Annotated in this window: 102 protein-coding genes, 1 tRNA gene, 3 pseudogenes and 1 riboswitch (1 of these 107 running past the window's edge); of the genes and pseudogenes, 56 read left to right on the forward strand and 50 right to left on the reverse strand. The window is 72.1% G+C overall.

Features of this window, described 5'->3' with window-relative positions; translation table 11 throughout:
* Together MILUP08_RS36480 and MILUP08_RS01545 are read right to left on the reverse strand one after the other, a co-directional pair.
* Positions 1-361 (reverse strand): annotated as a pseudogene (locus MILUP08_RS36480) (hypothetical protein); the annotation flags it as partial.
* Complete coding sequence (locus MILUP08_RS01545; protein ID WP_007454144.1) at positions 358-1,161, reverse strand: DUF881 domain-containing protein; 804 nt, start codon at positions 1,159-1,161, stop codon at positions 358-360. The gene MILUP08_RS01545 and the pseudogene MILUP08_RS36480, both read right to left, overlap by 4 nt.
* Before the next feature lie 222 nt (positions 1,162-1,383).
* Between MILUP08_RS01545 and MILUP08_RS01550 the strand changes: the two genes are divergently transcribed.
* From MILUP08_RS01550 to MILUP08_RS01570, 5 genes are all read left to right on the forward strand, one after another.
* Positions 1,384-1,647 carry a cell division protein CrgA gene (locus MILUP08_RS01550; RefSeq protein ID WP_007454145.1) on the forward strand — a complete coding sequence of 88 codons (264 nt, stop codon included), beginning with the start codon at positions 1,384-1,386 and terminating at the stop codon, positions 1,645-1,647.
* A 312-nt stretch (positions 1,648-1,959) separates the two neighbouring features.
* Positions 1,960-4,158, forward strand: a complete 2,199-nt coding sequence (locus MILUP08_RS01555) for a (Fe-S)-binding protein (protein WP_039905184.1) — start codon at positions 1,960-1,962, stop codon at positions 4,156-4,158.
* A gap of 130 nt (positions 4,159-4,288) precedes the next feature.
* Entirely contained in the window at positions 4,289-5,614 is a 1,326-nt protein-coding gene (locus tag MILUP08_RS01560; protein WP_007454149.1) for a hemolysin family protein, read from the forward strand.
* Positions 5,607-6,608: a hemolysin family protein gene (locus MILUP08_RS01565; RefSeq protein WP_007454151.1), complete on the forward strand. Its 1,002-nt coding sequence runs from the start codon at positions 5,607-5,609 to the stop codon at positions 6,606-6,608. The genes MILUP08_RS01560 and MILUP08_RS01565 overlap by 8 nt, the downstream gene beginning before the upstream one ends.
* Positions 6,609-6,775: 167 nt before the next feature.
* A complete protein-coding gene (locus tag MILUP08_RS01570; RefSeq protein ID WP_237747019.1) occupies positions 6,776-7,789 on the forward strand; it encodes a C40 family peptidase in 1,014 nt (337 codons plus the stop codon).
* Positions 7,790-7,847: 58 nt separating this feature from the next.
* Here the strand turns inward: MILUP08_RS01570 and MILUP08_RS01575 are convergent, their stop codons facing one another.
* Positions 7,848-9,824, reverse strand: a complete 1,977-nt coding sequence (locus MILUP08_RS01575; protein ID WP_007454155.1) for an N-acetylmuramoyl-L-alanine amidase — start codon at positions 9,822-9,824, stop codon at positions 7,848-7,850.
* A 234-nt stretch (positions 9,825-10,058) separates the two neighbouring features.
* Positions 10,059-10,195: riboswitch (cyclic di-AMP (ydaO/yuaA leader) on the forward strand.
* A 13-nt stretch (positions 10,196-10,208) separates the two neighbouring features.
* Here MILUP08_RS01575 and MILUP08_RS01580 point away from each other — a divergent pair.
* Positions 10,209-11,249, forward strand: a complete 1,041-nt coding sequence (locus MILUP08_RS01580; RefSeq protein WP_007454157.1) for a C40 family peptidase — start codon at positions 10,209-10,211, stop codon at positions 11,247-11,249.
* 59 nt (positions 11,250-11,308) lie between these two features.
* Here MILUP08_RS01580 and dcd read toward each other — a convergent pair whose 3' ends face one another.
* Positions 11,309-11,887, reverse strand: coding sequence for a dCTP deaminase (gene dcd, locus MILUP08_RS01585; RefSeq protein ID WP_007454159.1), 579 nt, complete (start codon positions 11,885-11,887; stop codon positions 11,309-11,311).
* A 77-nt stretch (positions 11,888-11,964) separates the two neighbouring features.
* Here dcd and MILUP08_RS01590 point away from each other — a divergent pair, with 77 nt between their 5' ends.
* Positions 11,965-12,522 (forward strand): pyridoxamine 5'-phosphate oxidase family protein, encoded by a 558-nt coding sequence (locus MILUP08_RS01590; RefSeq protein ID WP_007454161.1) that lies wholly within the window; start codon positions 11,965-11,967, stop codon positions 12,520-12,522.
* A gap of 75 nt (positions 12,523-12,597) precedes the next feature.
* Here MILUP08_RS01590 and MILUP08_RS01595 read toward each other — a convergent pair whose 3' ends face one another.
* On the reverse strand, positions 12,598-13,581 hold the full coding sequence (locus tag MILUP08_RS01595) for a zinc metalloprotease (protein WP_007454163.1): 984 nt from the start codon (positions 13,579-13,581) through the stop codon (positions 12,598-12,600).
* A 203-nt stretch (positions 13,582-13,784) separates the two neighbouring features.
* Between MILUP08_RS01595 and MILUP08_RS01600 the strand changes: the two genes are divergently transcribed.
* Positions 13,785-13,858, forward strand: a tRNA-Gly gene (locus tag MILUP08_RS01600).
* Between the two features lie 100 nt (positions 13,859-13,958).
* Here the strand turns inward: MILUP08_RS01600 and MILUP08_RS33570 are convergent.
* Positions 13,959-14,774 (reverse strand): cellulose-binding domain-containing protein, encoded by an 816-nt coding sequence (locus MILUP08_RS33570; protein ID WP_007454166.1) that lies wholly within the window; start codon positions 14,772-14,774, stop codon positions 13,959-13,961.
* A 132-nt stretch (positions 14,775-14,906) separates the two neighbouring features.
* Between MILUP08_RS33570 and MILUP08_RS01610 the strand changes: the two genes are divergently transcribed.
* Positions 14,907-15,140: a hypothetical protein gene (locus MILUP08_RS01610; protein ID WP_144056851.1), complete on the forward strand. Its 234-nt coding sequence runs from the start codon at positions 14,907-14,909 to the stop codon at positions 15,138-15,140.
* Between the two features lie 38 nt (positions 15,141-15,178).
* On the opposite strand, the gene MILUP08_RS01615 is transcribed toward MILUP08_RS01610, so the two are convergent.
* A complete protein-coding gene (locus MILUP08_RS01615) occupies positions 15,179-15,676 on the reverse strand; it encodes a GNAT family N-acetyltransferase (RefSeq protein ID WP_039905186.1) in 498 nt (165 codons plus the stop codon).
* A gap of 93 nt (positions 15,677-15,769) precedes the next feature.
* Between MILUP08_RS01615 and MILUP08_RS01620 the strand changes: the two genes are divergently transcribed.
* Entirely contained in the window at positions 15,770-18,907 is a 3,138-nt protein-coding gene (locus MILUP08_RS01620) for an ATP-binding protein (RefSeq protein ID WP_007454172.1), read from the forward strand.
* Here MILUP08_RS01620 and MILUP08_RS01625 read toward each other — a convergent pair.
* Both MILUP08_RS01625 and MILUP08_RS01630 read right to left on the reverse strand, forming a co-directional pair.
* Positions 18,891-19,640, reverse strand: a complete 750-nt coding sequence (locus tag MILUP08_RS01625; RefSeq protein ID WP_007454174.1) for an ABC transporter permease — start codon at positions 19,638-19,640, stop codon at positions 18,891-18,893. The two genes, MILUP08_RS01620 and MILUP08_RS01625, sit on opposite strands and share 17 nt — an antisense overlap.
* Entirely contained in the window at positions 19,637-20,581 is a 945-nt protein-coding gene (locus MILUP08_RS01630) for a daunorubicin resistance protein DrrA family ABC transporter ATP-binding protein (protein ID WP_007454176.1), read from the reverse strand. Before MILUP08_RS01630 ends, MILUP08_RS01625 begins: the two co-directional genes overlap by 4 nt.
* Positions 20,582-20,724: 143 nt before the next feature.
* Here MILUP08_RS01630 and MILUP08_RS01635 point away from each other — a divergent pair, with 143 nt between their 5' ends.
* Positions 20,725-21,066, forward strand: coding sequence for a VOC family protein (locus MILUP08_RS01635; protein ID WP_237747020.1), 342 nt, complete (start codon positions 20,725-20,727; stop codon positions 21,064-21,066).
* Between the two features lie 6 nt (positions 21,067-21,072).
* Here the strand turns inward: MILUP08_RS01635 and MILUP08_RS01640 are convergent, their stop codons facing one another.
* The gene (locus MILUP08_RS01640) at positions 21,073-21,717 is read right to left on the reverse strand and encodes a dihydrofolate reductase family protein (protein ID WP_007454179.1); all 645 of its coding nucleotides are present in this window, start codon (positions 21,715-21,717) and stop codon (positions 21,073-21,075) included.
* 10 nt (positions 21,718-21,727) lie between these two features.
* Positions 21,728-22,432, reverse strand: a complete 705-nt coding sequence (locus tag MILUP08_RS01645) for a dihydrofolate reductase family protein (RefSeq protein WP_007454181.1) — start codon at positions 22,430-22,432, stop codon at positions 21,728-21,730.
* Between the two features lie 252 nt (positions 22,433-22,684).
* On the opposite strand from MILUP08_RS01645, the gene MILUP08_RS01650 reads away from it, so the two are divergent.
* A complete protein-coding gene (locus MILUP08_RS01650; RefSeq protein WP_007454183.1) occupies positions 22,685-23,563 on the forward strand; it encodes an LLM class flavin-dependent oxidoreductase in 879 nt (292 codons plus the stop codon).
* Between the two features lie 86 nt (positions 23,564-23,649).
* On the opposite strand, the gene MILUP08_RS01655 is transcribed toward MILUP08_RS01650, so the two are convergent.
* Genes MILUP08_RS01655 through MILUP08_RS01665 form a run of 3 tightly spaced genes read right to left on the reverse strand, consistent with a single transcriptional unit; the run spans position 23,650 to position 25,785 of the window.
* Positions 23,650-24,081, reverse strand: a complete 432-nt coding sequence (locus MILUP08_RS01655; protein ID WP_007454185.1) for an ASCH domain-containing protein — start codon at positions 24,079-24,081, stop codon at positions 23,650-23,652.
* Positions 24,082-24,138: 57 nt separating this feature from the next.
* A complete protein-coding gene (locus MILUP08_RS01660; RefSeq protein ID WP_007454187.1) occupies positions 24,139-25,200 on the reverse strand; it encodes a questin oxidase family protein in 1,062 nt (353 codons plus the stop codon).
* A 33-nt stretch (positions 25,201-25,233) separates the two neighbouring features.
* Positions 25,234-25,785, reverse strand: coding sequence for a phosphoribosyltransferase family protein (locus MILUP08_RS01665; RefSeq protein ID WP_007454190.1), 552 nt, complete (start codon positions 25,783-25,785; stop codon positions 25,234-25,236).
* Positions 25,786-25,971: 186 nt separating this feature from the next.
* Between MILUP08_RS01665 and MILUP08_RS01670 the strand changes: the two genes are divergently transcribed.
* From MILUP08_RS01670 to MILUP08_RS01685, 4 genes are all read left to right on the forward strand, one after another.
* Positions 25,972-26,607, forward strand: coding sequence for a septal ring lytic transglycosylase RlpA family protein (locus tag MILUP08_RS01670; RefSeq protein WP_007454191.1), 636 nt, complete (start codon positions 25,972-25,974; stop codon positions 26,605-26,607).
* A gap of 101 nt (positions 26,608-26,708) precedes the next feature.
* Positions 26,709-27,836: a PP2C family protein-serine/threonine phosphatase gene (locus tag MILUP08_RS01675; protein ID WP_007454193.1), complete on the forward strand. Its 1,128-nt coding sequence runs from the start codon at positions 26,709-26,711 to the stop codon at positions 27,834-27,836.
* Positions 27,837-27,963: 127 nt separating this feature from the next.
* Positions 27,964-29,820: an acyl-CoA dehydrogenase gene (locus tag MILUP08_RS01680; protein WP_007454195.1), complete on the forward strand. Its 1,857-nt coding sequence runs from the start codon at positions 27,964-27,966 to the stop codon at positions 29,818-29,820.
* Between the two features lie 567 nt (positions 29,821-30,387).
* Complete coding sequence (locus MILUP08_RS01685) at positions 30,388-30,657, forward strand: DUF6458 family protein (protein ID WP_007454197.1); 270 nt, start codon at positions 30,388-30,390, stop codon at positions 30,655-30,657.
* Positions 30,658-30,726: 69 nt separating this feature from the next.
* Here the strand turns inward: MILUP08_RS01685 and MILUP08_RS01690 are convergent, their stop codons facing one another.
* Positions 30,727-31,266 (reverse strand): SixA phosphatase family protein, encoded by a 540-nt coding sequence (locus tag MILUP08_RS01690; RefSeq protein WP_007454199.1) that lies wholly within the window; start codon positions 31,264-31,266, stop codon positions 30,727-30,729.
* Between the two features lie 113 nt (positions 31,267-31,379).
* Here MILUP08_RS01690 and MILUP08_RS01695 point away from each other — a divergent pair, with 113 nt between their 5' ends.
* A complete protein-coding gene (locus MILUP08_RS01695; protein WP_007454202.1) occupies positions 31,380-31,667 on the forward strand; it encodes a DUF6458 family protein in 288 nt (95 codons plus the stop codon).
* Between the two features lie 69 nt (positions 31,668-31,736).
* Here MILUP08_RS01695 and trhA read toward each other — a convergent pair whose 3' ends face one another.
* On the reverse strand, positions 31,737-32,414 hold the full coding sequence (gene trhA, locus MILUP08_RS01700; RefSeq protein WP_007454204.1) for a PAQR family membrane homeostasis protein TrhA: 678 nt from the start codon (positions 32,412-32,414) through the stop codon (positions 31,737-31,739).
* Between the two features lie 107 nt (positions 32,415-32,521).
* On the opposite strand from trhA, the gene MILUP08_RS01705 reads away from it, so the two are divergent.
* From MILUP08_RS01705 to MILUP08_RS01715, 3 genes are read left to right on the forward strand one after another with little or no spacing between them, the layout of a single operon-like run.
* Positions 32,522-33,388 (forward strand): carboxyltransferase domain-containing protein, encoded by an 867-nt coding sequence (locus MILUP08_RS01705; protein ID WP_007454206.1) that lies wholly within the window; start codon positions 32,522-32,524, stop codon positions 33,386-33,388.
* Positions 33,385-34,248 (forward strand): 5-oxoprolinase subunit C family protein, encoded by an 864-nt coding sequence (locus MILUP08_RS01710; RefSeq protein ID WP_007454208.1) that lies wholly within the window; start codon positions 33,385-33,387, stop codon positions 34,246-34,248. Before MILUP08_RS01705 ends, MILUP08_RS01710 begins: the two co-directional genes overlap by 4 nt.
* Positions 34,232-34,984 (forward strand): LamB/YcsF family protein, encoded by a 753-nt coding sequence (locus MILUP08_RS01715; protein ID WP_007454210.1) that lies wholly within the window; start codon positions 34,232-34,234, stop codon positions 34,982-34,984. Before MILUP08_RS01710 ends, MILUP08_RS01715 begins: the two co-directional genes overlap by 17 nt.
* Before the next feature lie 71 nt (positions 34,985-35,055).
* On the opposite strand, the gene MILUP08_RS01720 is transcribed toward MILUP08_RS01715, so the two are convergent.
* The 6 genes from MILUP08_RS01720 to pdhA all read right to left on the reverse strand — a co-directional run bounded on the left by MILUP08_RS01720 (position 35,056) and on the right by pdhA (position 44,051).
* Positions 35,056-36,894 carry an NHL domain-containing thioredoxin family protein gene (locus MILUP08_RS01720; RefSeq protein ID WP_007454212.1) on the reverse strand — a complete coding sequence of 613 codons (1,839 nt, stop codon included), beginning with the start codon at positions 36,892-36,894 and terminating at the stop codon, positions 35,056-35,058.
* A 197-nt stretch (positions 36,895-37,091) separates the two neighbouring features.
* On the reverse strand, positions 37,092-39,719 hold the full coding sequence (locus MILUP08_RS01725; RefSeq protein WP_007454214.1) for an LppU/SCO3897 family protein: 2,628 nt from the start codon (positions 39,717-39,719) through the stop codon (positions 37,092-37,094).
* Positions 39,720-40,062: 343 nt separating this feature from the next.
* Positions 40,063-40,200: a hypothetical protein gene (locus tag MILUP08_RS35735; protein WP_007454215.1), complete on the reverse strand. Its 138-nt coding sequence runs from the start codon at positions 40,198-40,200 to the stop codon at positions 40,063-40,065.
* Positions 40,201-40,420: 220 nt separating this feature from the next.
* A complete protein-coding gene (locus MILUP08_RS01730; protein ID WP_039907132.1) occupies positions 40,421-41,881 on the reverse strand; it encodes a dihydrolipoamide acetyltransferase family protein in 1,461 nt (486 codons plus the stop codon).
* A 5-nt stretch (positions 41,882-41,886) separates the two neighbouring features.
* A complete protein-coding gene (locus MILUP08_RS01735; RefSeq protein ID WP_007454218.1) occupies positions 41,887-42,876 on the reverse strand; it encodes an alpha-ketoacid dehydrogenase subunit beta in 990 nt (329 codons plus the stop codon).
* Positions 42,876-44,051: a pyruvate dehydrogenase (acetyl-transferring) E1 component subunit alpha gene (pdhA, locus tag MILUP08_RS01740; RefSeq protein ID WP_007454220.1), complete on the reverse strand. Its 1,176-nt coding sequence runs from the start codon at positions 44,049-44,051 to the stop codon at positions 42,876-42,878. Before pdhA ends, MILUP08_RS01735 begins: the two co-directional genes overlap by 1 nt.
* Positions 44,052-44,573: 522 nt before the next feature.
* On the opposite strand from pdhA, the gene MILUP08_RS35740 reads away from it, so the two are divergent.
* Positions 44,574-45,368, forward strand: a complete 795-nt coding sequence (locus tag MILUP08_RS35740; protein WP_167626027.1) for a hypothetical protein — start codon at positions 44,574-44,576, stop codon at positions 45,366-45,368.
* Positions 45,369-45,427: 59 nt separating this feature from the next.
* On the forward strand, positions 45,428-46,051 hold the full coding sequence (locus tag MILUP08_RS01750; protein WP_007454223.1) for a phosphatase PAP2 family protein: 624 nt from the start codon (positions 45,428-45,430) through the stop codon (positions 46,049-46,051).
* 73 nt (positions 46,052-46,124) lie between these two features.
* On the opposite strand, the gene MILUP08_RS01755 is transcribed toward MILUP08_RS01750, so the two are convergent.
* Genes MILUP08_RS01755 through MILUP08_RS01765 form a run of 3 tightly spaced genes read right to left on the reverse strand, consistent with a single transcriptional unit; the run spans position 46,125 to position 50,910 of the window.
* Entirely contained in the window at positions 46,125-47,348 is a 1,224-nt protein-coding gene (locus MILUP08_RS01755; RefSeq protein ID WP_007454225.1) for a hypothetical protein, read from the reverse strand.
* A 38-nt stretch (positions 47,349-47,386) separates the two neighbouring features.
* Positions 47,387-49,072 carry a GTPase gene (locus tag MILUP08_RS01760; protein WP_007454227.1) on the reverse strand — a complete coding sequence of 562 codons (1,686 nt, stop codon included), beginning with the start codon at positions 49,070-49,072 and terminating at the stop codon, positions 47,387-47,389.
* The gene (locus tag MILUP08_RS01765; protein WP_007454230.1) at positions 49,069-50,910 is read right to left on the reverse strand and encodes a GTPase family protein; all 1,842 of its coding nucleotides are present in this window, start codon (positions 50,908-50,910) and stop codon (positions 49,069-49,071) included. Before MILUP08_RS01765 ends, MILUP08_RS01760 begins: the two co-directional genes overlap by 4 nt.
* Positions 50,911-51,130: 220 nt before the next feature.
* Between MILUP08_RS01765 and dnaK the strand changes: the two genes are divergently transcribed.
* The 5 genes from dnaK to MILUP08_RS01790 all read left to right on the forward strand — a co-directional run bounded on the left by dnaK (position 51,131) and on the right by MILUP08_RS01790 (position 55,861).
* Entirely contained in the window at positions 51,131-52,999 is a 1,869-nt protein-coding gene (gene dnaK, locus MILUP08_RS01770) for a molecular chaperone DnaK (protein WP_007454231.1), read from the forward strand.
* 48 nt (positions 53,000-53,047) lie between these two features.
* Positions 53,048-53,806: a nucleotide exchange factor GrpE gene (gene grpE / locus MILUP08_RS01775; protein WP_007454233.1), complete on the forward strand. Its 759-nt coding sequence runs from the start codon at positions 53,048-53,050 to the stop codon at positions 53,804-53,806.
* A gap of 88 nt (positions 53,807-53,894) precedes the next feature.
* The gene (gene dnaJ, locus MILUP08_RS01780) at positions 53,895-55,082 is read left to right on the forward strand and encodes a molecular chaperone DnaJ (RefSeq protein ID WP_007454235.1); all 1,188 of its coding nucleotides are present in this window, start codon (positions 53,895-53,897) and stop codon (positions 55,080-55,082) included.
* Between the two features lie 30 nt (positions 55,083-55,112).
* The gene (locus tag MILUP08_RS01785; RefSeq protein ID WP_007454237.1) at positions 55,113-55,553 is read left to right on the forward strand and encodes a heat shock protein transcriptional repressor HspR; all 441 of its coding nucleotides are present in this window, start codon (positions 55,113-55,115) and stop codon (positions 55,551-55,553) included.
* Positions 55,554-55,672: 119 nt separating this feature from the next.
* Positions 55,673-55,861: a hypothetical protein gene (locus MILUP08_RS01790; protein WP_007454238.1), complete on the forward strand. Its 189-nt coding sequence runs from the start codon at positions 55,673-55,675 to the stop codon at positions 55,859-55,861.
* Positions 55,862-55,944: 83 nt separating this feature from the next.
* On the opposite strand, the gene MILUP08_RS01795 is transcribed toward MILUP08_RS01790, so the two are convergent.
* From MILUP08_RS01795 to MILUP08_RS01810, 4 genes are all read right to left on the reverse strand, one after another.
* Positions 55,945-56,376 carry a hypothetical protein gene (locus MILUP08_RS01795; protein ID WP_007454239.1) on the reverse strand — a complete coding sequence of 144 codons (432 nt, stop codon included), beginning with the start codon at positions 56,374-56,376 and terminating at the stop codon, positions 55,945-55,947.
* 208 nt (positions 56,377-56,584) lie between these two features.
* Positions 56,585-57,790 carry a cation:proton antiporter gene (locus tag MILUP08_RS01800; protein WP_007454241.1) on the reverse strand — a complete coding sequence of 402 codons (1,206 nt, stop codon included), beginning with the start codon at positions 57,788-57,790 and terminating at the stop codon, positions 56,585-56,587.
* 5 nt (positions 57,791-57,795) lie between these two features.
* Entirely contained in the window at positions 57,796-58,296 is a 501-nt protein-coding gene (locus tag MILUP08_RS01805; protein ID WP_007454242.1) for a cation:proton antiporter regulatory subunit, read from the reverse strand.
* A gap of 201 nt (positions 58,297-58,497) precedes the next feature.
* A complete protein-coding gene (locus tag MILUP08_RS01810) occupies positions 58,498-59,634 on the reverse strand; it encodes an epoxide hydrolase family protein (RefSeq protein ID WP_007454243.1) in 1,137 nt (378 codons plus the stop codon).
* 84 nt (positions 59,635-59,718) lie between these two features.
* On the opposite strand from MILUP08_RS01810, the gene MILUP08_RS01815 reads away from it, so the two are divergent.
* The 9 genes from MILUP08_RS01815 (at position 59,719) to MILUP08_RS01855 (ending at position 67,982) form a co-directional block, all read left to right on the forward strand.
* Positions 59,719-60,360: a TetR/AcrR family transcriptional regulator gene (locus MILUP08_RS01815; RefSeq protein WP_007454244.1), complete on the forward strand. Its 642-nt coding sequence runs from the start codon at positions 59,719-59,721 to the stop codon at positions 60,358-60,360.
* 86 nt (positions 60,361-60,446) lie between these two features.
* Positions 60,447-63,038 carry an ATP-dependent chaperone ClpB gene (gene clpB / locus MILUP08_RS01820; protein WP_007454245.1) on the forward strand — a complete coding sequence of 864 codons (2,592 nt, stop codon included), beginning with the start codon at positions 60,447-60,449 and terminating at the stop codon, positions 63,036-63,038.
* 102 nt (positions 63,039-63,140) lie between these two features.
* Positions 63,141-63,521, forward strand: coding sequence for a hypothetical protein (locus tag MILUP08_RS01825; protein WP_007454246.1), 381 nt, complete (start codon positions 63,141-63,143; stop codon positions 63,519-63,521).
* Positions 63,522-63,707: 186 nt separating this feature from the next.
* Entirely contained in the window at positions 63,708-64,310 is a 603-nt protein-coding gene (locus tag MILUP08_RS01830; protein ID WP_007454247.1) for a DUF4178 domain-containing protein, read from the forward strand.
* Between the two features lie 89 nt (positions 64,311-64,399).
* Complete coding sequence (locus MILUP08_RS01835; RefSeq protein WP_007454248.1) at positions 64,400-65,260, forward strand: hypothetical protein; 861 nt, start codon at positions 64,400-64,402, stop codon at positions 65,258-65,260.
* Between the two features lie 72 nt (positions 65,261-65,332).
* On the forward strand, positions 65,333-66,019 hold the full coding sequence (locus tag MILUP08_RS01840; RefSeq protein WP_007454249.1) for a hypothetical protein: 687 nt from the start codon (positions 65,333-65,335) through the stop codon (positions 66,017-66,019).
* A 10-nt stretch (positions 66,020-66,029) separates the two neighbouring features.
* A complete protein-coding gene (locus MILUP08_RS01845) occupies positions 66,030-66,839 on the forward strand; it encodes an SDR family NAD(P)-dependent oxidoreductase (protein ID WP_007454250.1) in 810 nt (269 codons plus the stop codon).
* Positions 66,840-67,007: 168 nt separating this feature from the next.
* The gene (pyrE, locus tag MILUP08_RS01850) at positions 67,008-67,547 is read left to right on the forward strand and encodes an orotate phosphoribosyltransferase (RefSeq protein ID WP_007454251.1); all 540 of its coding nucleotides are present in this window, start codon (positions 67,008-67,010) and stop codon (positions 67,545-67,547) included.
* 57 nt (positions 67,548-67,604) lie between these two features.
* Entirely contained in the window at positions 67,605-67,982 is a 378-nt protein-coding gene (locus MILUP08_RS01855) for an ArsR/SmtB family transcription factor (RefSeq protein ID WP_007454255.1), read from the forward strand.
* A gap of 169 nt (positions 67,983-68,151) precedes the next feature.
* Here MILUP08_RS01855 and MILUP08_RS01860 read toward each other — a convergent pair whose 3' ends face one another.
* Together MILUP08_RS01860 and MILUP08_RS01865 are read right to left on the reverse strand one after the other, a co-directional pair.
* A complete protein-coding gene (locus MILUP08_RS01860) occupies positions 68,152-68,973 on the reverse strand; it encodes a DedA family protein (protein ID WP_007454256.1) in 822 nt (273 codons plus the stop codon).
* Between the two features lie 128 nt (positions 68,974-69,101).
* Positions 69,102-70,670 (reverse strand): LPXTG cell wall anchor domain-containing protein, encoded by a 1,569-nt coding sequence (locus tag MILUP08_RS01865; RefSeq protein ID WP_007454257.1) that lies wholly within the window; start codon positions 70,668-70,670, stop codon positions 69,102-69,104.
* Positions 70,671-70,850: 180 nt separating this feature from the next.
* On the opposite strand from MILUP08_RS01865, the gene MILUP08_RS01870 reads away from it, so the two are divergent.
* Both MILUP08_RS01870 and MILUP08_RS01875 read left to right on the forward strand, forming a co-directional pair.
* Entirely contained in the window at positions 70,851-71,336 is a 486-nt protein-coding gene (locus MILUP08_RS01870) for a SigE family RNA polymerase sigma factor (RefSeq protein ID WP_007454258.1), read from the forward strand.
* On the forward strand, positions 71,333-72,397 hold the full coding sequence (locus MILUP08_RS01875) for an LCP family protein (RefSeq protein ID WP_007454259.1): 1,065 nt from the start codon (positions 71,333-71,335) through the stop codon (positions 72,395-72,397). Before MILUP08_RS01870 ends, MILUP08_RS01875 begins: the two co-directional genes overlap by 4 nt.
* Positions 72,398-72,466: 69 nt before the next feature.
* Here MILUP08_RS01875 and MILUP08_RS01880 read toward each other — a convergent pair whose 3' ends face one another.
* Both MILUP08_RS01880 and MILUP08_RS01885 read right to left on the reverse strand, forming a co-directional pair.
* Positions 72,467-74,017: an LPXTG cell wall anchor domain-containing protein gene (locus MILUP08_RS01880; RefSeq protein ID WP_007454260.1), complete on the reverse strand. Its 1,551-nt coding sequence runs from the start codon at positions 74,015-74,017 to the stop codon at positions 72,467-72,469.
* A gap of 149 nt (positions 74,018-74,166) precedes the next feature.
* Entirely contained in the window at positions 74,167-74,379 is a 213-nt protein-coding gene (locus MILUP08_RS01885; protein ID WP_007454261.1) for a hypothetical protein, read from the reverse strand.
* Between the two features lie 122 nt (positions 74,380-74,501).
* Between MILUP08_RS01885 and MILUP08_RS01890 the strand changes: the two genes are divergently transcribed.
* Together MILUP08_RS01890 and fbaA are read left to right on the forward strand one after the other, a co-directional pair.
* Entirely contained in the window at positions 74,502-74,885 is a 384-nt protein-coding gene (locus tag MILUP08_RS01890; protein WP_007454262.1) for a phage holin family protein, read from the forward strand.
* 136 nt (positions 74,886-75,021) lie between these two features.
* Positions 75,022-76,047, forward strand: coding sequence for a class II fructose-bisphosphate aldolase (gene fbaA / locus MILUP08_RS01895; protein ID WP_007454263.1), 1,026 nt, complete (start codon positions 75,022-75,024; stop codon positions 76,045-76,047).
* Positions 76,048-76,096: 49 nt separating this feature from the next.
* Here the strand turns inward: fbaA and MILUP08_RS01900 are convergent, their stop codons facing one another.
* Complete coding sequence (locus MILUP08_RS01900) at positions 76,097-77,290, reverse strand: LOG family protein (RefSeq protein ID WP_237747021.1); 1,194 nt, start codon at positions 77,288-77,290, stop codon at positions 76,097-76,099.
* A 248-nt stretch (positions 77,291-77,538) separates the two neighbouring features.
* On the opposite strand from MILUP08_RS01900, the gene MILUP08_RS01905 reads away from it, so the two are divergent.
* Positions 77,539-77,967, forward strand: a complete 429-nt coding sequence (locus MILUP08_RS01905; protein ID WP_007454265.1) for a DUF3151 domain-containing protein — start codon at positions 77,539-77,541, stop codon at positions 77,965-77,967.
* 209 nt (positions 77,968-78,176) lie between these two features.
* Here MILUP08_RS01905 and MILUP08_RS37515 read toward each other — a convergent pair.
* Positions 78,177-79,343, reverse strand: a pseudogene (locus tag MILUP08_RS37515) (MinD/ParA family ATP-binding protein); the annotation flags it as partial.
* 1,352 nt (positions 79,344-80,695) lie between these two features.
* The gene (locus MILUP08_RS01915; RefSeq protein WP_007454269.1) at positions 80,696-81,754 is read right to left on the reverse strand and encodes a diacylglycerol kinase family protein; all 1,059 of its coding nucleotides are present in this window, start codon (positions 81,752-81,754) and stop codon (positions 80,696-80,698) included.
* A gap of 124 nt (positions 81,755-81,878) precedes the next feature.
* Here MILUP08_RS01915 and MILUP08_RS01920 point away from each other — a divergent pair, with 124 nt between their 5' ends.
* From MILUP08_RS01920 to MILUP08_RS01940, 5 genes are all read left to right on the forward strand, one after another.
* Positions 81,879-83,168 carry an adenylosuccinate synthase gene (locus MILUP08_RS01920; protein ID WP_007454271.1) on the forward strand — a complete coding sequence of 430 codons (1,290 nt, stop codon included), beginning with the start codon at positions 81,879-81,881 and terminating at the stop codon, positions 83,166-83,168.
* 172 nt (positions 83,169-83,340) lie between these two features.
* On the forward strand, positions 83,341-84,276 hold the full coding sequence (locus MILUP08_RS01925) for a type IV toxin-antitoxin system AbiEi family antitoxin domain-containing protein (protein ID WP_237747022.1): 936 nt from the start codon (positions 83,341-83,343) through the stop codon (positions 84,274-84,276).
* Positions 84,277-84,371: 95 nt separating this feature from the next.
* Positions 84,372-85,622, forward strand: coding sequence for a phosphoribosylamine--glycine ligase (gene purD, locus MILUP08_RS01930; RefSeq protein ID WP_007454275.1), 1,251 nt, complete (start codon positions 84,372-84,374; stop codon positions 85,620-85,622).
* A gap of 60 nt (positions 85,623-85,682) precedes the next feature.
* On the forward strand, positions 85,683-86,204 hold the full coding sequence (locus MILUP08_RS01935; protein WP_007454277.1) for a SigE family RNA polymerase sigma factor: 522 nt from the start codon (positions 85,683-85,685) through the stop codon (positions 86,202-86,204).
* Positions 86,197-87,030, forward strand: coding sequence for a hypothetical protein (locus tag MILUP08_RS01940; RefSeq protein ID WP_007454279.1), 834 nt, complete (start codon positions 86,197-86,199; stop codon positions 87,028-87,030). Before MILUP08_RS01935 ends, MILUP08_RS01940 begins: the two co-directional genes overlap by 8 nt.
* Here MILUP08_RS01940 and MILUP08_RS01945 read toward each other — a convergent pair.
* On the reverse strand, positions 87,021-88,583 hold the full coding sequence (locus tag MILUP08_RS01945; RefSeq protein WP_007454281.1) for an AMP-binding protein: 1,563 nt from the start codon (positions 88,581-88,583) through the stop codon (positions 87,021-87,023). The genes MILUP08_RS01940 and MILUP08_RS01945 overlap by 10 nt on opposite strands.
* Before the next feature lie 410 nt (positions 88,584-88,993).
* Between MILUP08_RS01945 and MILUP08_RS01950 the strand changes: the two genes are divergently transcribed.
* A complete protein-coding gene (locus MILUP08_RS01950; RefSeq protein ID WP_007454284.1) occupies positions 88,994-89,431 on the forward strand; it encodes a peptidase inhibitor family I36 protein in 438 nt (145 codons plus the stop codon).
* A 77-nt stretch (positions 89,432-89,508) separates the two neighbouring features.
* Here MILUP08_RS01950 and MILUP08_RS01955 read toward each other — a convergent pair whose 3' ends face one another.
* Both MILUP08_RS01955 and MILUP08_RS01960 read right to left on the reverse strand, forming a co-directional pair.
* Entirely contained in the window at positions 89,509-90,723 is a 1,215-nt protein-coding gene (locus tag MILUP08_RS01955) for an acyl-CoA dehydrogenase family protein (RefSeq protein WP_007454285.1), read from the reverse strand.
* A 1-nt stretch (position 90,724) separates the two neighbouring features.
* Positions 90,725-91,177, reverse strand: coding sequence for an SCP2 sterol-binding domain-containing protein (locus MILUP08_RS01960; protein ID WP_007454286.1), 453 nt, complete (start codon positions 91,175-91,177; stop codon positions 90,725-90,727).
* A gap of 68 nt (positions 91,178-91,245) precedes the next feature.
* Between MILUP08_RS01960 and MILUP08_RS01965 the strand changes: the two genes are divergently transcribed.
* On the forward strand, positions 91,246-91,884 hold the full coding sequence (locus tag MILUP08_RS01965) for a TetR/AcrR family transcriptional regulator (RefSeq protein WP_007454287.1): 639 nt from the start codon (positions 91,246-91,248) through the stop codon (positions 91,882-91,884).
* On the opposite strand, the gene MILUP08_RS01970 is transcribed toward MILUP08_RS01965, so the two are convergent.
* A complete protein-coding gene (locus MILUP08_RS01970) occupies positions 91,859-92,515 on the reverse strand; it encodes a DedA family protein (RefSeq protein ID WP_193376561.1) in 657 nt (218 codons plus the stop codon). The genes MILUP08_RS01965 and MILUP08_RS01970 overlap by 26 nt on opposite strands.
* Before the next feature lie 170 nt (positions 92,516-92,685).
* Between MILUP08_RS01970 and MILUP08_RS01975 the strand changes: the two genes are divergently transcribed.
* Both MILUP08_RS01975 and MILUP08_RS01980 read left to right on the forward strand, forming a co-directional pair.
* Positions 92,686-93,837 carry a sensor histidine kinase gene (locus tag MILUP08_RS01975; protein WP_007454289.1) on the forward strand — a complete coding sequence of 384 codons (1,152 nt, stop codon included), beginning with the start codon at positions 92,686-92,688 and terminating at the stop codon, positions 93,835-93,837.
* Positions 93,834-94,475: a response regulator gene (locus MILUP08_RS01980; protein ID WP_007454290.1), complete on the forward strand. Its 642-nt coding sequence runs from the start codon at positions 93,834-93,836 to the stop codon at positions 94,473-94,475. The genes MILUP08_RS01975 and MILUP08_RS01980 overlap by 4 nt, the downstream gene beginning before the upstream one ends.
* A gap of 11 nt (positions 94,476-94,486) precedes the next feature.
* Here MILUP08_RS01980 and MILUP08_RS01985 read toward each other — a convergent pair whose 3' ends face one another.
* From MILUP08_RS01985 to MILUP08_RS02015, 7 genes are all read right to left on the reverse strand, one after another.
* Positions 94,487-95,107: a DedA family protein gene (locus MILUP08_RS01985; RefSeq protein ID WP_007454291.1), complete on the reverse strand. Its 621-nt coding sequence runs from the start codon at positions 95,105-95,107 to the stop codon at positions 94,487-94,489.
* 64 nt (positions 95,108-95,171) lie between these two features.
* On the reverse strand, positions 95,172-96,434 hold the full coding sequence (locus MILUP08_RS01990) for an adenylosuccinate synthetase (RefSeq protein WP_007454292.1): 1,263 nt from the start codon (positions 96,432-96,434) through the stop codon (positions 95,172-95,174).
* Positions 96,431-97,390, reverse strand: coding sequence for a hypothetical protein (locus MILUP08_RS01995; protein ID WP_007454293.1), 960 nt, complete (start codon positions 97,388-97,390; stop codon positions 96,431-96,433). Before MILUP08_RS01995 ends, MILUP08_RS01990 begins: the two co-directional genes overlap by 4 nt.
* Positions 97,391-97,399: 9 nt before the next feature.
* A complete protein-coding gene (locus tag MILUP08_RS02000; RefSeq protein ID WP_007454294.1) occupies positions 97,400-98,371 on the reverse strand; it encodes a protein kinase family protein in 972 nt (323 codons plus the stop codon).
* Positions 98,368-99,120, reverse strand: coding sequence for an NUDIX hydrolase (locus MILUP08_RS02005; protein WP_007454296.1), 753 nt, complete (start codon positions 99,118-99,120; stop codon positions 98,368-98,370). Before MILUP08_RS02005 ends, MILUP08_RS02000 begins: the two co-directional genes overlap by 4 nt.
* Before the next feature lie 80 nt (positions 99,121-99,200).
* Positions 99,201-100,067, reverse strand: a complete 867-nt coding sequence (locus MILUP08_RS36490; RefSeq protein WP_007454298.1) for a MaoC/PaaZ C-terminal domain-containing protein — start codon at positions 100,065-100,067, stop codon at positions 99,201-99,203.
* Positions 100,068-100,280: 213 nt separating this feature from the next.
* A complete protein-coding gene (locus tag MILUP08_RS02015) occupies positions 100,281-101,627 on the reverse strand; it encodes a 3-oxoacyl-ACP reductase (RefSeq protein ID WP_007454299.1) in 1,347 nt (448 codons plus the stop codon).
* Positions 101,628-101,680: 53 nt separating this feature from the next.
* Here MILUP08_RS02015 and MILUP08_RS02020 point away from each other — a divergent pair, with 53 nt between their 5' ends.
* Positions 101,681-102,973, forward strand: a complete 1,293-nt coding sequence (locus MILUP08_RS02020; protein WP_007454301.1) for an acetyl-CoA C-acetyltransferase — start codon at positions 101,681-101,683, stop codon at positions 102,971-102,973.
* A gap of 55 nt (positions 102,974-103,028) precedes the next feature.
* Positions 103,029-104,453, forward strand: coding sequence for an adenylosuccinate lyase (gene purB, locus MILUP08_RS02025; protein WP_039905202.1), 1,425 nt, complete (start codon positions 103,029-103,031; stop codon positions 104,451-104,453).
* 14 nt (positions 104,454-104,467) lie between these two features.
* On the opposite strand, the gene MILUP08_RS02030 is transcribed toward purB, so the two are convergent.
* Together MILUP08_RS02030 and MILUP08_RS02035 are read right to left on the reverse strand one after the other, a co-directional pair.
* Positions 104,468-105,031 carry a YbjQ family protein gene (locus tag MILUP08_RS02030; RefSeq protein WP_083915793.1) on the reverse strand — a complete coding sequence of 188 codons (564 nt, stop codon included), beginning with the start codon at positions 105,029-105,031 and terminating at the stop codon, positions 104,468-104,470.
* A gap of 23 nt (positions 105,032-105,054) precedes the next feature.
* The gene (locus tag MILUP08_RS02035; RefSeq protein ID WP_007454307.1) at positions 105,055-105,738 is read right to left on the reverse strand and encodes a S1 family peptidase; all 684 of its coding nucleotides are present in this window, start codon (positions 105,736-105,738) and stop codon (positions 105,055-105,057) included.
* Positions 105,739-106,093: 355 nt separating this feature from the next.
* Here MILUP08_RS02035 and purS point away from each other — a divergent pair, with 355 nt between their 5' ends.
* The 4 genes from purS to MILUP08_RS02055 all read left to right on the forward strand — a co-directional run bounded on the left by purS (position 106,094) and on the right by MILUP08_RS02055 (position 110,531).
* Complete coding sequence (gene purS, locus MILUP08_RS02040) at positions 106,094-106,357, forward strand: phosphoribosylformylglycinamidine synthase subunit PurS (RefSeq protein WP_007454310.1); 264 nt, start codon at positions 106,094-106,096, stop codon at positions 106,355-106,357.
* Positions 106,354-107,037 (forward strand): phosphoribosylformylglycinamidine synthase subunit PurQ, encoded by a 684-nt coding sequence (purQ, locus tag MILUP08_RS02045; protein WP_007454312.1) that lies wholly within the window; start codon positions 106,354-106,356, stop codon positions 107,035-107,037. The genes purS and purQ overlap by 4 nt, the downstream gene beginning before the upstream one ends.
* Before the next feature lie 67 nt (positions 107,038-107,104).
* Entirely contained in the window at positions 107,105-109,771 is a 2,667-nt protein-coding gene (purL, locus tag MILUP08_RS02050; RefSeq protein ID WP_007454314.1) for a phosphoribosylformylglycinamidine synthase subunit PurL, read from the forward strand.
* 4 nt (positions 109,772-109,775) lie between these two features.
* Positions 109,776-110,531 carry a 2-phosphosulfolactate phosphatase gene (locus tag MILUP08_RS02055; protein WP_039907152.1) on the forward strand — a complete coding sequence of 252 codons (756 nt, stop codon included), beginning with the start codon at positions 109,776-109,778 and terminating at the stop codon, positions 110,529-110,531.
* Between the two features lie 259 nt (positions 110,532-110,790).
* Here MILUP08_RS02055 and MILUP08_RS02060 read toward each other — a convergent pair.
* Positions 110,791-112,010, reverse strand: a pseudogene (locus tag MILUP08_RS02060) (carboxypeptidase-like regulatory domain-containing protein) (it continues 725 nt past the right edge of the window).

A 112,010-nucleotide genomic window follows, 5' to 3' on the forward strand; every position in this document is an offset into this window, starting at 1 on the left:
GGTCGGGTCGCGCGGCGCTGGGCGGGGCGGGCTGGTCGGCGCGTGGGGCCGGGCCCGGACGGCCTGCCTGCGGCGGGGCGGGCCGGTCGGCCGGGGTCGGGCCGGCGGCGCTCGGCGGCTCGGGAGCTGCCGCCGGCCGCGGTGCCCGTGGCCGGCTGGGCAGCACGGGCTCGGGCCAGTTGCCGGTCGGGGCGCGGCCCGGAGTCGGCTCGGGATGCTCCGGAGTCAGCTCTGGTCGACCCGGAGTCGGCTCGGGTCGACCCGGAGTCGCCTCGGGTCGATCGACCTTGGGCAGGAACGCGGTCGGTTCGTCGGCCTGGTCCCGGTGCCGCCCGTCGCGGCGCTCGTCCGGGCCGCTCACCTCGGCACCGTCGCTGAGCGCAGCGTCGTCGAGTCCTCGAAGGCAGGGACGGTCACGGTGGAGACGGACTCCTTGTAGCCGAGTTGGTAGTCGTCGACTGCGTCCTTGAACAACCGGACTCCCTCAGAGCTGGCGAGGGCCTGCTGAAGCGCAGCAGGGTCGCCGATTGCTACGATCTTGAACGGTGGGGAGTACACCCGACCATGCAGCAGCAGGGTGTTACCGACGCAGCGTACCGCGCTGGTTGCGAGCACGCGGACGTTCATGATTGACATGGCCTTCGCCCCACCCGCCCAGAGCGCGTTGACCACCGCCTGTACGTCGCCCTGGTGCACGACCAGGTCGTCGTTGGTGGCGTCAGAGTGGGCCTCGTCGTCGTGCTGGGGCGCGTCGTTCAGCTCGACGGTCACGGCCGTGCCGGTGACGGCGGTGAACCCGGCCGCCTTGAGGCTGCTCTGGGCGCGGGCCTGCTGGGCCTTGATCGGGGCGTCCGAGTCGGCAAGTGTGTCGGTGCGTCGCTGGACCTCGTCGCGCAGGGTGGCGGCGCGGCCCTCGCTCGCGGCGACCTGCTGCTCGCGCTCCTCGATCAGCTGGTTGAGCTGGGGTCGCCGGTCCTCGCGTAGAGCGGTGCCGCCCGCCGTGGTCGCGGTGGTGGTGAAGAGCAGCCCCGCCGCGGCGGCGATCAGGGGAACCCCGATCGACCAGCCTGGTCGGCGTTGGCGTGGCCGCCGGGGCAGCAGCCCGGCGACGGCCCGTCGGAGGACCTTCTGCCAGGAGGCGGCGCCGGATGTGTACTCCACCGAGCGTTCCTTCCGCGTGTCGGGGACTGGTGCGTGCCGGACGGGCCGGTGATGCGAACAGTCCCGCCCTTTTCGGTCACTCCATGTACCTGCCTGACCCCATTCGTGGTCCAGGCGGCCGTTCGGGACTACGCTAGCTGTCGAACATTATTGGCCATGAACCGTCGCCTCCGCGTCCGGTTGTCAGGCCGGACGAGGTCGTCACCCCCTCTGGAGAGCGCCGTGCCCAAGTCTCAGGTCCGCAAGAAGAAGGTGTACACCCCGCCGACGGACGTCCGTCCGACGACGACGGCGGCGTCGCGCAAGCCTAGCCCGGTGTGGCTGCCGATCACCGCGGTCGCCCTGATCGTCGCGGGCATCGGCTGGCTGGTCGTCTACTACCTCTCCGAGCAGGAGTACCCGGTCGCCTCGTGGCAGTACTGGAACCTCGCGGTCGGCTTCGGCGCGATGGTCGCGTCGCTGGTGCTGCTGTCCCGCTGGCGCTGAGCCTGGTCTGGGCGCCGCTCCACCCGTGGGCCGGCGCCCGTCCCACCGAAGGATCCAGGTCACCCACCACGCCCCTGCCCGGCAGGACCGGGCCGGGCACCCTATGGTGTCCGCAGGCAGCGTGGCCTACTGCGAGATGACTCACGTTACTGCTGGGTAACCTTGCGCGTAGGCTGCACTGCATGACCGAGCGGAGCGAGGTCATCGACCGGTCCGGTCGCAGGTGTGGCAGCGGCGCGACGCTGGCTCCGTCCTGCCCCGGTCCCGGTTGCTGAACCGCTCGACAGGCAGCAGACCGGGGAGGCCAACTCGATGGGCAGCGTCCAGATCGTCACCACGATCCTCGCGGCCGGCATCACCGCCGTGGCGGTGTGGCTGGCGGTGCGCGCGGTCATGAAGATGACGGCCGTCATCCGGCTGGGGCAACCCGCTCCGGAGCGGTTCGCCGACAAGGGCGCCCGCACCAGGAAGATGCTTGTGGAGACCGCCGGCCACACCCGGATGCTCAAGTGGGGTGTGGTGGGCGCCGCCCACTGGTTCGTGATGGTCGGCTTCATCGTGCTGTCGCTGCTGGTGCTCGAGGCGTACTTCGAGGTGGCGACCACCGACGGCGGGTTGCCGATCATCGGGCACTGGACGATCTTCGGTCTGGTCACCGAGATCATCGGGGTGCTGGGCCTGGTCGGCATCCTGGTGCTGATGGCGATCCGGCTCCGCAACCGGCCGAACCGGCCCGGCGGCCGGTCCCGGTTCACCGGCTCGACCATGTGGCAGGGCTACTTCGTCGAGTGGATCGTGCTGCTGGTCCTGATCTTCGGCTTCGTGATCCGGGGCTTCAAGGTCGCCACGGACCACTTCGAGTTCCCGTTCTGGGCCACCCCGGTCAGCCACGCCGTCGGCGCGGTGCTGCCGGACTGGGCGGACGGGGTCAGTGTCGCGGCGGCCATCAAGATCATTATTTCGATGACCTGGCTGATCGTCATCTCGCTGAACGTCACCATGGGCGTGGCCTGGCACCGGTTCCTGGCGTTCCCCAACATCTTCTTCAAGCGCGAGCCGACCAAGCCGGCCGGCTCCGGCCTCGGTGCCCTGCGCCCGATGACGAGCCAGGGCAAGCCGCTCGACTTCGAGGAGGCCGACCCGGAGAAGGATCAGTTCGGTGTCGCCCAGGTCGAGCAGTTCACCTGGAAGGGCCTGCTGGACTTCAGCACCTGCACCGAGTGTGGCCGCTGCCAGTCGCAGTGCCCGGCCTGGAACACCGGCAAGCCGCTCTCGCCCAAGCTGCTCGTGCTCAGCCTGCGCGACCACGCGTACGCCAAGGCCCCGTACCTGCTGGCCGGCGGCGGCAAGGACCTCACCGGCGAGGAGAAGGCCACCCAGGCACAGCTCGCGCACCTGGACGTGCTGTCCCTCGCCGAGGGTGACAAGCCGCTGATCGGGACGGCAGAGGAGGGCGGCGTCATCGACCCGGACGTGCTCTGGTCCTGCACCACCTGCGGCGCCTGCGTCGAGCAGTGCCCGGTGGACATCGAGCACGTCGACCACATCGTCGACATGCGGCGCTACCAGGTGCTGATCGAGTCGAGCTTCCCCTCCGAGGCCGGCGTCATGCTGCGCAACCTGGAGAACAAGGGCAACCCGTGGGGCGCCCCGCAGAACACCCGTGAGGACTGGACCAAGGGCCTGGACTTCGAGGTGCCCCGGGTGGGTGAGGTCGACGACTTCGAGTACCTGTTCTGGGTCGGCTGCGCCGGCGCGTTCGAGGACCGGGCCAAGAAGACCACCCGCGCGGTGGCCACCCTGCTCAACGAGGCCGGCGTGAGCTTCGCGATCCTGGGCGAGGGCGAGACCTGCTCCGGCGATCCGGCGCGGCGGATCGGCAACGAGTTCGTCTTCCAGATGCTCGCCCAGCAGAACGTGGAGACGCTGAACGAGGCGTTCGAGGGCCGGGAGAAGGCCAAACGCAAGATCGTCGCGACCTGCCCGCACTGCTTCAACACCCTGGGCAACGAGTACGGCCAGCTCGGCGGCGAATTCGAGGTGGTCCACCACACCCAGCTGCTGGCCCACCTGGTGTCCACCGGCAAGCTGACGCCGGTGCAGCCCGTCGACGGCGGTGTGACGTACCACGACCCCTGCTACCTGGGCCGGCACAACCGGGTCTTCGCCGCCCCGCGTGAGGTCCTCGGCGACGCCATCGAGGGCGAGATCACCGAGATGCCGCGCAACAGCGAGCGCTCCTTCTGCTGCGGCGCCGGCGGCGCCCGCATGTGGATGGAGGAGAAGATCGGCAAGCGGATCAACGTGGACCGGGTCGAGGAGGCCATGGCCACCGGGGCGAAGACCGTCGCCGTGGGTTGCCCGTTCTGCTCGACGATGCTCAACGACGGGGTCAACGGCAAGGGCGCCGGTGAGCAGGTCGAGGTGATCGACGTGGCGAGCGTGCTGCTGCGCTCGGTCAAGCCGGAGCAGCCGCGGGGCGACAAGGAGTCCACGCCGGTCGCCGGCTGAGGCGTACCCCGAAAATCATCGGACGGCGGCGGCGCCCACGGGGTGCCGCCGCCGCGCCCGACCGCCCCGGCCCTCGCGGACCCGGCGTGGCACAATCTCGCCGAGGTGAGGCGACATCGACGGCCTGCTCTTGACCACGCTGCTGCCACTGGTCGGCTTCGTTGCGCTGACCGCCGGCAACGCGTTCTTCGTCGCGGCCGAGTTCGCCCTGGTCACGGTCGACCGGGCGGAGATCGACCGCCGGGCCGCCGCCGGTGACGAGGCCGCGACGAGGGTCCGCGATGCGCTACGCGAGCTGTCCTTCCAGCTCTCCGGGGCGCAGCTCGGGATCACCATCACCGCGCTGCTCACCGGCTACCTGGCCGAGCCGGCCCTGGCCCGGATCTTCACGCCGCTGCTGCGCCCGGTGGCCGGGGAGAGCACCGAGCGGTTCACTCCGTTCCTGGCGCTGGCCCTGGCCACGCTCATCTCCATGCTCTTCGGCGAGCTGGTGCCCAAGAACGCGGCGCTGGCCCAGCCGATGCCCGCCGCGCTGGCCACCGCCGGGCCGATGCACACCTTCTCCCGGACGTTCGGCTGGGTGATCCGGGGCCTGAACGGCTCGGCGAACCGGCTGGTCCGGGCGCTCGGGGTGGAGCCGCAGGAGGAGCTGGCAAGCGCCCGCTCGCCGGAGGAGCTGGGCCTGCTGGCCGCCATCTCGGCCCGCGCGGGCGCGCTGCCCACGGACACGGCGATGCTGCTGCGGCGCACCATCCGGTTCGGTGACAAACGGGCGGCCGAGGCGATGACGCCGCGGGTCGACGTGGTCGCGCTGCGCGCCACCGCCACCGTGGCCGAGCTGCTCGAAGAGTCCCGGCGGACCGGACGGACCCGCTTCCCGGTGTACGAGGAGACCCTGGACCTGGTCACTGGCGTGGCAGGCGTGCCGGACGCGCTGGGCGTGCCGCTGGCCGCGCGGGCGTCGACAATGGTCGCCTCGGTGGCCCGGGAGCCGGTGTACGTGCCGGAGAGCCTGGACCTGGACGGCGTGCTGGCGGCGTTGAAGGCGGCCGGGGCGGACCTGGCCATCGTGGTCGACGAGTACGGCGGCACGGACGGTGTGGTGACGATCGAGGACCTCGTCGAGGAGCTGGTCGGAGAGATCGCCGACGAGTTCGACCCGGCCAGTGTGGACGACACCGGGCCGGTCGAGCTGACCGTGCCGGGCGGGGAGCGCACGGTGCTCGTCGACGGGGTGCTGCGCTCCGACGAGCTGGCCGAGCAGACCGGCTTCCGGCTGCCCGAGGGGCCGTACGAGACGCTGGCTGGGTTCCTGCTGGCCCGGCTCGGGCACATCCCGCTGGCCGGCGAGGTGGTCGAGGCGGACGGCTGGGAGTTCACAGTGGTGGAGGTGGAGCGGCACCGGATCGAGCAGGTCCGGGTGCTGCGCCCGGCGGAGCCGGACACCGATGACTGAGCTCCTGGTGACAGTGCTGCTGCTGCTCGGCAACGGCTTCTTCGTGGGCAGCGAGTTCGCGTTGATCGCGTCCCGGCGAACGGTGATCGAGCCGCTGGCGGCCGGCTCGAAGCGGGCCCGCTGGGCGCTGTCGGCGATGAACCAGATCCCGCTGATGATCGCCGGCGCGCAGCTCGGCATCACGGTCTGCTCGCTGGGCCTCGGCGCGATAGCCGAGCCGGCGTTGGCTCATCTGCTGGAGTCGCCGTTCCACGCCGTCGGCCTGCCCGAGCGGGCGGTGCACCCGGTGGCGTTCGTGCTCGCGCTCGGCGTCGTGGTCTTCCTGCACACGGTGGTCGGCGAGATGGTGCCGAAGAACATCACGCTTGCCGGTCCGGAGGTCTCCGCCCTCTGGCTGGGCCCGGCCATGCTGGCGTTCTGCGTGGCCACCAAGCCGTTGCTGCTGGCGATGAAGTGGGCGGCCCGCCGGGTGCTGGCGTTGTGGCGGATCGAGGCGACCGAGGCCGTGAAGACGGTGTTCACGGCCGAGGAGTTGGCCGGGCTGGTGTCGCAGGCGCGTACCGAGGGGCTGCTCGACGCCGAGGAGCACGCCCGCATCACCGGTGCCCTGGCCCTGCACACCCGGACCGCCGCGGACGCGTTGCAGCCGTGGTCGACGGTGGTCACGGTGGCCGAGGACGTCTCACCGGCGTCGCTGGAGGTGCTGGCGACCAGGACCGGCCGGTCCCGGTTCCCGGTGGTGCAGCGCTCCACCCGGCGTGTCCTGGGCTTCGTGCACGTCAAGGACGTGCTCGGGTACTCCGGGCAGGGCCGCCGCGCGCCGGTGCCGGCCCAGGTGTACCGGCCGCTGGCGGTGGTGCCGCCGGAACGGACGCTTGCCGATCTGCTGCTGGCCATGCGCCGCGAACGGCGACACATGGTGCTGGTCAGCGACGGTCGGCGTCCGCTCGGTGTGGTCACGCTCGACGACGTATTGACTGCAATCGTTGGTTAATAAAACAACACCCTTGGTGTGCAAGCGGTTGCGCCACAGTGATGGTGACTCGGCTCGCCTTGATTCCGGTGCGGCGCTTCCCTAATGTGGGGCACCGACCGCTGTGGGTCGTCTGCCTCGGCCCTTCCCTCACGCGAGGCGCCCGGCGGTCGGTTGCAAAGGAGTCGGTGCCGGTGGCAACCATGCCCCCTCATCGTCACGCCCCGGGACTGTCCGCTCGGCCGGGCGGTCTGCGCCGGGTCGCCCACCGTCTGCTCGTGCTGGTCGCCGCCGCCGCGGTCGGTGCCGGAATGCTCGCCGTGCCGGCGCAGGCCGAGCCCACGGTCGACGAGATCGAGGCGCAGATCGACAAGAAGTGGGAGCAGTTGGAGCCCACCATCGAGCAGTACAACAAGGTGCGGGCGCAGCTGAAGGTCAACCGGAAGAAGTCGTCCGACCTGCAGAAGAAGATCGAGCCGCTGGCCCTGCAGAGCGAGTTGGCGCTCAACCGGGTCGGTGACCTCGCGTCCCGCTACTACATGTCGGGCCCGTCGCAGGAGATCGGCGCGCTGCTGGTCAGCGCCAAGCCGGACACGCTCACCGAGCAGCTCACCCTCCTCGACCGGCTCGCCGCGCAGGAGCGCAAGCAGGTCGCGGGCGTGCTGGCCGTGCGGGCCAAGTACGACGGCGAGAAGCAGAAGCTGGACGCGCTGATCGCGACCCAGACCAAGCAGCAGAACGAGCTGGCGGCCAAGAAGAAGCAGATCGACGCCGAGATCAAGAAGCTCGAGGCGTCGATGCCCAAGACCACTGTCAAGACCGTCGGCTGCCCGACCATCAACGGTGTGCTCGCCGTGGCCGCCCAGAAGGCGATCAAGACGGCCTGCCAGCAGGTAGGCGATCCGTACGTCTGGGGCGCCACCGGCCCGAACTCGTTCGACTGCTCGGGGCTGACCCAGTACGCCTACAAGTCGGCCGGGATCTACCTCACCCACCACACGGGTGACCAGTGGAACGAGGGCAAGGCCGTCTCGCGCGCCGACGCCCGTCCCGGTGACCTGGTCTTCTTCTTCTCCGGCCTGAGTCACGTCGGGCTGTATCTGGGCAACAACCAGATGGTGCACGCGCCACGTGCCGGCAAACCGGTGCAGGTGTCCAGCATCAACACCATGCCCGTCGCCGGGTTCCGCAGACCCGGCTGATCCACCTCGCGCACCACGACGGCCCCCGGTCACAGCGACCGGGGGCCGTCGTGTTCGGTCAGCGGGGCGCGCCCACCGGGGACGGCAGGAGCTGCACGTCGGCGAGGTCGACGTACATGATGCGGTGGCCGAACTGGATCTGCGCGTACCGGTTCTTGCCCCGGATCACCGTCCAGTCGCCGGGCGAGGAGCCGTCGAACGTGCTGGCCCGGTAGTACTCACCGCCCAGCACCGCGCCGACGGCGTAGCGCTGCCCGGCGGCAAGCGTGTACTGCAGAGGTGAGATCGCCTGGTAGGGCACGCCGGCCGGGTAGGCCGCCTGCTCCGGGTACGCCCGCCCGTACACCGGGATGGTGGCCCGGCCGGCCTTCGGGGTGGCCACCACGCCGACGGTCCACGTGGCTGTCGGCGCCGATGCCGGGTTGTGGAACCAGGCCCGTTGCCCGAGGTACCAGATGGCCGTCCAGTCGCCCTGCCGCCCGGCCAGGGCGTACGTCTGCCCTGCGGAGGCCCGGGCGCCGTGGTCCGACACGTCCATCGTGTTCGGGGTGCCGTCCGGGCGGAGCGCGATGTCGTTCACCAGCGGCGCGTCCTCGGACGGCGCGCTGTGCAGCACCACCGACGAGGAGCCGCGCGGCGCGCACGGCGTTCCGGCCGTGACGCATCCGGTGAACGCCGGTTGGTTGGTCGCGTAGTCGGGGTCGATCCGGACCAGCCCGGTAGCCGGGGTGCCGGTGTCCAGGCGCGGTGCGTGCAGGAGGTCGAAGTAGTGCGTCCAGTCCCAGTAGGGCCCCGGGTCCCAGTGCATCCCGCGCACTGTCGACGCGATGGTGCCGGGCACGTTGTCGTGGCCGATGATGTGCTGGCGGTCCAGCGGGATCCCGTACCGCAGCGCGAGGTGCCGGACGAGCTTCGACGAGGTCCGGTACATCGCCTCCGTGTACCAGGTGCCCTGCGCGGCGAAGCCCTCGTGTTCCAGCCCGATCGACTTCGCGTTGACGTACCAGTTGCCGGCGTGCCAGGCGACGTCCTTGGTCTTGACGTGCTGGGCGATGTGCCCGTCCACCGAGCGCAGCGAGTAGTGCCAGCTCACGTACGTCGGGTCCTGGACGAGTTTCAGGGTGGTCGCCCAACTCGCCTCGGTGTCGTGGATGACTATGTACTCGATCTTCTGCCGGGCGGGCCGGTCGGAGAGGTCGTGGTTGCCGTAGTCGCCGTCGCCGAACGCCTCGTAGGGGGCGGGGATCCACTCACAGGAGACGGTCGAGGGGCACTCCAGGCCGTCCGGGCGGGCGAGTCGTCGCAGGCCCAGCCGGTCCAGCCAGGAACGTTCGGGTCGTACCGCGTGGGCCGGCAACGTGACCCGCTGGCCGTCGTCGGTCACGCGGGTCTCGCCGGCGGCGATGGTGGTGAAGACCTCGTCGGCGAAGGCCGCCGCGGCGTCGGCGCTGTCCGCGCCGGCGTAGCGGGCCACCGCGCCGTACCAGGTCGCGGGGTCGGTGCCGGCGCCGACCGGGGCACCCACCTCCCGTTGGTACGCGGCAAGCAGCGCCGCCCCGCCCCGGATGTTGGTCGTGGCGTCGCCGCGCAGCGCCTCGGGGCTCGCGCCGGTGAGCGCGGCGGCGGCGTCGACGGTCTGCAACGCGGCGGTGGGCGGCGCGGGGTCGGTGGCCGGCGCGGGTGCCAGGACGGCACGGGAGTCGTCGCCGCGTGGATCCTCGCCGCCGGCGTCGTGGTGGCCGCGCGCGGGTAGCGCGGCGACGTGGCGGGCGTCGGTCAGGTGCATGGGCCCGTAGCCGCCGCTGGTGCTCGGGGTGCCGGCGTTGCTGTCCCAGCGGGACTCCAGGTGGGAGACGCCGAGCAGCACGGCGGTCGGGACGCCGTACTCGGTCGACGCGGCGGCGTACTGCTGTTGACGGTCGGCGGCCGGCGCGGCGGAGGCGGAGCCGGCGGCCAGCGGTACGGCGGTCGTTGCGGTGACCACCGCGACGACGAGCAGCGCGCGCCGGCCGGCGGACAGGGTTGGACTTTCCATCGAACCCCCTAGATTCAACTGGTGTCGGTGTGGCCACCTTCGCGCCGGTCGGGAGTCCAGGTCAATACCTTTCCATCTATCAAAGCGTGCGGAAAGAAACTTTCACCTACGCTCGGTGATCCCCTCGAATCGGTACGGAGTGTCACGGCCGCACGGGTTGCGGATCGGTAACGGCCGTCTCTACTCTGGTCATTTGTCGGCCCGGTAGCAGGTCTGCCCATCCCGGGCGGTAACGGACCGACACCGCCGAGTCGCTTGCGAGCGAGCCGGGGACCCAGGTTCCCCCGGGGTGAGTCCGCAGCCAATGCGGTAGGGCGCCAACTTCCCGCCCGAACCCGTCAGCTAACCCGGTAGGCGGTCAGGAAGAAGGAGTACGGAACCCCGGTGGCCCTCCATGCCCCGCGGCCGTCGTCCGAACGGTCGGCCTCGGCCGACCCGACGTCGACAGTGCCGCGTCCACGCTGGTCCCGCTTCAGCACCGCCCTCGCCGCCCTGGTCGGCGTCGCCGTCGTCCTGACCGGCAGCGCCACGGCGGCGCACGCGGATCCGTCCGTCGCCGAGATCGAGCGCCAGATCGACGCCGACTGGAACAAGCTCGAACCGGTCATCGAACGGCACAACGCCACCCGCGCGGACCTGGCCGCGAAGCGCAAGCAGGCCGACACGCTCGCCGCCCGCATCGCGCCCCTGGAGCGCCAGGTCGACGCCGCGATGACCAAGGTCAGCGCGCTGGCCGTGCGCGCGTACATGGGCGAGAACCTGTCGACGGTCAACACGATGCTCGGCAGCCGGTCGCCCAGCGAGGTGGTCGGGCAGCTCGAGATGCTCGACCGGTTCGCCCACAACCAGCAGCAGGACGTCCGGCAGGTCGCCGACCTCCGCGACGAGCTGGCCCGGCAGAAGGCGCCGCTCGACGAGATGGTGGCCCAGCTGACCCGGACCGAAGCGCAGTTGGCGGCGAAGAAGAAGCAGATCAACGAGGAGATCGACAGGCTGCAGAAGCTGCGCCTCAAGGTGTACGGCAACGGCGGCGGCGGTCCGCTGCGTCCGGCGCCCTGCCCGGCCAGCTACCCCGGCGGCGGCGCGGGCACGGCTGTCAAGTTCGCCTGCGCCCAGATCGGCAAGCCGTACGTGTGGGGCGCCGAGGGTCCGAACTCGTACGACTGCTCCGGGCTGATGCTCGCCGCGTGGGCGAAGGCCGGCGTGTCGCTGCCGCACAACGCCGCCGCGCAGAGCCGGGCGACCAGGAACGTCAGCAGGGGCGACCTGCGCCCCGGTGACCTGGTCTTCTACTACAGCGACATCCACCACGTCGGCATGTACGTCGGCGGTGGCTGGGTGGTGCACGCCTCCCAGGCGGGTCAGCCCATCAAGATGAAGAAGGTCGACGACGGGCCGATCCACAGCTACGGCCGTCCCGGCTGACCGACGCCGGACACAGCAGGGCCCGTCGCGATCCGGTCGCGACGGGCCCTCGTCGTCTCCTAGCGGGTCGGCCAGGCACGCCAGTTCTGCCAGGAGCGGCTCGGCGTCGGCCCTCGCTGACCCTGGTACCGCGAGCCGTAGACCACCGAGCCGTACGGGTGCTCGGCCGGCGAGGAGAGCCGGAAGATGCAGAGCTGGCCGATCTTCATGCCCGGCCAGAGGGTGATCGGCAGGTTCGCCACGTTGGACAGCTCCAGCGTCACGTGCCCGGAGAAGCCGGGGTCGATGAACCCGGCGGTGGAGTGGGTGAGCAGACCGAGGCGGCCCAGTGAGCTCTTCCCCTCCAGCCGGCCGGCGAGCTGGTTCCCGAGCGAGATCACCTCGAGCGTCGAGGCGAGCACGAACTCCCCCGGGTGCAGCACGAACGGCTCGCCGTCGGGCACCTCCACCGCCGCGGTCAGGTCGTCCTGCTGCATGGCCGGGTCGATGTGGGTGTAGAGATGGTTGTTGAAGACCCGGAACAGTCGATCGAGTCGTACGTCGATGCTGGACGGTTGGACCAGGGTGGGCTCGAACGGTTCCAGGCCCAGCGTGCCGGCCTTGATCTCGGAGACCAGGTCACGGTCGGAGAGCAGCATCGGACCACCATAGCGAGGGCGGCGGTGACCAGCGTGTTGAGGTCGCTCCTCGTACATTTGTTCGATAGAATGTCGGCATGGCTTCCTGGTCCGAATTCGCCGCCGACGAGCCCCGCCTCGCCGACGGGATCCGCGTTCTCCTGCAGCAGTACGGGCCGGGCTTCGGCTATCTGGCCACGGTCCGCGCCGACGGAGGGCCCCGGGTCCACCCGGTCTCCCCGGTCATCACCGATGAGGGTCTCTTCTGCTTCATCATCGACTCGCCGAAGCGCCGTGACCTCGAACGCGACGGCCGCTACGCGCTGCACTCGTTCCCCCCGGAGGAGAGCGACGACGAGGCGTACGTGGCGGGCCACGCCTGGCCGGTCACCGACCCGGCCCGGGTGGCCCGACTGGCGCAGAGCGCCCGCGCCGAGCCGCACCTCGACTGGCGGCTGTTCGAGTTCACCGTCGACGTGGCGATGTTGACCCGTCGCGAGCAGCACGCCGCAGGCGTTCCGGGTGTCACACCGAGCCGCCCGGCCGTGCGGGTCTGGCTGGATCCGCAAGCCCCGCCCGCACCGGCCGCGCCTGTCGCCGTACCGCAGACGCGCCCGGCCCGGCGCAGCCGTGACGTCCAGTGCACGGCCGCCTGACCACGGCCCGATCCTGGAAAACGCCGGTGCCGGCTCCGTCGTGACGGAGCCGGCACCAGGTGTACGCGAGGAGAGTTACGCCGCGCGGTACGCGTTCCACGCGGTCAGCATGCGGCTCGCCTGCCCCGGGGTGAACTGGTACATGCACGAGTCGTAGGTGTAGTCCATGAAGTTGGTGATCGGGTCCAGGCCGGTCGCCGAGCAGGTGTTCCGCCCGGTCGGGCACTCGTAGGCCGGTGACGCCTCGGCCGGGGTGTCGCTGACGCCGTCACCCGAGCCGCCGCAACCACCCTGGAAGGTGTGGTAGAGGTTCAGCCAGTGCCCGATCTCGTGGGTGCCGGTGTCGCCCTGGTTGTAGTTGGTGGCGGTGCCCCCCGGGAGGGACTCGTTCAGCACGACCACGCCGTCCATGCTGCTGAGCTTGCGCTGCGGGAAGGTCGCCCAGCCCAGCAGGTCGTCGCTCAGTTCGCCGAGGTAGATGTTGAGCGTGTTCTTGCCGCCCACCCGCAGCGACGACTTCATCGACCGCTCCGCCGACGAGCCGTCGACGATCGGGTACCAGGACGGGTTCGTCACTCGGTTGATCTTGTCGAGTCGGAAGGCGAAGGCGGTGGCCGCGCCACCGGTCCCGCCCGCGTAGGCCTGGTTGAGGACGCTGATCTGCGAGGTGATCAGCGAGTCCGGGATGTTGCCGCCGGCCCGGGTGCTGTCCCGCTGGATCACGTGCACCACCACCGGGATGGTGACGGTGGCCAGCGTCGTGGCACCGGCGCCGGCCCGGAAGTTGGCACGCTCGCGCAACGCCGCCGCGAGGTCGGCGTCGCGTTCACGGACCTGCTTCGCGGTCAGCTCGTTCGGCTCGTGCGTGGCCCCCGCGCCGGGCTTCACCCGGGCGTTGGCGTGGCTGTCGGCCGGCTCCGCGCAAGCGCCGCCAGGGGCTGCGGAGAAGGCCGAAGCAGCCGGAACGACACCCACCGCAGCGGTGCTGAGCAGCAGCGCGAGGGTCGTCGACGCGACACCGGCGGCACGCCGGGTCAGCAGGTTGGGACGGAGTCCCATGGGCCCACCTCTTTCTGGCGGCGCGGCAGGGGGTGTGTCACGCCGTGGCTGGGAACGTGTGGCAGACGTTACAACCGATCGACGCATTTGAGAACGGCCATATGTTGCCGTCAGGAAACTTCTTCCGAGGTGCGGGCGGGCAGCCGGCACGCGGGGGTGGCCGGGTGCACCGGTTCGACGACTCGGGTACAGTGGTGCCGCCTGCGGGTGTAGTTCAATGGCAGAACATCAGCTTCCCAAGCTGACAGTGCGGGTTCGATTCCCGTCACCCGCTCCATGCACGGAAGCCCTGGTCAGGACCGATGGTCCCGCCAGGGCTTCCGTCGTTCCAGCCGGGCGCCCGCGACGCGGGCGTGTTGCCGGGTCCGGTGCGCGGGCTACCCGGCGGCGCAGCTGACGTTGTTGAGCGTGAACGCGATCGGCACCGCGTCGCTTGCCTGCCAGGTGCCCAGGACGCCGAAGACCACCGAGGCGCCCGGCGCCACCAGGGGGTTGTAGCTGGCGTTCCGGGCCGTGACGGTGGCACCGCTCTGCTGGGCGGTGGCGGACCAGGACTGGACGATGTGCTGGTCACCGGGGAAGGCGAAGCTGAGCGCCCAACCGTCGACCGGCACGGTGCTGGTGTTCTTGATGGTGATCTGTGCGGTGAAGCCTCCCGGCCACTCGCTCCCGGTGCGGTAGCTCACGGTGCAGGGCGCCGCCGGCGGCGGGTCGATCGGCACCGTGGCGGTCTGGGTGAGCAGGGTGCCGCTGGCGTGGTCCTCTACCCGGGCCGTGACCTCCAGGCCGGTGGCCGTACAGCCGGAGCGCACAAAGTAACCCTCGCGCCAGCTGAAGGTCGCGCCCGGATCGACGGTGACCGTCCAGCCAGGCAGCGGGTCGAGGGCCGGGCAGCCGGTGGGGATGCCGGGGGTGGAGCCGACGAACCGGGCGTAGATCGCCGTGGAGAACTGTTGCTGTTGGGCGGTGCAGTTCTGCCCGACGGCCGTGGCCCTGACGGCCTGGCCCGCAACCACCCGGGGCGGGTCGAAGGTGAGCGACTGGATCTGGACGGTACCGGCGCAGCCGTCGGCCGGGACGGTCGCGCCGGCCGGGGCGGTGCCGGCCGGATCGGCCTGCGCCGCAGCTGCGGGGACGGCGAGTGCACCGGCGGCGCAGACGGCGGCCGCGGCGAGGGTCAGGAGCGTACGCAAGAGGGTCCTCCTGGGTGAGCCGGGAGATACGGGCCTCGCCAGTCGACCGCATCAATCAATGTCCGTCAATCGACCGGATCGGCGGTCGTGGCGGTGCCATTTTGGGTGAGCGCCGCTTGGGGTGCCTTGCAGATGGCTCGCGGCCGCGACCTCCCCGAGGGGCTGTTGAGCACCTTCGGCTTCCTCTGGCTCGCCGCGTTCGAGATGTTCGCGTTGCTGTTCCACCTGACCGCGCCTTGGGAGCTGCGCCGGCGCGGCTCACCTCGCGCGGCCCCGGTGACCCTTCTTGTCGCGATCGCCGGGGTTGTCGCGACGATCGTGTTCCTGTTCTGGATGACGACGTCCGGCGAGCCCTACGGGGCGTAGCCAGAGCCGATGGCAGCGCCTGGGCTCGTGGGCGAATGTCAGGAGGCGCGCGGCAGCGCGAGCCAGTCCTGCCAGGCGATGTCCCGACCCAGGTGGCGCGGCTGCTGGAAGGGCCAATCGGCGGCGATCCACTGCGGCACCAGCGCGTCGAGTGCCTGCTCCACCTCGCCGCCGACGAGGTCGTCCACCACCCACCAGGCGACCTCGCCGTCCGAGCCGGTGCGCTCGGGCGGGTCGACGTAGACGCAGCCGAGAATTGCTGTCTCGTCTTCGTCCAGCAGGGCGTAGTTGAACGACTGGTGTGCGGCAATCTCCTTCTCGTGCCGCAGCAGATCGACGCGGTCCTCCTCGTAGGTCATCGTCGCCGGCGGCCATGCCCAGGCCGGGCCGAATATCTCCCAAAGGCGCTCTCGGGAGCCCATCACCGCGGGGTAGTCGAGCGGGGTGTCCGCCTCCCGGATAGGTCGCAGGTGCAGCGCGGTGCCGGGGACGGGCACGTGGACGGGGTGGACGAAGTCGTCCGGCAGCCAGCTCATGGGGGTCGAGGCTAGTACCTGCCACCGCCGAGCCGACCCGGTGCGGGCCTCGGCGACGCGGACGCTTCTCACGTGCATGGCAAGATCTGCCGGGTGCAGGTCGGGATGCTGGGACCATTCGAGGTTCGTACGGACGAGGGCGCCCTGACCGACGTGCCGGGCGCGCGGTTGCGCGGACTGCTGGCCGCGCTAGCGCTCAGCCCTGGCCACGTGGTCCCGAAGGCGACTCTCGTGGACTGGATCTGGGGTGAGAATCCGCCCTCCGATGCGACGAACGCCCTGCACCGCCTGGTTTCCCGGCTGCGGAAGGTGCTGCCCGACAAAGTGATCGAGGGACAGGCCGACGGCTACCGGTTGGCTGTGGAACCCGACGCCGTCGACGCCGTACGGTTCGAACGCCTCGTCGCTCAGGCGCGCGACGCCGAGGGCCCGCAGCGGGTACGACGGCTGCGTGACGCCCTCGGCCTGTGGCGCGGCACGGCCATGCAGGACATCGGTCTGGCCGACAGCATGGCGTTCGACGCGGCGGTCACCCGGTTCGAGCGGTTGCGCCTGACCGCTCTGGAGGACCGCTTCGACGTCGAGACGATCCTCGGGCACGGTCCGGAGCTGGTCGCGGAGCTGACCGACCTGGTGGCCGCGCACCCGGTGCGTGAACGGCTCGCCCTCGCGTTGATGCGAACTCTCGCCGCGACCGGCCGGGACACGGAGGCCCTGCTCGTGTATCAGCGCACGAGCGAGGCGCTTGCCGACGCGCTGGGCGTCGACCCCTCGCCGGAGCTCTCCGCTTTGCACGTCGCACTGCTGCGGGGCGAAGTGGGAGGGCGCGGCGAGAACCGCAGGACCAATCTGCGGGCCGAGTTGAGCAGCTTCGTCGGCAAGGACGGAGCTGTGGCCGAGGTTGGCGCGCTCGTCGCCGTACATCGCCTCACGACCCTGATCGGACCCGGCGGCTCGGGGAAGACCCGGCTGGCGACGGAGACCGCGCGCAGCATGCTCGACGACCTGCCCGACGGTGCCTGGCTGGTGGAGCTCGCCGCGATCGGGGCGGACGGTGACGTGGTGCAGGCGACGCTTACCGGGCTCGGGCTCCGGGATGCTCTGCTCGGCGAGGCACCGAGCTTGGAGCCGATCGACCGGCTCGTCGCCGCGATCCGCGAGCGGGACGCGCTGCTGATCCTGGACAACTGCGAGCACGTGATCGAGTCGGCGGCGGCGTTCGCCCATCGACTGCTCGGGGAGTGCCGGCGACTGCGCATCCTCGCGACGAGCAGGGAACCGCTCGGCATCACCGGTGAGGCCCTGTGGCCGGTCGCGCCACTGCTCCTGCCGGCCACCGACGCCGACCCCGACGAGATCGAGTCGTCCCCCGCCGTCCGCCTGCTGCGGGACCGGGCGGGCGCGGTGCGCAGAGACCTGGCCGTCGACGCGCACACGTCGTTGACGATGGCGCGCATCTGTCGGGCTCTGGACGGGATGCCGTTGGCGATCGAGCTGGCCGCGGCCAGGTTGCGCACCATGTCCGTCGACCAGCTCGCCACCCGGCTCGACGACCGGTTCCGCCTGCTGACCGGCGGCAGCCGCACCGCGCTGCCCCGGCACCGGACGCTGCGAGCCGTGGTGGACTGGAGCTGGGAACTGCTCACCGAGGCCGAACGGGTGGTGCTGCGCAGGCTTGCGGTGTTCGCGGGCGGAGCGAGCCTGGCAGCGGCCGAACGGGTCTGCGCCGGCGACGCGGTCGAGCAGGACGAGGTGCTCGACCTGCTGACCGCGCTGGCCGAGAAGTCGCTGCTGGTCGCCGCGGGTGACGAGGCCCCGCGCTACCGGATGCTCGGCACGATCAAGGAGTACGCCGCGCACCGGCTCGCCGAGGCGGGCGAGTCGGATCTGGCACGCCAGGCACATCTCGCCTACTTCACCGAACTCACCGAGACGGCGGAGCCGCAACTGCGGCGCGCCGATCAGGTGAGATGGCTCGCCACCCTCGAAGTGGAGCACGACAACATCGGCGCCGCGATGCGCGGCGCGCTCGCGGCCGGCGAGGCGCACGCGGCAATGCGCCTGGCCGCGGGTGCCGGCTGGTACTGGTGGCTCGGCGGCCACCGGAGCGAAGGCATGGAGCTGATCACGGCAGCCACCGAAGCGCCGGGCGAGGTCACCGACGAGATCCGCGCCACGGTGTACGCGCTCGTCGTGCTCTTCCTGAACTCCGGGCCCGGTGACGAGCGCCAGGCCGCGGAGTGGATCCACCGGGCGTACGACTTCAGCCAGCGCAGCCCCGGCAACCACCCCGGGACGTCGCTCGTCGTCCCGCTGGAGCGCATGTTGCGTGCTCCGGACGCGGTCCTCTCCGCGTGGGAACCGCTGCTTGACGACGCGGATCCCTGGGTACGCGCACTGGCCCGGCTTCAGCTCGGCAAGATGCGGATCATTCTCGGTCAGGACGGCCGGGACGTGGACGCGTATCTCGAGTCGGCGCTCGCCGAGTTCCGGATTCTCGGCGAGCGGTTCGGGATCTCGTTCGCCCTCACCGAGTTGGCGGAGCTCATCGCCATCCGCGGCGACTTCGCCGGTGCGTGCGGGCACTACGAGGAGGCGATCGCGGTCGTCACCGAGGTCGGCACCGTCGAGGACATCATCCGGATGCGGTCGAGACAGGCTCAACTGCACTGGTTGCTGGGCGACGAGAAGTCCAGCGCGGCCGCCGTGGCCGAGGCGCGGCGGTTCGCGGAACGGGTCACCTGGCCGGGCGCGTTGGCGGTGCTCGCCCTGTCGCAGGCGGAGCTCGCTCGCTGGCGCGGGGACGGCGAGGAGGTGACCCGGCAGGTCGGTGTCGCGACGGCCCTGCTGCGCGACGAAGCCGAGCAGGCGCACATCCGCTCGGTGACACATGACCTGCTCGGCTACGTCGCCGACGATCTCGACGAGGCGCGACGGCACCGTTCCGCGGCGTGTCAGGCGGCGGCCGAGACGGGGCACGCACCCTCTATCGCGCAGGTGCTGGTCGGAGTCGCGGACCTGGCCCTGCGTCGCGAGCAGCATGAGCAGGCCGCCCGGCTGCTCGCGGCGAGCACCGCCGTGCGCGGTCGGCCGGATCGATCCCAGCCGGATGTGGCCCGGATCGAGCAGGCAGTGCGGCGCCGCCTCGGCGAAGGGAGATTCGCGGAGGCGGCGCTGGAAGGCACTCGGACGAACTGGAGTGAGCTGGTCGCGGTCACGCTCGCTTCGTGAAGGTGGAACGCGCCCACAGGTATCCGACGAGGGCGATGGCCACGCACCAGGCGAGGGCGGGGATCACGTCGCCTGCGGATGGCGTCCCGTTGAGGAACCCGCGCAAGGTCTCGATGATCGGCGTGAAGGGCTGGTATTCCGCGAACTCCCGCAGCCCGGGTCCCATCTTGTCCGCCGGCACGATCGCGCTGCTGAAGAACGGCAGCATGACCAGAGGTACGGAGGCCAGCCCCGCCGTTTCCGGCGACTTGGCCGACAGTCCCAGGGCGACCGTGAGCCAGCCGGCGGCGACACCGAGCAGCACGATGATGCCGATGGCGCCGACCCAGTCGAGGAGGCTCGCCGACGGGTCGAACCCGAGCAGGAAGGCCACCCCGATGAGGGCCGCGATGGCGGCCAGGTTGGTCAGGACGCTGGCGACGACGTGGCCGGTCAGCACCGCGCCCCGAGAGACGTGCATGACCTTGAACCGGTTGATGATGCCCTTGGTCATGTCCGAGTTGACGGCCGTGGCGGTGGCTCCGAGGCCGTAGCAGACGGCCAGCAGCATCAGTCCCGGGGTCGCGTAGTCGATGTAGTCGACGCCGACGTTGAAGGCGTCGCCGAACATGTACACGAACATCAGCATGATGATGATGGGCATCAGCACCGCGTTGAACACCGAGGTCGGGTTCCGGGCGATGTGCTTGAAGTTGCGACGAAGCATGACGATCGAGTGGGCCTTGGTGCTCATTTCGCGGAAACCTCCGGGGTGCGGTTGCCCGTCAGGGCGAGGAAGACGTCATCAAGGTCCGGCGTCTGGACGGAGAGTCCTTCGGCGCTGATCGCGTACTCGTCGAGTCGGTCAAGCAGGGCCCGCAGCGAGGCCGTCCCGCCGTCGCTGGGAACTCGCAGGGCCAGTGCCTCGTCGTCCCTCGTGGAGTCGCTCAGCACCCGGGCGGCCGCGTCGAGTTCGGCGACCGTGGTGAACCGGAGCCGGACGTGCGTGCCGGGGATCTGGCGCTTGAGCTCGTCGGGCGTGCCCTGGGCGACGAGACGCCCCTGGTCGAGGACGGCGATCCGGTCGGCGAGCTGGTCGGCTTCCTCGAGGTACTGGGTGGTGAGGAAGATCGTGACACCGTCGGCGACCAGGTCGCGGATGATGGACCACATCGTGCGGCGACTGCGGGGATCGAGGCCCGTCGTCGGCTCGTCGAGGAAGATGATCCGCGGGTCGCCGACAAGCGTCATCGCCAGGTCCAGCTTTCGGCGCATGCCGCCGGAGTAGGTCGAGGCCGGTTTCTGCGCCGACTCCGCCAGATCGAACCGCTCCAGCAACCCGGTGACGACCCGCCCGCCGTCCCTTGTCGGTATCCCGCTCAGATCCACCATGAGCTGCAGGTTCTCCCGGCCGGTCAGCAGTTCGTCCACCGCCGCGAACTGGCCGGTGACCCCGATGGCCGCCCGGACGGCCCTGGCCTCGGTCGCGACATCGTGCCCGGCCACGCGGACCGACCCACCGTCGGCCTTCACCAACGTGGTCAGCACGTTCACAGTCGTCGTCTTACCCGCCCCGTTCGGGCCGAGCAGGGAGAAGATCGTGCCCGCCTGGACCTCCAGGTCGATGCCGTCGAGCACGACCTTGTCCTTGTAGGCCTTCCGCAAGCCGGAGACCGCAATCGCTGAACTCGTCATGCGGCCAACTATCGAGAGCCAGCCTGTCACCGGACTGACACGGCCGTGACACGACCACTGACGCCTGTCGCTGGGGTTCCCTCGCCGTAGCGATTAGGGTCCGACCAGGAGGTGGTCGTTTGTTCACCGAGGCTTTTCCCATCGTGACGACGCCCGACCTGCCGCGGCTGATCGCGTTCTACCGGGATGTCGTGGGCTTCGAGCTGACCTACCGATTTCCCGAGGACGGCGAGCCGGAGTTCGTAGCCCTGCGACTCGGTAGCAGTGAGCTGGGCCTGGCTGCCGACCCGCACGCCGGCGACCCTGCCCTCTCGCGCCGCTGGGAGTTGTGCGTGTACGCCGACGACTGCGACACGGCCGTGCACGCACTGCGTGCGGGCGGCGCGACGGTCACCGAGGAGCCGGTGGACCAGCCCTGGGGTGAGCGGTCCGCCCGGGTCACCGACCCGGACGGCAACCGGCTGCTGGTGCTGTCCCGCCTGTAGGGGCGGTCATCGTCTCCAGAACAGGAGATGGGTGACTCCGCTGGGGCTGGGCACCGACTCCAGGTGGAAGCGGTCGAGCAGCTCGGTGTGGCTGTCCCACAATCGCTCGCCCCGGTGGAGGTCGACGGGCGCGACGGCGATGTGCATCGTGTCGACCAGGCCGGCATCGAGGAACGCGCGGATGGTGGCCACCCCACCACCCAGGCGTACGTCCCGGGCGCCCGCTGCCTGCTTCGCCTGGGCCAGCGCCTCGGCCGGGCTGGTGTCGAGGAAGTGGAACGTGGTGTCGGACAGGGTGAACGACGGGCGTACGTGGTGGGTGAGCACGAAGACCGGCGTGTGGAACGGCGGGTTGTCCCCCCACCAGCCCTGCCACTCGTGGTTCTCCCAGGGGCCACGCTGCGGGCCGAACTTGTTGCGACCCATGATCTCCGCGCCGATGTTGCACTCGGCGTCACGGGTCAGGTAGTCGTCCAGGCCGCGAGTGCCGCCCGGCTCGGTGCGGTACACGAAGCTGGCGGTGGCCGAACGCCAGGAGAACAGCGCGGTGGGGTCCGCGTGGCCGAAGGGCCGTTCCAGGCTCTGCCCCTCTCCGGTGCCGAACCCGTCCCGGGAAACGTTGAAACACTGCACTCGCAACAGCTGCGGCATTGCGTCTCCTTCAGTTCGTGGTCGTCGTCGGGCCGCCGCCACTGCCCCGGTCGTCGAGCACGAGGGGGGCGCGACCGCTCACCTCGTACCGAATGTGGGTGACCTGCGGTGTGGGGATGACCCGGGTCGGCGTCAGCTCGATGGCCTCCTTGTCGCCGAGGTCGAGGTCCGCGTCGAGCAGCCGCAGGCCGGTGCCGAGCACTACCGGCACGACGTGCAGCTCCAACTCGTCGAGCAGCCCGGCCTTGAGCACCTGTCGCACGAGGCTGCCGCCTCCGGCCACGGCCACGTTCCGGCCGCCGGCCGCCGCGCGCGCCTGCTCGACGGCGCTGGCCACGCCGTCGGTGACGTAGGTGAAGCTGGTGCCACCGCCGCGCCGCAGGGTCTCGCGGGGTCGGTGCGTGACGACGAAGACCGGCGCGCGGAACGGCGGCTCCTCGCCCCAGGGCACCTCGCCGCCGTCGGCCATCCGGCGACCCATGACGTACGCGCCTGCGGCGCCGAACGTCTCGGCGATCACGTCGGAGTTGGCGTCCTGCTCGCCTCCGGCGAAGCCCTGTCGCTCGCGCCACGCCATCGCGTCGGTCGCCCAGCGGGTGACCCGGAAGAAGCCGGCGCTCTCGGCCGAGTCCATCCAGTCGCCGTCGCCGTCGAACAACGGGCCGGCGTAGAACCCGTCCACCGACACCGACAGCTGTGCGGTCACCTTCGTCATGTCGCTACTTCCCTCTTCTCGGGCGGCACCCAGCGGGTGTCTGCTCGCAGAGAGGTCGGAACCGATCAGGACGCCCCTACCGCAACCACTTGTGACGTGGGTCACGTGCAGAGGACTACGGCCTGCGTTCGACGATCGCCGCCTCGATCCGCAGACCGATGCCGGTCAGGATGAGGAAGGCGGCCAGGATCAGTGGTTGAAGCCCGCCGTGCTCGCAGTGCGGGTGTATCGGGCGCGACTAGGCTGGCGATCATGCGGATTGGCATCGTGATCCTGCCGGACCAGCGTTGGGCCGAGTCGCAGCGTCGCTGGCGGCAGGCCGACGAGTGGGGCTTCGACCACGCCTGGACGTACGACCATCTGGGCTGGCGGGACCTGGTCGACGGCCCGTGGTTCGACTCGATGGCCACGCTGACCGCCGCTGCGACGGTGACGTCCCGGATCCGGCTGGGGACGCTCGTGGCGTCGCCGAACTTCCGGCACCCGGCCGCGTTCGCCCGGCAGATCACCACTGTGGACGACGTCTCGGACGGCCGGCTGCTGCTGGGGCTGGGCGCGGGTGGCATCGGCTTCGACTCGGCGGTGCTGGGCGGTGAGACGTTGCCGCCACGGCAGCGGGTCGACCGGTTCGCCGAGTTCACCGAGCTGCTGGACCTGATCCTGCGGGACGACGGCACGACGTGGCGCGGTGAGTGGTTCGCCGCGGTGGACGCCCGCAACAACCCCGGCTGTGTGCAGCAGCCCCGGGTGCCGTTCGTGGTCGCCGCGAACGGTCCACGGTCGATGCGGCTGGTGGCCCGGTTCGGTCAGGGTTGGGTGACCACCGGCACCGAAGCCGACGACGTGGAGGGCTGGTGGGGCACCGTGTCGGCGCTGTCGGAGCGGATGGACCGGACGCTGGACGAGGCCGGCCGTGACCCGGCGACGCTGGACCGCTACCTGTCGATGGACGCGGCGCCGGTGTTCTCGCTCAGCAGCGCGCAGTTCTTCGCCGACCAGGTCGGCCGGGCCGCCGAGCTCGGCTTCACCGACGTGGTGACGCACTGGCCGCGTGCGGGCAGTTGGTACGCGGGCGACGAGGCCGTCCTGGCCGACGTGGCGACGCGACTCCTGCCCGAGCTGCGCGCCTGAGGCAGCACGCCAAGCGGCGGCCAGGCCCGAGCTGCGCGCCTGAGGTAGTACGCCAAGCAGCGGGCCAGGCGCCGGCGGCCACGAGATCAGGTACCGAGATCGCCGCTGGCGACGCCGCCCTCGCCACCGGAGACCAGCCGCAGGCGCAGGCAGACGATCGGGGTGTCGTCGTCGACCGGGGTGCCGAGCCGCGCCCAGTAGGCCGAGTGCCCGGCCCGCCACTCCTCGATCGAGCGGTCTCCCTCGCCCTCGGCGCGAGCGAACTCCCAGGGCACGTCGCCGAAGCGGACCACCTCGACTCCGGTGATCTCCACGACGCCGGCCAGCGCGTCGTTGTCGTCGACAAGCACGAGCCGTTCGCCTACCTGCTCCAGCTCCTCGCCCTCTTCCGCGTACTCGGCGAGCCGGCCCGCCGTCGCGGTCTTCACGCCGGCCAGCACCAGGGTGTTCAGGGTCGCCCGCAGTTCGCCGGGGGTGCCGAGGGCGAGCGTGCGCAGAGCACCGATCCGAGGCCACATCCTGCCGAGGCTAGGCCAGCGTGGCCGGCGTCGTCGTGGTAATTCGTGCGGTGCTGCTCAGATCAGCTGCGCGGCGTAGCCCGCGGCGTCGAGCAGCCGCCGATCCCCGCTGGCGGCGTGCGCGTCGAGGACCGCGTCGGCGAGCTTGACCACGTGGGCGTCGCCGTGTCGGGCCGCGCGGGCGAAGGCCTCCGCCGGGGTCGCGGCGGTCACCGATGCCGACGCGATCCCGTCGGTCGGGGCGTACACCGAGGTCACGGCCGCCGTCGCGGCCCAGGCCGCGGCGAGGCTCGGCGCCCACAGCGCCCGGTCCAGTGCCGGCAGGGTACGCAGCACGGCGGTCGGCGCGGTGACCGCGTGCACCAGCATGACCGGCGCGGCGTGCCCGAAGCGCAGGTAGTCGAGGCCGGCGCGGTGTACCAGCGTGCCGAGCCCGGCCTCCGCCTCGGTCGGCGTCCGCGCCGGGTGCAGCGCCGCGAGCGCCGGTTCCCATCGGGGTACGTCCACCAGCCGGCCCAGCCGCTCCCGGATGCCCCCGGTCTGGTGGTCGATCCGGGGCAGCCCGGCCAGCGCGGCGACCACGTCCGGTCCCGTGGTGTCCGGTTGCGCCGCGGGCGGGTCCGACGTGGCGGTGGCGAGCAGGCGGTCGGCGCCGGGCACCGGCTGCCAGCGAGCGGCCCAGTAGCCGAGCGCCTGACCCAGCTCGGTGAGCCGTTGCGGGCTCTCGTCGTGCAGGTGCAGGGCGCGTACGGCGTGCCCGACCCGGATCACCCCGTGCGTGGCGCCGGCGGCGATGCCGGGCAGCAGGCGGGGCCACCAGGTGCCGAGTACGACCCGCCACGGCTGCTCGCGCAGGTGCCTGTCGAAGTACGCCAGCCAGTCACCGGCCCGCTTCGCGTCGCCCAGCGCGGCCCGCCAGTCGTCGATCGGTCGCAGCCCGCGCGGCAGTTCGTCGAGTCGGGTGAGGTAGTCGTCCAGCCAGCGGTGCACCCGCTGCTCGTGGCCGTGCCGGGCCAGCGCCTCGACGGCCATCGGGCCGTGGTTGGAGAGCCAGCCCTCGTATTCGGGGCCGGTTCGGTGCAGCCGGTCGTACGCCTCGTCGAGGATCCCGTCGCTCATGCATCGATCGTCGAAGGTGAAGCGGGCTTCAGGTCAAGTGGGCAGATCCTTGCCGGCGATGAGGCCGGTGATCTGCAGTGCGGTGGCGGTCTCGGGCGGGCAGTCGACGGCCACCACCGCGGTGCCGAGCACCTGCGCGCCGCGCCTGGCGCAGATGTCGTAGAGGGCGTGCAGTTGTGCGCCGGTGCGTACCCAGTCGTCGACCACCAGGACGCGGTCTCCGGGGCCGAGGTGCCGGTCCCGGACGGCAAGGTCGACCTGCCGGCCCCGGTAGTCCGGCGGGCTCTGCGCCCAGGTGAGCGGGCCGGCCGGCAACCGTCCGTCGCCGGGCTTGTGCGCGGCCACGAAACCGACCCCGAGGGCGGTGGCGGCAAGTGGCCCGAGCAGCAGGCCGGTGACCGCCGGGGAGAGCACCACTGTCGGGCGGGCGGCCCGGTACGGCGCCACCAGGGCCGGTCCCAGTTCGGCCAGCACTGTGGGGTCGCGCCACCAGCCGGAGATGTCGCTGACCAGATGGCTGGCGTCGGGGCCGGGGTCGATCCACCGGAACAGGGCGGCCAGGCGTTCGGTCAGCTCAGCGGGCATCGGTCCATCGTGCGGCACGGGTGCTCGGTGCCTCCGCACCCGGGCCGGTCGACCCACCCGGGCTCGGATGATCGGCTACACGTACTATGGCAAATACGGGCATAACACCATGATCACGTTGACTTCGGAAGTGCTTCTCTCGTTACGGTCCGATCCGGTTTGTTCAATCGACGAAAGGACCGGCCGGTGGTAGGCAGGCACTCCCGTACCCGCATCTTCTCCTCTCCGGCGGGCATCGTGGCCACCGCGGCGGTCGGCGTCGCCCTCGCCGTCGGCGGCACCGTCGGCGCCGTCCAGCTGACCTCGGGCGCCGAGCAGTCGGGCCAGGCGGCTCTCGACCTCACCCCGACCACCCCCGCCAGCCTCGCCCCCAGCTCCCCGACCGCCTCCCCGAGCGCCAGTGCCAGCGCCTCGCCGAGCGCGACGGCCAGCCCGTCCGCCAGCCGGTCGGCGCAGGCCGCCTCCCGGGGCAAGGCCCGCACCGAGGCGCCGAAGCCGCGCCCGACCGCGAAGAAGACCACCGCGGCGGCGAAGGTGCTGGAGAGCGGCTCGTGTGGCGCCTCCTTCTACTCCGACGGGCAGCTCACCGCCAACGGCGAGTCCTTCAACCCGAACGAGCTGACCGCGGCGCACAAGACGCTGCCGTTCAACACGAGGGTCCGGGTGACCAACCCGAGCAGCGGCAAGTCGGTCGTCGTACGGATCAACGACCGTGGCCCGTTCATCGACGGTCGCTGCCTGGACCTGTCCCGCGCCGCCTTCGCGACCATCGCCTCGACCGACGTGGGTGCGCTCACCGTCCGCTACGAGGTGCTCGGCTGAGCGCAGCCGGGAGCGTCGATCCGGCCGCGAGCCTTGGCCGGCCGGACAGAACATCCTCAGACGACGGGCCAGGTTCATTCACCGGTTCACGTGGATCAGGCATGCTGTCCCTCGTACCCACGCGACTCCTCCAGTCGGGCCGTAGCCCGCTGAGCCCCGGATCCCGCGCCGGCCTCGGCGCGGCCCTCGTCCTGCTCGCGATCGTCTCGGGCCTGGAGGTGGCCGACGGCCGTCGGGCGCACTACGTCGCGCTCCTGGTGGCCGCCCCGCTCCTGGCCGCCGCCCTGGCTGCCTGGCGGGTGGTGCTCGGTGTCGGTGCCGTGGCGACCCTGATCGGGGTGGGCTTCGCCCTGGTCGACCCGAAGATGATGCTGGTGACCTCGGTCAACGTGATCGGCGTCGCGCTCGCGAGCGGGCTGGCCGTGGCGGTGGCCTCGATACGCCAGCGGCAGGCGGAGCAACTCGCCGAGCTCACCAAGCTGGCCTCGGTGGCCCAGCAGGCGGTCCTGCGCCCGCTCGGGCCGCAGGTCGGCATGCTCTCGGTCGCCGGCCGCTACATCTCCTCCACCGCCAGAGCCGAGATCGGCGGCGACCTGTACGAGGCGATCGACACCCCGTACGGCGTCCGCATGATCATCGGTGACGTCCGCGGCAAGGGCCTGGACGCGGTCCGGTTGGCCAGCATCGTCCTCGGCTCCTACCGGCACGTGGCCTATGAGCGCGCCGACCTGCGCGCCGTCGTCGCCGACCTGGACCGCGCGGTGGCCCGCAACGTCGGCGACGAGGACTTCGTGACCGCCGCGCTCGTGGAGGAGCGGGGCGGGACGCTCACGATCGTCAACTGCGGACACCCGTCGCCACTGCTGTTGCGCCGGGGCAAGGTGATCCCGCTGGAGCCGCCGGCACCGGCGCCGCCCCTCGGGTTCATGCCTGTGGTGCGCCCCCGCGTGGAGCGCCTGGAGCCCGGCGACCGCCTGCTGCTGTTCACCGACGGTCTCGGCGAGGCCCGGCGGGACGGTGAGTTCTTCCCCACGGCCGACCGGGCGTGGCGGCTGCTCGGGCACGGCACGGTCGCCGACGGGCTCGCCTCGCTGGAGACGGCCCTCGTCGAGTGGGTGCACGGGCACCTGGACGACGACATCGCCCTGGTCCTGATGGAGTACGTCGGTGCCCGCACGGGCGCGACGTCGGCCGTGCCGAGCTGGGAGGTCGGCGCCTCCGAGAGCTGAGCGGGACGGCGGCGCGAAACTGTGTAATCGCCGTCACTTACGTGATCGGCTTGTCGCTGCCTACCCGCGAGTAATACAGTCGGGGTTACTGATCGGTAACACCTGTCCGGAAGCGGGGCCAGCGAGCATGACCCACTACAAGAGCAACCTCCGGGACCTCGAGTTCAACCTGTTCGAGGTCTTCGGGGCGGACCGGGCGTTCGGCCAGGAGCCGTACTCGGACCTCGACACCGACACCGCCCGGAGCTTCCTCGCCGAGGTGGACCGCCTCGCCCGCGAGGACCTGGCCGCAAGCTACACGGACAGCGACCGCAACCCGCCCGTCTTCGACCCGGCCACGCACACCGCGCCGCTTCCGGAGTCGTTCAAGAAGTCCTACCAGGCGTTCATGGACTCCGAGTTCTGGCGGCTGGACCTGCCGCCCGCGCTGGGCGGCACCAACGCGCCCCGCGCTCTCTGGTGGGCCCTCGCCGAGCTGGTGCTCGGCTCGAATGCGCCGGTCTGGATGTACGCCTCCGGCCCGTCCTTCGCGCACGTGCTGCACGTCGAGGGCAACGAGCGGCAGAAGGGCTGGGCCAAGCTCTTCATCGACAAGCAGTGGGGCTCCACGATGGTGCTCACCGAGCCGGACGCCGGCTCGGACGTGGGCGCCGGCCGCACCCGCGCCATCCAGCAGCCCGACGGCACCTGGCACATCGAGGGCGTCAAGCGGTTCATCACCTCGGGCGAGCACGACCTGAGCGACAACATCGTCCACTACGTGCTGGCCCGCCCGGTGGGCGTGGAGGGCGTCGGTGGCCCCGGCACCAAGGGCCTGTCCCTCTTCGTGGTGCCCAAGTTCCACTTCGACGAGACCACCGGCGAGCTGGGCGAGCGCAACGGCGTCTACGCGACGAACGTCGAGCACAAGATGGGCCTGAAGGTCTCCAACACCTGCGAGGTGACCTTCGGCGAGCACGGCGTACCCGCCAAGGGCTGGCTGCTGGGCGACAAGCACGACGGCATCCGGCAGATGTTCATGATCATCGAGTACGCCCGGATGATGGTCGGCACCAAGGCGATCGCCACCCTCTCCACCGGCTACCTCAACGCCCTGGAGTACGCGAAGAACCGGGTACAGGGCGCCGACCTGATCCAGCAGGCGGACAAGACCGCCCCGCGGGTCACCATCACCCACCACCCGGACGTGCGCCGCTCGCTGCTGCTGCAGAAGTCGTACGCCGAGGGTCTTCGCGCTCTGGTCCTCTACACCGCCACCTGGCAGGACAAGATCGCGCTGGCCGAGGCTGCCGGCGACGAGAAGGCCACCAAGCTGGCCAAGCGGGTCAACGACCTGCTCCTGCCGCTGGTCAAGGGCGTCGGCTCGGAGCGGGCGTACGAGCTGCTCGGCCACGAGGCCCTGCAGACCTTCGGCGGCTCCGGCTTCCTCCAGGACTACCCGCTCGAGCAGTACGTCCGGGACGCCAAGATCGACACCCTGTACGAGGGCACCACGGCCATCCAGAGCCTGGACCTGATCTTCCGCAAGATCGTCCGGGACAACGGCAGGGCGCTGCTCGCGGTCTCCGGCGAGATCCAGGAGTTCATCTCCTCCGAGGCCGGCAACGGTCAGCTCAAGGAGGAGCGGCAGGCGCTCGGCAAGGCGCTCGCCGAGATCCAGAACATCGTCGGCGTGCTGACCGGCTGGCTGGGCGAGGCGCAGGGCGGCGACACCCGCGCGCTCTACAAGGTCGGCCTGAGCAGCCGGCGGTTCCTGCTGGCCATCGGTGACCTGGTCGTCGGTTGGCTGCTGCAGAAGCAGGCCGACGTCGCCCTCAAGGCGCTGGCCGGCGACGTCTCCGCCACCGACAAGGCGTTCTACACCGGCAAGGTGGCCGCCGCCCGATTCTTCGCACGCGAGGTGCTGCCGCGCATCGGCGCCGACCGGCGGATCATCGAGGGCGCCGACCTCGACATCATGGACCTCCCGGAGGAGGCCTTCTGACCGTGCCACGGCACACCTGAAGGTTCCGGGTCGCACCACCCGGTACCTGCACCGACGGCCGACGGGCACCTGTCCGTCGGCCGTCGCCGTCCTCGCGCGGACAGCGCAGCCGACGATGCACGCCCGGCTCGGCCCTTACCTGCCCGGCGCCCCGGCCTGCCCGGCGCCCCGGCCTGCCCGGCGCCCCGGCCTGCCCGGCGTCGGCCTGCCCGGCCCTGACCTGCCCGGCGCCCCGCGACCTGTCCGGCGTCGGCCTGCCCGGAGCCCCGGCCTGACCGGCGCCGGCCTGCCTTGACCCGGTCCCTTTGCACTGCTTCAACCCACGCAACGGTTTGCGTCGTTTCTGTTGCGTGGGTTGAAGCAGTGCAAAGGGGGCGCGGCAGAGTGGCCCCTGCCGTCGGGGACGGCGAAAACGCCCAAGAGTGCCGTTTGTCGGACCAGCCGCGGTCGGCGCGAAGCTGGGGCATTGGGCGAGCCGGGTCGGGTAGGTAGGCGACGTGGCGGGTAACCGTCGCGTGACCTCGAAAGGGAACGCCCAGAGCCACCGCACGGGGGAGTGCAGCGCACATGGGTGTAGGAAGCGGCATCTTTCTCATCGCGCTCGGCGCGATCATGACGTTCGCGATCAGGGCCAACGTCTGGTGGATAGACCTGCGCGCGGTCGGCTGGGTGTTCATCCTGGCCGGGCTGGCCGTGCTGCTGACCACCCTGTGGTTCTGGCAGGACCGGCGCAAGCGGGCCCGGACCCTCATCGTGGAGGAGAACCGGCTGTCTCATCCGACGGCGATGATGCCACCGCCGCCGGACCCGCCGCCGCCGACCGCGCCACCGTCCTGACCCGCGCACACCCGACCACGTACGGCTGAGCACCTACGCCTGAGCCACCCGTCGCGCCCGGCGGGTGGCTCAGCCGCGTGCCGTGTGCCGCTGCGCGACAGGTGCCCCGCCTCGCCCCCACTCCGTCCAGGTGGCCGCGCCGCGGTGCACCGCCAGCTCGGCGGTCCGTAGACCCTCCTCGTCCGCCGTCTCCGGGTCGAGAAACGCGGACAGCAACGAGACGCCCGGATTGTGGGCGATCAGCAGCACGACCCGAGCCGTCGGATCGGCGGTGCGGACCAGTGCCAGCAGCTCTTCGGGGTGGGCGTCGTACGCGCCGGGCTCGTAGCGGACGGTCGGGCGAGGACCCGTCGGCCCACCCTCCGGCGGCGAACCGGCCATCCCCATCGCCACCCCGTGCCAGGTCTGTCGGGTGCGCCGGGCGGTCGAGCAGATCACCACGTCGGGCAGCAGATCGTGGTGGGCCAACCAAGCGCCGGCCGCTGCCGCGTCGGCCTCCCCGCGGGCGCTGAGCGCGCGCTCGGCGTCGTCCGTGCCCTCGTCGCCCTGTTCGGCCTTCGCGTGCCGGAGCAACACCAGTGTCCGCGTCTCGGCGTGGCTGTCCGTCATGCCACCAGCTTGCCCGATTGGCGATCTCCCTGCCGGGGTAAGTCCAGGGATGCCGCACCCCCTACCAACGGCCGCGGCGGGTCGTACGCCAGGTTAGAGCCGAGGAGCGAGACATGGGCATTGGTGGCAGCATCTTCCTGATCGCGCTGGGCGCGATTTTCGCGTTCGCCGTGGAAGCCGACCTGGGTTGGCTGGACCTGACCGTGGTCGGCTGGGTGTTGATGCTCGCCGGCGTCGCCGGCCTGCTCACCACCCTCTACTTCTGGAACAGCCGCCGCCGCACGGCGGTCGCCGCCCCGGTCCGCGAGGACCGCGTGGTGGCCGACCGGGTGGTGCCGGTCCAGGGCGACCAGGTCATGCAGGAGTACCGCGAGGTGCGTCGACCGGGCCGCCCGGTCTGATCCCGCACGCGCACACTCCGGGGTCCCGCAGCGTGGCGGGGCCCCGGCTCGCGTGTGTGGGGGTCCGCCTCAGGCGAACAGTGCGAAGTAGATCGCGATGTGGTGGCACAGCGCCGCCAGCAGCGTGCACGCGTGGAAGAACTCGTGGTGGCCGAAGACGGCGGGCCACGGGTTGGGACGACGCAGCGCGTAGAAGACCGCGCCGACGCTGTAGATGGCCCCGCCGACGATCAACAGCACCAGCGCCGCCACGCCGCCGCCGTGCAGGATCTGCGGCAGCATGGCCACCGCCACCCACCCGAGCGCCAGGTAGAGCGGCGCGGAGACCCAGCGCGGCGCGTGCGGCCAGATCACCTTGAGCGCCACACCGGCAAGTGCGCCACCCCAGACCAGGGCAAGCATCAGGGTGGCCTGCCGGGTCGAGAGCAGCATGACGCAGAGCGGGGTGTACGTGCCGGCGATGAACACGAAGATCATGCAGTGGTCCATCCGGCGCATCACCTGGTAGCCGCGCTCGGACCACACGCGACGGTGGTACAGGGCGCTCGTGCCGAACAGCCCGCAGACCGTCAGGCTGTAGATGACGCAGCTCACCAGGGGTGCCCAGCCCGGTCGGGTGGCGGCGATCGAGCAGAGCACGATCCCGCAGACCACGGCGACGAAGAAGGCGTACGTGTGCAGCCAGCCGCGCATCCGGGGTTTGCCGATGTCGACCGGCTTCAGACGAAGCGGGGCGGAGGTGGTCACGAGATCAGGTTACGGCACCGTAGGTTACTTTCAAGTAGTCAGGCCGGTGACACCGAGCACCGTCACCGTGAACACCGCGCCGGCACGGCATCGGCGAGGATGAGCGGATGCGGATCCGACCCGCCGGTACGCACGCCCTGCTGCTCGACTGCACCGCCCCGGCCGACATCCCCGAGGCGGCCCTGGTCGAAGCGTGGCGGGCCGAGTTGTGGCGCCGCCGCGAGCAGGGTGACCTGAGCGCCGTCGAGATCGTGCCGGCGGCCCGGACCGTCCTGCTCGACGGCCTGCCCGACCCCGCCGCCACCGCCGACCTGTTGTTCCGCTGGACGCCGGCGGTGACCGCAGCCGCCGCAGCCACTGCTGCCGCCACTGCGCGCGATGGCACCCCGGCCCCCGACGGCATCCCGGCCGGCGCCGGCGGCGACGACACGGCCCGCGGCGGCGACGGCGACGACACGGCCCGCGGCGGCGACGGCGGCGACACGGCCCGCGGCGGCGACACGGCCCGCGGCGACGAGACGGCCCGCGGCGACGAGACGGCCCGCGGCGACACGATCACTGGCGGCGGAATCGCCGCGGACGGCGCCGGCCACGGCGGGGAGATCCTCGTTCCGGTCGAGTTCGACGGGCCGGACCTGCCCCTCGTCGCCGAGCACTGGGGCGTCGACGTGCCGGCCGTGCTGCGCCGGCTGACCGGCACCCGGTTCCTTGTCGCGTTCTGCGGGTTCGCCCCCGGCTTTCCGTACCTGACCGGGCTCCCCGCCGACCTGGCGCTGCCCCGGCTGCCCACTCCCCGCCCCCGGGTGCCGGCCGGCTCGGTCGCCCTGGCCGGCCCGTACGCCGGCATCTACCCGAGCGCGTCCCCCGGCGGCTGGCTGCTGGTCGGGCGGACCGACCTGCCCCTCTTCGACGTCGACGGCGACCCGCCCGCCCGGCTCGGCCCCGGAACCCGCGTCCGATTGGTGGCGACGTGACCCGCCCCGCCGAGATCGAGGTGCTCCGCGCGGGCGCGCTCACCACAGTGCAGGACCTGGGCCGACCCGGCTGGGCGCACCTCGGCGTACCCCGTTCCGGGGCCCTCGACCCGACCGCCCTGCGGCTCGCCAACCGGCTGGTCGGCAACCCCGAGCAGGCGGCCGGCCTGGAGATCACGCTTACCGGCTGCACGCTGCGGCTGACCCAGGCCGCCACCGTGGCGATCACCGGCGCCGAGGTGGCGGTCCGGGCCGGGGATCGTCCGGGCGACACCGGTCGTCCGCTCACCGTGCCGGCCGGGACCGTGCTGCGCGTCGGCCCCGCCCGGCGGGGCGTACGGAGTTGGCTCGCCGTGGCCGGTGGGATCGACGTGTCGCCGGTGCTCGGGAGCCGCGCCACCGACACCCTCGCCGGGCTCGGTCCACCCGTGTTGCGCGACGGCGACCGGCTGCCGCTCGGCGTGCCGCTGGCCCAACCCGCGCCGGTGGACGTGACAGTCGGCCCGCCACCCGCGTCGGAACTGCGCCTGACCGTGCGCCTCGGCCCTCGCGACGACTGGTTCACCCCGGGCGCGCTCGACCTGCTGTTCGGCACCGCGTACACCGTCAGCCCGGTCAGCAACCGGGTCGGCGCGCGGCTCGCGGGCGCGGCCCTGCCCCGCGCGGTCGCCGGCGAACTGCCCAGCGAGGGCATCGTGCTCGGCGCGGTCCAGGTGCCGGCGGACGGCCAACCCCTGATCTTCCTCGCCGATCATCCGACCACCGGCGGTTACCCGGTCATCGGGGTGGTCACCGACGTGACCCCGCTCGCGCAGGCCCGGCCAGGTACTACCGTCAGGTTTCATGGACCTCAACGCTGACCTGGGCGAAGGATTCGGCATCTGGCGTCTCGGTGACGACGACGCGCTGCTGGCCCTGGTGACCTCCGCCAACGTGGCCTGTGGCTTCCACGGCGGTGACCCGTCCACCATGCGGCGGGTCTGCGAGGGCGCGGCGAAGCGCGGCGTCGCGGTGGGTGCGCAGGTCGGCTACCGCGACCTGGCCGGCTTCGGCCGGCGGCGCATCGCGTACGACTTCGCCGAGCTGCGCGACGAGATCACCTATCAGTTGGGCGCGCTGGACGCCTTCTGCCGGCTCTTCCGCACCCGGGTCCGCTACCTCAAGCCGCACGGGGCGCTCTACCACGCGGCCGCCACCGACGAGTCCCAGGCGGCGGCGGTGGTCGCCGCCGTCAGCGGCCACGACCCCGAAATGCCTGTGCTCTGCATGCCCGGCTCGACGCTCGCCCAACTCGCCGTCGGCGCGGGCCTGCCCGTGGTCGCCGAGGCCTTCGCCGACCGCGGCTACCTGCCCAACGGGTCGCTGGTGCCGCGCGGCGCACCCGGCGCGCTGATCACCGATCCGGAGGAGGTGGCCACCCGGGCGGTACGGATGGCCACCGAACGGACCGTCGTGGCGGTCGACGGGACCGTGATCCCCTGCCCGGTGGAGTCGATCTGCGTCCACGGGGACACACCGGGGGCGGTCTCCGCCACCGAGCTGGTCCGCGCCTCCCTGATCGACGCCGACGTCCCGCTCGCCCCGTTCGCCGCCTAGCCGTCGAGGCCGCTGCGGCGGTCAGGCGTCGAGGCCGCTGGGCCGGTCAGGCGTCGAGGCCGCTGCGCCGGTCAGCCGTCGAGGCCGCGCAGGACCAGCGGAAGCCGGGACGCCGCGCCGTCGACCACCCGCACCGGGACACCCCAGTCCTGCCGGGTCAGGTGGCAGGCCGCGTGCTCGACGTCCGCGTCGCAGGTCGCCGCCTGCGCGGTCACCTGTAGCACCCCGCCGGTCGCCTCGCTGTTGAGCACCAGCCGACGGGACAGCTCGGTGCCGGTGCCGGCGCCCTCCAGCAGCAGCTCCGGTGGGGACGCGGAGACCACCAGCCGGGTCGACGGCCCGTACGTCTCGTCCAGCTTCTGCCCCGGCGCGGGCGTGAAGACGATGTCCAACCTCACCTCGCCCGCCGCCACGTCGGTCGGCTTCCGCTCGGTGCGGTGCCGGGGGCCGTCCACGGTGCTCGCACCGGCCGCCGACAGCGCACCGGGCGCCAGCCGGGTCAGGCGGTGCGCGGCGGACTCCACCACGAGCACCTCACCGGCCGGGGTGAGCACCAGGTCACTCGGCTCGGCCAGCCCGTCCGCGACCGTGGACACCTGGCCGGTGGCCGGGTCGAAGCGGCGCACCGCGCCGTTGTAGGTGTCCGCGATCAGCACCGAGCCGTCCGGCAGCGCGCACACCCCCAGCGGGTGCTGGAGCAGCGCCGACTCGGCCGGCCCGTCAACGTGCCCGAAGTCGAAGAGCCCCTGCCCGACGGCGGTGCCCAACACCCCATTCTCGACGTACCGGACGGCGCTGGTCTCGCTGTCGGCGATCCAGAGCCGGACGCCGTCGGCGGAGACGGACAGCCCCGACGGCTGCGCCATCCACGCCTCGGCCAGCGGGCCGTCGCGTAGCGCCTCCACCGTGGTGCCCGCGTACATGCCGGCGGTCCGCTTGATCGGGTCGAACCACCAGAGCTGGTGGATGCCCGCCATCGCGATGATCAGTTTGTCGTCGTACCAGGCCAGGTCCCACGGTGAGGACAGGTCCACGGCAAGCGCGTCGTGCGCGTGGTCGTCGACCGAGGCACGCCACTGCCGGCCGCTGCCGGCCACGGTGACCACCTCGCCGGACTCCAGCCGTACGCCGCGCAGCAGGTGGTTGACGGTGTCGGCGACCACCAGGTCGTACCCGGCCACCTCGGCGACGTGCGTGGGCAGCAGGCAGAGACCCTGCGGCTCGGAGAACGTCGCCGCGGCGGCCGGTCCGTCGGCCCGACCCCGCTCGCCCGAGCCGATGCGGCGCACCGGCGTCTCGCCGTCCGGGGCCACCTCGACCAGGGAGTGCCGCGCCGAGTCCGAGACCAGCAGGTTGCCGTCCGGCAGCAGCACCGCCTTGCCCGGGAAGCGCAACGCCGTCTCCGGGGCCGGCGGCGGGACGTACGGACCGGTGCCCCGGTGCAGGGTGCCCTTGGCCTCGTGGGTGGCGATCAGCTCGTCGATCAGTCGGGCCAGCCCCTCGGCGTGACCCTCGCCGGCCATGGTGGCCACCACGTAACCCTCGGGGTCGATCACCGACAGGGTCGGCCAGGCCCGGGCCGCGTACTGCTGCCACATGTCCAGCTCGGGATCATCGAGTACGGGGTGGTGCACGCCGTACCGCTCGACGGCGGCGACCAGCGCGTCGGCGTCCTTCTCGTGCTCGAACTTCGGCGAGTGCACGCCGATCACGACGAGCACGTCGCCGTACTTCTCCTCCAGCGGCCGCAGCTCGTCGAGCACGTGCAGGCAGTTGATGCAGCAGAAGGTCCAGAAATCAGCGAGGACGATCTTGCCGCGCAGATCCTGCAGGGTCAGGTCCTTGCCGCCGGTGTTGAGCCACTGCCGGCCCCGCAGTTCGGGTGCCCGTACGCGCGCTGTCGTTCCCATGCCTGTCAGCCTGCCACGCCTCGCGGGCCCGCCCGCCGTGACCCGGGCGACAGAGCTGTCAGCCAGGCGATCGATGGCAGCTCAGCAAGGCGATGCTCGGCGTGTCTAGTTGCTCAGCCGCCATCGATCAAGGAAACCGGCCAGGCGGACACGAAACGGCGGGGCCACGGTTGCCCGTGGCCCCGCCGTCGGTGGGTCTACTTGGTGGCCGGCTTGAGGCAGAGCACCCGGTTGGTGCCCTCGCCGGGCAGCACCACGTGGGGCTGGGCCGGGTCGGCGCACTTGTCCTTCGCGTCAACCTTGGAGACGATCGTGAACGCGCCCGCCTCGCCGCAGTCCACCGCCGAGGCGCCCTGGCCGACCTGCTTCACGCAGGTGCCGACCGCCGGGTCGAAGGCCGGTGAGTCGTCCCCGCCACCGAACTTGCCGAGCAGCATCAGCAGGCCGAGCGGCACCGCCAGGATGAGCACGGCGGCGATCAACACCGCGGCCAGGACCCGACCGTTGCGCACCTTCGGCACCGGAAGCTCCGCCTTGGGCTCCTCCGCGTCCGGCTTGAACGCGTCGAACCGGCCCTGGTCCGACTCGGTGGACTCCTGGCCCCAGGTCGGCACCGGCTGCTGCGGCGGCGGGAAGGCCGGGAACTGACCACCCGGCGCCTGCTCGACGGCCGGCCCGCCGAAGCCCGGCGCGCCGCTCACCGAGGCGGTGCCTGCGGCCGGTGCCCCGAAGCGGTCGGCCGGGCGCTCACCGCCGGACTGCGGCCGTACCCCGTTCACCGGCCGGTTGTTGCCGGGCGCGTCGACGAAGGACGGCACACCGGGTGGGAACGCCGGCGGCGCGGCAGCAGCCGAGGGGGGCTCGCCGAACCCACCCGGCGTCGACGACCGTTCCCGGTCGTCGAACTGCGGCTCGGACGGTGAGTCGTCGCCCCAGCCGGGGAAGCCCTGCCGGTCCGGCCCGTTCTGCCAGTCCGGCGGGCCCTGACGCTCCGGCGCCTGCTGCCAGTCGGGTGTGGCCGGGCGCTCCGGGGCCTGCTGCCAGTCGCCCTGGCGGCCGGCGTCCTGCTGCCAGTCGGGTGTGGCCTGGCGCTCGGGGGCCTGCTGCCAGTCGGGTGCGCCCTGGCGGCCGGCGTCCTGCTGCCACTCGGGCGTGCCCGGACGCTCGGGACCCGGGTCGGCCGGGAACGCCTCCGGGGCCGCCTGCTCCGGCTCGTTGTCCGGCTCGGGTCGGGCCGGTCGGCCGTACACCCGGGGTTGTGGGGTGGCGGTGCTGGTCGGCCGCATGGCCTGGTCGGTCGGGGGCATCACCCGGCTGGCCAGCGGCACCGAGGCGCTCGCCGAGGCGCGGCTCGCCGCGCTGGCGGCCGACTCGGCGTCCGAGACCGGTACGACAGCGCGGCCGGCCCCCGCCTCCGGGGAGGTACGCGGAGCAGGCACGGCTGCGGCGCTCGCCGAGGCGTCCTCGGCCCGGCCCCAGCCGGCCGGCTCGGCCTCGTACGGTGCGGCGGCGTCCGGGGTCTCCCGCTCGGCGTACGCCGGCTGTTCGGGGATCGGGGGGTACTGCGTCGACGGCGCGTAGTCGGCCGGCGGGGCGGCGGCGAGGCTGGCGCCCGGTACGCGCTGCTCCTGCGGGGGCAGCGGCACCGCGTTGGCGGGCGAGATGCCCGGCGCGGGCGCGGGCTGGTAGATCGGCGGCTCGTCGGCCCGGTCGGCGTCCCAGCCACCTCGCGACTGGGCGGAGGCTTCCGCCTCGGCGCGGCCCCACACCTCGCCCGGCGCCCACGGCTGAACCTCCGCGGCGCCAGGGTTGGCCTGCACCGGATTGTCCGGACCGGCGGCGGCCCAGCCGGGGGTCGCGTCGCTGCCGGGCACGCTGACGCTGGCCCGGGCGGTCGCGGGGCCGGCCTGCTCGGCCTGGGGCCATGCGGTCGGTTGCGGACGCTCGGCCGGCTGGTCCTGCGGGGCGAGCACCCAGTCCGGCTGCTGCGGGCGGCCCTCGGCGCCACCCCAGGCGGCGGGCTGCGGGGCCTCCTCCTGCGGGGGCCAGTTCGTCGCCGGGACCTGCGCCGCGCCACGGGCGCCGGCCGACTCGGCCTGCCCCCAGGCGGGGGACGGCTGCTCGGACTGCCCGACGGGCTGGCCCCAGGTCTGCGGGGCCTGCTCGGCCGGCGTCCAGACGGGCTGGTCCTCCCGCGCGGCGGCGCCGACGGCCCAGCCACCGGAACCGGACGGGTCGTCCTGCGGGCCGGGTGCCTCGGCTCGGCCGGCGGGCTGCGCCGGTTCGGCGTGCCACTCACCGGCGGGTGGGTTGGCCTGCGCCGCGCCGGCGGCCCATCCGCCGGAGCGGGACGGGTCGTCCTGGACGGCGGGCCATGCGGCGGTGGCCGGGGGCACCTGCGCGGCACCCCGGGCGGCCGGCTGGGCCTGCGCCCAGTCGGGCTGCTCGGCGGGAGCAGCGGACCAGGCGGGTGCGGCCTGCTCGGGCGGCGTCCAGCCCTGCTGCGGGGGAGTCCACGCGGCGGGCTGCCCCTGCTCCGGGGTGCCACCGCCGGTGGCCCACGCGGGCTGCGTCGGGTCGCTCGGCGGCGGTGCGGCGGCGGCGCCCCAGGCGGGGTTCGGCTGCTGCTCGGGCTGGGTGGCCCAGGCCGGGGCGGACGGGTTCGGTCGGGCGGGTGGCGGGGGCGCCCAGCCCATTTCGGGGCCGGCGGCGTTGTAGCCGTTGTCCGGCTGCGCCGGGCGGTCGCCGTACGACGCCGGTCCGCCGGCGCCCGGTGACACCTCGTCCGGCTCCTGGCCGGGGCGGTGCGGGCCCTCGGACGTCATGGGTGCGCCTCCTCCATCACATGTCGGCCGCCGGTGCCGATCGGTCTCCTCGGCATGGCTGCCGGCGTCACCGGCGTACCGCCGTGCCGGCTCCCCGCACCGTATCCGGTGGCCGCACGAGGCGTCCAAGGAGCACCGGTCGTCACTCCCCGTCGCCGGGTGGTGTCGAGCAGCTTCTATCGGCTCGGCGTCGGCCGGGCCGGCGGGCGGCGACCGAAGCCCACCGTACCGGGCGCTGCGGCAGGGCGGAATCCCGGTGTCAGGTGCTGGCGGAACGCCGATGGCCCACCCGGTGAGCCGGGTGGGCCATCGATCTGGAGGAGATGAGGAATGTCGTGGAGCGTCAGCTCATGTGACGCTGGGCGATGACGAGGAGTTCCTCGCGAACGGCCGGCGAGTTGGCCGAGCGCAGCGCGTGCTCGATGGCACGGGCGCGGCGGTTGGCGTCGCGGTGGTTGCGGATTCGCTCGATCATGCTCATTGGTGGGTCCCCCTGGCGTATTCGGTTGTCGGCCCCTGATGCGTCTATTCAACAGCAAGAGCCGGCCAACTTCCATCGATTATTAGGTGAGCTGAGACACCTGCCTAACAATCAAAGGTCAACGGGGCTCGTGACCGACGGTTCCGTCGCCCAACGGACACGGCCGGTGTGCCGGGCGTTAACCCGTGGCACACCGGCCGTGGCTGGCGTCTCGGACCGGTCAGGTCCAGGCGAGCAGCGCCGCCTCGGGGTCGGCGAGGAAGTCGCCGATGTCGCGCAGGAACTTCGAGCCCAGCTCACCGTCGATGATCCGGTGGTCGAAGCTCAGCCCGAGCGTGGTGACCTGCCGCGCCTTGACCTTGCCCTTGTGCACCCACGGCATCTCCCGCACCGCGCCGAAGGCCAGGATCGCCGACTCGCCCGGCGGCAGGATCGGCGTGCCGGTGTCCACCCCGAACACCCCGACGTTGGTGATGGTCAGGGTGCCGCCGGACATGTCGGCGGGCGAGGTGCGGCCGGACTTCGCCGTCTGCACCAGGCCGTTCAGCGCGTCGGCAAGCTCCCGCAGTGAGAGCCGCCCGGCGTCCTTCACGTTCGGCACGATCAGGCCGCGCTCGGTGGCCGCCGCGATGCCGAGGTTGACGTACTCCTTGACGACGATCTCGTCGCCGGCCCAGGTCGAGTTGACCATCGGGTGACGCTTGACCGCCAGCAGCACCGCCTTCGCCACCAGCAGCAGCGGCGAGACCCGGACGTCACGCCACTCCCGCCGGCCCCGCAGGCGCTCCAGCGCCTTCATCGCCCGGGTCACGTCGACGGTCAGGAACTCCGTCACGTGCGGGGCGGTGAACGCCGAGCGGGACATGTTCTCGGCGGTGAGCTTGCGGACGCCCTTGACCGGGATGCGCTGCTCACGGTCGGCGCCGAAGCTCGCGGCGCTCGTCGCGGTCGAGGTGACCGCGACCGGCTCGGCCGCCGCCACGGACCCGCTCGCGGCCTGCTGTACGTCCTCGCGGGTGATCGAGCCCAGCGGCCCCGACCCGGTCAGCGTGCTCAGGTCGACGCCGAGGTCCTTGGCGAGCTTGCGGACCGGCGGCTTGGCCAGCACGAGCGCGCCCGTCGCCGTACCGGCGTGCCCGTTACGGACCGGCTGCGGCGCGACCGGCTGCGGTGCGACCGGTGCCGGCGCGACAGGCGTCTCGGCCTGCGCCGGGACGGCGCCCTTGCGGGGCCGGCGCTTCGCGGCGGTGGTACGCGGGCCGTAGCCGACGAGCACCGCCGTCCGTCCGCCCGGGGCGGCACCGCCGATCAGGCCCGGCTCGACCATGCCCTCGGCCGGCGCGACCTCTACCGCCGCCAGCGAGGCAGCCGACGGGGTGGGCAGGTCACCGCTGGGCGTGGCCGTGGTCGACGGTGCCTCAAGCGGGCCGGCACCGGGGTCGGTGTCGATCGCGATGATCGGCGTACCGACCTCGACAGTGGTGCCCTCCGGGTGGTGGATCGCCTGCACCTGCCCGGCCCACTTCGCCGGGATCTCCACCGCCGCCTTGGCCGTCTCGACCTCGACGATCGGCTGGTTCAGTTCGATGGTGTCGCCGACCTTGACCAGCCAGGCCAGGATCTCGCCCTCGGTCAGCCCCTCGCCCAGGTCGGGCAGGTTGAACGTCTTGATCCGGGACATGTCGCTCACCAGCCGAAGGTGCGGTCGACGGCGTCGAGCACCCGGTCGAGGTCGGGCAGGTACTCCTCCTCCACCCGGGCGGCCGGGTAGGGGGTGTCGAAGCCCGTGACCCGCAGCACCGGCGACTCCAGGGAGTAGAAGCACTCCTCGGTGATCCGGGCGGCCAGCTCCGCGCCGAGGCCGATGTTGGACGGCGCCTCGTGCACCACCACCGCGCGGCCGGTGCGCTTCACCGACTCGTAGGCGGCGGCGAGGTCCAGCGGGGACAGCGAGCGCAGGTCGATGACCTCCAGCTCCCGGCCGTCCTCGGCGGCCGCCGTCGCGGCCTCCAGGCAGGTCCGCACCATCGGGCCGTACGCCAGCACCGTCACGTCGGTGCCGGGCCGCACCACCCGGGCCGAGTGCAGGGGGTACGCGTCGGACAGCGGCGCGTCCAGGTCGACCTGGCCCTTCTCCCAGTAGCGCCGCTTGGGCTCGAGGAAGACGATCGGGTCGTCCGAGGCGATGGCCTGCTGGATCATCACGTACGCGTCCTGCGGGTTGGAGCAGGTCACGACCTTCAGGCCGGCGGTGTGGGCGAAGTACGCCTCCGGCGACTCGGAGTGGTGCTCGACGGCGCCGATGCCACCGCCGAACGGGATCCGGATGACCATGGGGATGCTGAGCCGGCCGCCCGAGCGGTAGTGCATCTTCGCCACCTGCGACACGATCTGGTCGTACGCGGGGTAGACGAAGCCGTCGAACTGGATCTCGCAGACCGGCCGGTAGCCACGGATCGCCAGGCCGACGGCGGTGCCGATGATTCCGGACTCGGCCAGCGGGGTGTCGATCACCCGCTGGTCGCCGAAGTCCTTCTGGAGCCCGTCGGTGATCCGGAAGACGCCGCCGAGCTTGCCGACGTCCTCGCCCATGATGATGACCTTGGGGTCGGTCTCCAGGGCGCGGCGCAGGCCGGTGTTGAGGGCCTTGCCGAGGGTGAGCGTCTCCGTGGCCATCAGTGGGCGCTCCCCTCGAACGACTCCATGTAGCGGTTGAACTGCGCACGCTGCTCGTCGAGCAGCGGCGACCCGTTGGGGTAGACGTGGTCGAACATCGTCACCGGCTCCGGGTTGGGCATGCTGAGCACCCGCTCGCGCAGGTGCACCGACTCGCGGCGGGCCTGCTCGTCGACCTCGGCGAAGAAGGTCGCGTCGGCGATCTGCTGCTTCTCCAGGAAGGCCCTGACCCGGAGGATCGGGTCCTTGGCCTGCCACGACTCGACCTCGCTGGCGATCCGGTAACGGGTCGGGTCGTCGGAGGTGGTGTGCGCGCCCATCCGGTAGGTGTACGCCTCGATCAGGCTCGGGCCCTGCCCGTGCCGGGCGTTGTCAAGTGCCGTGCGGGTGACCGCGTACGACGCCAGCACGTCGTTGCCGTCCACGCGTACGCCGGGGAAACCGAAGCCGGCGGCACGTTGGTAGAGCGGGACGCGGGTCTGCCGCTCCAGCGGCTCGGAGATCGCGTACTGGTTGTTCTGGCAGAAGAAGACCAGCGGCGCGTTGAACACGCTGGCCCAGACGAACGCCTCGTTCACGTCGCCCTGGCTGGTGGCCCCGTCGCCGAAGTAGGCGATGGCGGCCTCGCCGTCGTCGGTGCCGACCTTGCCGTCCATGGTGATGCCCATGGCGTATCCGGTCGCGTGCAGGGTCTGCGCGCCGATGACGATCGTGTACATGTTGAACTTGAACTCGTTCGGGTCCCAGCCGCCCTGGTCGACACCGCGGAACAGGCCCAGCGGCATGATCGGGTCGATGCCCCGGCAGTAGAGGACGCCGTGCTCCCGGTAGGTCGGGAAGGCCATGTCATGTGCCCGCAGCGCGCGCCCGGAGCCGACCTGCGCGGCCTCCTGGCCGAGCAGGCTGGCCCAGAGGCCCAGCTCGCCCTGGCGCTGCAGCGCGGTCGCCTCGGCGTCCAGCTTGCGGACCAGCACCAGGTCGCGGTAGAGCCCGCGGTACTCCTCGTCGGTGAAGTCGACGCGGTACTCGGTGCCGTCCGGCCCGGTGGCGCTGTCGATCCGCTCGCCTTCGGGGGTGAGCAGCTGCACCAGCTCGGGGTCGCCGGCAGCGCCCTTCTTGGAGCGGGGAGCTGCCCGCCTGCTGCGGGTGGTGCCCCCGGGGTCGCCCTTTGCCATCGGTCTCTCCCTGTCGTGTCTGCGTCGGCACCGGGGGATCACCCGGCCACGCAACTCGTGCGCCTGTCCGGCTGGTGCCGGACCGGTTCCTGGCGGCCGCGCCTAGCCCCGGTGGGGGTTGCCGCGCGGCATGAGCCGGGGTTCTGGCCGAAACCCGGTTCGGGAGCGCCGGCGCCGGGCCGCGCCTGCCGCGAGGGTGCGCGGAGGTCACGGCTGCGTTGCCGTCGTGCTCCATATTCGCAGAGCAGGTGAGCGCGCCCACAGTACGCCCGCCCCGCATTCCGACCGCCTACGGTTTGATGTCCTTTGTCTTCCTCGTGCCGGCCTGCGTCCACCGGGCGATCCGGTGCTGATTCGTCACCGTTCGGTCAGTGCCGCGTGTCGACACGCGGTGGATGTTGGCTGACGGAGGGTGACTGGGCGAGGCTGATTACCGCAGGAACGTACCGATCGGGTGATTAGCCGGATTCTCACCGGTGAACGCCTCGGGCGTCCTCCAACGGCGACGACAAGGGGTGTGCGGTGGACGAGCCAGGTGACGGTCCCGGCACACCCGCGCTCGGCCGCCACCGGTCGCCGGGCGGCTACCGCCGGGTGATCGGGTCACACCGGGCCCCCGGCGCGGGCGGCCCCTCCCGGGGTTACCTTCTCACCGTCGCGCTGCTGGCCGGCACCGCGTCGATGCCCGTCCTCGCGGCGGTCAGCGCGGGCTCGGCCACCCCGGGCAGCAGCGCGCTGCCGGACACCAGCACCCCGTTCATCCCGACCCCGTCGGTCGGCCCGGTGGTCATCCCGATGCCGGTGACCAGTCAGCCGCCGCCGCTCGCGCTGCCGTCGCCGGGCACACCCAGCGCCGGTCCGACCGCGACCGCCGACTGGGTGCCCGCCGCCCCCTGGCGTCTCCCGGACGAGTCGTGGTCCGGCCCGACGGCCGACGACCGGCTGCCCACCCGCCGGGAGGTGCCCGCCCCGCCAGGGTCGCGACCCACCCGCAGCGCCCCGCCGGCCGCGCCCCCGCCCCCGCCCGGCCCGTCGCACTCGCCGGCGCCGACCGGGTCACCGAACCCCGACCCGACCGAAGAGCCGACGCCGAGCCCGACGCCTACCGACCCGGCGACACCCAGCGCGACTGGTTCGTCGACCGCTTCGGCCGTCCCCACCAGCACCCTCTCCGCACCCGCCAGCACCTCCCCGCCGTCGACCGACCCGGGTCCGTCGACCACCCCGGGCCCGTCGGCCAGCCCGCCCGAGTCCACCATCGCGCCGTCTGCGCCCGCCGGACCCGCGCGTCCCACCCTCTCCCCGGCGGTACGGTGACGAGCAGACGTCGCCGGGACGGCGGTGGTCGGCGGTAGGCGCGTACCGGAGGGGGTGGCGTGGGCGGCGGTGCGGAACCCCGCCCGGTCGCCGCCCGGCCCGGTCCGGGGCTGCGGGTCGCCCGACTGGTCACCGAGCTGACCGCCCCGGCCGTGCTGGTGTCGCTGCTGATGGTCGCCGTGAGCTGGCACAGCGCTCGGGGCAGTGCCCGCGGCCTGCTCTGGGGTCTGCTCGCGACGCTCTTCGTCACCGGCATCCCGTTCGCCTACATCGTCGGCGGGGTCCGCCGCGGTCGGTTCACCGACCACCACATCGGCCTTCGGGAGCAGCGCCGGGTGCCGCTGCTGGTCGGCCTCGGCTCGGTCGCGGCCGGCCTGGCCCTGCTCGTCGTCCTCGGCGCGCCCCGGCCGTTGCTGGCGCTGGCGGTGGCCGGGCTGGTCGGCCTGGTGGTCGCCGTGTCGGTGAGCCACTGGTGGAAGATGTCGATCCACTCGGCGGTCTCCGCCGGCACCCTGATCATCCTGGCGCTGACCTTCGGGCGGGGGTTCCTCGTCGCCGCCCCGCTGTTGGCCGTGGTCGGCTGGTCCCGCGTACGCCTGCGGGATCACACCGTCTCGCAGGTGCTCGCCGGCGGTGTGCTCGGCGCGCTGATCGCCGCTGTCGTCTTCGGTCCGTTGCGCTGAGCGACCGTCTCCGGCCTGCTGCTGATGCGACAGTCGTCGGGCGGGCGGCTCGGAGCCGCCCGCCCGACGGTCGTCAGGCGCCGTCGTCGGCGAGGCGGTGCCGGTTTGCTTCGATCCAGGCGTCCAGCGCGGCCGGGTCGTCCGGGTCCACGCCGTCGGCCATCAGTTGCGCGACCGCGGCCGTGGCCGGGCTGCGCCGCTCGCCTGTCGAGTAGAGCCGGGCGAACTCCGGGACCATCTCCTCGATGGCCTCGTCGGTGCGCGTCGCGGCCGCCTCGGGCAGCCCACGCTGCCGCGACGCGTACCGGGCCCAGGCGCGCAGCACCCGGGGCAGCATCGCCGCGTCGTCCATGTCCAGCACGGCACGGCGGTGCACCCAGTCGAGCAGGAAGAGCCCGGACACCGCAGGGCTCCACCGCATCGGGTCGGCGTCCGGGAAGGAGGCCGAGTGGTCCAGCAGCAGGCTCAGGCAGAAGTGCAGCGAGGCGAGTTCCGGGCCGTCGACGCTGTCGAGCCCGAACCGGGCGGCCTCCGGCGCCGCCAGGAACCGCCGGACCAGGTCGGTGCGCTCGGCGGCGGACAGCGGCTCGACCTCCGCCGGGCCGGTCGGGTCGGCGGCCGTGGGCAGCAGCGCCAGCCGGGCGCCGACAAGCGCGCGGTCGGTGGCGAGCGAACCCTCGCCGGGAAGCTCGGTCAGGTCGTCGGTGACCGAGAGGTGACGGGCCACCTCGCCGCGCAGCCGGGACGGGTCCTCGGTGCGGAACCAGGTCAGCTCGTCGTCGGCGCACATCTGCCGGACCTGGTCCAGGATCCGCTCCGCCGGCCCGCCGACGAAGATGTCCTTGGTGATCCCGATGTTGTGGTCGATGAGGGCCACCAGCGCGTGCTCCGGGCCGCCGGCCGCGTCGTCGTACGCGAAGGTGGCGAGGTAGGAGGTCTGGTCGCCGTACACGTCGCCGTACGCCCAGCTGCCGGTGAGGTGCACCCGGCCGAGCTGACCGGCCCAGGTGGGCGCCTGGCTGCCCGGACGCACCCGCTCGGCGCCCTCGGCGGTCGGGACGAGCGCGGCGAAGACCTGCCGGATGGTGGTCGCCGCCGCGATCCGGCGGCGGGCGGTGGCGGCGAGGAACCCGGTGACGAACTCCCGCACGGCGGTGTCGCGGTCGGTCTCCGCTATCGAGTAGACACTGCCCAGCAGCGCGCTGCCGAGCATCTCGGCGTCGAGGGCGGACTCCAGCTTGGTCACGTCGCGTGCGGCGTGCAGCACCGCGTCGTAAGGGGTCTGAGGCGTGGCCATGCTTCGACCCTACGCCGGTCGGGGCGTACGCAGAGGCGTCAGCGGCGGGCGGCGTCCCGCAGCGCGTCGCGTGCCTGCGCGTAGGAGGCCAGCACGATCCGCACCGGGGCGAGCACGTACTCCTCGCCGACGCGGGCGACCTGGGCCGTCAGCCGCTGCTCGGCGCGGCTGCGGGCCCGCCGGGCGGCCCAGCGGACCACCGGGCGGGTCAGCGCCGCCACCAGCAGCCCGGCCAGCAGACCGCCGAGCAGCAGCAGCGTGGGCAGCGGCACCTGGCCGACCATCGGGTTGTCCAGCGCGGGCAGGCCGAGCGCCCGCAGCGCGTAGCCGAGCACCAGCCAGCCCAACCCGACCACGGCGGCCAGCGTGACCAGCCACTGCACACCGCCGACGACCCGCCACCAGAGCGGTCGCCGGCCCAGGCCGAGGTCGGTGCCGGCGATCGTCGCGTCCAGCGCGTCCGGCAGGTCGCCCAGGCGGGACCGGGCGGCGGAGGTGACGGCCGCCGGCCAGGCGGCGGGAAGGTCGGCGGCGGCCCGGTCGGCCACTGCGCGGATCGCCAGACCGAGCGCCGAGCGTTGGGCGGCGGTCGGGTCGGGCACCGAGGTCGCCGCGACCAGGCTCTCCGCCGGGTCGGCGCCGTCGGCGGTCGGGCCGGGCAGGTGCAGGCGGCGCAGCGGGTCGGGTCGCAGCCGACGCCAGCCCCGCACCAACGGCCAGCCGGTCGCGGCGCCGGCCCGATGCCGGTACGCCTGTTCCACCGCCTCGGTGACCGCCGGCACCCCGGCCGTGCCGGCCAGTGCCCGGTTCAGCGCGTCGACGGCCGTGTCGTCCGGGCCGCCCGCCGGTCGGGCCGAACCGACCAGTTCGTCCAGCCCGGCGACGACCGAGTCGACGTCGCCGGCCAGCCGACGCAGGGCGGCCTGCCGCTCGGCGACCGTACGCTCCAGCGCGGCGCGCAGCCCGACCATCCCGGCCGGGTCGATGGCGGTGGTGGCGAGCAGTGGCACGCCGGTCAGCCCGTCGGAGTCGAGCAGCCGGCGCAGGTCGTCCAGGACGCGGGGCAGCTCGGTCGGTGGCAGCCGATCGGCCTGGTTGAGCACGACCACCGTGACGTCGCGGTGCCTGTGGAACTCGCGCAGGTAGCTGTCGTGGATGACCCGGTCGGCGTACTTCTGCGGGTCGACGACCCAGACCACCTGGTCGACCAGGCCGAGCAGCCGGTCCACCTCCAGGCGGTGGGACCGCTGCACCGAGTCGAAGTCGGGCAGGTCGAGCAGGATCAGCCCGTGCAGCGCCGTCTCGTCGTCCCCGTCGAGCGCGCTCTCCCGGACGAAGCGGTGTCGGGGCAGCACCCCGGTCCAGTCGAGCAGCCGGTTGGCGCCCTCCAGCGGCCCCCACACGCACGCGTGCGTCACGCCGGTGGTCGGCCGGCGGACCCCGACCGGGGAGAGTTCCAGCTGGGCCAGCGCGTTGAACAGGCTGGACTTGCCGCTGCCGGTGGCGCCGGCGAGGGCCACCACCGTGTGGTCACGGGACAACGCGAGCCGGGTGCCGGCCCGCTCGACAAGGGTGTGCGCGGGCACCAGCTCGGCGTCCGGCAGCAGGCCGTCGACGGCGGTCAGGAGCCGACGTACGGCCTCCAGGCGGGCGATCAGCGCATCGGGGTCGACACGCTGGTCGCCGCGGAACGCCTCGCGTACCCGGCCGGCGATGTTGGTCACCGCGAACCCCCCTCGTCGCCGACCGGCAGAGCGCCGTCGCCGGTGGCCAGGCCGCTGCGGTGCCGGGCCAGCTCGACCCGGCCGGCGGCCCGCCGCAGCGCGTCGCCGGCCGCCTCGGCGGGCCGGGCCTCGGCGGTTCGGGTCAGGAAGCGGTCGGCCTCCGCGTCCAGCAGCGTCCGGACCCGCGCCAGCAGGTCGACCCGGGCCTTGGCGGCGAGGGTACGCACCGCCTGGTCACCGAAGATCGCCTGGAGGACGGCCTGCGCGGCGACAGTCGTGCCGGCCCCGGTGGCCAGCTCCAACCCGGTGGGGATGAACGCGGTCGAGGCGAACACGGCGATCATCACGGCGAGCCCTGTGGCGTTCACCGCGTACGCGGCGGTGCGGGCCACGAACCGCTTGTCGCCGCCCTCGACCCGGACCAGCTCCAGCACCCCGCGTTGCCAGTCGCGGACCATCCGTTCGGCGCGCTCGGGCAGGTCGTCGCTCGGGTAGGCGAGCCCCGGCTCGAGCAGGTCCGCTCCCGCCGGGTGTGCCTTCCACCCGGTGTACGCGGATTCGGCGGCCTCGGACGCGACGCCCCGCAGCAGGGTGACGAGCTGCGACTCGATGGCGTTGCGCAGCTCGGCGGCCGGCGCGGGCCGACCGGTGACGGCGGCCACCACCCGGTCGCGGAGTCGCCCGATGCGGGCCTCCAGCGTGCGGAAGAACTCGCCGGTGCCGACGAACTCCTGCCAGCGGGCCAGCACCTCACCGCGGAGCAGTCGGCCGTCCTTCAGGCCCTGCTCGACGGTCCGCTCGGCACCCCGGTACGCCCCCCGGACCCGTTCGTCCAGCCCGTCGGCGGCGGTGACCTGCTCGTCGGCGGCGTCGGCCAACTCCTCGACGGCGGGGTGCAGGGCGGCCAGAGCGCCGTCCAGGGTCTGCCGGACCACCGCCGCGCGGGCGTCGGCGTCGGCGGCCAGCCGGGCGAACCAGTCGGCCAGCGCGGCGGTGACCCCCTCGGGCAGCAGCCCCTGACCGTCGACCCAGGTCTCCGGGAGAACGAACAGCGGCGCCCGGCCCAGATCCTGCGCGGCGAGCATCTCGGCCAGGTGCGCGGCGATCTCGTCGCTCGCCTCGGCGGGCACCCGGTCGAGCACCATGGCGATCACGGCGCCCCGGGCCCGCGCGCTGCGCAGCAGCTCCCACGGCACCGCGTCGGCGTACCGGGCGGCGGTGGTGACGAAGAGCCAGAGGTCCGCGGCGGCGAGCAGTTGGCTCGCGAGGGCCCGGTTGGCGTCGACGACGGAGTCGATGTCCGGCGCGTCGAGGAAGGCCAGACCTGGCGGCAGGGCGGGGGCGGTGACCAGATGCAGGGAGCGTGGGTCGTCGCTCGGCTCGGTGGTGCGGGTCAGGCCGGGCAGCAGGTCGCCCTGCCGGAACCAGGACGCGTCGGCCGGGTTGCAGACCAGCACCGGGGAGCGGGTGGTGGGCCGCAGCACGCCGGCGGCGCTGACCCGGGCCTTGACCAGGCTGTTGACCAGGGTCGACTTGCCCGCGCCGGTGGAGCCGCCGACCACCACGAGCAGCGGGGCGTCCAGTCGGGCGAGGCGGGGCAGCAGGTAGTCGTCGAGCTGGTCGGTGAGGGCGCTGGCGGCGTGCCGGGCGGAGGCGGCGGAGGGCAGGGCGAGCGGATAGCGGGTGGCGCCGATCGCGGCCCGGAGGCCCGACAGCGCGCCGGGGAGGCTGTCGTCCCCGGTGGTGGCGGGCGGCTCCTCCGCGGCGTCCGGCGGGCCGGTGCGGGCTGCGACGGCGGGCGCGCCGGAACGGGTGGCGGAATCGCCGTGCGTCGTCACCGCTAAAGCGTGCCCGACCGATGCAAGGGAAGACAACCGGACGGTAATAACGGCTGGGTTGCGTCGGGTCGGCTCAACTCGACTTGACGATTCGCCAGCGCGTGGCACTATTGAGTCAAGTTCACTCAACTTGTGGTGGGGTCCGCTGCGGGCGGTGCCCGCCAGCAGCCCACGGGCGACGCCCGTCACCTGCACAACCTTACGAAGCGAGGAAGCGAAGATGGCACGTGCGGTCGGTATCGACCTCGGCACGACGAACTCCTGCGTCAGCGTTCTCGAGGGCGGTGAGCCCACCGTCATCGCCAACGCTGAGGGCTCGCGGACGACCCCGTCGATCGTCGCGTTCGCCCGCAACGGCGAGGTGCTCGTCGGTGAGGTCGCCAAGCGCCAGGCGGTGACCAACCCGGACCGGACGATCCGTTCGGTCAAGCGCGAGGTCGGCACGAACTGGTCCGTCGACATCGACGGCAAGAAGTACACCCCGCAGGAGATCTCGGCTCGGACGCTCATGAAGCTCAAGCGGGACGCCGAGGCGTACCTGGGCGAGCAGATCACCGACGCGGTGATCACCGTCCCGGCCTACTTCAACGACAGCCAGCGCCAGGCCACCAAGGAGGCCGGTGAGATCGCCGGCTTCAACGTGCTGCGGATCGTCAACGAGCCGACCGCAGCCGCCCTGGCGTACGGGCTGGACAAGGGCTCCAAGGAGCAGACCGTCCTGGTCTTCGACCTCGGCGGCGGCACCTTCGACGTGTCGCTGCTGGAGCTGGCCGAGGGCGTCATCGAGGTCAAGTCGACGAGCGGTGACAACCACCTCGGTGGCGACGACTGGGACCAGCGGATCATCGACCACCTGGTCAAGACGTTCCGCGGTGAGCACGGCATCGACCTCGGTCAGGACAAGATGGCCCTCCAGCGCCTCCGCGAGGCCGCCGAGAAGGCCAAGATCGAGCTGTCCGCCGCCACCACCACCAACATCAACCTGCCGTACATCACCGCCGGCTCCGCCGGTCCGCTGCACCTCGACGTGACGCTCAGCCGCGCCGAGTTCCAGCGGATGACGCAGGACCTGCTGGACCGCTGCAAGGGCCCGTTCGAGCAGGCCGTGAAGGACGCCGGGATCAAGATCTCCGACGTCGAGCACGTCATCCTCGTCGGTGGTTCGACCCGGATGCCCGCCGTGACCGACCTGGTCAAGCAGCTCACCGGTCGCGACCCCAACAAGGGCGTCAACCCGGACGAGGTCGTCGCCGTCGGCGCCGCCCTGCAGGCCGGTGTGCTCAAGGGTGAGGTCAAGGACGTCCTGCTGCTCGACGTGACCCCGCTGAGCCTGGGCATCGAGACCAAGGGCGGCATCTTCACCAAGCTCATCGAGCGCAACACGACCATCCCGACCAAGCGCTCCGAGGTCTTCACCACGGCGGACGACAACCAGCCGTCGGTGCTGATCCAGGTGTTCCAGGGTGAGCGGGAGATCGCGGCGTACAACAAGAAGCTCGGCACCTTCGAGCTGACCGGCCTCCCGCCGGCGCCGCGCGGCGTGCCGCAGATCGAGGTCGCCTTCGACATCGACGCCAACGGCATCGTCAACGTGCACGCCAAGGACCTGGGCACCGGCAAGGAACAGAAGATGACGATCACCGGCGGCTCGTCGCTGCCGAAGGACGACATCGAGCGGATGCGCCGGGATGCCGAGGAGCACGCGGAGGAGGACAAGCGCCGCCGCGACGACGCCGAGACCCGCAACGTGGCCGAGGCGCTGCAGTGGCAGACCGAGAAGTTCCTCGCCGAGAGCGGCGACAAGCTGCCCAGCGAGAACCGGGAGCAGCTCAACGATGCGCTCGGTGAGCTGCGCGGCGCGCTCGGCGGTCAGGACATCGAGAAGATCAAGTCCGCGCACGAGAAGCTGGCGCAGGTCTCCCAGCAGGCCGGTTCGCTGCTCTACTCCCAGCAGGCCGAGCAGGGCCAGCAGCCGGGCGGCGAGGCCGGTGCGGGTGCGGCCGGTGCGACCGGTCCGCAGGCCGGCGCCGCCGGTGGGGCCGACGACGTGGTCGACGCGGAGATCGTGGACGAGGACGGCAAGAAGTGACAATCGGCCTCCGACACGTATCCACGGCGAAGGGGATGAGGTAGCCGCATGACGCAGAAGCCACGAGCCGCCGACCCGGGCGACACCGGGTCGACGCCGGGTGGCTCCGCGCCCACGGAGCCGGCCACCGGCGACGGGGAGCGGGTCGTCATCCGCAACAACCGCAAGATCACCGACACGTCGGAGCCGGAGGGCACCGCCGCGGACGCGGAGACCGGCGCGCCGGCCGAGGGTCTCGTCGAGGACGCCGAGGTCGTGGTCGACGAGATCGAGGTCGAGGTCAACGCCACCGACGGGCCGGAGCCGTCCGGCCCGCCGGTGGTGGATGCCCCGGCGCAGCCGGTGGACCGCGGCGGCACGGGCACCTCGTTCGGCGCCGAGCTGGAGGCGCTCCGGGCCGAGCTGGACGAGCGGACCAGGGACCTGCAACGGGTGTCGGCGGAGTACGCCAACTACCGCAAGCGGGTCGACCGGGACCGCAGCCTGGTCCAGGAGCAGGCGACCGGCTCGGTGCTGGCCGCGCTGCTGCCGATCCTCGACGACCTGGACCGGGCCCGGGAACACGGTGACCTGGTCGGGCCGTTCGGGACGGTGGCGGAACAGCTCACCACCGCGCTGGGCAAGTTCGGCCTGAACGCCTTCGGCGAGCAGGGCGACCCGTTCGACCCGACCCGGCACGAGGCGGTCGCGCACCAGACCTCGGCCGACGTCAACGAGCCGACCTGCGTACAGGTCATGCGACGCGGCTACCAGCTCGGTGAGCGGCTGCTGCGCCCCGCGCTTGTCGCGGTCGCGGATCCGGAATAGTGCGAGACGGTGACCGGGCCGTCCCGTCCCCCGCGCAGCGGTGGGCGGGACGGCCGGGCCACGACGGTCGGAAGGAGGTGGTGGACCGGTGAGTTCGAAGGACTGGCTCGAGAAGGACTTCTACGCCGTGCTCGGCGTGGACAAGGCCGCCTCCGCGGATGACATCAAGAAGGCGTACCGCAAGCTGGCCCGGGAATCGCACCCGGATCACAATCCGGGCGACCCGAAGGCCGAGGAGCGGTTCAAGGCCGTGTCCGAGGCGTACAACGTGCTGTCGGACGCCGGCCGTCGCCGGGAGTACGACGAAATGCGGTCGCTGTTCGGTTCGGGCGCGTTCCGGCGCAACGCCCGGGCGGGCGGCCAGCCGGGCGGGATGCCGTTCGACGTCTCCGACCTGTTCGGCGGCGGTGCCGCCGGTGGCGGTGACCGCCGCTTCGGCGGGGCCGGCTTCCAGGACCTCTTCAGCTCGATCTTCTCGGGCGGGCAGGCCGGTGGGCAGGCCACTCCGCGTGGTCCGGCGCGCGGCCGGGACGTGGAGACCGAGGTGGCCCTGGACTTCGGCGACGCGGTCCGCGGCGTGACAGTGCCGCTGACGTTGCGCGCCCCCGGCGTCTGCGACACCTGCCACGGCAACGGCGCCAAGCCCGGCACCCAACCGCGTACCTGCCCGGTCTGTCACGGCGCCGGGGTGACCACCCGCAACCAGGGGTCGTTCAGCTTCTCCGAGCCGTGCGGCAACTGCCAGGGCGTCGGGACCGTGGTGGAGGAGAAGTGCCCGGAGTGCCACGGCAGCGGCGGGGTCACCAAGACCCGCACGATGAACGTGCGCTTCCCGGCCGGTGTGGCCGACGGCCAGCGCATCCGGCTGGCCGGGCGCGGCGAGCCGGGTGAGCGTGGTGGCCCGGCCGGCGACCTGTTCGTGCACGTCAAGGTCCGGCCGGACGAGCTGTTCGGGCGTACCGGCGACGACCTGACGTTGACCGTGCCGGTGACCTTCGCGGAGGCCGTGCTCGGCACGGACCTGCGGGTGCCCACGCTCGACGGCGCGATGACGCTGCGGGTTCCGCCGGGCACGCCCAGCGGGCGGGTGCTGCGGGCCCGGGGCAAGGGTGTGGTCCGGCGCGACGGGCAGGCCGGTGACCTGCTGGTCACCCTGGACGTGGTGGTGCCCGCCCGACTGTCGGACGAGGCACGGGCGGCGCTGGAGGCGTTCGCCGAGCAGAGCCCGCCGGCGGCGCGGGAACATCTCGACGCCCGGGTGCGTCGGGTCGGTTAGTCCGGTGGGATGGACGCGGAGGTGAGCGGGATGTCGGGCGAGTTCCTCGGTTCGGGTGACCCTGCCTACGAGGCCAAGGTGCTCATGATCTCGGTGGCGGCACGGATGGCGGGGATGCACCCGCAGACCCTGCGCCAGTACGACCGGCTGGGGCTGGTGCAGCCCGGCCGGGCGGCCGGCGGTGGTCGCCGGTACAGCGTCCGGGACGTGGTGCTGCTTCGCGAGGTGCAGCGGCTCAGCCAGGACGACGGGATCAACCTGGCCGGCGTCAAGCGGATCATCGGGCTGGAGCGGTTGCTGGAGCAGGCGCAGCAGCGCGTCGCACGGCTGGAGGCGGAGCTGGACGCCGCGTACCGCCGGGTGGCCGAGCTGGAGTCCCTGGCCCGCTTCCCGGGCCGGGATCTGGTGCCGACCAACCGCACGTCCACCGCGCTGGTCGTCTGGCGTCCCCGCCGTACAACCGACCGCTGACCCTGTTCCTCGGCCTGGCCCGTGCCGGATTTTCCGGCGCGGGCCAGGCCGTTTCCGCTAACCTGTCGATACGGGTCCTATCGCCTTAATTCGGGCCTATCGGCGCGGTAGGGGGAGCGATGGCGGAGCCGGCGAAGAAAGTGGCCCGGCAGACGGAGGACCGGCTGGAAGACCTGGCCGACACCGTCCGGGAGAAGTTCGACAAGGTGACCGAGGGAAGTTTCCGGGACCGGATCATCGAGGGGCGGTTCGCCGAGCAGTCCGAGGACGACCGCCGCCGAGCCGAGGCCGAGCGGAAGCAGGACTGACTGGTAACCGACGTGCGGGCCGGGACCCACGGGGGGTCCCGGCCCGTTCGCTCCTTGCCGCGCGCCTGCGGTCCCGTCCGGTCTCAGCCGAGGCGGCGGTTCTCGCGGACCAGGCCGCCCTCGCACCAGTCCCGGTAGACGAAGAGATCCGGTCGGGCCAGCAGCACCCGGCCGTTGTGCGCCCAGATCCGCATCAGCTCGTCGCCGTCGCGCTCGGCCTGCTCGACCAGCTTGCGGAAGCGGCGCTTGGGGTGGGCACGGAAGTTCGTCCGGATGCCGTCGGCGGCGTAGATGTAGAGGCAGTGCAGGGCGAAGCGCCGCGCGGGGCAGCTCGGGTCCATCGCCAGCTCGAAGAGCGTCAGGACCAGGCGGTCGCCGGAGACCAGCAGGTCCCAGTCGGGTGGCATGGAGGACAACGGCACCGAATCGGGCTGGAACGCCCAGGCTCGCAACTCCGCCGGCGTCGGATCGACGGGGTTGGCAAAGCCGTGGAACGTCGACTCCTGCACGCTCACCGGCCAACCTTCCGCTCTCGCCCGCGTCTGGCAACGCTGCCTGCGGACCGTGGCTGCTGGGGCGAAACGGTAACCCGCCGCCGGGTGCTGCGGTAGTACCCGCAGGGAGCAATTCGGCATCCGCCGGCCGGCCCGGCCCGAACGGCCGTTCGGGTGTCCTGGCCAGCGCCGCTGCCGCGCCAACAGGGCACGACAGCGGCGGTGCGCGTCAGTCGTGGACCGTCACCGGCTCCCGCCGCTGGGCCTCCGCGCGGTTGCGCAGCCACCGCTTGAACCACGGGAAGTCCGGCAGCCGGGCCAGGATCGGCCCGGTCACGACAGTGATCAGGACGTACGTCGCGGCGAGCGCGGCCAACCGCGGCTCGACGCTGCCGGCCGCAACCGCGAGCCCGGCGATGACGATGGAGAACTCCCCTCGGGGTACGAGGGCCAGACCGGCCCGCCAGCGACCGGGTTCGGCGATGCCGACCCGGCGGGCCGCGAGGTAGCCGGTGAGCGTCTTCGTCGCCATGGTGACCACGGCCAGCGCGAGCGCCGGCAGCAGCACCGGCGGAATGTCCTGCGGGTCGGTGGTCAGGCCGAAGAAGACGAAGAACACCGCAGCGAACAGGTCCCGCAGGGGCGAGAGCAGCTCGGTGGCGTGGTGCGCGACCGGGCCGGAGAGGGCGATGCCGACCAGGAACGCGCCGACCGCCGCCGATACCTGGAGCGACGCGGCGAGGCCGGCGATCAGCAGGGTCAGACCGAGTACGCCGAGGAGCAGCGCCTCCGGGTCCTTCGCCGACAGGGCGGACGAGATCAGGTGGCCGTACCGGATGGCGACCACGAGCACGATCAGCACCGTGGCCACCGCGACGGTGAGCGCGATGCCGCCGCCGAGCAGGCCGGTGCCGGCCAGGACGGCGGTGACAAGCGGCAGGTAGAGCGCCATCGCCAGGTCCTCGATCACCAGCACCGAGAGGATCACCGGGGTCTCCCGGTTACCGAGCCGGCCCAGGTCGGCGAGGACCTTGGCGATGACCCCGGAGGAGGAGACCCAGGTGATGCCGCCGAGCACGAGGGCGGCCACCCAGTCCCAGCCGAGCAGCAGGGCGAAGATGGCACCGGGTAACGCGTTGAGCACCCCGTCGATCAGGCCGGCCGGTGCCGCCGCGCGGAGATTGCCGACGAGTTCGTTCGCCGAGTACTCCAGGCCGAGCATCACCAGCAGCAGGATGACGCCGATCTCGGCGCCGACCGCGAAGAACTCCTCGCTGGCGTCGAGGGGTAGCAGTCCACCGTGCCCGAAGGCGAGCCCGGCGAGCAGGTAGAGCGGAATGGGCGACAGGCCGATGCGCCGGCTCAGCCGACTGAGCAGCCCGAGCAGCAGCAGCAGCGCACCGACTTCGATGAGCAGTGTGGTGAAATCGTGCATCCGCCTCAGCCGTCCGGGTCACTGTCGGCGAGGATGGCGGACACGCCGTCGAGACCCTGACGGGTCCCGACCACGACCACCACGTCACCGGCCGCGAAGCGGAAGGAGGGCTCGGGCGACACGTTCACCGTGCCATCGCGCAGCACCGCCACGATCGAGGCGCTGGTGCGGGTACGCGCCTTGGTGTCGCCGAGCATCCGGTTGACGTACCGCGACCCCGCCGGGATGGCGATCTGCTCGGTGAGCAGACCGGCAGCCTGCTCCCGCAGCCCGGAGAGCTGACCGAGCATCAGCGACGCGCCGAGGATGTCGGCAAGCGCCTCCGCCTCGTCGTCGGTAAGCGGGATGTCCGCCTGGCAGGAGTCGGGATCGTCCGGGTCGTAGAGGACAAGATCACGGCGGCCATTGCGGTGGGAGACCACGCCCAGGCGGCGTCCGGACTCCGTCACCAGATCGTGGCGTACCCCGATCCCCGGTAGGGCGGTCTGCTCGACACGTACTCGCACCCACCCAGGCTACCGCTAGGTGAACAAAAGGCAGATCTTGGAGCGAGCCCGCCCGTGATCGACTCGGCTTCCTGGAAATCGCGGTGTCCCGGTGGCCCGGATACGGCGATTTCCAGGAAGCCGAGTGGATCTAGCGGCCGTTGACGCGCCGGTGCCCGCCCGGCGCGAGCGGGGCGGGCGGGCATCGGGGGCGCGGACCGGTCAGCGGAGGCTGGCGAAGAACTCGCGGATGTCTCCGACCAGGACGTCGGTGGCCTGGTGGGCGGCGTAGTGACCGCCGACGTCGCCGCGTCCCTCGACGTCGGTCTCGTACGCGGTCCAGCGGACGACGTTCGCGTGGTCCCGCTCGGCGAAGCGGCGGATGGACTGGAAGTCGCCGGGGAACATGGCCAGCGCGGTCGGTGCCGTGGTCGGCTCGGACGGCTGCTCACCGGCGTGCGCGTCCTCCCAGTAGAACCGGATCGCCGAGGCGGCCGTGCCGGTGAACCAGTAGAGCGCCACGTTGGCCAGGACGAAGTCGTCGTCCAGGCTCTCGTCGAAGAGCTGGGCGTTCCAGGCCAGCAGCCCGACCGGTGAGTCGGCCAGCCCGTACGCCAGGGTCTGCGGTTGCTGGCTGTGCACCTGGTTGAAGGAGAACTTGTTCTCGTAGAACCACTGGAGGTGCCCGAGCGCCGCCTGGTCCGCCTCGGACAGCCCGGCGAACTCGGCGGGGTCGCCGGACGGGAACGAGAAGAGCTGGGTGACGTGCACGCCGAGGACGTGTTCCGCGTCGATCCGGCCCAGCTCCGGCGCGACCATCGAGCCGGCGTCGTTGCCGACCGCGCCGTAGCTGTCGTACCCCAGGCGGTTCATCAGCTCGGCCCAGGCGCGGGCCGTGCGGAAGCGGTTCCAGCCGGCGCTGCGGGTGGGGCCGGAGAATCCGAAGCCTGGCAGCGACGGGATGACCAGGTGGAAGGCCGGGGCCGCCGGGTCGCTCGGCTCGGTGAGCGGGCCGATCACGTCCAGGTATTCGAGCACCGAGCCCGGCCAGCCGTGGGTGAGCACGAGGGCGGTGGCGTCCGGCCGGGACGACCTGACGTGCAGGAAGTGGATCTGCTCGCCGTCGATCTCCGTGACGAACTGCGGGTGGGCGTTCAGCCGGGCCTCGACGGCCCGCCAGTCGAACCCGTCCCGCCACCGGTCGGCGAGCGTGCGCACCCGGTCGGCGCTCATGCCGTACGCGCCGCCGGCGCCGGGCTGCTCGGCGGGCCAGCTCGTGCGACCGAGGCGGGCGGCCAGGTCGTCGAGGGCGGTCTGCGGGATCTCGACGCGGAACGGACGGATCGCGGTGCCGGTCATCTCGAACTCCTTCGGAACGGAATGTTTCGTTCTGCAATCACAGTAGCAGAGCGGAACGATCCGTTCCACTGTTAGGCTGACGACATGTCAACCTCCCCCAAGCCCCTGGCCGGCCGCCGCGCCCAGGCCGCCCGCAACGACGAGGTGATCCTCGAAGCCGCCCGCGCGGTCTTCCTCGACGATCCGAAGGCGCCGATCGCCGCCGTCGCCGACCGCGCCGGCGTCGGCATCAGCGCGCTCTATCGGCGGTACGCGGGCAAGGAAGCTCTGCTGCGCCAGCTCTGCCACGACGGGTTGCGCCGCTACCTCGCCGTGGCCGAGGAGGCGCTCGCCGAGCCGGACAACTGGGCGGCGTTCGCCGGGTTCCTGGCCGGGGTGGTCGACGCCGACGTGCACTCGCTCACCGTCCACCTGGCCGGCACCTTCACCCCGACCGAGGAGATGGGCCGGGACGCGCTGCGCGCCGGCGAGCTGGCCACCGCGCTCGTCGACCGGGCGCACGCCAGTGGGCGGTTGCGCGCGGACGTGGTCGTCCAGGACCTGGGGCTGGTCCTGGAGGCGTGCGCGGCGGTGCGGGTGCCCGATTCCGAGCGGACCCGTCAGCTGCGCCGCCGGCAGCTCGCGGTGCTGCTCGGGGGCCTGTCGACCGCGCCGGACTCCGACCCGCTGCCCGGCCCGCCCCCGGCGGCCGGAGAGTTCGACTGGCGGTGGCGCCTGCGGGAGTGATGGGTGTCACAGCGGTAGGGTTGAGTGGAATACGCTCAACTCTGGTTGTGTCCAACCCAGTGGACAACGCCGATCCGGGGGAGCCCATGAACACCGAAAGACTCACCACCAAGAGCCGCGAGACCATCACCGGCGCCGTCGCGCTTGCCAACCAGCGTGGCCACGCCACAGTCGAGCCCTGGCACCTGCTGCTGTCCCTGCTGGACACCGACGGCTCGACCGCCGCCGGCCTGCTGCGCGCCGTCGGGGCCGACCCCGCCGAGCTGCGCCGGGCCGCCCTGCGAGCGGTCGACGCCCTGCCGGCCGCGCGGGGCTCCAGCATCGCCGAGCCCACCCTGGCCCGGGAGTTCGTCAACGCCATCGGCGCCGCCGAGCAGATCGCCCGGCCGCTGGGCGACGAGTACACCTCCACCGAGCACCTGCTCACCGGCCTGGCCCGCGTGGGCGGCGCGGTGTCCGCCGCGCTGAAGTCGGCAGGCGCCACCGAGGAGGCCCTGGTCGCCGCCTTCCCGACCGTGCGCGGTGGGGACCGGCGGGTCACCACAGCCGATCCCGAGCAGACCTACCAGGCCCTCACGAAGTACGGCGTGGACCTGACCGCCAGCGCCCGCGACGGCAAGATCGACCCGGTGATCGGCCGGGACTCGGAGATCCGCCGGGTCATCCAGGTGCTCTCCCGACGTACGAAGAACAACCCCGTCCTGATCGGTGAGCCAGGTGTCGGCAAGACCGCCATCGTCGAGGGGCTCGCCCAGCGGATCGTGGCAGGCGACGTCCCCGAGTCGCTGCGCGACAAGAAGCTGGTCTCGCTGGACCTCGGCGCGATGGTGGCCGGTGCCCAGTACCGGGGTCAGTTCGAGGAGCGGCTGAAGTCCGTCCTGGAGGAGATCAAGAACTCCAACGGGCAGGTCATCACCTTCCTCGACGAGTTGCACACAGTCGTCGGCGCCGGCAAGGGCGAGGGCTCGATGGACGCCGGCAACATGCTCAAGCCGATGCTGGCCCGCGGTGAGCTGCGCATGGTCGGCGCGACGACCCTCGACGAGTACCGCGAGCACATCGAGAAGGACCCGGCGCTGGAGCGGCGCTTCCAGCCGGTGCTTGTCGGCGAGCCGACGATCGAGGACACCATCGGCATCCTGCGCGGGCTCAAGGAGCGCTACGAGGTGCACCACGGCGTACGGATCACCGACGCCGCGCTTGTCGCTGCCGCGACGCTCTCCGACCGGTACATCACCGACCGGTTCCTGCCGGACAAGGCGATCGACCTGGTCGACGAGTCCGCGTCCCGGCTGCGGATGGAGATCGACTCCCGGCCGGTCGAGGTGGACGAGATCGAGCGTGCGGTCCGCCGGCTGGAGATCGAGGAGATGGCGCTGGCCAAGGAGCCGGACGCCGCGTCCGCCGAACGGCTGGCGCGGCTGCGCCAGGAGCTGGCCGACAAGCGCGAGCAGCTCACGGTGCTCTCCGAGCGCTGGCAGACCGAGAAGAGCCACATCACCAAGCTCTCCACCGCGAAGGAGGAGTTGGAGCGTCTGGGCGGCGAGGCCGAGCGGGCCGAGCGGGACGGGGAGTTGGAGCGTGCCGCCGAGCTGCGCTACGGCCGCATCCCGGCGCTCAAGGTCGAGCTGAAGCAGGCCGAGGAGGAGCTGGCCCAGCTCCAGGCCGACGGCGCGATGCTCAAGGAGGAGGTCGGCGCGGACGACATCGCCGCGGTGGTCGCCTCGTGGACCGGCATCCCGGCCGGCCGCCTGCTCGAAGGTGAGACGGCCAAGCTGCTGCGGATGGAGGAGTCGCTGGGCGGCCGGGTGGTCGGCCAGGCCGAGGCCGTGGGCGCGGTCTCCGACGCCGTACGCCGGGCACGGGCCGGTGTCGCCGACCCGGACCGCCCGACGGGCAGCTTCCTCTTCCTCGGCCCGACAGGTGTCGGCAAGACGGAGCTGGCCAAGGCGCTCGCCGAGTTCCTCTTCGACGACGAGCGGGCGATGGTCCGCATCGACATGAGCGAGTACGGCGAGAAGCACTCGGTGGCCCGCCTGGTCGGCGCCCCGCCCGGCTACGTCGGCTACGAGGAGGGCGGGCAGCTCACCGAGGCGGTGCGCCGCCGGCCGTACTCGGTGATCCTGCTGGACGAGGTGGAGAAGGCCCACCCGGACGTCTTCGACGTGCTGCTCCAGGTGCTCGACGACGGACGGCTCACCGACGGTCAGGGCCGCACGGTGGACTTCCGCAACGCGATCCTGATCCTCACCTCCAACCTCGGGTCGTCGGTGATCAGCGACCTGACGCTCGCCGAGGAGCAGCGCCGGGAGGGCGTCCTCGCGGTGGTCCGGTCGCACTTCAAGCCGGAGTTCCTCAACCGGCTGGACGACATCGTGGTCTTCGCCTCGCTGCGCGGGGACGACCTGCGCTCCATCGTCGACATCCAGCTCGACCGGATGAGGCGGCGGCTCGCCGACCGGCGGCTCGGCCTGGAGACCACCGACGCCGCACGGGACTGGCTCGCCGAGCACGGCTACGACCCGATCTACGGCGCCCGCCCACTACGCCGCCTGGTCCAGACCGCGATCGGCGATCAGCTCGCGAAGGCCCTGCTGAGCGGCACCATCCGAGACGGCAACACGGTAAAGGTGGACCAGACGCCCGGATCAAACTCCCTGACGGTGACCCCGGCCTGACCAGCGGTGATCAAGAGGTTTGCGTCATCGGGACGTCTTCTCCTGACGCAAACCTCTTGATCAGGAGGGTGAGAGGTCGGCGGGGAGGGAAAGGGTTGGGGCATGTTCGGGATGCGCAAGGCTTGGGAGCGGGACCTCGGTGCCGCCGTTGACGAGTTGGTCGCCGCCGACACGCTTGCTTTCGGCGGGGTGGGGATCGCAGGTGCGACCCTGCCGGTGACCGAGGCGTACCACCGCGTCGAGGCCGCGCTCGACGACCACCCCGAGGAGGTACGCCGGCAGCTCGACCGGCTGCTCGCCGAGGGCTCGCCCGCCGGCCGGGCGTACGCGGCGACGCTGCTGGAGCGCGTCGACCCGGCGGCGGCCCGGGCGGCGTGGACGTCGCTGCGGGACGACCGCACCGAGTTCACCACCTTCGTCGGCTGCGTCATGGGGCGCTCCACCCTCGGCGACTACGCCACCCAACGACTCGCGGCGGCATGACCCGGCCGCGACACCACCCGCCGGCCGCACCGGCGTGACAGAGCGCGCCGCATCCGGGCATCCACAATGAGCACACCGGGCAACACGCCGGCTGCCGTCGGTAGCTGAGCTTTCGGTCACGACACGACTCAATTCGGTGCGCGAGGTTGTTACCGTCTGCGCCGACGTACCTGGGGAGGTGGTCGGGTGGACGGGGCGCTGGCGTACCTGGTGGCGGCGGTGGTCGTACTCATCGTGGTCGTGCTCGTGATCGTCGTGCGGACCCGGCGGCGGGCCGCGGTCCGGCCCACCGGCGTGCCGCCGGCCGCCGGGCCCGCCCACGACGGCGCCCACCGACTGGCGCCGGGTGATCGCGTGCGGATCGGCAAGCGGGAGTACGTCGTGAGCGGCACCATCCGCCTGGTCGAGGGGGACTGGAGCTGGGTGCAGCATCTCCTCGACGACGCCTCCGGCACGCCACACCGGCTCTCCGTCGAGGGCGACGGCGGCCCCGAGTTGGAGTTGGTGCTCTGGACCGCCGAGCCCGGCGCGACAGTCACCCCCGGCGCCCCGACCATCGACCTCGGCGGGCTGCGGTACACCTGGGCCGAGACCGGGCAGGCGCGCTACACCGCCACCGGCGAGACCGGCCTGCCGCAGGCCGGGACGATGCGCTACCACGACTACCAGTCGGGTGGGAACGCCCGGCTCTCCTTCGAGGCGTACGGCGAAGAGGGTTGGCGGGTCGCCCGCGGTGACCTGCTCGACCCCGCCGACCTGGCGATCCGACCCACCGACGACGGCCGCTGAAGGACCTGACGCGCGCGCCGGGTTCGGCACGGCATGCCGGACTGGCCGGTTGCCGATACGGTGTGGGCCCGATCTAGGGAAGGAGAATCGTGGTCGATTCCCAGAGCACGCCGGCCCGCCAGCGGCCATCCACCGTGACGATTTCCAGCTATCTGCTCTACCTGTTCCTGGCGTGCCAGGTGATCAGTCTCATCGTCACCCTCTCCACCATCGGCAAGACCCGCGACGTGCTCCGCGACGTCTACTCGGGTAGCACCGCCGAGGGTGCGGACCAGGTGGCGAACTTCGTGTTCGCGTTCGCCCTCGGCGCCGGCATCCTCGTGCTGCTGCTCGCGGTCGTGCTGGCCGTGCTGGCCATGTTCAACAACCGGGGCAGCAACGGTTCGCGCATCACCACCTGGATCGTCGGCGGCATCATGGTCTGCTGCACGGGTGGCACCCTGCTCAACGGCGCGGGCGGCGGCAACTTCACCACCGGTGGGAACAGCGGCGGTGACATGCCGAGCCCCGACGAGGTCCAGCGTCGCCTCGAGGAGGCGCTGCCGTCCTGGATCGCCCCGGTCAGCATCGCGCTCGGCGTGATCGGCCTGCTCGCGTTGCTGGCGGCGCTCATCCTGCTGGCACTGCCCAAGTCGAACGAGTTCTTCCGCAAGCCCGCCGCGGCCTGGGAGCCCCCGACCCCCGGCGCCAGCTACCCGGGCTACCCGCAGGGTTCCGGCCAGCCTGGTTACCCGTCGGCGCCCGGCCAGCCGGGCTACCCGTCGAGTGGTGAGCCGGGCTATCCGTCCGGTGGTGAGCCGGGCTATCCGTCGACGCCGGGGCAGGCACCCGGGTCGGAGCAGCCGGGCACTCCGCCGCCCGCTCCGCCGTCGGGCCCGTCCGGCGCCGACCGGCCGGACGACACGCCGCCGGCCGACCGCCCCGGGCCGACCCCGCCGTCGACCAGTTGACCGCTGGATAAGCACGACGCCGACGATCCCTCCGAGTAGGTTGCAACCCGACGCCTACCGGAGGGATCCGTCGTGTCGTACCCCGAATCGGCACCGCCCCGCCGGCCCGCCGTGGTCCTGCTTGCCTCGGCCGTGCTGCTGGTGATGGCGGTGGGCGCACTCGCGTACACAGTCGTCGACCTGGCGGTGCTGGGCCGGACCGTGGACGCGTTCCGGGCTGCCGCTCGGGACACCTCGGCGAGCCCGCAGCAGATCGACGGCGTGGTGACCCTGCTGCGCGCGTCGGCGGTGCTGACCGCGGTGGTGGCCGCCCTCTCCGCGCTCGTGCTCGCCGGCCTCGCCCTCGGGCTGCTGACGGGTCGGCGTGGCGTGCGGGTGGCCACCTGGGTGGTCTGCGGGATCGGCCTGCTCGCGGGTTGCTGCAGCGTGGCGGTGCTCGTCGGCGAGCGGGCCGCGCCGCTGCGGCTGGGCGCCGACGAGCGGGCCACCGCCGAGCTGCTCGGCCTCATCTCGGACGCGTACCCGTCCTGGTGGATCCCGCTCAACGCCGGGCTTTCGGTCGGACAGGCCCTCGGTTACCTTGTGGTAGCAACGCTGCTGACCCTGCCGGCGGCCAACGCCTGGTTCGGTCGACACCGCCCCACCGCACCGTCCGCCCCACAGGCGTTTCCGCCCGCACCGGCGTTTCCGCCCGCACCGGCGTTTCCGCCCGCACCGCACCAGCCCCCGCCCTCCGCGCCCCCGTACCCGCCCAGGTGAGGACCCGCCCGTGACGCTCGACCCCACGACCGCCGAGCGACGGGCCCTGGTCACCGGCGCGACCGCCGGCATCGGAGCGGCGTTCGCCCGACGCCTGGCGGCCGACGGCTGGCACCTGGTGCTTGTTGCCCGGGACGCTGCTCGACTGAGCGAGATGGCCACGGAGTTGGGTTCCCGGCACGGTCGCGCCGTGGAGATCCTGTCGGCGGACCTGTCCACCGACGACGGCTGCGCCACAGTCGAGCAGCGGCTGGCGTCCGACAGCCCCGTCCACCTGCTCGTCAACAACGCCGGCATCAGCCTGAACAAGCCGTTCCTGCGCTCCACAGCGGAGGACGAGGCGCGGCTGCTCCGGCTCAACGTGCACGCCGTCATGCGACTGACCCTGGCTGCGCTGCGACCGATGACCGAACGGCGCGACGGGGCAGTGATAAATGTCTCTTCGGTTGCGGGGTTTGGCGCGGTGATGCCCGGATCGACCTACTCGGCCAGCAAGGCGTGGGTCACCAATTTCAGCGACTCCGTCGGCCAGTCGGCACGTCCATTCGGTGTCCGGGTGATGGCTCTCTGCCCCGGCTACACCCGTACCGAATTCCACGAACGGGCCGGCATCAACATGTCGAAGACGCCGGAGTGGCTGTGGCTGCGGGCCGAGGATGTCGTCGACGACGCCCTTCGTGACCTGCGAAAAGGCAAGTTGGTAAGCATCCCGGCGTGGAAGTACAAGGTGGCCGTCGCCGGTCTGCGACACGCGCCGATCCGACTGCTCCAGGCGGTCGCCCGCGACACCCGCAGCCGGATCGGTCGCGACGAACGCTGAGCCGTCGGCGCCCGGTGGCGCCGGGAACTCCGTCGTCCGGCGTTGGCGCACCGCCGCCCGGTCGGTCGCTGAGCGTAGTCGAACATCGCCAACCATCGGTGCCTCGCCGGGCCGATCGGGGAGGGCCGTGCAGACGCCGTTCAGACTTGAGCAGTAACCTCTATCGCCATGGGGGACCACGACGACCTGCGTAAATTCATTACCGACCTGGCTGTGGTCCACGGACGGGTCGTGCTCTCCTCGGGGCGCGAGGCAGACTGGTACGTCGATCTGCGACGTGTCACGCTCCATCACCAGGCCGCTCCGTTGGTCGGTCGGGCGCTGCTCGATCTCACCGCCGACTGGGAGTACGAGGCCGTCGGTGGGCTCACCCTGGGCGCGGACCCTGTCGCGCTCTCGATGCTGCACGCCGCCGCTCCGACCGGCCGGGCCCTGGACGCCTTTGTGGTGCGAAAGGCGGGTAAGGCGCACGGTCTGCAGCGACGGATCGAGGGACCGGAGGTGGCCGGCCGCCGTGTGTTGGCGGTGGAAGATACGTCCACAACGGGCGGAAGTGTGTTGACCGCTGTCGAGGCGCTTCGTGAGGCCGGAGCCGAAGTCGTGGGCGTGGCGGTTATTGTTGATCGAGGCGCCGGCGACGCGGTGCGAGCCGCCGGATTGCCGTACAGGGCGGCCTATACGTTGGCTGACCTCGGCCTTGTGGCGTAAAAGTTTGCCGATTCGGATCTGCTGATATGCAGGCGGATCGATGCTGCTGGTGGAAGGATGGAATACGTGGGAACTGCGTTGGCCGAAATGACAATGCCTCAGATCTCGCCGCTTGCCGGTGAGCCGATCGAACGTGCCGATGCCGAGCGTCTCGCGGGGGTCCTCAAGGCCCTCGCGGATCCCGCCCGGTTGCGGCTGCTCAGCCTGATCCAGTCGGCCCCCGAGGGCGAGGCGTGCGTCTGTGACCTGACCGCACCGCTCGGCCTCTCTCAGCCGACGGTCAGTCACCACCTGCGTATCCTCACCGAGGCCGGCTTGCTGGAGCGGGAGAAGCGCGGTGTCTGGGCGTACTACCGGCTGGTCCCGAGTGCGATCGCGACGATCGCCGACCTGCTGACCCCGCCGCGTAAGCGGGCCACCAAGAAGGCCCGCTGACGTAGGCGCTGCGCACCGTCCCATGCCGGGGCGGTGTCCGGTGGCGAACCAGGGGTGGCGCCACCGGTGGGTGATACCTGCTCGTCCTCGGCCGCACCGCCGCAGGGCGGGCCTGACATGCCGACGGCCGACCCCCTCACCAGGGGGCCGGCCGTCGTCGTATCTCGGATCAGCGCTCTTGGCCGTGCCCCGGGTGCCGACGGTCGTGCGGGTGCTCGTCGTGGTCGAACTTCTCGCGTACCGCCTCGACCGCGCCAGCGGCGCTGGCCGCCGCGACCACCGCGACCGCCTCGCCGCGCTTGCGCGCCCGCCGGTCCCGCAGGAACTCGATGAAGATCGGCAGCACCGAGATCAGGATGATCAGGGCGACCACCGGCAGGATGTAGTGGTCGATCTTGTCGCCGATGGCCTTGTAGATCCGGTCGGCCAGCAGGTAGCCGATCAGCAGGATGCCGTCCACCCAGAGCACCGCGCCGACGATGTTCCACATCAGGAACTGTCGCGCCGGCATGCCCAGCGCCCCGGCGACCGGGTTGAGGAACGTCCGCACGATCGGGATGAAGCGCGCCAGCACCACGGCCTTCGCCGGGCCGAACTTCTGGAAGTAGTACTCGGCCTTCTCGACGTACTCCTTCTTGAAGAGCCGCGAGTTGGGCCGCTCGAACATCCGCCGGCCGTACCGCGCGCCGAGCCAGTGACCCAGCTGGGCGCCGAGGATCGCGCAGATCGGCCCGCCGATCAGCAGGCCGGCCAGGGAGAGCCGGGTGCCGTCACCGAAGATGGCGTCCGCCACCGGCGAGGCGGCCACACCGGCGAGGAACAGCAGCGAGTCACCGGGGAAGAAGAAGCCCACCAGCAGGCCGGTCTCGGCGAAGAGGATCACCCAGACGCCCACCAGCCCGAAGGTCTGCAACAGGTCCTTGGGGTCGAGCGGGTTCAGGGCGACGCTCTCCGTGAGAGCGCGGGTCTTCTCAGCTGTGTCCACGGCCACAAAGGGTACCGAAGCCCGGTGCCCGCACCGCGCCGGACCGGGCCCCACCACCCGCTGGTTGTAAACGACGGTGCCCCGCCGACCATCGTGGTCGGCGGGGCACCCGTGGTGCGGGTTGGATTCTTCTGTCAGGCGACGAAGCGGGTCCGGCGGCGCTTGGCCACCAGGTAGCCGCCGACGCCCGCCGCGAGCAGCAGGGCGCCGATGCCGGCGATCAGGCCGGTCGACTGACCGGTGATCGGCAGCGCGCCACCGTCACCGCCGCCCTGGCCACCAGCGGCGTTCACAAGGATCTTGGCGACGTCGTTGGCCGGCTTCAGGTCCTCGGTGAAGCCCTCGCACTCGCACTTGGCGTTGATGGTGACGGTGCCCTGGGCGTTCGGGATCACCTTGTCGATCTTCAGGCCGATCTCGACCGTCTGCTCCTCACCGACGCCGATGAAGATGTCCGGGTAGCACCGGTAGTTCTTCGCGCCCGGCTTGCCGAGGTTCTCCCAGTCCTGCTGGTCGCCGTTGAGCGGCGCGCAGACCTCGGGAACCTCGACGGCGGTGGTACCGGCCGGAACCGCGATGTCGATCTTCGTGACCGGCGAGCCCCCGCGGCCGAAGTCCAGGGCGGCCGGCCCGTCGTTGCGAACGCCGACGGTGGCGGTGACCACGTCGCCTGCCTTGCCGGTCAGCTTGTCGCCGATCGCGACCAGGTCCGCGCCGTTCTTGCCGGTGACCTTGACGGTCATGCCGGACCAGTTGTTCATCGGGTCGGTGTCGGCCTGGAAACTGCGCGCCGAAGCCTTGGACGGAACGGTCGGAAGGGTCAGCACCGAACCCTTACCCGGCTGCCCAATCGAGTAGCCCCCCGCCTGCAGGTAGGTGCTGAAGTCCTCGAACTCCGCAGGGGTCATCCAGTTGTAGTAGCCGTAGTCGCTGCCCGGCGCGTAGGTGTCCTTGCCGAGCACGTAGGGCACTGCCGCCGAGCGGGTCTCGCCGGCGGCGGTCACCTCGGAGAAGGCGCAGGTCAGCAGGCGGCCGTCCTCGTACGTGCAGTTGCTGTACTGCTTGTCCGGGCGGATCGCGTAGTCCAAGTCGAAGATCGCGACCGCGCCCTTCGCCGTGGTCTCGCCGGCGTTGCTCAGCGTGAGCGGAGCGCTGAACTTGCCGCCGGGGGCGGCCGACACCATGGCCTCCACGCCCGGGGCGGCCAGGTCGACGCCCTCGCCGATCCGGATCTTGGCGGAGTGGCTGGCCGACGTGAGCCCCTCAGCGCTGACCGTGACCTTGAGGACGCCGGTGTCGCCGTCCGCAGCCTTCGCGGTCGGCGTCATCGCCACCTCGAAGAGGCCGCCGTAGGCCCACTCGTCCAGGTCGATCTCGAACGGGTCCGTGCAGACCAGGACGCCGGCCTTCGGCGACTCGCACTCGGAGCCACCCGTGTCGCGGGTGACCTGCACGATGCCGTCGAGGTCGGTGTAGTCGTACGTGACCGTGAGGCCCTCGACGACCACCGGCTCGGAGGCGAACATAAGGGGAGAGTCGATCTTGCCCTCGGAACCGGCGGCAAGCGTGGTGTCGTTGAAGTACACGCCCAGTTCGAGGGGGGCTTCCTTGGCGGCGGCGACGGCCGGGCTGGCGGAGGCGGCGACGAACGCGCCTGCTACGCCCAGTCCGGCGAGCCAACGCCGGGTGGAGTGGGTGAGCATGAGGGGGATTCCTCCAGTTGGGGGATTCAGGTGTAGCCAGCGGATCTTAAGGAATCGCTAAGGTTCACCGCCGCCCTGATCACCGCCCGGTCGTCAAGACGAACCGAAAGGTTGATCTCCGTCACCGCAACGTTCAGCCTGCCCGCTCCCGTCATCTGAGGCAGGACCCCGGGAGGTGCAGTGACGTACGAGGAATTCGCGGACACGCGACTTGCCCCGCTGCTGCGGTACGCGGTGATGCTCACCGGCGATCCGCACCAAGCGCAGGATCTGGTGCAGGAGACGATGGTCCGCGTACAGCTCAACTGGCGGCGGGTCGCCCACGCGGACTCACCCGAGCGGTACGTGCGCCGGATGCTCACCAACCAGTACGTCGACTGGAAGCGCGGCTCGTGGATGCGCCGGGTGCTGCTGCGCGGTGATCCCGACGAGTCCCTGCCGGCGTCCGTGGACCACGCCCAGTCTGCCGTGGACCGGGACCAGATCTGGACCTGGCTGTCCCGGCTGCCGCGCCGGCAGCGCGCCACCCTCGTGCTGCGCTACTACGAGGATCTGCCCGACGCCGAGATCGCCGACATCCTCGGTTGCGCTGTCGGGACCGTACGTTCGTCCATCTCCCGGGCACTGGCCACGCTTCGGGCCGAGTATGTGGAGGTTCGCTCATGATCGAAGATGACCTGCGGGCGGCCTTCGTCCGGCACGAGCCGCTGGCCCCGCCGACCGGCCCGCTGCGCGCCGCCATCGACCGGCTGACGATCAGACGGCGTCGGCGTCGGCGACGCTGGCAGGCCGGTGGCACCGCGCTGGCCCTGCTCGCGGTGCTGGTGCTCGGGGTGCCCCTGCTGACTCCCGAGCCCGCGGGGCCGCCGCCGACCGCCGAGCTGCTCAGTGAGTCGGGCCGGCCGGCGCCGACCGGCGCGCTGAACGTTCTGCTGCTGGGCATCGACGGCGCCGGACCGGAGGGCGCACGCGCGGACGCGGTGCTGTTGGTGCACATCCCGGCCGACCGCAGTCGCCCCTACCTGGTCTCGCTGCCGCGTGACCTCGGGGTGCCGATCCCGGGGCAGGGAACCGACAAGCTGAACGCCGCGTTCCCGTTCGGCGCCGGGTTCACCCGCCCGGAGATGACCAAGGGGTACGAGCTGACTCGCCGTACGGTGACCGAGCTGACCGGGGTCCGGGTGGACGCCGGCATGGTGCTGACGTACCGCGCGGTGCGCTCGCTTACCGACGCCGTTGGCGGCGTCCCGGCCTGCCTGCCGGAAGCGGTGCGCTCGGTCCACACGAAGCGGTTGTTCCCGGCCGGCTGCCATCGCCTCGACGGCGCCGCGTCGGTCGACCTGCTCCGCCAGCGCTACGGTCTGCCCGCGGGCACCCAGGACCGGGATCGCAACGCCCGGGTCTTCGCCGCCGGCCTGGTGCGCCAGGCCGCCGACCAGGGCGTGCTCACCGATCCGGTACGCCTCGCCAAGCTGCTGACCATCGTCGGCCCGGACCTGGTGGTGTCACCCGACCGGGGCGCCGTGCTGGACCTGCTACGGCTCGTCCCCACGCTGCGGTCGGTCGATCCGGTCGGGCTCAGTCTGCCGGTCGCCGGGCTGTTGGAGAAGGACCGCTACCTGCGTACCGACCCGAAGCTCGCGCCGGAGTTCCTGACCGCGCTGCGGGAGGACCGGCTGGGCGACTGGACGGCCCGCTATCCGAAGCTGGTCGACAGCGCCCGGTGACTCCGCGTACCGCGACGACACCCCGCCGCCCAGGAAGAGGGCGACGGGGTGTCGGTCAGGCGGGGTGGTTCAGGCGACGAAGCGGGCGCCGCGACGGCGCCGGGCGAGGAGGTAACCGCACGCGCCGGCCACGAGCAGCAGACTGCCGATGCCGGCGAGCAGGCTGGTCGGGGAACCGGTGATGGGCAGCGAGCCACCGCCGCCTCCACCGTCGCCGCTACCGCCGCCCTGGCCCGGGTTGACCACGATCGTGGCCCGGTCGTTGGCCGGCTTGATGTCGTCGGCGAAGCTCCCGCCGGAGGGGCATTCGCACGGCGCGTTGACCCGCACCGCGCCCTTGGCGTTGGGGATGACCTTGTCGATACGCAGCCGGAACTCCACGGTGTACGTCTGACCGGCCACGAGGAGCATCTCCGAGGCGCACAGGTACGTCCGGGTGCCCTGCCGCAACCAGCAATTGTCAGGAACCTCGACTGCGGTGGTGCCGGGCGGCAGCTCGACGTCCGTGTGGGTGGCGGCCTCGAAGTCCGCGTTCGTCCGGTCGAGCGTCGCCGGGCCGTTGTTCCGGAAGCCGACGGTCGCCGTGACGACGGTGCCGGCCCTGCCCTTGAGCGTGGCGCCGATCGCCGCGAGGTCGGTGCCGTTCCTGCCGGCGATCTTGATGGTCCAACCGGTGTAGTCGTTGCCCGGGCCGACGTCGGTCTGGTCGGCCTGCCGCATCCTGCTGGGTGCCGCGGTCAGGGTCAGCTTCGGGCCGCTGCCACGCGTGCTCGCTCGGGCACCGACGGCTTCGCGCACCCGGGTCAGGTCCTCGTAGTCGGCAATGGTCATGAACTGGGCATAGCCGGACTGGTTGCTCGGGGCGTAGGTGTCCTTGGCGAGTTCGAGGTTCAGCGTGGTGGCGAGCGCCTCGCCCACCGGGATCTCTTCGTCGAACTGGCAGGAGACCAGGTGGTCGTCGGCATAGAGACAGTTGCTGAACCGATCCTTGGTCCGGATCGAGTACCCGAGGTCGAAGACCGCGACGAATCCCGTGACGGTCTTGTCGCCGGCGTTGGCCACGGCCAGCGGCACCGTCACCTTCCCGCCCGGCTTCGAGGAGAAGGTGGTGTACGGCCCGCCGGCCAGGTCGACTCCCTCGCCGATGCGGACGCGCGAGGTGTAGCTGCCCCGCCGCCCGCCGGCCGCCTGGAAGCTGACCACGATGTCGCCGGAGTCGCCGGGCTGCGCGGCCTGGGTGGCGGTCATGTCCACCCGCTTGGTCAGGCCGAGGTAGGTCCCGCCGCCGAGCGGCGGCACCTCGCTGAAGGGAACGTCGAAGGGCTCCGCGCAGACGAGAACCCCCGACTCCGGGGCAGTGCACTCCTGGCCGTCTTTAGCGGCCACGGTGATCTTGCCGGCAAGGGAGCGGTAGTCGTACCGCACCGAGACGTCGCTGAGGGTCGTCGGCTCGTCGGCGTACAGGAACAGGTGGTTGGTCTTCGTCGAGCCGACGGCCAGGGTGGAGTTCTGGAAGTATGGCTCGATCGTGGCGGCGGCGACCGCGGGAGTGGCGGTGGCGGCGACCAACGCGCCCGCGGCGCCCAGCCCGGTCAGCCAGCGGATCGAATGCTTGAGCATGGTGGTGGTCCTCCCGTGGGGACAGAGGTGGCGCCCGTCCAACCTAGGGAAGCCCCGGCTCCTCCGGTGGCCCTGGTTATCGATATTCGTCTAAAGAACCGAAAGGGTGGACTGCTCTGCCGCAACGGTCAGGCGTCCGCGCGGCGGGGTCAGCGGTAGTCGTCCTCGTCGGCGGTGACCACCCGGGCCTGCTCCATCGCGTCCCAGTCGTCGACCTCCAGGCCGCGCTGCGGCTCGGTGTCGGCGTCGACGGGGTCGAGCGCGGCGGCCTGCTCGACCGCGTCGGCCGGCTCCGCCTCGGGGTCGCGTTCGTCCGCGGCGAGGTGGTCGCCGGGGGTGAAGTCCTCGTCGGGCTGACCCATGGTCCCTCCCGGGTTCTCGGGGCACGATTCTCACCACCGTACGGGCTGCGTCGGCGTCCCGCGCGGAAGCCGAGTCGGCCGAATCAGCCCGTGACGGCGCGAGCCGATGCCAGGATGGTGCCGTGGGCTTCCTCATCCGACTGGCGATCACCGCTGTCGCGTTGTGGGTGACCACGCTGATCGTGCCCGGCGTCGACGTGCACGGCCGCTCCGGTGGCAACACCGTGCTCACGCTGATCGTGGTGGCGCTCATCTTCGGCGTGATCAACGCGGTGCTCAAGCCGATCATCCGGGTGGTCGGCTGTGTGTTCTACCTGCTGACCCTGGGCCTGTTCGCGCTTGTGGTCAACGCGCTGCTCTTCCTGCTCACCGACCGGATCGCCCGAGGGCTCGACCTGCCGTTCCAGGTGGACGGCTTCTGGGCGGCGTTCTGGGGAGCGATCGTGATGACAGTGGTCACCTGGCTGATAAGCGTCATCGTGCCGGACCGTCTGGACAGCCGGTGAGCGGCTGACACCCCCCTCGGTTGGTCCTGCGCACCACACCTGCGGGATACTGCCGGGCGGAGGACAGCGCGGTCCGGCGCACAAGTGAACAACAGCGGCCAGCACGGCCGAGAGTGGTAAGTAAGGAGCGCATCACATGCCCATCGCTTCCCCCGAGGCCTACGCGGAGATGCTGGACCGCGCCAAGGCTGGCCGGTACGCGTACCCCGCGATCAACGTGACCTCCTCCCAGACGCTGAACGCGGCGCTCAAGGGCTTCGCCGACGCGGAGAGCGACGGCATCATCCAGGTCTCCACCGGTGGTGCCGAGTACCTGTCCGGTCCCTCTATCAAGGACATGGTCACCGGCGCGGTGGCGTTCGCCGCGTACGCGCACGAGGTAGCCAAGAAGTACTCGGTGAACGTCGCCCTGCACACCGACCACTGCCCGAAGGACAAGCTGGACGGGTTCGTGCGTCCGCTGATGGGCATCTCGCAGGAGCGGGTGAAGCGCGGCGAGCAGCCGCTGTACCAGTCGCACATGTGGGACGGGTCGGCCGTGCCGGTGGCGGAGAACCTGCAGATCGCCTCGCAGCTCCTCGACGAGGCCGCCAAGGCCAAGATCGTCCTCGAGATCGAGGTCGGCGTCGTCGGTGGCGAGGAGGACGGCGTCGAGAACGCCATCAACGACAAGCTCTACACCACCACCGATGACGGCCTGGCCATGGTCGAGGCGCTCGGTCTCGGCGAGAAGGGCCGCTACATGGCGGCGCTGACCTTCGGCAACGTGCACGGCGTCTACAAGCCGGGCAACGTCAAGCTGCGTCCGGAGATCCTCAACCAGATCCAGGAGGCGGTCGGCGCCAAGTACGGCAAGGACAAGCCGCTCAGCCTGGTCTTCCACGGCGGCTCGGGCTCCCTGCTCAGCGAGATCCGTGAGGCTCTCGACTACGGCGTGGTGAAGATGAACATCGACACCGACACCCAGTACGCCTTCACCCGGCCGGTCGCCGACCACATGCTGCGCAACTACGACGGCGTGCTGAAGATCGACGGCGAGGTCGGCAACAAGAAGCAGTACGACCCGCGGGCCTGGGGCAAGGCCGCCGAGGCCGGCCTGGCCGCCCGGGTCGTCCAGGCGTGCGAGGACCTCCGCTCCACCGGCACCACGATGACCAAGTAACGACGTACCACCGACGGCCGGCTTCCCCTCGGGGAGCCGGCCGTCGCCGTCAGGCCGTCAACAGGCGTACTGCCTCGCGGACGTCGTCGGTGAGGTGGATCGTCGACGACAGGTCACCGAACGGGGAGGCCGCCAGCAGCGGTCGCAGCAGCGCCTCGACCGGCAACTCCCGCGTCCAGTAGTCGCGGTCCAGGAAGATGTACGCGCCGCTGGCCCCGTCGGTGCCGTAGTAGGTCTTGGTCGCCGCCTGGAACACCTCCTGCACCGTGCCCGCCCGTCCCGGCGCGAAGACGATGCCGCCCCGGGCGAGCCGCAGGATCGTGTCCTCCCGGATGGCGTTCGAGAAGTACTTGGCGATCCGCCCGGCGAACAGGTTCGCCGGCTCGTGTCCGTACAGCCAGGTCGGGATGGCCAGCCCTCCGGTCCGCGCCCACCCGGCGTCGCCCGCGCGCTGGCGGGGCACATTCGCGTACCGCTGCCGGACCGTCAACGCCACGGCCGTGTACCGGTGGTGGTCGGTGAAGTCGGGCGCGGTGGCCAGCAGGTCGATCGCCGCGGTCAGGTCCGCCGCCGGCCGGTCCGCCAGGTAAGCGCCGAGGTTCGCCGCCTCCATCACCCCGGGACCACCGCCGGTCACCACCAGGCGGTCGGCCCGCGCCAGCTCCCACCCCAGCACGGCAGCCATCCGGTACGCCGGACTGCCGCGCCGCACCGCGTGCCCGCCCATGATGCCGACCACCGACTGCGGCCCGTACCCGCCCAGCCAGGCGCGGGTGGCGTCGGCGAGCGCGTTGTCCACGCCGTGGTCGTGCAGCCGCTGGCCGAGCGCCTCCTTCACGTCCGGCAGCGCCCCGCCGTGCGCCCGGTAGTGCTCGTACACCCGGGTGTCGTACATCCCGGCGAACCCGCCCTCGGCGAACCCGGCGGCCAGGTCGTCCGGGGTGTAGAGGTGGGCCGGCTGGGTCGGGTACGGCAGCCCGGAGAACGGCGGCACCACGTTCGCGCCGCGTCGGACCAGGTCGGCACCGACCTCCCGGGAGGCGAACCGGCAGCCGACGAAGAGCGTGCCGGTGACCTCGACGCCGGTCAGGTCGGGCACCGGTGCGAGGTCCAGGCGCAGCCCCTGCACGGTCAGCCCGGTCAGGCGGCCGGTGACCAGTTGCCTGTCGAACTCGTCCCGGGTCTGGATCTCGTCGGCGTGCAGGTGCGGTTCGATGACGTCGGTGGGAGGTGGGGTCGGCACCCGGCCATCCTGCCCCTTCGGCGGGGTCGGCCAAACCCCGGGCGGGGGTGGACGCGACAGGAGCCCGGTGGTCGTGGCCACCGGGCTCCTGCGTAACCGGGTCCTGGGGAGGCTCCGGACCATTAGTTGTAGTGGAAAACACCTGGCGGCGGCATAGGCCGCAGGCGTGACCAACTCCTCAGCCGTTCAGCGGAACGCGTCGGCCGACCCGCTCGCGTGTCGCCCTGTCCAGCGGGTTGAATGGGGCGATGCAGAACCTTTTGCCGGAGCCACCGGCCACCCTCCTGCCCGCGAACGACGAGGCCGACGCCGCCCTGGCCGCCGCCCAGGAGGCCGGCACCGACGAGGCGTTCGCCGAGGTGGCGGCCCGCTTCCCGACCTTCAGCGCGGCCTGGGGCGCGCTCGCGGCCCGGGCGTTCGCGGCCGGCCAGGTGGTGACGGGGTACGCGTACGCCCGCACCGGCTACCACCGTGGCCTGGACCAGCTCCGCCGCAGCGGCTGGAAGGGCCACGGGCCCGTGCCGTGGTCGCACGAGCCCAACCGGGGCTTCCTCCGCTGCCTGTACGTGCTCTCCCGGGCCGCCGACGAGATCGGCGAGGCCGACGAGGCGGCCCGCTGCGCCCAGTTCCTACGCGACTGCGACCCGGCCGCGGCGGACGCGCTCGCCAGCAACTGAAACAGGCCCAGGGCCTGTTTCACAAGGGCGGTCGAGCCGAGGCGGAGTCCGGGCGGCGATCCGGCAAGGCGGGGTTTCGTCCGGATACCGGTGTTGTATCCGGACGAAACCGCAACGCCGTCGGTCGTCGTCCGGGCCCGACGCAGGCCGACCAGTTCTTCTGAAACAGGCCCGAGGGCCGGCCCGACGCCGGGCCGGCCCTCGGCGGGCTACAAACCTTCGGCGACCGCGGCGGCGATCTTCAACCAGGCGTCGCGGGTGGCTGAGGAGAGCCCGCCGTACCGGATCGGCTCGCCGCTGTCGATGAGCCGCTCGTACGGCGCCAGCAGCACCGCCCGGGTCCGGGCCGCGAAGTGCTCCTGGATGGCCGGAAGGTCGATCTCCTTGCGCGACGGCGGCATCGACACCACGGTCACGGCCTGCCGGACCAGCCGCTGCCGGCCGCTCTGCTCCAGGTGGTCGAGCATCCGGGCGGCCGTCTCCGCCGAGTCGTTACGGGCCGACATGGTGACCACGAGCTGGTCGGTGGCGTCCATCGACGCCTGCCAGTTCTGCGCCCGGACGTTGTTCCCGGTGTCCACGAAGATCAGCTTGTAGAACCGGCTGACCACCTCGCGGATCTCGGCGAACGCGGCGGCGGTCAGCATCTCGCCACCGGTCGCCGACTCGTCCGAGGCAAGGACGTCGAACATGCCCTCGCCCTGCGAGCGCACGTACTGCGACAGGTCACCGACCCGACCGTGCGCGCCCTGGAACTGCCCGAGATCGCGCAGCATGTCCCGCACCGTGCGGGAGTGGAAGTCCTGCTGGGCCCGCATGCCGAGCGTGCCCTGGGTCTCGTTGTTGTCCCAGGCCAGCACGTAGCCGCCGCGCTTCTGGCCGAACGTCATGGCCAGTAGCAGGATCGCCACCGTCTTGCCGGCGCCGCCCTTCGGGTTGACCACGGTGACCTGCCGCAGCCCGCCGAAGTTGCGGCGCACCATCTCGATGTCCCGCTTGAGCTCCTGCTCGTGCCGCCCCGGCGAGAGCCGGACCAGACCCATCTTGTTGACCACCGCCCGTACGCCCATGGTGGCCACCGGGTCGGCGGGTCGTACCTGCCGGCGGCGGGCGAAGTCCTCGGCCGTCGGCGCGGCCGAGGTCTCCGGCGTCCAGGTGGCATCCGGGTAACCGGTGGCCGGCACCCGCGCCACCGGGTCAGTCTCCTGGTACTGCTGAGGCGGCGCCGGTGGAACCGCCGGCGCGCCCTGCTGCCACGGCGGCGGATACCAGCCCGGCGACGGCGGGAACGGTCCCGGCGGTGGGGTCGGCACCGCTCCCTGCTGCGGCGGCTCGGCCGGTGTCGGGCCGGGCTGAGCGGGGACCGTCGGCGAGTACACCTGCCCGGCGTAGGTCTGGCCGGCGTACGTCTGGCCCGTGCCGGCGCCCTGGTCGACGGCGGGCGGCGGTGGCGGAACGGGCGGGGCGGGGATCGGCGGCGTGACGGCGGCCTGGTCCTCGGCGGACGGGGTCGGGTTGGCCGGCCGCTGCGGCGGATACGCCCAGGGCGACTCGGTCGCCGGCCGCGCCGCGCCGACGGCAGGACCGTCCTCCGCGACACCGGCTGCTCCGCCACCGTGCGACGCCGGGCCTGCGGTCGCGGGGCCTGCGGTGGCGGGGCTTGCGAAGGCCGGTCCTGGCGTGGCGGGTCCTGTCGTGGCCGGGCCTGCTGTGGGCGGGCCTTCCGTGCTGGGGCCTGTCGTCGCCGGGCCTGCTGCGGGCGGGCCTGGCGTGGTCGGCCGGTCGGTGGGCACGGCTGTTGCCGCCGGGCGGTCCAGGGAGAACGGCAGGTCCAGGTCGACGCCGCCCGACGCGACCGGCGGGTCGGCGACCGGACCCGGGCCGGGCTCCGCCGGCACCGCTCCGGTCCCGGTGCCCGTCAACCCGGTCCCGGTGCCCGTCGCTCCGGTCCCGGTGCCTGTCGCCCCGTTGGTGGTGACTTCGGTCGGGGTGCCCGTGGCTTCGATCGTGGTGCGTGTCGCTTCGGGCGTGGTGCCCGACGTGCCGGCCGCGGTGCCCGCCCACGCGGAGGTGGTCGCAGGCGTCGCCGTGCCGGTCGCCGTAGTGCCGGTGGCCGGCGGGAACGTGTCGCTACCCGGCCCGATGAGAGCGCCCACCGCCGGCGGAACCGGTGCGGTCGACGGAAGGGGCGGCGGGGGCGGAGTGGCCGGCCCAGGCGGAGTGGCCGGCCCGGGTGGGGCAGGTGGAGTGGGCGGCGCCTGTGGAGTGGCTGACGTGTCCGCCGGCGGCCAGCTCGGCTGCGCCGGCGCCCAGCCCGTGCCCGGCCCGTTCGGGCCGGTGGGTCCCCAGCCGCTGGGCGGCGGCACCGCCCCGGTCAGGGACGGGTAGTCCGACGGAGACGGCGGCGGCAGGGCTGCGGCCCCCGGTTGCCCGGGAACCGGCGGACGGCCGGTCGGCGGCGCGGCCACCGGCGGCGAGATGGCCGACGGCGGCGTGGACGGCGGCGGAACGCTCCGCTGCTCGGCGACCGCAGCCCACGGCGGCACCACGTCACCCGCGCCCCGCTCGGCCGGATCCGGCGGCCAGAGTGGTTCGATGTCCCGCTCCGGCACCGGCTGCTGGCCGGGCACCTGCGCCCGGTCGGCGTTCTTGTCCATTACGGTTCCTCCCCAGTCCTTCTGCGAGGATAGGCCCACCGGACGACCGGGGCCGGTCGGCGCAGCAGGGGTCAGACCACCCAGACCGCCCAGGCACCCGGTTCGATCCACCAGGAGCGCTTGCGCGTCAGCTCACCCTCGACGCCGTCGTCGAGATAGGGCACCTTTCCCTCCCGGGGCAGCACCGACACGGCCCGTCCCCGGGCCCGCCGCACCTCCAGGCGTACCCGCTTGCGTCCCAGCGCCGAGCGGACGACCACCGGGACGGCCACCGCGACCTCGACCTGGCCGTCGGCCGGGTCCGGAGCGGCCAGCAGCGTCACGTCGTCGAGCGACGCGTAGCCGCCGGCGTTGCCGATCGCGCAGGCCAGCAGCGGTTCGTCGCCGTCGGTGAGGATGGCGTCGTCCACCTCCACCCGGGCGCGCCAGTGCAGCGGGCGGCCGGCGTCATCGGCGGCGCCGAGCAGGGCGCCGTCCAGGGTCACCGAGCCGCCGTCGTTGCGCAGCAGGTCCAGCCGGCGCGGCGCGCCGTCCAACACGGCGGCGGCCACGGCCGCCGGGTCGCGGGGCAGCCCGAGCTGCGCGGCCAGGTCCCGGTGGGCGCCGCCGCGAGCCGGGTCGAGAGGGAGTACGGCGACCGGCGGCAGGTCCGGCAGGGTCCGGTCACCGCGCAGGTCAGCGGGACGCTTGCTCGGCGCCGGGGCGTACCGCTTGACGAGCCGGCGCAGCACGGCGCGCAACTGCGCGTCGCTCGCCGTGGCGACGACCAGCCGGGTCTTGCCGTCCGAATCCGGCCAGGTGAGACCGTCCGGGCGGGCCGGACCGTCGAGCTGGGCCAACACCGCGTCGATCTCCGCGTCCGAGCGGGCGGTGACCGTCTGCACCCGGGCACCCCGGGCGGTCAGCGCGTCGGCGCAGGCCAGCACCGGCACCCGGGGCCGATCGGTGGCGCAGTGCTCGGTGTCGGCCTGGCTGGTGCCGGCCTGATCGGTGTCGGCCTGGCCGGTGTCGGCCTGGCTCGTCGGGGCGGCGCCGGCACCGGTCGCGCCGCCGCAGCAGGCCCCGCCGCTGCCGCAGCCCCCGGAAGCGTCGCGCTCCGATGCGAGGGTGAGCAGCACCACGTCGTACACGGAAGGAGCCTCCTGCCTCTCGACGCGACCCCTGCCGGTCGCGCCGTCACTACTTGTTAACCTGACACCCCGGGCTCGCCAACCGGTCGCCACCTGGCACCCGAGCCTTCTGGAGGCGGAAAAGATGCCAGCGATCGTGCTCATCGGCGCTCAGTGGGGCGACGAGGGCAAGGGCAAGGTTACCGACCTGCTGGGTGAGCGGGTCGACTACGTCGTGCGCTACTCCGGCGGCAACAACGCCGGGCACACGGTCATCACCCCGGACGGCCAGAAGTACGCGCTGCACCTGATGCCCTCCGGGGCGCTCTCGCCGAGCGCGATGATCGTCATCGGCAACGGCGTGGTGGTCGACCCGAAGGTGCTGCTCGCCGAGATCGACGGTCTCGCCGAGCGGGGCGTGGACGTGTCCCGGCTGCGGATCTCCGGTGACGCGCACCTGATCATGCCGCACCACCGGGCCCTGGACCGGGTGATCGAGCGTTATCTCGGCTCGTCGCGCATCGGCACGACCGGTCGGGGCATCGGCCCGGCGTACGGCGACAAGGTCGCCCGGATCGGCATCCGGCTGCAGGACCTGCTCGACCCGGGCATCCTGCGCAAGAAGCTGGAACTCGCTCTGCGCGAGAAGAACCAGATCCTGTTCAAGGTCTACAACCGCAAGGCGATCGACCTCGAGGCGACCGTCGAGGAGTACCTGGCGTACGCGGAGCGGCTCAAGCCGTACATCGCGGAGACCCGGGCGATGCTCTGGGACGCCCTGGACCGCGGCGACACGGTGCTGCTGGAGGGCGCCCAGGCCACCATGCTGGACATGGACCACGGCACGTATCCCTTCGTGACCTCGTCGAACCCGACCGCAGGTGGCGCCTGCGTGGGTGCCGGCATCCCGCCGACCGCGATCAACAAGGTGATCGCGGTGAGCAAGGCGTACACCACCCGGGTCGGCGCGGGGCCGTTCCCGACGGAGCTGTTCGACGCCAACGGCGCGCACCTGCGCAAGATCGGTGCGGAGTACGGCACCACCACCGGCCGGGAGCGCCGGTGCGGGTGGTTCGACGCGGTGGTGGCCCGCTACGCCTGCCGCCTCAACGGCGTCACCGACCTGGTCATCACCAAGCTGGACGTGCTCACCGGGCTGCCCAAGGTGCCGATCTGCGTCGGGTACGAGATCAACGGCAAGCGGGTCGACGACATGCCGATGAGCCAGACGGACTTCCACCACGCCACGCCCATCTACGAGGAGCTGGACGGGTGGTGGGAGGACATCACCAAGGCGAGAACCGTCGAGGATCTGCCGGAGAACGCCCGCCGCTACATCGCCCGCGTAGAGGAACTCTGCAACACAAGGGTGAGCGTGATCGGCGTAGGCCCAGGCCGAGAAGAAAACGTAGTCCAACACCCCCTCCTCCCCTAACCCCCCACACCCCCCGGCCCCCGGAGAACCGCCCCGGTGATCATGGGGTTGACGATGGATTCGATCTACAAAGGTCCCGTCAACCCCATGATCACGCAGGTGTTGGGCGCTGTTGTCCACAGGGTTATCCACAGGGATGGTGGTTGCTTGCTGGAGCGGTCAGCGTGGGCTGGTGGATCGTGCAGACCTCATTCGCTCGATATCTGCCAGTCAGGATGGCTTGATTACTCGAGCGCAGGCGCTGAAAGCCGGATTCAGCCGGCACGACATCGATCATCTGGTGGCCGTAGGTCGCTGGCGGCCACTTGCTCGGGCGGTCTACCTGACGCAGGCCCGGGACGGCGGACCGCCTACTCGTCAGTGTCGTATCCGCGCCGCGGTGCTCTCGCTGGGTCCGGCCGCTCATGCGGTGTTCGGCACCGCGGCTGAGTTGCACGGAATCGCCGGGCTGCCGCGTCGGGACGAAATCCATGTAGCGCTGCCGGGTAGGGCGGCGAAACTGGCACGGACGTCGGACTCCGCGATCATGCTGCATCAACTCGAACACCGTCCAGAGGCGGTGGTCCGGGTGAACGGGATCGCCGCTACAGAGCCGCGACTGACCGTCACCGAGATCATCCTTCGGGAGCGCCGCTACCCGGCGGTCGCGGTACTCGACTCCGCGCTCAACCGGGGACTGCTCACGACCGAGTGCCTGGCAACCATTCCGGCGCTGATTCGAGGTCGACGCGGCGCGGTCGCGGCACGCGGGTACCTGGCCGAGGCGGATGGCCGGGCGCAGTCGCCACTGGAAACGCGTTCTCGGCTGCGATGCGTCGATGGGGGAGTCCCGCCGGACGCGCTGCAATTGGAAGTGCGCGACGACGACGGATATCTGCTCGGTGTCGGCGACCTGGGGTGGCGTGCCGCGAGGGTGATCGCCGAAGCGGACGGCCAGGACGCCCACGGCACCCCGGAGGCGGCCTACGCCGACCGTCGCCGACAGAACCGCCTGGTCAACGCCGGCTGGACCATCCTTCGCTTCACCTGGCAGGACACCCTCCATCCCGCGTACATCCCACACACGGTCCGCGCAGCGATCGCCGCCGCTCACTCCCGTCGATCATGAGGTTGACGGGCTGATGGATCACTAGAAGGCCCGCCAACCTCATGATCACCGGCGCGATGCGCGAGGGTGGGTGGGGCGGACAGTAGGATGCCGGTGTGCGGGTTCTTTTGGTGGGTGGTGGCGGGCGGGAGCATGCGCTCGCGCTCGGGTTGGCCGGCGATCCGGCTGTTTCGGCCCTGATTGCGGCACCCGGTAACCCGGGCATCGCCTCGGTGGCCGAGGTGCGGGCCGTGAACGCCTCCGATCCGGCCGCTGTGGCCGCGTTGGCGGTGGAGACCGCCGCTGACCTGGTGGTGATCGGGCCGGAGGCGCCGCTCGTCGCCGGTGTCGCCGACGCCGTACGCGCCAAGGGCATCGCCGTGTTCGGCCCGTCGGCCGAGGCCGCCCAGTTGGAGGGCTCGAAGGCGTTCGCCAAGGACGTCATGACCGCCGCCGGTGTGCCGACCGCCCGGGCGTACGTCTGCACGGACGAGGAGACCGCCGCGCGGGCGCTTGACGAGTTGGGCGCCCCGTACGTGGTGAAGGACGACGGTCTCGCCGCCGGCAAGGGCGTCGTGGTGACCGACGACCGGTCCGCCGCGTTGGCGCACGCCGCGGAGTGCGGCCGGGTCGTGGTCGAGGAGTTCCTCGACGGCCCCGAGGTCAGCCTTTTCGTGGTCACCGACGGCGAGGCGGCGCTGCCGCTGCTGCCCGCACAGGATTTCAAGCGGATCGGCGACGGTGACACCGGCCCGAACACGGGCGGCATGGGCGCGTACGCGCCGCTGCCCTGGGCCCCGTCCGACCTGGTGGACGACGTGATGCGCGACGTGGTCCACCCGACCCTCGCGGAGATGCGCCGCCGGGGCAACCCGTTCGCGGGTCTGCTCTACGTGGGCCTCGCGATGACGGCTACCGGCCCCCGGGTGATCGAGTTCAACGCGCGCTTCGGTGACCCGGAGACCCAGGTCGTGCTCGCCCTGCTGGAGACCCCGCTGGGTGGGCTGTTGCACGCGGCGGCCACCGGCACGCTTGCCGAGCACCCGCCGCTGCGGTGGCGGGACGGCAGCGCGGTCACCGTCGTGCTCGCCGCGCAGGGCTACCCGGCGGCGCCGCGTACCGGCCACGTGATCACCGGCGCGGATCGGCCGGGCATCATCCACGCGGGCACCGCCCGTCGGGCCGGCGACGGCGCGTTGCTGTCCGCCGGCGGCCGGGTCCTCTGCGGTACGGCCACCGGCCCCGACCTGGCGACCGCCCGGGATGCGGCGTACGCGCTGGTGGACGGGGTGGAGCTGGCCGGCTCGCAGCACCGCACCGACATCGCCGCAGCCGCGATCGACGGCCGGATCGCGATTCCCGGCTGATCCCGAGCAACCCCCGCCCGTCCCGCCTCCGTTTGAGCGGTGAGATGAGGGGGTGGCGGGTTGCGGGTCGACGTCGATGGTTACCGCGACTACGTCGGTGCGCGGCTGGAACCGCTGCGCCGCACGGCGTACCTGCTCTGCGGTGACTGGCACACGGCGGACGATCTGGTGTCGATGGCCCTGGTCAAGCTGCTTCGTCACTGGCCCAGGGTGTCCGCCATGGACAGCCCGGACGCTTATGTCCGGCGGACACTGCTGCGGGTCTGGCTGGATGAGCGGCGCCGGCCGTGGCGGCGGGAGGCGGCGTGGGCCGAGGTGCCGGACCGCGCGATTCCGGCCGGGGCCACCGAGGGGGCGGCCGACCGGTTGACCATTCTGGCCCTCCTTGCCGAGCTGCCGCCGCGTCGTCGCGCGGTACTGGTGCTGCGCTACTTCTGCGACCTTTCCGTCGAGGAGACAGCCCGTGAGCTGGGCTGCACCGCCGGCACCGTGAAGAGCCAGTCGGCTCGAGCGATCGAGGCGCTGCGTGGCCGCCTCGTCGGCGTGCCGACCCGATTCGAGGAGGCAAGCACCGATGGATGAGCTGACCGAGCAATTCCGGGCGATAGTGGCCGGGTCGCCGCCGACCCGGATCGACCTGGACGCCTTGATCGCTGCCGACCGGCAGCGTCGTCGACACCGGGTCTGGACGCTGACCGGCACCGGGGTGGCGGCCGCCGTCGCGACCATTGCGGTGGTGCCGACCCTGGTCGCCGGTCCGGGGGCGGGACCGGGTGGCCTCACCCTGCCGTCGGTGGGCTCCGGACCAAGCGGCAGCGCATCGCTCTGCGCGGTGCCGAACCCGTCCGCCAGCGGACCGGAGCCGCCGCTGCAGACGTACGACACGGTGCGCGTGCGCCCGACGGAGCGGCCGGATGTGGGCGTACCCCGGTTGACCACGGCGCTGCGGGTAGCTCTGGCCGCCACCGTGCCCACGAACCTCATGGTGACCGGGACGGTGCCCGAGTGTGATCAGCCGCAGTTCACTTACCAGGCGCCGTACCGGAGCTACACGACCATCGCGACGCTTACCCGCGATGGGCAGCGCAGCCATCTCGACGTGTCTCTGCGCCCCACGTCGGTCGACGCGCAGGCGGACTGCGCGGAGGCGCCCGACAGCCGGAACTGCGAGGTGCGAGGGCTGGGCGACGACGGCGTGGCGATGCTGAGCACCAGTACGGACCCGGCCGGCGGGATCTTGCGCTGGGTGCAGCTTCTACGGGTGGACGGCACGTCGGTGACAGTCAGGGCGGGCAACCTCCTCTACGGGAAAGACGGCGCACCTGAGTCGACTGCCCCCGAGGCGCTGCTGACCTCGCAGGAGCTCGTCGAACTGGCGCGGGCACCGGGTCTGACCCTCTATCCGTAGTAGCGGCGTAGCTCTCGGCTGAGCACCTTGCCGGTGGCGTTGCGGGGCAGGTACTTCACGAAGACCACGTCCCGGGGTACGGAGAACCGGGCCAGGTAGTGCCGGACGTACTCCCGGACCGCCTCGGGGTCGAGGGTCTCGCCGGGGTGCAGGGCGAGGAACGCGGCCAGTCGCTGGCCGTACTCGGGATCGGGTACGCCGATCACGGCCGCCTCGCGTACCTGCGGTAGTTGGGCGAGCAGGTCCTCCACCTCGGACGGGAAGACGTTCTCGCCGCCGGAGACGATCATGTCGTCGGCCCGGCCGTCGACGAAGAGCAGCCCGTCGGTGCTGAGCCGGCCGAGGTCGCCGGTGTCGAGCAGGCCGTCGCGGGTCTCCCGGCTGGCACCGGAGGTGTAGCCCTCGAAGAGCATCTCGTTGCCGACGAAGATGCGGCCGACCCGTCCTTCCGGGACCGGCTGGCCGTTGTCGTCGAGCATCTCCAGGCGGGTGCCGTGCGGCGGGCGGCCGGCCGTGGTGGGTGCCTGGCGCAGCTCCGGGGGGCCGGCGATGGACGCCCAGGAGACCTCGGTGGAGCCGTAGAGGTTGTAGAGGACGTCTCCGTACACGTCCATGAACTTGGGGGCGAGCCCACCCGGCAGGGCCGATCCGCTGACCGCGACGACCTTGAGCGGGGGTCGCGGGTTCGGTGGGGGCACTTCCAGCAGCCGTTGGAGCATCACGGGTACGGCGAAGAGCGCGTCGCAGCGGTGTGTCACAAGCGCGGCGAGTGTCGCGGCCGGGTCGAAGCGGCGGTGCAGCACGATGGTGGCCCGCAGCGCGAAGCACACCTGGAGGGCGGCGAATCCCCAGGTGTGGAAGATCGGGGCGGCGATCAGCACCCGGTCCTTGGCGTGCAGCGGGATGCGGTCGATGATGGACACGAGTGGCCCGAAACCGCTGGGTGTGGGCCGGCGGGCGCCCTTGGGCGCGCCGGTGGTGCCCGAGGTGAGCACGATGATCCGGCCGTCGCGCTCCGGCGGGTGCAGCTCGCCGGGCAGCGCTCCGGCCACCAGCTCCTCGCGAGCGCGTTCGTCGAGGCGGGGCAGTTCGGCGGGGAGGCCGAGGACCCGTTCGGCGAACTCGTCGTCGTGCACCAGCAGCCGCAGCCGCTGCTCCTCGGCGACGGTGGACAGTTGGGCGGCGGAGAGCCCGGTGTTGACCAGGACCGCGTCGACGCCGAGCAGGGTCGCCGCGACGATGGTCTCGATCAGTCCGTGATGGTTGCGGCACAGCACGCCGATCCGGTCGCCGGCCTGCACGCCGAGCCGGGACCGCATCGACCGGGCCATGCGTTCGGCCCGGTCGAGGAGCGTCTGGTAGGTCAGTTCGACGCCGTCCTCGTCGATGATGGCCGGTCGGCCGGGGTCTCGGGCGGCTGCCTGACGCAGTTCGCCGGCGAGGCTCCACCCCCAGGTGCGCAACGCGTTGAGCTGCGAGGCGATCCGGACCGGGCGGCCCGGCGTGAGCAGCCCGCGACGGGTCAGCGTGGCAACAATGAACGGCAGGTCCATGCCGCAGACCTCCTAGGGGTGGTACGCGGACGGGCAGTCGATCCCCCCGTCCGTCAGGGTGTCGTCCCTTGATCATGCACTGGGCGTGGCTGGAGGCCCAGTCGGCGTCGGCGTGGGGTGACAAAGACGGCACGGATCGTGGGATCCGCTGCCCGGCGGCCCCGCGGGCCGCCGTGGTCGGCGTGACCACGAGTCGAGTCTCGCCTGGCCGTGAACCGAACGATGTGGAAGCGAAATGCTGCCATTGTTGGGAATTGACACATGATTGCCTCGGTCGAACCGGAGCCGGTCAGTGAACATAAACAGTTCTTCCAGACCACCCACGTATGTTCGTGAGCGAAGACCTGTGATGGAAAGGGCGTCGAGCGCTGCCGTCGCCCAAGTAGCGATTCCGAAAATCTGGAGGTTCGGTGAACCTGTTGAAAAAGCGTACTCTTGCCGTAGGGGCGGGAATCGTCGTAGCCGTGACCGGCTCCCTCTTCGCGATTTCTTCGCCCGCTTCGGCGGACTACGCGTGCCCGGCCAGGCAGGTGTGCTTCTTCCAGGACAAGGACGGCCACGGAAGCCCGGCCACGCTTGCGGGTCTGGTCCAGGGTGGCGGTGGCGTCGCCAACTTCTCCGACCACAAGTTCCACAACGGTGTGAACCTCAATGACCAGGCGTCCTCCGTCTTCAACAACACCAATCAGTACCTGGGGGTCTACGAACACAACAACTACGGCGGGCGGTGGCAGCGGGTCAAGCCGTACGGTTGGGCCAATTTCGGGGGTGATGTCAAGAATGACAGCGCCTCGTCCGCCCGGTTCGTCGACGAGGGATGCACGCCGGGGCCGGAGTGGTGCGTTTAGGCGCCTAGGTCTTATCGTCGCGACCCAGTGGTAGAGCGAGGGCCGGAATATCCGGCCCTCGCTCTGCAGCCCTACGGTCAGCGGATCTGCATGCCGGAGATCGCCCGGGAGATGACCAGTCGCTGGATCTCGGACGTACCCTCGAAAATGGTGTAGATCTTGGCGTCGCGGTACCAGCGTTCGACGGGGTGGTCGCGGAGGAAGCCGGCCCCGCCGAGCAGTTGCACCGCCTTCTCGGTGACCGACACCGCCACCTCGCCGGCCTTGAGCTTGGACATCGAGCCCTCACCAGCGGTGAACGGGCGGTTGTTGCGGCCCATCCAGGAGGCACGCCAGACCAGCAGCCGGGCCGCGTCGATCTCCATCCGCATGTCGGCAAGCGCGAACGCGACCGCCTGGTTCTCGATGATCGGCCGACCGAACTGGACCCGGTCCTTCGCGTAGTCCAGGGCGTACTCGTAGGCGGCCCGGGCCACGCCGAGCGCCTGCGCGCCGACAGTGGGTCGGGACAGCTCGAAGGTGCGCATCGCGGCCTGTCCGCTGGCCCGTTTCCCGGAGCGGGCGCGGTCCAGCCGCTCGTCGAGGGCGTCCCTGCCGCCGAGCAGGCAGCGGCCGGGCACACGTACGTCGTCGAGGAAGACGTCGGCGGTGTGTGACGCGCGCAGGCCGAGCTTGCGCAGCTTGCGGGTCGCGGCCAGGCCGGGGATGCCGGGCGGTACGACGAACGCCGCCTGCCCCCGGGAGCCGAGCGTGGGGTCGACCGAGGCGGTGACCACGTGCACTCCGGCGATGCCGCCGTTGGTGGCGTACGCCTTCTGGCCGTTGAGCACCCACTCGTCGGTGGCCTCGTCGTAGACGGCCCGGGTGCGCATCGCGCCGACGTCGGAGCCGGCCTCGGGTTCGCTGGTGCAGAACGCGGCGACGGCCGGGGAGTCGACGTCACCGAAGCACTGCGGCACCCACTCGACCATCTGGTCGGGGGTGCCGGCGCCGTAGATGGCGGCGACGGCGAGCGAGGTGCCGAAGATGCTCAGGCCGATGCCGGCGTCACCCCAGAAGAGTTCCTCGCTGGCGATCGGCAGGGAGAGCCCGGTCGGGTCTGCCCAGCAGGTGGCGAGGAACTCGAAGCCGTAGAGGCCGACCTTGGCGGCCTCCTGGATCACCGGCCACGGGGTGTCCTCGCGTTCGTCCCACTCGGCGGCGGCCGGGCGCACGACCTCGGCGGCGAAGCCGTGCACCCAGTCGCGTAGATCCCGCTGTTCCTCGTTCAGGTCGAGCGAGAACTCAGCCATGTCAGGCCTTGGGGATGTCGAACAGGTTGGCGATGTTGGCGGCCAGGCCGAGGTCGCCCTTCGCCTTGAGCTTGCCGGTCATGAACATCATCACCGGGTTGGCGCCACCGGAGACGATCTTCAGGAACTCCACCGGGCCCATGGTCAGGCTCAGCTTCGGGTCGTGCTGCGGGGTCTCGTTCACCTCGCACTTGCCGTCCGCGATGACCACCTCGTAGGTGTCGCTGCCACCGTCCGGCCGACCGGTGATGATCCAGTGGATCACCGCGTTGGTGGAGCCGGCCCGGTCCGCGCGGAACAGCGACGGCATCCGGCCGAACACCTCACCGAGGACCTTGCCGCGCAGGTCGCCGGCCATCACCTGGGCGATCTTGTCGTCCGGGGTGGACTTGACCAGCTGGGCGAACTCCTTGGGGCCGACGTTGGCGAAGGTGGCCGGGTCGAAGTCAGTCATGAGATGTGCCTTCCGGAAGATTTGGCTACTCGCGCGTAACCCTACGCACGAGTAGGTATGCTCGCAAGGTGTCCAGTGTCCCCGCCTTCAAGCGCCTGCCACGCGCCGTCCGCGAGCAGCAGATGCTCGACGCTGCCGTGAAGGTCTTCTCCCGGCGCGGCTTCCACGCTGCCAGCATGGACGAGATCGCTGAGGACGCCGGCATCTCCAAGCCCATGGTGTACGCGTACCTCGGCACCAAGGAGGAACTCTTCGTCGCCTGCCTGCACCGGGAGGGCACCCGGATGATGCAGGCCATCGCCGGTGCCGCTGCCCCCGACCTGCCGGCCGACGAGCGGCTCTGGCGTGGACTGCGGGCGTTCTTCGGCTTCGTCGGCGCGCACCGCGACGGCTGGGCGGTGCTCTACCGGCAGGCCCGGGGCGAGCAACCGTTCGCCGGCGAGCTGGCCACCATGCGGGCCCGGCTGGTCGAGGTGGTCGCCGGAATGCTCGACCACGCGCTGCGCGCCGAGGGCCGCGAGATCGCCGCCATCGACCTGGAGGTCGTCGCGTACGCCCTGGTCGGCGCGACCGAGTCGCTTGCCGACTGGCTCGCGGACCACCCGGAGGCCGACCCGGAGAAGACGGCCACCCGGATGATGAACGTGGCCTGGCTCGGTGCCGCCCAACTCCTGCACGGCGTCACCTGGCGTCCGCCGACCGACTGACCGCCCTCGCGGAGACAGCGTCGCTGCCCGGCTCGCCGGACCGGCGGCGGTTGCGGAGCCAACGAACCACCTCGACGACCACCGTCACGGTCAGAGCGAGGCCCAGACCGAGCAGGAGACCACGCAGCGGGTCCTGCTCGAAGGCCAGCCCGCCGACGTAGCCGACCAGCGCCGAGTAGAGGCCCCACGAGCTGGCGGCCAGCGCGTCGAAGGCCAGGAACCGTCGCCGGGGATAGCGCACCGCACCCATGGTGAGGGTGGCCGCGGTCCGGCCGCCCGGAATGTAGCGGGCCACGGTGAGGATCAGTCCGCCCCGGGTGGCGATCCCCCGACGGGCCCGATCGATGGCGGCTCGGCGTCTACCGTCGGGCGGCAGCCGGTCGAGCAGCCGTGTGCCACCGCCCCGCCCGATGGCGTACGAGATGTGGTCGCCGACCAGCGCCCCGGCGGCGGCCACCACGATCACTGCCGGCAGGTACGGCGCTCCGGAGGCCGCGAACACCCCTGCGGTGATCACCGCCGTCTCGCTCGGCACCACCGGGAAGAAGCCGTCGAGCACCGCGACCGCGAAGATCGCCAGGTACACCCAGGGCGAGGACATCGTGTCGTGCAGCAGGTCGAGCAGATCCATGATCCCGATGCTGGTGTCGGCGGCAGCTCGCGACATCGGCCAGTGGTCGGGTGGGCGCCACTACTTAGGTAGCGGCCGGCCCGGACTGCGGGTCGGGGTCATCCCCCACCGCACCCGGGTACGACGCCGCGCGGCGGTCCGATCCGTCGGCTGAGCCCTAGGCTCGGTGCGTGGTCTCCAGCGCCGTCGCGCTCCGGCGGATCGTCCAGCGGTACGCCCCGCCGCTGCTCGCCGTCGTCGTCGCCGTGGCCGTCTGGGCCAGCGCGACAGGTGACATCGGTGTCCCCTCGCCGCTGCCGGGCGCGGTCGTACTGCTGATCGCACTGGGTTCGGCGTGGGCCGCCGGCACGATCCGGACCCGTCGCTGGCCGTTGTTCCTGGCCGCGGCGGTCGGCTGGTTGGTGCTCGCCGCATCGGCCGCCGGGGTGCTGGCGTCGTACCAGGCGGGTCTGCGGTTGCGTGGTCGCCAACTCGCCGGCTACCTCGCCGGTGCGGCAGTGGCGCTGGCCGGCGGGGTGCTGGTCGGGCTGGCGGTGGGTGGCGTACGCCGGATCACCACCGCCACCTCCGGCAACGTGCTGCTGCTCGCCGCCTGTCTGGTCGGGCTGCCGTTGGTCTTCGGCCTCTGGGTGCGGGCCCGTCAGGACACGCTCGCCGCTCTCCGGGACCGCGCCGAGCGGCTGGAACGCGAGCAGGAGGCCCGCGCCGACCGGGCCCGCGCCGAGGAGCGGACCCGGATCGCCCGGGAGATGCACGACGTGGTGGCGCACCGGGTCTCGCTGATGGTGGTGCATGCCGGGGCGCTGGAGGTGACCGCCGTGGACCCGGGGACCGTCGAGGCCGCCGCGCTGATCCGGACGACCGGCCGGGAGGCGCTCACCGACCTGCGTGAGGTGCTGGGTGTGCTGCGGCAGGCCGGCCCGGCCGTCACGCCGGAGCGAGGGCTCGACGCGGTGGACGAGTTGATTGGGGAGTCCCGTGCCGCCGGGCTGCGGGTGACCCGGCAGGACGAGGGCGTGCCGGCGGCGCTACCCGCGACGCTGGGGCGTACCGCGTACCGGGTGGTTCGTGAGGCGCTGACCAACGCGCGCAAGCACGCGGCCGATGCCGAGACGACGGTCTGCCTGCGCTACCTGCCCGACGGACTGGAGGTGCTGGTCCGCAGCGGCCCGTCCGAGGGCGGGTCGACGCTGCCGGGTGCCGGGCAGGGGCTGCTCGGGCTGCGTGAGCGGGTGGAACTGCTCGGCGGCCGGTTGGAGGCGGCTCCGGTGGACGGCGGCTTCCTGGTCCGGGCCCTGATCCCCCTGGCGGGCGCGGCGTGATCCGGGTGGTGGTGGTGGACGACGAGCAACTGGTCCGCGCCGGGCTGCGGTTGATCCTGGAAGCGGCGGAGGACATCACTGTCGTCGGTGAGGCAGGCGACGGCGCCGGCGCGCTGGAGCAGGCCCAACGGTTACGCCCCGACGTGGTGCTGCTCGACGTGCGGATGCCGGGCATCGACGGGCTGACAGTCGCGCCCGAGGTGGTCGCCGCCGGCCCGAAGGTGATCATGTTGACCACCTTCGACCTCGACGAGTACGTGCACCGGGCTCTGCGGGCCGGCGCGGTCGGCTTCCTGCTCAAGGACACCCCGCCCCGCGAGCTGGCCGCCGCCGTCCGTACGGTGGCCGCCGGGAACGCCATGCTCGCCCCGACGGTGACCCGGCGCCTGATCAGCTCGTTCGCCGAGCGTGGTCCGGCCCGCCGGGACGCGGCGCGTGAGCGGTTGGCGTCGCTGACCGAGCGGGAGCTGGTGATCGTCCGGGAGGTGGCGCGCGGGCTCGGCAACGCGGAGATCGCCCGGCGGTTGACGATGAGCGAGGCCACCGTGAAGGCACACGTCAGCCGGGCGCTGGCGAAACTCCACGCGGGCAACCGGGTGCAGTTGGCCATCCTGGTACACGACGCCGACCTGCTGTGACGGGTGCGGGGTCAGTGGCGGGAGGAGGCGTGGCGGCGGGCCCTGCGGCGTAGCCACCGGATCCCCTCCAGCCCGAACGTGACGACCACCGAGATTCCCACCCCGACCAGCAGGCCCTTCACCGGGTCGCGTTCGAAAGCCAGCCCGCCGAAGTAGCCGAGCAGTCCGCAGTACAGCGCCCAGGTGCCCGCGCCGATGCTGTCGTACAGCAGGAATGACCGGCGGGGATAGCGCACCGCGCCCATGGTGAGGGTGACGGCGGTCCGCCCGCCCGGCACGTACCGGCTGGTGGTCAGGATGATTCCGCCGCGCCGGTCCACGGCCCGGCGGGCCCACTCGGAGCTGGCCCGCCGACGGCTGCCGTCGGGGAGGCGGGCCAGTCGGCGGGCGCCCCCGCCCCGCCCGATGGCGTACGAGACGTGGTCGCCGATCAGCGCGCCGGTGGCGGCGGTCACGATCACCAGGGTCAGGCTGGGGTGCCCCCCGCTCGCCGAGAGCACCCCCGCGGTGATCACCGCAGCCTCGCCCGGCACCGCGGGGAAGAATGCGTCGACCGCGGTGAGCCCGAAGATCACCAGATAGACCCACGGCGACGTGACCGTCCCACGGAGGAGGTCGAGCAGGGCGTCCATGCCCCCATGCTTGCCGGGCGCGACCTACCCGGTGGGCGAGTCGCCGGATCACGGCCCCGAGTTGTCAGTCGGCGTCCACCAGGGCGGGTGGGGCGAGCAGCGGACCGCACGGGGTCTTGTCGTCGGCGGTGGGGCCGTGTGAGGTCAGCACCATCGGGGTGTCCAGCTCCGTGCCGACGGCCTCGGCCCAGTCGCGCGGCGGGTCGTCGTAGAGCGGGCGGGAGCGCAGCAGGCGCGCGGTGAGCGCGGCCTGTCGGTCCAGGTCGCCGGGTGGGCCTGGGGTGAGGCGGTCGGTGGTGTCGTAGCGGCGGCAGATCCGCAGGTCGGGGCCGGCGAGGTCGAGGTGGGTAAGCGCCAGGCCGTCGACGCCGCCGGCCGCGGCGACTGCGTACCGGTGGGCGACCGCGTCGAAGTGGCCGAACCGGAACCGGCCCTGCCATGGGTTCGTCGGGTTGTGCGGGTCGGCGAGCGGCAACGCCGGGTCCTCGGTCACCAGCGGGCCGGCGCCGTGTCGGGTGGTGACGATCCGCAGCACCCCGATCCGGGTCGCTTCGCCAGGCTGGCCCGCCTCGGCGAGCAGCCTGTCGACGTTGGCGAACGTGGTGGTGCTCCACGTCGTGTACGGGTGGAAGCCGTGCCACTCGTCGAGCAGCACCCCCTGCGCGCCCTCGAACACGCAGGTCCCGGCGCGCAGCGCCCCGGCCAGCCAGGTCCCGTCGACGATGGCGACCCGCCCGGCGAACCCGGTGAACGCGGGCAGGCAGTCCTCGACCGGTGGTGCGTCCAGCGGGCCCACCTCGGCGGTCAGCCGGTCCCGCAGGGTGGTCAGCCGGCGGCGCAGCAGCGCTGGGCTGCGACAGTCGGCGACCCGGGGCGCGTCGTCGGGGTGGGCGAGGCCGTACGAGACGGCCTCGCCCACCCCCAGCCCGCAGGAGCCGTGCCGGTCGGCTCCCCGGGCGATCTCCCGGGCCCGGTTGGCGGCCCGGTGGTACGGGGTGGCGAGCAGCGCGTCGGAGTCGACGGTGAGTCGGTCGAGCGCGTCGGGCACCCCGACCGTGGCGAGATGGTCGGCCTCGGCGGCCAGGGCCAGCGGGTCCACCACCACGTGCCGGGACAGGTGCGTACCGACACCGGGATGGAACGTGCCCGCGCCGAACTGCGCGAACGTGTGGTGCCGCCCGTCGCGCAGCACGACGTTGTGTGCCGCCTGCGCGCCCCCGTTGAAGCGGACCACCGTGTGCACCCGGCGGGTGGCGCAGAGCCAGTCCACCACCGTGCCCTTGCCGGCGTCGCCGTAGCCGAGGTCGACCACCGCCACGTGCCTCACAGCCGCGTCACCCCGCCGGTGGTGTCGCGGAACGCCGGCAGCGTCGACACCTCGGCCCGTCGTCCCCGGCCGAGGCGGGCCAGGGCCTTCGACACGGTGCCGGTGGCGTTGGAACCCGTGTGGTCCAGGTGGCGCAGGCCCTCGTCCAGGTCGATGGCCTGCTCGCCGAGGCCGATGGTGAGCGCGATGGTCTCGCAGACGGCGTCCAGGTCGTCGAGCACGACCGCGTTCTGCCCGAGGAGGTCCCGCCAGAAGTCCAGCACCGTGGCGTTGCCGGCGTAGTGGCTGCCGGCCGGGAGCAGATAGTAGGTGTCCCAGCGGCGGGTCACCTCGTCGACGACCTGCCGCAGCGGCACGTCCTCGCCCAGGTCGTCGCCGATCAGGCCGGCCACCTCGCGGGCCTTCACCTGCGGGTACGCCAACTCGTCGCCGATGATGAACAGGTAACCGCGCCGGCCGCGCTTCTCCCAGTTGTCGGTGACGGTGTGCCGGGCCATGAAGTACAGGGCCAGCTCGTACGACTCGCTCATCTGCCCGCCGCCACCTCCCTCCAGCACGATCCGGCCGAGGTCGTCGTCCATCCGGTTGTCCGACTCGAACTGGCCTACCTGCAACGGCACCCGGTCGCAGGTGGCGTCGCCGATCGCGCCGAACATGATCTGCGGGTCGCTGGCGTAGCCCTGCCGTTGCAGCAGCCCGAGAAGCTGCGGCAGCTTGGTCTGCAGTGCGCGCGGCACCCTGCGCATCGAGCCGGTCACGTCGAAGAGCACCGCGATGGGTGTCGACTGCGGGTGCTCGTCGGAGTCGCGGCTCTCGCGACTCGCGTCGCGGGGGTCGAGCGCGGGGTGCACGGTGCGTGCTCCGCTGTCGCTGTAGGAGAACGCGCTGCGGCCGGTGGAGCGCCGGTAGCGGTCGGCGGCGTCGTACACGTCGGTGGACCAGATTCCACTGCCCATGACAGCTCCTTAGGGGGTGAGGGTGAAGGGTCGGAAGGTGCGTGGCCCGTAGAGCCGGTCCAGCACCTGGTCGAGTTCGCGCAGCAGCTGCCAGGCGTCGTTCGGCCGGGCATCCAGGGATCGCTGCCGGCAGCCCCGCGCGAAGGCGTGCAGCTCGCGGGGTGCGCGCGGCCCCATCAGCCAGCTCATGCACCGGCTGGCCATCGCGATGTCGGTCCCCGGTCCGGCGGGCCGCTTCCTGGTGACCTCCTCCGGGTACCAGTCCTCCTGGCCGGGCACCAGCGCCGGGACCGTGCTGCCGACGGCCGCGGAGAAGCACCAGTCGACGAGCACCACGCCGTGGGCGTCCGGCTCGATCAGCACGTGCCGCGGCAGGACCGCGCCGTGCACCAGGCCCGCACGGTGGGCCAGGCCGAGCACCACCAACAGCCGCCGCCACATCCAGGCCACGTCCCGGGCGTCCAACCCGTCGGGGTACGCGCGCCGCACCTCGTCCAGGTCGTGAAGGCCGGGTGCGGTGGCGAGCACGGTGATCCGCCGCTCGGCGCCCGAGGCGGCGTCGCGGTGCGGGAACTCGTCGACGAGCCGGGGCACGTACGGCAGGTAGCGCGGGTCGCCGCGCTCGGCGATGGTGTGCAGCGCGTGTGCCTCGCGGGCCATCAGGTCGTTGTCGGTGGGCCGTCGGGGGAGCTTGAGCAGCCGGTCGGCACCGACGTCGTAGAGGTCGGCCAGGTCACCCGAGTGGGCCGGTGTGCCGAGGCGGTAGTCGCCGAGGACGGTGACCCGCCGGGCCTGCCACCGGGTGGTGACGTGAACGAACGCGTCGAGGGCTTCGGCGCGTACCGCCGGGTCGGCCGGCAGTCGGTCGGGGTGCAGGGCCGCGACCAGCTCGCGGTAGCGGCGGGCCGGCTGGTCCGCGCCGAACAGGTCGGTGTCGGTGCGGGCCGCCGCGACCAGGCCGATGGCCTCGGCCGCCCTCATCGCACCGTCTCCTCGCGGGCGGGGCGCAGCAGCGCCGGGTGCAGCAGCCGGGCGTCGCCGGCCCGGTAGAGCCGGGCACGCGGGCCGCCGCGGGCGCCACCGCGCTCGGTGCTGGCGCCCGTGCTCTCCACGAAGCCCGGGACGGAGAGCACCTTGCGGTGGAAGTTGCCGGCGTGCAGCGGGTGCCCCCAGACCGTCTCGTAGACGGCGCGCAGCTCGCTGATGGTGAACTCGGGGGCCAGGAAGCGCGTGGCGAGCGGGGTGTACTCCAGCTTGGACCGGGCCCGCTCCAACGCGTCGTCGATGATCCGGCCATGGTCGAAGGCGAGCTGCCGGCTGGTCAGCGCGGTCACCGGCAACCAGATCGCCTCGTCGGCGTCGGTGCCGGCGGCCGGATCGGGCAGGTCGGGTGCGAACGCGAGGTGGGCGATCGAGACGACACGCATCCGCGGGTCACGGTCGGGAGCGCCATAGCTGCCCAACTGCTCCAGGTGTACGCGCCGCAGTCCCTCCCCGCCGAGCCCGGTCTCCTCGGCCAGCTCCCGTCGGGCGCCGGCGGTCAGGTCCTCGTCGGGGCGGACGAACCCACCGGGCAGCGCCCAGTGCCCCGCGAAGGGTGCCTCGCCGCGCCGGATCAGCAGCAGGTGCAGCGCGTCGTCGCGGATCGTCAGGGCCACCACGTCGACTGTCACGGCGACCGACGGGTAGTCCCGCGGGTCGTACGCGGCCAGGAACTCCTGCTCGTTCATCGTGTCACTCTCATTCTGAGAACATCTCGCTGTGAGAACAACTTAACGCATGCGAGCGCCCCTGCCAAGAGGGGCGCTCGTCAGCGCAGGAGACCCGCCAGGTGGGGTCGGCCGCGCGAGTCGTGCAGGGCGAACCCGCCGTCCGGCAGGAGCGTGAAGTTGACAGTGCTCGGCAGCGGCACGGGCAGCTTGAACGCCACCTCGACGGTGCAGGCGTCCGGCAGCCGGGTCTCCAGGGCCGCGAGGCAGCGCGCCTTGCTCCACATGCCGTGCGCGATCGGCCGGCGGAAGCCGAACAGTCGCGCTCCGAGCCGGGAGGTGTGGATCGGGTTGTGGTCCCCGGACACCCGCGCGTACTCCGTGCCGACGCGGGGTTCCACCCGCCAGCGGGCCGTGGCGGCCGGCGCCTCGGGACGTTCGCCCCGGTCGCGCCCCGCACCGGCCTTGCGTTCCCGACCCAGGTACGTCGAGACGCCGCGCCACACCTCCTCCCCGTCGACCGAGCCGACAAGCACCACGTCCACCTGCCGCCCCCGGTCGTGTGGACGCAGGTTCTCCGCGTACGTCGTGAAGTCGAGGGTCTCGTCGGCGGTGATCGGGCGGCGCGTGGTGATCCGGTTGCCGACGTGCACCACGCCGGTCAGCGGGATGGGAAAGCCCGGCGCGGTCATCAGCCGCAGGGTCAGCGGAAAGCCCAGGACGTGCGGGAACGTCGCGGGCAGCCGGTCGGTGAGCCGGAACCCGCAGACCCGGTCGTAGTCGGCCAGGTGCGCCCGGTCGATCCGCACCCCGGCCACGGTGAACTCGACAGCCGGCAGGTCGGCCCCGCGCCGCCCACCGAGCCCGGGCAGCGCGCCGAGCGCGGCCCGCCGGTACAGCGCGCCGGGCGCGGGCAGTCCGGGGCAGCTCGACGCGCGTCCGGCCGCCAGCGCCGGCCGGACCGTCACCGCCGGCCGGACCGTCGCCGCCGAGGTCAGTTGTCACCTCGGCCGCCGACGCGGTCAGGTCGTGGGTGCGCTCGACGCTCAGGTCGGCGCTGTCGGCTTGCGGCCGGCGGATCGCGTCCAGCGTCTCCCGCGACAGGATCTCGGTGGGGCCCTCGATCAGGTCGTGGACCGAGAGGTCGTCCGGCTCCCTCGCGGGTTCTCTCCTCCTGGCCATCACGCCCCCAGCAGACTCTGGCCGCAGACCCGGACGACGTTGCCGCTTACCGCGCCGCTTGCCGGCCAAGCCAGCCAGCCGATCGTCTCGGCCACGTCCTCCGGCAGGCCGCCCTGCGCCAGGCTGTTCATCCGCCGGCCCGCCTCGCGGACGACAAGCGGGATGCGCGCGGTCATCCGGGTCTCGATGAAGCCCGGGGCCACCGCGTTGACGCTGATGTTCCGGTCGCGCAGGGCCGGGGCGAGCGAGTCGACAAGACCGATCACGCCGGCCTTGCTTGTGGCGTAGTTGGTCTGCCCCCGGTTTCCGGCGATCCCGGCGATCGAGGAGACGCCGATGATCCGCCCGCCGGCCGGAATCAGCTCCCGCTCCAGCAGCACGTCGTTGATCCGCTCCTGACTGGACAGGTTGACGTCGATGACCTGGTCCCACCGGTCGGCGTCCATCCGGCCGAGCGTCTTGTCCCGGGTGATGCCGGCGTTGTGCACCACCACGTCGACCCGGCCGTGTCGGCTGGCCAGGTGGTCGGCGAGCCGGGTCGGCGCGTCCGGCGCGGTCAGGTCGAGCTGGACGGCCGTACCGCCGATGTCGTTCGCCACCGCGGCGAGGGCGTCCCCGGCCGCCGGGACGTCCAGGGCCACCACCTGCGCGCCGTCGCGGGCGAGAACCCGGGCGAGGGCCGCTCCGATGCCCCGGGCGGCCCCGGTGACCAGCACGACCTGCCCGTCCAGCGGGCGGTCCCAGTCGGCCGGGGCGCTCGCCGCGCCGACGCCGACCCGGATGACCTGCCCCGAGACGTACGCGGACCGGCCGGACAGCAGAAACCGGAGGGCCGATTCCAGGCTGGTGTCGTTGGCGTCGCCAGTTACCTGGACGAGTTGCGCGGTGGTGCCCCGACCGAACTCCTTGCCGATGCTGCGGACCAGCCCTTCCAGGGCGCGCTGCGCGGTCGCCTCGCGCGGCGCCGGGCACTCGCTCGGCGGAGTGCCGAGCACGATCACCCGACCGCTGGGCAGCAACGCCCGGGCCTGCGGGTGGAAGAAGTCGTAGAGCTGGCGCAGCTGGGTCGAGTCGGTGATGCCGGTGGCGTCGTACACCAGGGCGCCGAAGCGGTCCTGCGGTGCGGCCGTGCCGGTGTCGCGCAGCTCGACCCCGGCGGCGGTCAGGATCGCGGTGACCGGCTCGGCGAGCCGGCCGCCGACGGCCGCACCGAGCAGGGCCGGCCCGGTCAGCAGCGGATCGCCGGGGTGGTGTCGGCGCAGTCGCGGCGGGTCGGGCAGCCCGAGGCGCTTGACCAGCGCGCGGCCGGCGGCCGATTGGACGAAGCTCGCGTACCTGTCGGTCATGGGCGTAGCCTACTGGCGAGTAGGGTTCGAGCAACACTTAGAGGAGGCGGATCGTGCAGAGCATCCGGCGGGTCGCGGTCATCGGGGGCAACCGCATCCCCTTCGCCCGTTCCAACTCCCGCTACGCGGACGCGTCGAACGCGGATCTGCTCGGCGCGGCGCTGGACGGTCTGATCGCCCGCTACGGGTTGGCCGGGCAACGCGTCGGCGAGGTGGTGGCCGGCGCGGTGCTCAAGCACTCCCGCGACTTCAACCTCACCCGTGAGGTGGTGCTCGGCTCCCGGCTCGACCCGCACACCCCCGCGTACGACATCCAGCAGGCCTGCGGCACCGGTCTGGAGGCGGCCATCCTGGTCGCCAACAAGATCGCCCTCGGCCAGCTCGACGTCGGCATCGCCGGCGGTGTCGACACCACCTCCGACGCCCCGCTCGCGGTCAACGAGGAGATGCGGCGCACGCTGCTCAAACTCAACTCGGCCCGGACGCTCGGCCAGCGGATGAAGATCGCCGCGAAGCTGCGCCCGCTCCAGCCGTTCAAGCCGGAGATCCCGCGCAACGCCGAACCGCGTACCGGGCTGTCCATGGGCGACCACGCCGCCCGGACCGCGCTGCGCTGGCAGATCGACAGGCGCGCGCAGGACGAGCTGGCGCTGCGCTCGCACCAGCGGCTCGCCGCCGCGTACGAGCGGGGCTTCTTCGACGACCTGATGACGCCGTACCTGGGGCTCACCCGCGACCAGAACCTGCGCCCGGACAGCAGCCTGGAGAAGCTCGGTTCGCTCAAGCCGGTCTTCGGCACCCGCGGCCCGGACGCCGAGCAGGCCACCATGACCGCCGGCAACTCGTCGCCCCTCACCGACGGCGCGTCCACCGTGCTGCTGGCCAGCGAGGAGTGGGCCGCCGCGCACCACCTGCCGGTGCTGGCCTGGTTCAGCTGGTCGGAGACGGCGGCGGTGGACTTCGTGCACGGCGACGAGGGGCTGCTGATGGCCCCCGCGTACGCGGTGCCGCGGATGCTGGCCCGCGCCGGGCTGACGTTGCAGGACTTCGACTACTACGAGATCCACGAGGCGTTCGCCTCGCAGGTGCTGGCCACCCTCGCCGCCTGGGAGTCGCCGGAGTTCTGCAAGGACCGGCTCGGCCTGGACGCGCCGTTGGGCGCGATCGACACCGACCGGCTCAACGTCAACGGCTCGTCGCTGGCCGCCGGGCACCCGTTCGCCGCCACCGGCGGCCGGATCGTGGCGACGCTGGCCAAGCTGCTGGCCTCCAAGGGCGGCGGACGCGGGCTGATCTCCATCTGCGCGGCAGGCGGCCAGGGCGTGACGGCGATCCTGGAACGCTGAGCGCCGGCGCGGCCCGGTCCGGGTGCTGGTCAGCACGTGCGGGACAATGAGGCACGTGACGACGATCCCCAACGTGCTCGCCAACCGGTACGCCTCACCCGAGTTGGTCGCCCTCTGGTCGCCCGAGGAGAAGGTCCGGATGGAGCGGCGGCTCTGGCTCGCCGTGCTCCGCGCGCAGCGTGACCTCGGCGTGGCCGTCCCGGACGGCGTGGTCGAGGCGTACGAGCGGGTGCTCGACCAGGTCGACCTCGCCTCGATCGCCGAGCGGGAGCGGGTCACCCGGCACGACGTCAAGGCCCGCATCGAGGAGTTCAGCGCGCTCGCCGGGCACGAGCACGTGCACAAGGGGATGACCTCCCGGGATCTCACCGAGAACGTCGAGCAGCTCCAGGTGCGCGCCTCGCTGGAGCTGATCCGGGACCGGGTGGTGGCCACGCTGGCCCGGTTGGCGTGGCTCGCGTACGAACACTCCGAGCTGGTCATGACCGGTCGCTCGCACAACGTGGCCGCGCAGGCCACCACGCTGGGCAAGCGCTTCGCGTCGGCGGCGGAGGAGCTGCTGATCGCGTACGAGCGGCTGGAGGACCTGATCGCCCGCTACCCGCTGCGCGGCATCAAGGGGCCGGTCGGCACGGCCGCCGACCAGCTCGACCTCTTCGACGGCGACGCCGACAAGGTGGCCGAGCTGGAGCGGCGGGTCGCCGAGCACCTGGGCTTCGCGCGGGTGCTGGACAGCGTCGGGCAGGTCTACCCGCGCTCGTTGGACTTCGACGTGCTGTCGGCGTTGGCGCAGACCGCCGCCGCGCCGTCGTCGCTTGCCACCACGATCCGGCTGATGGTCGGTCAGGAGCTGGTGACCGAGGGCTTCAAGCCGGGTCAGGTCGGCTCCAGCGCGATGCCGCACAAGATGAACACCCGCTCGTCGGAGCGGGTGAACGGCTTCGCGGTGATCATTCGTGGTTACCTGTCGATGGTCGGTGAGCTGGCCGGTGACCAGTGGAACGAGGGGGACGTGTCCTGCTCGGTGGTCCGGCGGGTGGCTCTGCCGGACGCGTTCTTCGCCGCCGACGGGCTGTTCCAGACCTTCCTGACCGTGCTCGACGAGTTCGGCGCGTACCCGGCGGTGATCAACCGGGAGCTGGAGCGGTTCCTGCCCTTCCTGGCCACCACCAAGATCCTGGTGGCGGCCGTCCGGCGCGGCGTCGGCCGGGAGGTCGCCCACGAGGTGATCAAGGAGCACGCGGTCGCCGTGGCGCTGGCCATGCGCGAGAAGGGCGCCCCGGAGAACGACCTGTTCGACCGCCTCGCCGCCGATGGTCGCCTCGGCCTGTCCCGCGCCGACATCGACACCCTGGTCGCCGACCGCAGCGCCTTCGTCGGCGCGGCGAAGACCCAGGTGGAAGCGCTGAGCCGCCGCATCACCAAGGTGGTCGAAACCCACCCGGAAGCGGCAACCTACAGCCCACCGCCCATCCTGTGACGCCCGCGCGGGCGCTACTCGCCGGTCGGGGTTTCTGCTGCTGTTCTCAGGTTGGGGGCGCTCGCGGGTTCGGCGATGCCGCCGAGAGACTCCGCGAAGGCCGGTTCGGTGGCGGTCTCCGCCGCCACCGCCGGCTGGTCGGGCGGCATGACCTCGGGCATCTTGGGTACGGCGACGACCGCCGTGCCGTAGGCGCAGATCTCCATCCACATCTCGCCGCAGTCCCGGCTGTCGAAGCGCATGCCGATCACGGCGTTCGCGCCGAGGCGTAGGGCCTCCTCGCCGAGGCGGGTCACCGAGTCGGTACGCCACCGGGTCAGGTTGTCCGGCGCCATCGGGTCGTACGCGCCACCGCGCAGGTTCTTGACCCCCTCGCGGTACGGGTTGCGCGTCCTGGCCATCGATGACACCACCTCACCGAGAATCTGGCGGATCTCGTAGCCGGGCAGTTGCTCTGTCGTCACGACCAGCACGGTTCCGATGCTGTCAGGAGTTGCGCGACCCGATCGTGTGCAGTGTTCACCTGATCGGATGCTGCAAAACGACGCGGCGCGGACGGCCGGCACGCCGCCGACCATCCGCGCCGCGCGGGCGCTAACCGTCAGACACCGGCCACCGAGGTGATCCAGGCCCGGTTGTACGCGACGCTGCCGTAGTTCTGGATGCTCTGCCCGTCGGCAGTGGAGGCCACGCCGACCTGCTGGCCGTTGTAGAACTGCGGCCCGCCCGAGTCACCGCGCCAGGCGTTGCCGCTGATCCGGCTGCTGCGGATCGCCTGCCCGCCGTACGCGTCGGTGACGTTGGTGCTGGTCACCTGGACGGTGGCGGTCTTGAGCTGGCTGGACGCGGAGCAGCCGCTGTAGCAGGTCATGCCCCACCCGTAGATCGAGTTGGTCGATCCGACGGGCGGGTTGCTGCTGGCCAGGGACACCGCCGAGGTGCTGACCGTGCTGGAGAGCCGCATGAGGGCCAGGTCGTTACGGGTGTAGGTGGCGCTGACGCTGCGGGTGACCCCGCCCGAGGCGCGGTAGACGCTGCCGACCCGGACGGACATCGTGCCGCTGATGCAGTGCCGGGCGGTGAGGACCCACTGCGCGGCGATCACGCTGCCGGAGCAGGTGAACGAGCCGTTGCTCAGCACCGCGGCGGCCCAGGGGGCGGACGAGACGGTGCTGCCGCCGATGATGGGCTGGGGACCGGCCGGGGCGGCGGACGCGCCGGAGGCGGCGCCGAGGGCGCCGACCAGCGCGGTGCTGATCAGGGCGAGCAGGGGACGAACGCGCATCGGTGGACTCCTTGGACGGGGCGGGCCCGGGGTCGCCGGGTGCCCGGGGACGGCGGTGGGAGGTCCCCGCCGCCGCTGGCATCGAGATATGTCGATGTACTGTAGGGCCGACGGGCATCGTTTTCAAGAAAGTCATCGAGATCAACCAATGTAACGATTCGGCTACCCGGCGCGCCGTATATGCCCTGCTGGGGCCGCCTGTCCCGCCCCGCCGACCGCCCCCGCCGACCGTTATGTGGATCACTGCCTGGACTGCGCCCGGCCGGTGCGTCCGCGACGGTATCTGCCAGGTACGCTGGCTGCGCTCGCCCGTTGTGGGTCGGCACCCAACTGCGTACACAGTCAGGAGTGCCCAGTGCCTCGCGTCGTCGTCGACGTCATGCTCAAGCCCGAGATCCTCGATCCGCAGGGCCAGGCCGTCGCAAACGCGCTGCCCCGGCTCGGCGTCAGCGACGTCGCCTCAGTGCGGATCGGCCGGCGCATCGAGATCGACTTCACCGGTGAACCGGACCTGGACCGGGCCCGGGAGATCGCCGACAAGTTGCTCGCCAACCCGGTCATCGAGGACTTCACCGTCCGCCTGGTCGAGACCGACGAGACCGCGGACGCCCGCTCGTGACCGCCCGGGTCGGTGTGGTCACCTTCCCCGGCTCGCTCGACGACGGGGATGCGGCCCGCGCCGTCCGGATCGCCGGCGCCGAGCCGGTCCGGCTCTGGCACGGTGACCCGGATCTGCACGGTGTGGACGCGGTCGTGCTTCCCGGCGGCTTCTCCTACGGTGACTACCTGCGCTGCGGCGCCATCGCCCGGTTCGCCCCGGTGATGGAGACGCTCGTGGACGCCGCCCGGGGTGGGCTGCCGGTGCTCGGCATCTGCAACGGCTTCCAGATCCTCTGCGAGGCGCACCTGCTGCCCGGCGCGCTCACCCGCAACCAGCACCTGCACTTCCGCAACCGCGACCAGGCCCTGCGCGTCGAGTCGGCCGGCACCGCCTGGACCAACGCGTTCCAGCCCGGCCAGGAGATCCTCATCCCGGTGAAGAACGGCGAGGGCTGCTACGTCGCCGACACCGCGACGCTGGACCAGCTCGAAGCCGAGGGCCGGGTCGTCGCGCGCTACGTCGGCGGCAACCCCAACGGGTCGCTGCGCGACATCGCGGCCATCACGAACTCCGCCGGCAACGTTGTCGGCATCATGCCGCACCCCGAGCACGCGGTGGAGGCGCTCACCGGCCCATCGCTGGACGGCCTCGGCTTCTTCACCTCCGTCCTCAAGCACCTGGTGGGGACGCCGGCGTGACCGGCGGGGCGATCATCGGTCAGCTCAACCGCCGGTCGGGCGGGCACGAGCGCAGCGAGGAGAGGTCATGACCACCCATCCGGACCCGGTACGGGACACACCGGAGGCGTACTCCGCCCCGGCGCAGCCGACCGAGCCGCTGGCGCAGCCCACCGCCCCGGCAGCCGCTCCGGCCCAGCCGGCGACCGCCGACTGGACCGACGGCGTGGACACCGTGCCGCGCGCCGGTGGCACCCCGGGCGAGTTGCAGCCGTACACCGAGCTGGGTCTGCGCGACGACGAGTACGACCGGATCCGGCAGATCCTCGGCCGTCGACCCACCCAGTCCGAGCTCGCGATGTACTCGATCATGTGGAGCGAGCACTGCTCCTACAAGTCGAGCAAGGTGCACCTGCGCCAGTTCGGTGAGAAGGCCCCGCACAGCGACCGGATGCTCGCCGGCATCGGCGAGAACGCCGGCGTGGTGCAGGTCTCCGACGAGCTGGCGGTGACCTTCAAGGTCGAGTCGCACAACCACCCGAGCTTCGTCGAGCCGTACCAGGGCGCGGCGACAGGCGTCGGCGGCATCGTCCGGGACATCCTGGCCATGGGCGCCCGCCCGGTCGCGGTGATGGACCCGCTGCGCTTCGGTGCCGCGGACCACCCGGACACCGCCCGGGTGCTCACCGGCATCGTCGCCGGCGTGGGCGGCTACGGCAACTGCCTGGGCCTGCCCAACATCGGTGGCGAGCTGGTCTTCGACCCCTCCTACCAGGGCAACCCGCTGCTCAACGCGCTCTGCCTGGGCGTGCTGCCGGTCAGCCGGCTGCAGAACAAGGCCGCTGCCGGCCCGGGCAACGTCGTCGTGCTGATGGGCGCCAAGACCGGCCGGGACGGCATCGGTGGCGTCTCGGTGCTGGCCAGCGCCACCTTCGACGAGGGCAGCGAGGCGCGCCGCCCCGCCGTGCAGGTCGGTGACCCGTTCACCGAGAAGCTGCTGATCGAGGCGTGCCTCGAGCTGTACGACGGGCAACTGGTCGTCGGCATCCAGGACCTCGGTGGCGCCGGTCTGACCTGCGCGCTCACCGAGACCGCCGCTGCTGCTGGCACGGGCATGCGGGTCTGGCTGGAGCGGGTGCCGCTGCGTGAGCCCTCGATGGACCCGCACGAGATCCTGGCCAGCGAGTCGCAGGAGCGGATGCTGCTGGTCGTCGAGCCGGAGAAGCTCGACGCGGTGCTCAAGACCTGCGAGAAGTGGGGCGTCCTCGCCACCGCGATCGGTGAGGTCACCGCGCCGGAGCCGGACGGCCGCCCCGGTCGACTGCTGATCACCTGGCAGGACCACCTGGTCGTCGACGTGCCGCCGGGCTCGCTCGTCGACGACGGCCCGGTCTACGCCCGGCCGATGCGCGAGCCGGCCGACCTGATCCTGCTCCAGGCCGACCGGGCCGAGACGCTGCCCCGCCCGGCCGACCCGGACGCGCTGCGGGAGACCGTGCTGCGCATGATCGCGTCGCCCAACCTGGCCGACAAGACCTGGGTCACCGAGCAGTACGACCGCTACGTGCTCGGCAACACAGTGCTCGCGCAGCCGGAGGACGGCGGCGTGATCCGGATCGACGAGCGGACCGGTCTCGGCGTGGCGCTGTCGTTGGACGGCAACGGCCGGTACGCCCGACTGGACCCGTACAACGGCACCAAGCTGGCCCTGGCCGAGGCGTACCGGAACGTGGCGGTGACCGGCGCGAAGCCGATCGCCGTGACCAACTGCCTCAACTTCGGCTCGCCGGAGGACCCGGGAGTCATGTGGCAGTTCGCCGAGGCCGTGCGCGGCCTGGCGGACGGCTGCCTGGAGCTGGGCATCCCGGTCACCGGCGGCAACGTCAGCTTCTACAACCAGACCGGCGCGGCGGCCATCCACCCGACCCCGGTGGTCGGCGTGCTGGGTGTGCTGGACAACGTCGCCGACCGGGTGCCGATGGGCTTCGTCCCGCGCCCCGGTGGCGACCACGACCAGCTCTACCTGCTCGGCGAGACGAACGTGGAGCTGTCCGGCTCGGAGTGGGCCTGGGTGACCCACGAGCACCTCGGCGGGATCCCGCCGCAGGTCGACCTGCTCCGCGAGAAGGCGCTCGCCGAGCTGCTTGCCGAGGCGGCCCGGGTGGGTCACCTCAGTTCGGCACACGACCTCTCCGACGGTGGCCTGGCCCAGAGCCTTGTCGAGTCCTGCCTGCGGCGTGGTGTCGGCGCCCGGATCGCCGTGCCGGAGCAGTTCGCCGGCGGTTCGATGCCGTTCGTCTACCTGTTCAGCGAGTCCGCCACGCGGGCGCTGGTGTCGGTGCCACGTGGCCACGACAAGGCGTTCGCCGCGCTCTGCGCCGAGCGGGGTGTGCCGTTCGAGCTGATCGGCGTCACCGACCCGACGGGCGGCGCGCTGGAGGTGCACGGCCAGTTCCGGATCGGTCTGGACGAGCTGCGGGCCGCGCACACCGAGACGCTTCCGCGTCTCTTCGGCGGCACCGCCGCCGTGGAGGTGCCCGCGCCGGCCGCCGGCGTGGCGGGCGCGGTCGAGGGTGTGCCGCTGCCGGGTGCCCCGGCCGAGCCGGTGGACGCGTCGGAGGTGCTCTCCGAGCCGATCGCCTCGTCCGGGCCGTCCCCGCAGACCGGAGCCGTCGACCCGGTCGGGTCGGAGCAGCCGGGTGAGTCGTCCGAGTCTGACCCCGGTGCCGCCGAGCCGTCGCCTGACGAGCGCTGAGGCGTTGGCGGCGGCCGTCCACGGCCAGCCCGGGTCGGGTGCCCGGTTCGACTGGGGCCTGACCGGGGCGGCCGAGCTCGGCCGGGTCTGCGCGGCGCTGGTGGTGGTGGACGTGCTCTCGTTCACCACCGCCGTGGAGGTGGCGGTCGCCCGGGGCATGCGGGTGCACCCGTTCCCGTGGGGTGAGCAGGCCGCCGAGTACGCGGTGCGGGTCGGCGCGGTCGCGGCCGTGGGCCGTCGCCGGGTGACGGCCGACCATCCGTGGTCGCTGTCGCCCGCCGCGCTGAGCGCCGCGCCCGTCGTGGCGGACCTGGTGCTGCCCTCACCGAACGGCTCCGCGATCAGCGCGGCCGCCAGCGCCACCGGGCTGCCGGTGGTCGCGGCGTGCCTGCGCAACTCGCGCGCCGTCGGGCGATGGCTGCGCCGCCAGGGGTACGGCACGACGGACGCCCCCATCGGCGTCATCGCCTCGGGTGAGCGGTGGCCGGACGGGTCGCTACGACCCTCGGTCGAGGACCAGCTCGGCGCGGCGAGCGTGCTGGACGCCCTGTCCGGTGTACCGGGTGGCCTCTCCGTGGAGGCGGCCATGGCGCTCGCCGCGCTGGCAAGCACTCCGGACGTCCCCGCCGCCGTGCGCGGCAGCGTGTCCGGTCGGGAGTTGACCGAGAGTGGCTTCGGCGCCGACGTCGACATCGCGGTCCGGGTGGGCGTGTCGGACGTCGTTCCGGTCCTCCACCAGGGCGTGTTCTCCGCCTCCTGACCGTCGCGGGTCGCCGGCCCGCTCGCGCCGCGCCCACATCCGCGTCCTGCCACGGCCGTCCGGCCGTCGGGTGGCACGTGCTGGCGTGATCAACTCGGGTTCCGGGAAGTCGGTGTGTCGAGGTGCGGCGGACAGCCCGCCTTCCAGGAAGGCGAGTCGATCACGCCGCAGGACCCGGCGACAAGCGCCGCAACGGCAAACGGCCGCCCGGATCTCCGGGCGGCCGTTTCGTCGTGGCGCTGTGCTGTGGTGGTGCTTGTCAGTCGTCAAGCCAGTCGAGGCGTCGGCCGCCTCGCTCGGTGGGCGGCGGGGTTTCCGGTCGGGCCCGGCCACCCTGCTGCTGGCCGTAACCGGCCTGGTCGTAGCCGCGGTCGTCGTAGCCGCCGCGTTGCTGCGGGGGCTCCTGGCCGTAGCCGCCCTGGTCGTACCCGCCGCTCTGCTGCTGGCCGTAGCCGCCCTGGTCGTAGCCGCGGTCGTCGTAGCCGCCGCGTTGCTGCGGGGGCTCCTGGCCGTAGCCGCCCTAGTCGTACCCGCCGCTCTGCTGCTGGCCGTAGCCACCCTGGTCGTACGCCCCGGTCTGCTGGCCGTAGCCGCCGGCCGGCTCCGCCGCGCGACCGCCGCCGTACGGGGCCGTCGGATCGGGCTGGCCGTAGCCCGGAGACTGCTGTTCGGGCTGGTAGACGCCCGTGGCGTACGGGTCGGCCGGAGCCGGGTACTGGGTGCTGTCGCCGGTGTACCGGCCGGTCGGCTCGTCGAAGCGCTCGCCGTAGCCGGCCCCACCAGCGGGAGCGGGCGGGTAGCCCGCGCCACCGGCCGGGGCGGTGTAGTCACGGCTGCCGTAGCCGCCACCGGAGGAGGGTGCGCTGCCGTAGCCGCCGGCCGCAGCACCGCCGTAGCCCGCGCCCGAGCCGGGTGCGGCGCCGTAGGCGTCTCCCGCCGGGCCGGCGCCGTAGCCGCCGTCCGGGGTTGCCGCCGTGCCGTAGCCGCCGCCCGAGGAGGGCGCGTTGCCGTAGCCACCGGCGCCGTAGCCGCCCGGGGCGGGCTCGTCGCCGTACGCCGGCGCCGCCCCAACCCTGCTGGCCCGCCGCGCCGTAGGGCTGTGCTGGCGCTCCGTACGGGTCCGGCGGGACGTCGTCGACCACCGGGCGGTGCATCATCGTCGGCGCCTCGCTCAGCGCCGCGCCGCCGACCATGGTCGGGTCGGGACCGCCACCGGGGCGGTTGACCACCCGGGTCGGGTCGTCGACACCGTGGAAGGCACCCCGGGCCGCCGGCACAGCGCCAGCCGCCCCGGCCGCGCCAGCCGCCGCCGGCTCGTCATCGTCGTCGCCGCTCTCGCGGCGCTTCATCCAGAGCAGCACGATCGTGCCGACGCCTGCCGCGACGAGCAGGCCGCCGAGCAGGATGATCAGGTACGACCCGATGCCGCCGCCGTCATCCTCCTTGGAGGCGTTCGCCGCGGCGCCCGGGCTGGCCTCC

Source organism: Micromonospora lupini str. Lupac 08 (assembly GCF_000297395.2).
Taxonomy (GTDB): Bacteria; Actinomycetota; Actinomycetes; order Mycobacteriales; family Micromonosporaceae; genus Micromonospora; species Micromonospora lupini.

What these genes read in the sequence shown, in the direction of transcription:
- MILUP08_RS01555 (WP_039905184.1), top strand. Translation starts at nt 1,960, where the DNA reads ATGGGCAGCGTCCAGATCGTCACCACGATCCTCGCGGCCGGCATCACC.
- MILUP08_RS01565 (WP_007454151.1), top strand. Translation starts at nt 5,607, where the DNA reads ATGACTGAGCTCCTGGTGACAGTGCTGCTGCTGCTCGGCAACGGCTTC.
- MILUP08_RS01575 (WP_007454155.1), bottom strand. Translation starts at nt 9,824, where the DNA reads ATGGAAAGTCCAACCCTGTCCGCCGGCCGGCGCGCGCTGCTCGTCGTC.
- dcd (WP_007454159.1), bottom strand. Translation starts at nt 11,887, where the DNA reads ATGCTGCTCTCCGACCGTGACCTGGTCTCCGAGATCAAGGCCGGCACG.
- MILUP08_RS01590 (WP_007454161.1), top strand. Translation starts at nt 11,965, where the DNA reads ATGGCTTCCTGGTCCGAATTCGCCGCCGACGAGCCCCGCCTCGCCGAC.
- MILUP08_RS01595 (WP_007454163.1), bottom strand. Translation starts at nt 13,581, where the DNA reads ATGGGACTCCGTCCCAACCTGCTGACCCGGCGTGCCGCCGGTGTCGCG.
- MILUP08_RS01610 (WP_144056851.1), top strand. Translation starts at nt 14,907, where the DNA reads ATGGCTCGCGGCCGCGACCTCCCCGAGGGGCTGTTGAGCACCTTCGGC.
- MILUP08_RS01615 (WP_039905186.1), bottom strand. Translation starts at nt 15,676, where the DNA reads ATGAGCTGGCTGCCGGACGACTTCGTCCACCCCGTCCACGTGCCCGTC.
- MILUP08_RS01625 (WP_007454174.1), bottom strand. Translation starts at nt 19,640, where the DNA reads ATGAGCACCAAGGCCCACTCGATCGTCATGCTTCGTCGCAACTTCAAG.
- MILUP08_RS01630 (WP_007454176.1), bottom strand. Translation starts at nt 20,581, where the DNA reads ATGACGAGTTCAGCGATTGCGGTCTCCGGCTTGCGGAAGGCCTACAAG.
- MILUP08_RS01640 (WP_007454179.1), bottom strand. Translation starts at nt 21,717, where the DNA reads ATGCCGCAGCTGTTGCGAGTGCAGTGTTTCAACGTTTCCCGGGACGGG.
- MILUP08_RS01645 (WP_007454181.1), bottom strand. Translation starts at nt 22,432, where the DNA reads ATGACGAAGGTGACCGCACAGCTGTCGGTGTCGGTGGACGGGTTCTAC.
- MILUP08_RS01650 (WP_007454183.1), top strand. Translation starts at nt 22,685, where the DNA reads ATGCGGATTGGCATCGTGATCCTGCCGGACCAGCGTTGGGCCGAGTCG.
- MILUP08_RS01655 (WP_007454185.1), bottom strand. Translation starts at nt 24,081, where the DNA reads ATGTGGCCTCGGATCGGTGCTCTGCGCACGCTCGCCCTCGGCACCCCC.
- MILUP08_RS01660 (WP_007454187.1), bottom strand. Translation starts at nt 25,200, where the DNA reads ATGAGCGACGGGATCCTCGACGAGGCGTACGACCGGCTGCACCGAACC.
- MILUP08_RS01665 (WP_007454190.1), bottom strand. Translation starts at nt 25,785, where the DNA reads ATGCCCGCTGAGCTGACCGAACGCCTGGCCGCCCTGTTCCGGTGGATC.
- MILUP08_RS01675 (WP_007454193.1), top strand. Translation starts at nt 26,709, where the DNA reads ATGCTGTCCCTCGTACCCACGCGACTCCTCCAGTCGGGCCGTAGCCCG.
- MILUP08_RS01680 (WP_007454195.1), top strand. Translation starts at nt 27,964, where the DNA reads ATGACCCACTACAAGAGCAACCTCCGGGACCTCGAGTTCAACCTGTTC.
- MILUP08_RS01685 (WP_007454197.1), top strand. Translation starts at nt 30,388, where the DNA reads ATGGGTGTAGGAAGCGGCATCTTTCTCATCGCGCTCGGCGCGATCATG.
- MILUP08_RS01690 (WP_007454199.1), bottom strand. Translation starts at nt 31,266, where the DNA reads ATGACGGACAGCCACGCCGAGACGCGGACACTGGTGTTGCTCCGGCAC.
- MILUP08_RS01695 (WP_007454202.1), top strand. Translation starts at nt 31,380, where the DNA reads ATGGGCATTGGTGGCAGCATCTTCCTGATCGCGCTGGGCGCGATTTTC.
- MILUP08_RS01705 (WP_007454206.1), top strand. Translation starts at nt 32,522, where the DNA reads ATGCGGATCCGACCCGCCGGTACGCACGCCCTGCTGCTCGACTGCACC.
- MILUP08_RS01715 (WP_007454210.1), top strand. Translation starts at nt 34,232, where the DNA reads ATGGACCTCAACGCTGACCTGGGCGAAGGATTCGGCATCTGGCGTCTC.
- MILUP08_RS01720 (WP_007454212.1), bottom strand. Translation starts at nt 36,894, where the DNA reads ATGGGAACGACAGCGCGCGTACGGGCACCCGAACTGCGGGGCCGGCAG.
- MILUP08_RS01725 (WP_007454214.1), bottom strand. Translation starts at nt 39,719, where the DNA reads ATGACGTCCGAGGGCCCGCACCGCCCCGGCCAGGAGCCGGACGAGGTG.
- MILUP08_RS35735 (WP_007454215.1), bottom strand. Translation starts at nt 40,200, where the DNA reads ATGAGCATGATCGAGCGAATCCGCAACCACCGCGACGCCAACCGCCGC.
- MILUP08_RS01730 (WP_039907132.1), bottom strand. Translation starts at nt 41,881, where the DNA reads ATGTCCCGGATCAAGACGTTCAACCTGCCCGACCTGGGCGAGGGGCTG.
- MILUP08_RS01735 (WP_007454218.1), bottom strand. Translation starts at nt 42,876, where the DNA reads ATGGCCACGGAGACGCTCACCCTCGGCAAGGCCCTCAACACCGGCCTG.
- pdhA (WP_007454220.1), bottom strand. Translation starts at nt 44,051, where the DNA reads ATGGCAAAGGGCGACCCCGGGGGCACCACCCGCAGCAGGCGGGCAGCT.
- MILUP08_RS01755 (WP_007454225.1), bottom strand. Translation starts at nt 47,348, where the DNA reads ATGGCCACGCCTCAGACCCCTTACGACGCGGTGCTGCACGCCGCACGC.
- dnaK (WP_007454231.1), top strand. Translation starts at nt 51,131, where the DNA reads ATGGCACGTGCGGTCGGTATCGACCTCGGCACGACGAACTCCTGCGTC.
- grpE (WP_007454233.1), top strand. Translation starts at nt 53,048, where the DNA reads ATGACGCAGAAGCCACGAGCCGCCGACCCGGGCGACACCGGGTCGACG.
- MILUP08_RS01785 (WP_007454237.1), top strand. Translation starts at nt 55,113, where the DNA reads ATGTCGGGCGAGTTCCTCGGTTCGGGTGACCCTGCCTACGAGGCCAAG.
- MILUP08_RS01790 (WP_007454238.1), top strand. Translation starts at nt 55,673, where the DNA reads ATGGCGGAGCCGGCGAAGAAAGTGGCCCGGCAGACGGAGGACCGGCTG.
- MILUP08_RS01800 (WP_007454241.1), bottom strand. Translation starts at nt 57,790, where the DNA reads ATGCACGATTTCACCACACTGCTCATCGAAGTCGGTGCGCTGCTGCTG.
- MILUP08_RS01810 (WP_007454243.1), bottom strand. Translation starts at nt 59,634, where the DNA reads ATGACCGGCACCGCGATCCGTCCGTTCCGCGTCGAGATCCCGCAGACC.
- MILUP08_RS01815 (WP_007454244.1), top strand. Translation starts at nt 59,719, where the DNA reads ATGTCAACCTCCCCCAAGCCCCTGGCCGGCCGCCGCGCCCAGGCCGCC.
- clpB (WP_007454245.1), top strand. Translation starts at nt 60,447, where the DNA reads ATGAACACCGAAAGACTCACCACCAAGAGCCGCGAGACCATCACCGGC.
- MILUP08_RS01825 (WP_007454246.1), top strand. Translation starts at nt 63,141, where the DNA reads ATGTTCGGGATGCGCAAGGCTTGGGAGCGGGACCTCGGTGCCGCCGTT.
- pyrE (WP_007454251.1), top strand. Translation starts at nt 67,008, where the DNA reads ATGGGGGACCACGACGACCTGCGTAAATTCATTACCGACCTGGCTGTG.
- MILUP08_RS01855 (WP_007454255.1), top strand. Translation starts at nt 67,605, where the DNA reads ATGGAATACGTGGGAACTGCGTTGGCCGAAATGACAATGCCTCAGATC.
- MILUP08_RS01865 (WP_007454257.1), bottom strand. Translation starts at nt 70,670, where the DNA reads ATGCTCACCCACTCCACCCGGCGTTGGCTCGCCGGACTGGGCGTAGCA.
- MILUP08_RS01875 (WP_007454259.1), top strand. Translation starts at nt 71,333, where the DNA reads ATGATCGAAGATGACCTGCGGGCGGCCTTCGTCCGGCACGAGCCGCTG.
- MILUP08_RS01880 (WP_007454260.1), bottom strand. Translation starts at nt 74,017, where the DNA reads ATGCTCAAGCATTCGATCCGCTGGCTGACCGGGCTGGGCGCCGCGGGC.
- MILUP08_RS01885 (WP_007454261.1), bottom strand. Translation starts at nt 74,379, where the DNA reads ATGGGTCAGCCCGACGAGGACTTCACCCCCGGCGACCACCTCGCCGCG.
- fbaA (WP_007454263.1), top strand. Translation starts at nt 75,022, where the DNA reads ATGCCCATCGCTTCCCCCGAGGCCTACGCGGAGATGCTGGACCGCGCC.
- MILUP08_RS01905 (WP_007454265.1), top strand. Translation starts at nt 77,539, where the DNA reads ATGCAGAACCTTTTGCCGGAGCCACCGGCCACCCTCCTGCCCGCGAAC.
- MILUP08_RS01920 (WP_007454271.1), top strand. Translation starts at nt 81,879, where the DNA reads ATGCCAGCGATCGTGCTCATCGGCGCTCAGTGGGGCGACGAGGGCAAG.
- MILUP08_RS01940 (WP_007454279.1), top strand. Translation starts at nt 86,197, where the DNA reads ATGGATGAGCTGACCGAGCAATTCCGGGCGATAGTGGCCGGGTCGCCG.
- MILUP08_RS01945 (WP_007454281.1), bottom strand. Translation starts at nt 88,583, where the DNA reads ATGGACCTGCCGTTCATTGTTGCCACGCTGACCCGTCGCGGGCTGCTC.
- MILUP08_RS01955 (WP_007454285.1), bottom strand. Translation starts at nt 90,723, where the DNA reads ATGGCTGAGTTCTCGCTCGACCTGAACGAGGAACAGCGGGATCTACGC.
- MILUP08_RS01960 (WP_007454286.1), bottom strand. Translation starts at nt 91,177, where the DNA reads ATGACTGACTTCGACCCGGCCACCTTCGCCAACGTCGGCCCCAAGGAG.
- MILUP08_RS01970 (WP_193376561.1), bottom strand. Translation starts at nt 92,515, where the DNA reads ATGGATCTGCTCGACCTGCTGCACGACACGATGTCCTCGCCCTGGGTG.
- MILUP08_RS01985 (WP_007454291.1), bottom strand. Translation starts at nt 95,107, where the DNA reads ATGGACGCCCTGCTCGACCTCCTCCGTGGGACGGTCACGTCGCCGTGG.
- MILUP08_RS01995 (WP_007454293.1), bottom strand. Translation starts at nt 97,390, where the DNA reads ATGGGCAGTGGAATCTGGTCCACCGACGTGTACGACGCCGCCGACCGC.
- MILUP08_RS02000 (WP_007454294.1), bottom strand. Translation starts at nt 98,371, where the DNA reads ATGAGGGCGGCCGAGGCCATCGGCCTGGTCGCGGCGGCCCGCACCGAC.
- MILUP08_RS02005 (WP_007454296.1), bottom strand. Translation starts at nt 99,120, where the DNA reads ATGAACGAGCAGGAGTTCCTGGCCGCGTACGACCCGCGGGACTACCCG.
- MILUP08_RS02015 (WP_007454299.1), bottom strand. Translation starts at nt 101,627, where the DNA reads ATGACCGACAGGTACGCGAGCTTCGTCCAATCGGCCGCCGGCCGCGCG.
- MILUP08_RS02030 (WP_083915793.1), bottom strand. Translation starts at nt 105,031, where the DNA reads ATGGTCGGCGGCGTGCCGGCCGTCCGCGCCGCGTCGTTTTGCAGCATC.
- MILUP08_RS02035 (WP_007454307.1), bottom strand. Translation starts at nt 105,738, where the DNA reads ATGCGCGTTCGTCCCCTGCTCGCCCTGATCAGCACCGCGCTGGTCGGC.
- purL (WP_007454314.1), top strand. Translation starts at nt 107,105, where the DNA reads ATGACCACCCATCCGGACCCGGTACGGGACACACCGGAGGCGTACTCC.